The organism is Ectopseudomonas guguanensis (assembly GCF_900104265.1).
GTDB lineage: Bacteria > Pseudomonadota > Gammaproteobacteria > Pseudomonadales > Pseudomonadaceae > Aquipseudomonas > Aquipseudomonas guguanensis.
The window spans coordinates 334892-448343 of record NZ_FNJJ01000002.1 but is presented as its reverse complement, the minus strand read 5'-3'; the positions used below and the strand labels follow the sequence as shown (position 1 = coordinate 448343).

Here is a 113452-nt window from a genome sequence, read left to right as displayed (position 1 = left end):
GTCAGGGTTGCCGTCCAGGTAACGCCGCCATCGCTGGAGCTGAGTCCGCTGAGCGCGCCGTTGGCCACGCTGAAGTCTGCCGTGGTCAGCCCGGTTATCGCCTCGCTGAAGGTGATGGTGACGGTCGTGCTCTGGCCTGCCTTGAGCGCGGCGTCGGTGACCAGGATGGTGGCCGTCGGGCGCTGGGTGTCGATGGCATAGTTGACCGACTCGGTGGTGCCGCTGCCGATGTTGCCAGCCAGGTCCATGACGCCGGTGTTGTTGAGGACAATAACATTGCTGGCATCGGTAATGCTGCTGCTCGGCGTGAAGGTTGCAGTCCAGGTCAAGCCGCCATCACTGCTGCTCAGCCCGCTGAGCGTGCCGTTGGCCACGCTGAAATCGGCGAGGTCCAGGCCCAGCACGGCTTCGTTGAAGGTCACGGTTACGGTGGCGGTCTCGCCTATGCGCAGGGCCGTGTCGCTGAGGGTGATGCTGGTGGCGGCCGGGCGCACACCGTCGACCACCAGCGCCTTGTTGGCACCCAGGGAGCCCGCAGTGCCGGGGCTCGGCAGAGTGAGGATGGCATCGTTGGCCGTCGCGCCACGGATGGTCGAGCCATTGAGGCTCAGGGCTGTCGTGGACTGGTAATCCAGGTCCGTATTGATGTCTCCGGCCTGCACCACATAACTGAAGGTCAGCGTGTTGCTGCCGGAGCCGGAGACGTAGGTGGCGTTGCGGTCGATCACACCAGTCTCCAGCAGCAAAGTGGGCACGCCGCCGCTGGTATCGACCGTCACCACCTGGTTGAAGGTGGCTGTGATGGTAATGGTATCGCCGATCTTGTAACTGCCATTTGCCGTGACGGCGCTGACATCGGTTATCCGCGGGTTGAGGCTATTGACCGTGATGGAGAGCGTGTCGGTATCGCTCTGTGCGCCGCCGCTGCCGCTCGAGCCCAGATCATCGGTGGTGATCTGCAGGCTGGCCGCCCCGTTGTAACCAGCAGTAGGGCTGAAGATCAGGCCGTTCAGTGCGTTATTGATATCGCCGATGGTGCCGGTGAACGTCATGCTCGCATCAGCTGTGCCGTCCCCGCTGGTGAACGACAGGCCGGCGGTGCTGCCGAGCGTCAGGACACCGTTGCTGGCTGTCAGCGTGACCCGAACAGGACTGGAGCCTGCATCCACGTCGCTGATGCTGATCGGGTTGCCATTGCCGGTGCTGAAGACCAGGTTGGCATCCTGATCGACGTTCTGCGCGCCGGGTAGCGAGTTGACCGGCGCATCGTTTACCGCGCTCACGTTCAAGGTCAGCGTCGTGCTGTCGCTCTTCGCTCCACCGCTGCCGGTATTGCCGTTGTCGTTGATTTGGACGGTCAACACGACGTTGGCGGTGGCGTTGGCTGCCGTGGTGAATGTCACTGAGCCCATCGCGATGAAGGCGTTGATGTCGCTCAGGCTGCCGGTCAGGGTCAGGTTGCTGGCGGAGCCGCCAACCGTGACGCCGCTGGCGCTCGTCGCGCTCAGGGTGCCGCTGGGTACGAGCAGGGTGACCGTTACAGGCGAGGCACCGGCATCGACATCGGCGAAGCTGATGCCGGTGAGCGGCTGTGGCACGTCCTCGGTGACATTGATCGAGGCCGGGGCGCTGATGGTCGGCGCATCGTTCACCTCGCTCACTGTGAGCAGCACGGTCGCGCTGTCGCTCTTCGGCGCACCGCCGGACAGGCCGTTGTCGTTGATGCTGGCGGTGAGCGTGACGCTGGCCGTGTTGTCCACTGCCGTCAGGAAGCTGACATTGCCCCCGGCGATAAAGGCGTTGATGTTGCCGATCGAGCCGGAGAGCGTGAGCGTGCTGGCGCTGCCGCCGACCGTGATGCCACCACCGGAGGTGGCCGACAGCGAGCCACTGGGCACCGACAGCGTCACGGTCACGCTGCCGGCACCGGCATCGGCGTCGGAGAAGCTGATGCCGGTGATGCTGCTGGCGGTGTCTTCGATCACGCTGATGCCACCGGGCACGGTGACGATCGGGGCATCGTTGGTCTGAGTCACGGTCACTGTGCGATCGGCTGCAGTACTGCTGGCTTCGCCATCGTCGACGACGAAGCTGATGGTGCGGCTGGCAGTGACCGGGGTGTCCGAGCTGTTGCTGTAGGTGACCGAGCGCAGTGCCGCTTGCCACTGCGCGGCGCTGGCCCCTGTCGCGGAGGTGAGCGTCAGGGTGCCGGTACCACTGTTGTAGCTGCCGCTGATATCGCCCATGGTGGCCGGATTGCCGGTGAAGCCCAGCAGATCCTCGGCGCTCTGGAAGTTGCCGGTTATCTGCACGGTAGCGCCGTAGAGCAGCGGTGAATCGCTATCCACCACGGTGATGCCGGCATCGATGACCACCGGTGTCGAAACGACGTTGTCACCCTCGACGAACGCAGCGGAGCCGCCGCTGGTGGTGACGATCGGCGCGTCATTGACCGCGGTGACCGTAATGCTTGCGGTGTCGGTGGCGCTGGAGAAGGGCGAGGTTCCGCCGGTGACGCTGGCGTCGACCTTGCTGCCCTGCTGGCCGTTGGTGGCACCGGTGCGGTCCCAGGCGTGGTAGGTAATGCTGGCGGTGGTGCCGTTGACCCCGTCGGGCACGAAGCGCACACGGTCGGTGCTGCGCAGCAGTAGCGCGGCGCTGCTCGATACGCTGCCCATGTCCTGCCAGCTGGCACCGGCGTCCAGGCTGTACTGCCAGGTGCCATTGCCGGCATCGATTCCGGTGACGGCGATGCCCTTGAGCGCGCCGCTGTCGACGTCGCTGGTGTTGGCACTGGCAAAGCTCGATACCGCCTGGCCGACCCAGTTGACTTGGCTATCGGTCAGACCGTTGAGCGTCGGAGCGATGGGAGTGAGCACCGGTGCATCGTTGACGCTGCTGATGCTCAGGCTGGCCTGCGCAGCGGTGCTGGAGAAGGCCGTGCTGCCACCATTGCTGGAGGTATCGGCAGTGCTGCGTGTGCTGCCGACCGTGGCACTGCCGCTGCTCTGGTCCCAGGCGCGGAAACTGAGCGTGGCGGTGCCGCCGTTCTCGCCGTCGGGCACGAAGCGCAGCAGGGTGGTGGGGGCGAGCAGCAGTGCGGCGCCACTGCTGACGGTGCCGACGCCGTACCAGGTGCTGCCGTCGGTGCTGTATTGCCAGGTGCCGTTGCCGCTGCTGGCGGTGATGGCCAGGCCGAGGCTGGGACTGTCGGGATCGCTGGCTGACAGGCTGCTCAGCAGGTCTGCCACCGTCACCGCCGCCGAGGTGGTGTCCTCGTTGGTATCCGCCCAGGTGTAAGGACCGGCGGAGAGCGTCGGCGCATCGTTCACTGCGGTGATGGCGACCTGGGCCGTCACCGCCGTTGCACTCAGCCCACCGTTGTCGGTCACGGTGAAATTGATCTGCCGGGTACCGTCGGTGCCGCCGAAGGTGGGATCGTCGGAGGTGGAGGAGAAGGTGACCGAGCGCAACGCGGTTTGCAGCTGTGCCAGCGTACCCGGCCCCGTGAGGGTCAGCACACCGGTGTTGCTGTCATAGCTGGCGGTGAAGCTGCCTGGCGTACCGACCGCGAGTACGTCACCGGCGCGGAAATCGCTGATGGTGACGGTAGCCCCCTGGAAGGTGGTGCTGTCCGGATCGCTGATCGTGATGCCGGGGCTGAGCACTGCGGGCGAACCGCCCTCGGTGTAGGCGGTTACATCGTTGGCCGGCGCCAGCGTCGGCGCGTCGTTCTCCGCAATGACCGTTACGGTGGAAACCCGGTTGGGCGCTGCGGTGTTGTTGCTGCCGCCGCTGTCGCTGATGCTGGTGATGGTGACCACGCGGTTGTTGCTGCCCGGATTGTCACTGGAGTTGCTGTAGGTCATGCCGTCGATCAGCGTGCTCATCTGCGCATTGCTGCGCGTCATGCCGCTGAGGGTGACCGTGGCGGTGCCGGCAGCCACGCTCACGCTGTAGCTGCCCCCACCCGACAGCGTCCCGCTGGCGCCGTTGCTGAGGCCGATGCTGGTGCCATCGATGGTCAGGACTTCCGCCGCACCGTTGCTGACGTTGCTCACCGTGATGGTGGCGCCGGTGAAGCTCTGCCCGACATCGTTGGTGTCGGCCGTTACCGCGCTGAACAGGTCGACCGCACTGCCGTTCTCGGTGAAGGTCGGGTTGGTGCCAGTGGCGGCGAGGCTGGGGGCGATGCTGGGCACGGTATTGAGGACGAAACTATCGAAAACGTCGAAAAACCCACCCGCGTTCGAGGTGATGACCACCCTGTCGACGTTGTCGAAAATACCGTTGTTCAGCGTGACATTGAAGCTGCCATTGGCCTGCCCGAAGCCGGTTCCGCTGGTTTGAGTGCCGGTCGAGGCGCCGTCCCTGAAGCCCTGTACCGATGCGAAGCCACCGCCAAAGGCGTTGATATAGAAGCTGACAAAGTCAAATTCGTTGCCCGAGATGGTTTCGATCGTAATCGTTTCGACGCCGGAAAACGCCCCGGCGAACAGGCCGGGCGAGTTGGCCTGTCCGTCGTCCGTGTCCTGGAACCAATTGCTCGCGCTATAGGTGATCCTGATGTCGCCCTTGGTGTAGACGTTGGAGCCGTGATCGGCGCTTTCGACGAACCCTTCTCCGGAAAAATCGATGGTGATGTTGGCCGGAATCGAAACCAGTGCGCCGGCGTAGCCCGACCAGGCAGTAGCCAGATTCAGTGTGGAAAGCACCTCGCCGGTCTGGTATTCCAGATCCCAGTCGCCACCGCGCTGGCTGCCAGAGGTCATGTCCGTGGACGCTGCGACATCGGCCCCGGTCCAGCGCGAAAATTCGTCGACGAAGGACTGGCCTTGCTGGGTCTGTCCTACGTAGCAGCCATAGAGAAAGATGTCGCCCGCATCCGTCAGGGTTCGCCCGATGGCACCGAGCGTTGCGGCTCTTTCGGACAGCGTCGCCTGGTCCAGGGTAAGGGTCCCCAGGGTGATCTGCCCCAACGAACCATGGCTGACGATGTGGATCGCATCGATGCCCGAGCGTCCGTCCAGGTACTGGGCTATCTGCTCGAGCCCATCCCTGGCGCCATCCAGCAGAACGACTTCGGTACCCTCACCAATGCCGGCGATGAGCTGTGCGTGGTCTTGCACACTGCCATCGATGAACACGATCTCCTGGCGCTGATCGCCACTGGCGGCCGGCGCGGCGGCGAGGGTGTCGGTCTGGTTGTCGCCCGTGCTGTCCGCCTCGGGCGCTGCGTCGTGCTGCGTCGCTTCGGCGACCGTGGCGACGACCGCGCCGTCGAACATCATGCGCGGCTCCAGGGCGCGCAGCCAGTTGAGGCCTGCCGGGGCGTAGGGGGGCGATTGGGTGCTGGCTTTGCTTTTCATCGGTTACTCCCGGCGTGCCTGGTATTCGTTGGCGGCCTGCTTGGGCAGGCCGACTTTCATGGTCGAGCTCAGTCTCGGGACGGGAAAACGCCTTCGGTGGCGATCACGAAGTTGGTGCCGAGGTAGGGGTTGCGCACGCCGAAGGGCTGGCCGCCGCCTACGGGCGAGATGGTGACGCTGCCTTGCGGCGTGATGCTGGCCTGGCCCGCGAGCCCGCCCAGATGGGCTTTCGTCGCATCCGGCGCGGTGTTGCTGAACAGGCCGTTGAAGGTCACATTGCTGGGGCCGGCTTTGGCCGTCGTGGCGGATAGATAGGTGGTCTCCCCCGGGGCCGGCGGCACCATGGCGGCTGCCGTGGTAGTGGCGACATCGGCGGTGATGCTGAGGCTGCCGCTGCTGGCCTGGCCGGTGAACTGAGCTGTCGGCGCATGAATCGGCATCTGTGCCGTGGTCAGCGTGACGTTCTCGTTACCGGCGAGTTCGCCTTGCGTGATCGGATTGAGGCCCGGCCCCTGCCCCATGCCCACCGGGCTGCGGCCACGGTAGTCCGGCAGGCCGAAGGTCGTCTGGCCATTGCCGCCGTATAGCGTGCCGAGCAGTGAAAAAAGCGCGGTGTTCTGCGCGATGGACATCAGTTGGCCCTGGCACATCGCATAACCGCGCGGTGCGAAGTTGAAGCCGACCATTTTGATTTCGCCGAGGAACGGGTCCATGTTGTTGCTCCCTGCTGTAGTGGGTTTGTTGTAATGGTTCGGAACCTAGCCGCTCGCCGCCGTCCGTACGTGGAACACCGCCTGCAGCAATCGCGTGCCATCGTCGTCCGGGCCGATCGGGGTGAGCATGACCCACCAGGACGACTGCGTGGGGCTCTGCAAGGTATAACTGTACTGAGGCAGATCGATGCCCAGCGGCTGCCGGAATATGGCGTCGTAGCACTGGTAGCGCGGATTCATCGCCTTGCCGCTGCTGACCTCGACCAGCTCGACCTCGACGCCGCTGTGCCCCTCCCAGCTGAGGCGCCAGAGGTGGCCCAGGCCCTGCTGCAGTTCTTCCTGACTGGGAATCGCGCTCATGCGCTCAGCCTCCTCGCGGCGGGGCGGTGCATCTCCAGGTACACCGGATGCCGGCAGGTGATGATGAAACCGAAGCGCTCGTAAAGGCGGCGCGCGGGGTTGTCGGGTTCGACGTACAGACGAGTGGATCGACCCGCGGCGTCAGCCTCCTGCACCAGCAATGACAGCAGATGGCTGCCGATGCCCTGGCCGCGCCAGGGCGGGAGCAGGGAAAGGTCCATCAGGTTATAAGTGCTCGGGCCGCGGAACAGATAGAGGCGGCCGATGGCCTGGTCTGCCAGGAGCACCACCGAGAACTCTGCGTCCGGGTAGTGTTCCTGATAGTGGCGATGCTGGGCTTCGAACTGCTGGGTGAGAAAGGCGTCGATCGCGGATTGCTGCCAGCCGGTCCGCAGCATTTCCTCGCTACGGGTGCTTGCGTAGAGCGCGCGCAGGAAGCCGAGGTCGGCCGCCTCGGCAGGGCGAAGATGCAAGTCGGTACCACGCATTGGGGGAGCGTCCTTGTTGGCTTCCGTGCGGCGGCCGGAGCCTGACCCGTCTGTATTGTTTTGCCATTACGCGACTAACTGGTCGGAGAGTACCTGAACTGCAGGTGCACGCGCCACCGGTCGGATGGACGGTAGGCCATATCCTGGGGCTGAACGGAACTTTCCTGTTCGATTAGGTTCCCTGTCGCGCTGGCCGGCCGAGTCATCATGGCCGCCGGGCTTTGGCTGCAGTGACGCGGCTGCCGATGCGCCTGCGTCAGAAACCGCTTTCGCGCACACCGAGCGCCGCGATCCGTCGCCAGGCGGCGCCCAGCAGTGACTGGCGTTCACCGTCCAGCAGCACCACGCCGCGCAGGGGGTGATCCGGGTGGATGTCGTCATGCAGCAGCGCCAGGCGTACGCCGTATTGGGCCTGCACGGGTTCGGCGCGGCGCTGGGCGTCACGGCGCACGGCGATGGGGCCGCCGTGATCGGAGCTCAGCGCTTCCAGCTCCAGGTAGGCGACGCCGGTGGCGTCTACCTCTTCCAGGCGTACCTTCATTGCCGGGCGTGCCGGGTCATCGGCAATGAAACGTCCTTCGCTGCCCGCTGCGATTCGCCACAGGTTTTCTTCGGCCAGGTAGCCGCGCAGGCGCAGCCCCTGTTCGACGATGCGCGCCAGGGGTTCGGCAGGGTGCAGCCAGCGCTCCGCATCGAGGTCGCGTTGCAGGTCGCGCACCACGCCGGCTTGCGGCGCACGCAGCTGCAGGCGCTCACGCTGGGCGGCCAGGCCGCGGTATTCGGCGACGGCCTCGGCCAGGCGCTGTTCGAGAATGCCGGCATCGGCCGCCGTTTCGCTGCGCGCGGATTGCCGGCGCAGCTGCAGCTGGAGAATCTCGATTTCGCGGCGGACGATGGTCAGGCGCGAGTCGAGGTCCGGCGAGTCCAGCTCCAGCAGCAGGTCGCCGGCTGCCACGCTCTGGCCTTCGCGCACATGCACCGCTTTCAGGCGCGCGGCCACTGGTGCATGCAGGGTGCTGGTGCGCGACGCTTCGAGCAGGGCCGGTACCTGCACCGAGCTGCGCCAGGGCACGATCAGCACCAGCAGCAGCGCGGCAAGAGCCAGACCGGTGTGCAGCACCTTGCGTGAGTCGGCCTGTTCGCGGCGTTGCCACCACTCGCCCAGTTCACGCCAGATCGGCAGGCCGATGAACCACAGCAGCTCCACCAGCATCAGGAAGATGCCGAGCACCTTGAAGAACAGGTGATAGACCGCCAGCGCGATGCCGAGAAAGAGGATCGCGCGCCATATCCAGGAGCCGTAGCCCCAGATCAGCAGGCGCCGGGTCATGCTTGGCGACCAGGGCTCCGGCGCCGGTTCGCCGTAGCCGAACAGCGCCTCGCGCAGGCGCCAGCGGCACAGGGCGAAGGCGCGGCTCTGCAGGTTGTCGACGCCCCACAGGTCGCTGATCAGAAAGTAACCATCGAAGCGCATGAAGGGATTGAGGTTGATCGCCAGCGTGGTGATCCAGGTGGCGCTGGCCAGCATGAAGGCCGAGGTGCGCAAGGGGCCATCCGGCAGCAGCGACCAGACCAGCAGTGCCAGTACCGCCAGCAGCAGTTCGGCGAGCACGCCGCCTGCACCGATCAACAGGCGCGAACGTCGGTCATTCACGCGCCAGGCATCGCTGACATCGGTGTAGAACATCGGCAGCATCACCATGAAGGCCAGGCCCATGCTCTGCACCCTGCAGCCGGCGCGTTTGGCCATGAAGGCGTGGCCGAACTCATGGCAGAGCTTGGCGAAGGTCAGCGCGATGCCGAACGCCAGGGCGCCGCCCAGGCTGAACAGATGGGGAAAGGTGGAGAGAAAGCGCTGCCAGTCGCGCAACACCAGGAACAGGCCCAGGGCGAAGACCAGCGGCAGCCCCCAGCGCAGCAGCCAGGGGCCGTGACGTTCGAGTACGGGCCAGGCGCGATTGAGGAAGGGATCGGGTCGCCACAGCGGAATGCGGAAGAACAGGTACTGATGCAGCACCCGCTTCCACGGGCTCTGGCGCTGGTAGGCGGCCTTCATCGCATAGCTGGCGCGCTGCTTGTCGTCCAGTGCCGCGATCAGGTCGTGGCTGCCGAGAAAGCGCAGCATGTCCTCGAGTTCGGCCAGACCCAGGGGCACGCCTGGCTCGGCGTTGGCCGCGGCCAGCACGCGCTGCGGTTCGCCCAGCGTCCAGTGGCGCAGCAGGCGCACGGCGGCAGCGCCGAGCTTGAAGTAGCGGCCACGCAGCGGATCGGCCAGCGTCCATTGCGGGGCGCCGTCGAGCGCCGGTTCGGCGGGGGACAGCTGCAGGTCGGGGCGCAGGGCGGGCAGCATCACAAACCCAGGCTCTGACGTGCGGCGGCCAGCGGACGGCGCAGCAGGTAATAGGCCAGCGGCGCACGATCGCCGAACAGCTTGGCGGTGCCACGCAGGCCGATGCGCGGGGGCGCGTCGACGAAGCGTGCATCGAGGCGGTAGGCCAACTGGCCGGCCGCGGTGCTCTGGGCCTCGTAGGCGGAGCGCTCCAGCCGCGCCTCATGACGATTGAGGGGGTCGCTGTCGAGAAACAGTGCCACTTCGGCGCCAGGCTGCAGGGCGATGGCGTCGCCGACGGGCAGCTCGATGCGCAATTCGGCCTGGGTCGGATCGGCGATCTGCATCAGCCGTTCGCCGGTCTGCACCGGCTTGCCGGTCAGGCGTTCGGCATCGGCGAACACGGCGATCCCTGCACGTTCGGCGCGCACTTCGCTGCGTGCCAGCAACTGCCTGGCATAGTCGCGTTCGGCGCGTTTCTGCTCCACGCGGGCGGCTAGCAGGTCGAGGCGGGCGCTGGATTCGGCGTCGGCGAAGGCGCGCTGGCTGTTGGCCTTGAGCTCGGCCTCGGCCACGCCAAGGGTGCGCTCGGCCACGTCGGCCTGAGCCTTGAGACTGGTGGCATCGAAGCGCACCAGCAGATCGCCAGCGGCGACGTTCTGGTTGGGCTTGACCAGGAATTCGGCGATCACCCCGTCCAGCGGTGCGGCCACCACACGCCCGCCCAGAGGCACGACTTCGGCCGGTGCCAGCACCGACTGACGGACCGGAATCAGTAGCAACAGCGAGAGCGCGGCGGCCACCGCCAGCAATTTGCGTCGCGGCCAGCGCATGCGCCAGGGTTTGCGCGGTTGCAGTGCCAGCCAGGCGTGGGCGTAGGTGTCGGCCAACTGCCTGAGCAGCGCTTGCTCGGCCTCGGCGAATGGTTTGTCGCGCGCCAGCCACAGGCCGCCGAAGGTCTCGCCGCGACGGTTCTTCAATGGCAACCAGAAGGCGTGCGGGGCGGAGAGGCTGTTCATGTCCAGGCGCGTCTGTTCGTCCAGTTGCGCGAGGTCGACAGCGTGTCCCTCACCCAGCCGGCCATGCTTGAGCAGCGCCGAGGCGGCACGTTCGACGAAGGCCACGAACGGCGCGTTCGCCTCCACCACGCTGATGCCGGTCAGCGCCTGCACCTTGCCGGCGATCAGCAGGGCGGCATGGCGGAAGCCGAACAGCGCCTGGCCGTCGTTGACCATGGCATAGGCCAGTTGCTCGGTGCTGCCGGCCTTGCGCGCCTGCTGCTCCAGGCCGAGGAACAGGGCGAATACCCGTTCGGCCGTACCGGGCAGCGGGGCGTTCATTGCGTCACCTGAAACTGCGCCGTGCCACTCATGCCGGCGAGCAGGCCCTCGGCGTCCTCGGGCAGGCTGCCGATCAGCAGCAGCGTCTGGCTGCCTTCATCGATGCGCGCGCCGAGGCGCTTGATCTTGGCCTTGAGCGGCGCGCCGGTCTCGTCGGGAATGAAGTCGAAGGCCTGGCCGGGTTGCAGGCGGCCGAGCCAGGCCGAGGGCACCAGCAGGTAGATTTCCAGGGTGCCGTTGTCCACCACCTCCAGCAGCGGCGCGCCGCTGGCGACGCTCTCGTGGGGCTGGGCGCGACGCAGCACCACGCGGCCATTGAACGGTGCGGTGACGCTGCAGCGCTTGACCTGCACCTGATACACCTGGGTTTCCGCCTGCGCCTGTGCCTGGCGCGCTTCGGCCAGGGCCACCTCGAAGCGGCCGACGGAATTGAGGGCCGCCAGCTGTTTCTTGTGGTTGAGCTCCTCGCGGGTGGCGCGAGCAGCGGCCTGGGCGGCGTTGAGCTGGGCCTGGTAGGCGCTGCAGTCGAAGCGCGCGAGAACGTCGCCCTTGTTGAAGTCCTGGCCATCGCTGAATGGCATCTCGACTATGCGGCCGGGCAGCTCGCTGGACAGCACGGCCTGGTTGCGTGCGCGCAACACGCCACGCACCTGGCGTTCGCCGGACTGGCTGGCGGCCGGCGCCAGCGATTCGAGCAACGGATCGTCGGCCCGGAGCGAGGTGCTCAGTGCGGATGCGAGCAGGCCGAGGAGCAGGAAGAGGGGGGCGTTTCGCGGCATGACATCCATCCTTGCCTGAGGTCATGGCAGTCTACGGTAGAACGCAGCTACGGCAAATTGGCCGTAACGATGCATTGCTATGGTGCATGATGTCGACTCTGGTGCGTGCAAGGCCTGCTTCTGGTGCGCGGGGCGCATCGCCGACCTAGATGCTGCGTGGTCTGGGCTATGGCATAAGTCTTGCGCGGCACAGGGTATCGTCCAGGCTAGCAGGAGGCCGCCGTGTCGATTCATGTCGCGCTGCACCACGTCACCCACTACCGCTACGACCGTGCGGTCAACCTCGGGCCACAAGTCATACGTTTGCGGCCGGCGCCGCACAGTCGCACACGCATCCTCTCCTACGCCCTGAAGGTCGAGCCGGGCCAGCACTTCATCAACTGGCAGCAGGACCCGCAGGGCAACTACCTGGCGCGCCTGGTGTTTCCCGAGAAGACCCGCGAATTCAAGGTCGAGGTGGACCTGGTCGCCGAGATGGCGGTGTTCAACCCCTTCGATTTCTTCCTCGAACCCTATGCCGAGCGCATTCCCTTCGCCTACACCGAGGGCGAGCAGCGCGAGCTGGCGCCGTACCTGGTCAAGCTGCCGGCCACGCCGCTGTTCGCCGAGTACCTGGCCGGCATCGAGCGCACGCCCAGGCCCAGCGTCGATTTCCTGGTCGAGCTGAACCAGCGCCTGTCGGCCCACATCCGCTACCTGATCCGCATGGAGCCGGGCGTGCAGACGCCGGAGCAGTCGCTTGAGCTGGCCTCCGGCTCCTGCCGCGACTCGGCCTGGCTGCTGGTGCAGCTGCTGCGTCATCTGGGGTTGGCGGCGCGCTTCGTCTCCGGCTATCTGATCCAGCTCACTGCCGACGTCAAATCCCTCGATGGCCCCAGCGGTACCGACAAGGACTTCACCGACCTGCACGCCTGGTGCGAGGTGTACCTGCCCGGCGCCGGCTGGATCGGCCTCGACCCCACCAGCGGCCTGTTTGCTGGCGAAGGTCACGTTCCCCTGGCCTGCAGCCCGGAGCCGTCCTCGGCAGCGCCGATCACCGGCGCCCTGGACGAGTGCGAGGTGACGTTCGAGCACCTGATGAGCGTCGAGCGCGTGTGGGAGGCGCCGCGCGTCACCAAGCCCTACAGCGAGGCGCAGTGGCAGGCGATCCAGGCGCTGGGGCGACGCATCGACGATGACCTGCACAAGCATGACGTGCGCCTGACCATGGGCGGCGAGCCGACCTTCATCGCCCTCGACTACCCGGATGACGACGAATGGAACACCGCCGCCCTGGGGCCGAACAAGCGCCGCCTGGCCGCCGACCTGTTCCATCGCCTGCGCGAGCACTACGCCCCCAATGCGTTGGTGCATTTCGGTCAGGGCAAGTGGTACCCGGGCGAGCAGTTGCCGCGCTGGTCGCTGAACTGCTTCTGGCGCCGCGACGGCGAGCCGCTGTGGCACGACCCCAAGCTGCTGGCCGACGAAAAGCGCGGCTACGGTGCCAGCGCCGACACCGCCGCGCGTTTTCTCGCCGCGCTGGCGGCGCGTCTGGATGTGGACGCCGGCAACGTCTTCCCGGCCTATGAGGACTGGTTCTACTACCTGTGGCGCGAGCGCAAGCTGCCGGACAACGTCACCCCGGACGACCCGCGCCTGAGCGACCCGCTGGAGCGCGAGCGCCTGCGCAAGGTGTTCGACCAGGGCCTCGACGCCGTGGTTGGCCACGTGCTGCCGCTGGCGCGCCAGGTGGTGGGCGAGGGCTGGCAGAGCGGGCGCTGGTTCCTGCGCGACGAGCATTGCCGCCTGCTGCCAGGCGACTCGCCGCTGGGCTACCGTCTGCCGCTGGATTCGCTGCCCTGGGTGAGCCAGGCCGACTACCCCTACATCAATCCGCTCGATCCCAGTCAGGCGTTGCCGCCCTTGCCCAGCCCGGCGCAGATCCAGCGCCAGTTGCGCGGCGTCTGGCGCGGCGCCAGTGCCGGCCCGCAAAGCGTGCGTCCGGCCTGCGGGCAGTCGGCTGCCGGCATCGTGCGCACCGCGCTGTGCGCCGAGCCGCGCGAGGGCCGCCTCTACCTGTTCATGCCGCCGCTGGCGCATCTGGAGGACTATCTGGAGCTGGTCGCGGCCATCGAGGCGGTGGCCGCCGAGCTGAACTGCCCGGTGCTGCTGGAAGGCTACGAGCCACCACTGGACCCGCGCCTGCTGCACTTTCGCGTCACCCCCGACCCCGGCGTGATCGAGGTGAACATCCACCCGGCCGCCAGCTGGGATGAGCTGGTCGAGTGCTGCGAGTTCCTCTACGAGGCGGCGCGTCAGTCGCGCCTGTCCAGCGAGAAATTCATGATCGACGGGCGCCACACCGGCACCGGCGGCGGCAACCATTTCGTCCTCGGCGGTGCGACGCCCAGCGACTCGCCTTTCCTGCGCCGCCCCGACCTGCTGCGCAGCCTGATCAGCTACTGGCACAACCACCCGTCGCTGTCCTACCTGTTCAGCGGCCTGTTTATCGGCCCGACCTCGCAGGCGCCACGCGTGGACGAGGCGCGCAACGACGCCCTGTACGAGCTGGAAATCGCCTTCGCGCAGATGCCCGAGCCGGGCCGCGATTGCCCGCCCTGGCTGGTCGACCGCCTGCTGCGCAACCTGCTGGTGGACGTCACCGGCAACACCCACCGCGCTGAATTCTGCATCGACAAGCTGTACTCGCCGGACTCGGCCAGCGGTCGCCTCGGCCTGCTCGAGCTGCGCGCCTTCGAGATGCCGCCGCACGCGCAGATGAGCCTGGCTCAGCAACTGCTGCTGCGCGCGTTGATCGCGCGTTTCTGGCAGGAACCCTACCGCCCGGCCAGGCTGGTGCGCTGGGGTACCGAGCTGCACGATCGCTTCCTGCTGCCACATTTCGTCGAGCAGGACTTCGCCGACGTGCTGCAGGAACTGTCGGCCTTCGGCTATCCGCTGCGCGCCGAGTGGTTCGCCCCGCACCTGGAGTTTCGCTTTCCCAAGGCTGGCGACTTCGCGGTCAAGGGCATCGACCTGGAGCTGCGCCAGGCCCTGGAGCCCTGGCACGTGCTGGGCGAGGAGGGCGCCATCGGCGGTACCGTGCGCTACGTCGACTCGTCGCTGGAGCGCATGCAGGTGAAGGTGAGCGGCATGGCGCCGGATCGCTACGTGCTGACCTGCAACGGCGTGCCGGTGCCGCTGCGACCGACCGGCAAGGTCGGCGAGTTCGTCGGCGGCGTGCGCTTCCGTGCCTGGCAGCCGGCCAGTTGCCTGCAGCCGACCATCGGCGTGCACGCGCCGCTGGTGTTCGACCTCGTCGATACCTGGATGCAGCGCTCGCTGGGCGGTTGCCAGTACCATGTGGCGCATCCGGGCGGGCGCAACTACGACAGCCTGCCGGTCAACGCCTACGAGGCCGAGAGCCGGCGCCTGGCGCGTTTCTTCCGCCTGGGCCACAGTCCGGGCAAGCGCCCCGTCATGCAGCCGATAGACAATAATGAACTGCCGATGACCCTGGATCTGCGTCGCGTTTGACGTCGATTCCGTCTGTGGGAGGGGCTTTAGCCGCGAACCGTCGCCGCTGAAGCGCCTCCCACGGATGCGGCATCAACCTGCATCACGCTGCACCGCCTTGCCACTGCCGAGCCTGCCATGCACGACCTGCTAGCCGATTACCCGCCGCCCAACGGCGCCTACCACGAACTGCTCGACGCCAAGGGCAACGTGCGCCCGCATTGGCGCCGCCTGTTCGAGCAGCTGGCGCGCAGCCGCCCGGAGCACCTGGCGCAGCGCGAGGCCATGCTGGCGCGGCAGATTCAGGAAAACGGCGTCACCTACAACGTCTACGCCGATCCGGATGGCGCCGACCGCCCGTGGGAACTGGACCTGCTGCCCAACCTGATCCCGGCTGACGAGTGGCAGCAGATCGCCGCCGGCGTGGCGCAGCGCGCGACCCTGCTCAACCGCGTGCTGGCCGATCTGTATGGCCCGCAGAAGCTGATCGCCGAAGGCCTGCTGCCCACCGAACTGGTGTTCGGCCACAACAACTTCCTCTGGCCGTGCCAGGGCATGCAGGCGCCGGGCGGTACCTGGCTGCACCTGTATGCCGTGGACCTGGCCCGCGCGCCGGACGGGCGCTGGTGGGTCACCGCCGACCGTACCCAGGCGCCCTCCGGGGCCGGCTATGCGCTGGAGAACCGGCAGATCGTCTCGCGCGCCTTCCCCGAGCTGTACCGCGACCTGCGTGTGCAGTACCTGGCCAGTTTCTTCCGTACCCTGCAGGACACCCTGGCGCGCCAGGCCCCGAGCGGCGGCGAGACGCCGCTGGTGGTGCTGCTGACGCCGGGGCGCTTCAACGAAAGCTATTTCGAGCACCTGTACCTGGCGCGCCAGCTCGGCTACCCGTTGGTCGAAGGCAGCGACCTGACCGTGCGCGACGCCACCCTCTACCTCAAGACGCTGGCCGGCCTGCGCCGCGTGCACGCGGTGCTGCGCCGCCTCGACGACGACTACTGCGACCCGCTGGAGTTGCGCACCGACTCCGCCCTCGGCGTACCCGGCCTGCTCGAGGCGGTGCGCCGTGGCCGCGTGCTGGTGGCCAATGCCCTGGGCAGCGGCGTGCTGGAATCGCCCGGCCTGCCCGGTTTCCTGCCTGCCATCAGCGAGCACCTGCTGGGTGAGGAGCTGCTGCTGCCGTCCATCGCCAGTTGGTGGTGCGGCGAGCCGCCGGTGCTGGACGAGGCGCTGGACAAGCTCGACGAGCTGCTGGTGCGCCCGGCCTTTCCCTCGCAGAGCTTCGCCCCGGTGTTTGGCCGTGATCTGGACGAGGCGCAGCGCGCCAAACTGGCCGCACGCCTCAGGCAGCGCCCCTACGCCTACGTGGCGCAGGCGCGGGCCAAGCTGTCGCAGGCGCCGGTGTGGGACGGCAGCGGCCTGCAGCCACGCGCCATCGGCATGCGTGTGTTCGCCGTGGCCAGCGCCGATGGCTACCGGGTGATGCCGGGCGGCCTGACCCGCGTGGCCGGCGAGGCCGATGCCGAGGTGGTGTCGATGCAGCGCGGCGGCGCGAGCAAGGACACCTGGGTGCTCGGCACCCGGCAGAGCGCGGGCGAGCCCTGGCAGACGCAGCGCACCCTGGGCAGCGCCGATCTGGTACGCAGCGACCCCTTCCTGCCTTCGCGGGTGGTGGAGAACCTGTACTGGTTCGGTCGGTACGCCGAACGCTGCGAAGACGGTGCGCGCCTGCTGCGCATCATGCTGGCGCGCTACGTCGACGATGACGACGACCCGCAGGCGCTGCAGAGCGCCCTGGCACTGGCGCAGGAGCTGGGGCTGCTGGCCGGCGCGGATGAAGGCGAGCTGGAGGCGCGCCTGCTGCAGGCATTGCTCGGCAGCGACTGGCCGGCCAGCCTGCGCGCCAATCTGCAGCGCCTGCAATGGTCGGCCGGCAGCGTGCGCGGCAAGCTGTCCCAGGCCAACTGGCAGGCGCTGGTGGAGTTGCAGCGCGAGGCGCAACTGCTCGAAGGTCAGCCGGCGGACTTTGGTGAACTGCTGGATTTTCTCAACCGCCTGCTCATGTCGCTGGCGGCGCTGTCGGGTTTCGCCCTCGACGACATGACCCGCGACGACGGCTGGCGCTTTCTCATGCTCGGCCGTTACATCGAACGCCTGCAGTTTCTCTGCGACAGCTTCGCCGGCTTCCTGCGTAGCGGCTCGGCCACCGACCAGTCGGCGCTGGAATGGCTGCTGGAGCTGGGCAACAGCAGCATCACCTACCGCACCCGCTACCTGGCCTCGGCGCAGTTGATCCCGGTGCTGGACCTGCTGCTGCTGGACGAGCAGAACCCGCACGCGGTGATCTTCCAGATGCGCACCCTGCTGCGCTCGCTGGAAGGGCTCAACGAGCGCTTCGAGCTGCCGGCCGAGCGCTACCTGGTCTATCTGGAGCAGCAGCTCGCCGCCTTCAACCTGGCCAGCCTGGAGAACCCGCTGTTCGGCCCCGGCAGTACCCGCGCGGTGCTCGAAGGCCTGGCCGACCTGCTGGTGGCCATCAGCGAGGCCGCCGGTGCGGTTTCCGATCACCTCGGGCTGCGCTTCTTCGCCCATGTCGATGTCAGCCAGCGGACGCAATCCTCATGAGCAGCGCGCTGTATCAGGTTCTCCACGACACCCACTACCGCTACTCGGCGCCGGTTTCCCTGGCGCAGCAGCTGGCGCACCTGTGGCCGCGCGACTGCCCCTGGCAGCGTTGCCACGAGCAGGAGCTGCGCATCGACCCGCAGCCCTGCCAGCGCCGCTACGGCCTGGATGTGTTCGGCAACCCACTGACGCGCCTGGTGTTCGAGCGCCCCCACGAGCAGCTCAGCGTCAGCGCGCGCTTGCGCGTCGAGGTGCTGGCGCGCGCGCCGCTGGATCTCGATGATTCGCCGAGCTGGGAAGCGGCCTGCGCGGCGCTCAGCTACAGCGGCAAGCCGGTGGCGCCGGCGCTGCTGGAAGCGGCACGCTACCGTTTCGAGTCGCCCTACGTGCGCCTCAAGCAGGTCTTCGCCGAGTACGTCGATGACTGTTTCACGCCGGGCCGTCCCCTGCTGCAGGCCGGTCAGGCGCTGATGCAGAAGATCTTCGAGGAGTTCAGCTTCGATGCCGGCGCCACCCAGGTGGCCACACCCTTGCTGCAGGTGCTGGAGGAAAAGCGCGGCGTCTGCCAGGACTTCGCCCACCTGATGCTGGCCTGCCTGCGCTCTCGCGGCCTGGCAGCGCGCTACGTCAGCGGCTACCTGCTGACTCAGCCGCCACCTGGCCAGCCACGGCTGATTGGTGCCGACGCGTCGCATGCCTGGGTATCGCTGTACTGCCCGCGGCAGGGCTGGGTGGATTTCGACCCGACCAACAACGTACGCCCGGCGCTGGAGCACATCACCCTGGCCTGGGGCCGGGATTTCTCCGATGTGTCGCCGCTGCGCGGGGTGATCCTGGGAGGCGGCAGCCACGACCCGGAAGTGCAGGTGACGGTGCTGCCGCTGGGATAAGCGGGATGAAGGGCCTCGCCTGAGGCCCTTGGGGTGACTCAGTCGACCAGGGTCAGGCTGCCTTTCATCAGCGAGTAGTGGCCGGGGAAGGAGCAGAAGAAGCTGTAGTCCTCGCCTGCCGCCAGCTTGCTGACGTCGAAGGTCACCGAGGTGCTCTCGCCACCGCCGATCAGGTCGGTATGGGCGATCACGCGCTCGTCACCGGCCTTGAGGTAGCTGGCGTCCGGCCCGGCCGGGATGCCGTCGGTAGCGATGCCGGGCATGTCGGCGGTCTTGCTCAGCACCCAGTTGTGCCCCATGGCGGTCTTGGGCAGGCTGCCTGTGTGCTTGAGGTTGACGGTGAAGGTCTTGCAGCTTTTGCTGACGGAGATGGCTTGGGTGTTGAAGGTCATCTGGTCGGTCGACTCGACATCCACCGAGCACTCGGCAGCCAGCAACGGGGTGCTGGCCAGGCCGAGCAGAGCGATTAGAGCGGCGTTACGCAACATCTTGGAATCCTCCAGATTCTGAATTTCCGGTCAGGTCTGAAAAGGTTCGCACAGCTTTCCTGGCAGCGGGGTGCGACCGAACGCCACGCCAGGTTATCCCGACAATCTGTGGGTAACTCTGTTGATAAGCTCTGCAGCGGTGCTCCGACGCTCTATTGCGCGGGCTTTCTGGTTGGCTGGTCAGATTTTGCCCAGCGCGCCGCGGCGGAGCAGAAAAATCCTTTGTAATGAATTGATTGGCCGTCGCCAGGCGGAGCTGCCTGGCTACTCGACCCGCCTTGGCGGCTTATCCCCGAAAAGCGTGGAGCAAGCTGTGGATAAGCTTGGGGAAACCGCGTGCCGGCCGCACCTTTCGAAGCGTGCCGCCGGCTGATCAGGAAATGATCGTCTCAGCTGTTTCTGGTTGGGCGCAGCGCCTGCCATAGGCGAGTGCCGAGGCTGACCAGCGGCAGGCTGAGCATACCGGCGACCACACCCAGCAGGGCATTGAGCAGCGTCGGCACCACTGCGGAAAGTAGCTGCCCTGCATCCTGGGCTACCCACTGCGCGGCGTGATGCACGGCGGCATCGACCGGTGGCAGGCCATGGCTGAGAATGCCGCCGCCAACCATGAACATGGCCGCGGTGCCGATCACCGATAACGCCTTCATCAGCCAGGGGGCCAGGTGCAGGATGCCACGGCCGCTGGCCTGGGCGAAGGCGCTGGCGCGTTGGCTGAGGTAGAGCCCGGCGTCGTCCAGCTTGACGATGCCGGCCACCAGGCCGTAGACGCCGACGGTCATCAGCAGGGCGATACCGCTGAGCACCAGCACCTGATTGAGGAAACTGGCAGTGGCGACGGTGCCCAAGGTGATGGCGATGATCTCGGCCGACAGCACGAAGTCGGTACGCACCGCGCCGCGGATCTTGTCACGCTCGAAGGCCACCAGGTCCACCTGCGGATCGGCGATGGCCTCCAGCAGGGGCTGCTGTTCGTCGTCTTCGTGCCGATGCAGCAGCTTGTGGATCAGCTTCTCGGCCCCTTCGTAGCAAAGAAACAGACCACCGAGCATCAACAAGGGCACCACCAGCCAGGGTGCCACGGCGCTGATCAACAGTGCGGCCGGCACCAGGATCGCCTTGTTCACCAGCGAGCCCTTGGCCACGGCCCAAACCACCGGCAGTTCGCGATCCGCCTTGACCCCGGTGACCTGCTGGGCATTGAGGGCGAGATCGTCACCCAGCACGCCGGCGGTCTTGCGCGCGGCGATCTTGGTCATGGTGGCGACGTCGTCGAGTACGCTGCTGATGTCGTCGATCAGGGCGAGCAGGCTGCTTCCGGCCATGTTGCGGCTTCCGTAGGGGAGAAGCCGCAGAGCGTAGCATTGTGTTACATGTCTGCGTACCAGCTCAGACGGGCGCGCGATCCACCCATTTCGGCGCGACGCTGGGGCGCCATTCGCTCAGGGCGTCGAGCAGGTCTTGCGGGCTGTCTGCGATCTGCAGCATCTCGCGGTGCTGCGGACGCACGAAGCGCTCGGCCACCAGGTGGTCGAGAAAATCCCCCAGCTTGCTGTAGAAACCGTTCACTTCCAGCAGCCCCAGCGGTTTGGCGTGGTAGCCCAGCTGGCCCCAGGTCCACACCTCGAACAGCTCTTCCAGGGTGCCCAGGCCGCCGGGCAGGGCGATGAAGGCATCGGCCAGTTCGGCCATGCGTGCCTTGCGCGCGTGCATGCCGTCCACCACTTCCAGGCAGGTCAGGCCACGATGGCCAATCTCGGCACGCTCCAGGCTCTGCGGGATGATGCCGATCACCTCGCCGCCGGCATTCAGCGCCGCGTCGGCGACCACACCCATCAGGCCGACGGCGCCGCCGCCATAGATCAGGCGCAGGCCGCGTTGGGCCAGGTGCTGGCCAAGCGCTTCGGCAGCCTGGCGATAGACGGGACTGGCGCCGGGGCTGGCACCACAGAAGACACAGACGCTACGCAGGGACATGTACGGGCTCCTTGGCTGAATGTGCCAAGGGTAACCAGCCGCTGCGCTGCCACCAAGGGTCAGTGCCGCGTATCAATGCCGCAGGTGGCGCAGGCGTAGCTGGCGAGCAGTTGCTTGAGCAGGTCGTTGAGGTGCATGGCGCGACTTCCTGACGCGGGGACATATCATTCAGGCTAGTCCCGCTGCTGGCGCCGCGCCGTTAGATTGTTTCGATGAGGGCAATAGCCGCCACTCCATCACATCAGCTCCATCGCGCTCATCCCGGCCAGGCCCAGCAGCACCACGCCGCAGGCTGCGTAAGTCAGGCGGTGCCAGAGCAGCGAGGCGGCGCGGCGGAACCAGTCCACCAGGCCGGCGCAGATGAAGCACCAGAGCAGCGAGGACACCATGAAGCCGGCGAAGAACACCGCCAGGTGCGTCGGTGTTGGCTGGGCAACGCCGATGGCCGCCATCGCTCCGCCCATGGCGGCCCAGTAGACGATGTTCTGCGGGTTGGTCAGCGACAGCGCGGCGCCGGCGGCAAAGGCGCCACCGGCCGCGACCTGGCCGTCATCGCTGGGTTGCGGCGGACGATGGGCGTCGCGCAGCGACTGGTAGCCGAGCCAGGTCAGATACAGGGCGCTGGCCAGGGTCAGGGGATAACGGATCTGCGCGCTGTCGAGCAGCAGGGCCAGGCCGGTCAGGCCGAGGGCGGCCCAGGTGGCGTCGCCCACCAGCGAGCCGATCTGCACCAGCAAGGCCGGCTTGTAGCCGTCACGCAAGCCGCGGCGCAGGGTTTCGCTGAACACGGCACCCGGCGCGGCGTTGAACACGAAGCCCAGGAGCATGGCGGCGAGGAAGAAGCTGAACATGGAGTGTCCTTGCACGGCAGGCAGAAAAGTCAGGGGTTCTTAGCAGATGGCGTGCCAGCGGATGACAGAAAGTTTTCCACGGGCTATGTGTGTATCTCTGTGGACAATCTGGTGGCCTTTGTCTGGCGGCCTCGTTATGCGCCGTTCAGCGCAAGCTGACGAATATTTGAGCAAGGCAATTTTTCCTTTGTGCACAGGGGCCCGACAATCTCTCGGGGTGTTTTCCAGCTATCTGAGGATTGTCCACGATAGCTGTGGATAATTTTGTTGGTAAGGCCTGTAAGCATTGTCGCAGGCGTTGATTTTCGAGGTCTTCAGCACTTTGCCTGTTTTTTGATCAGCGCCTCGGAGGCATCGGGCGAGGGCGGAAACGGGGCAGGATGTCCAGCGTTTTCGCAGGGGATTCTCAGCGCAAGACAGGTTATCCCCGGATTCTGTTGGCAGTTTTGTGGATAAGCTGGTGGCAAAGCCTTGAGGCCCTTGTCGAGCTTGCTCATGAGGCAGGCGATGGGTTCATCGCCTTCATCGTGGCTCCAGCGCGCCAAGCTGCGTGGAGCGGCCGAGCAGTTGCAGGGCGCGGTCCGGATAGTCGGTGATCAGGCCGTTGGCGCCCATTTCCAGCAGCCGTCGCATGTCGGGCTGCTCGTTGATCGTCCACAGCTGCACGTGCAGGCCGCGCGCCTGGGCATTGCGCAGCAGGCGCGGGGTGGCCAGGGTCAGGCCGCTGTGTTGGGGCGGAATCTGCAGCACCGGGTAGGAGGGCGACAGCAGATCGCTCAGGCCCAGCCAGTTCAGTGCCAGCAGCAGGCGCACCGAAACCGGCCCGGCCGAGGTGGCGACTTCCGGGCAGAGTTCGCGGAAGCGTTTCAGGCTGCGTTCGTGAAAGCTGCCGACCAGCACCCGGTCGAGCTGGTCGTAGCTGGCCAGGGTTTCGCACAGCAACGCTTCCATGCCGACATCGGGGACCTTGATCTCGACCACCTTGGGTATCAGGGGAAACTGTTCCAGCACCTCGCGCAGGCTGGCGATGCGGGTGCCCTGGCCGCGATAGGGGTAGCTCTGACCGCCATCGGCCGTCCAGTGATAGCCGGCGTCGAGCGCCTGCAGTTCGGCCAGGCTGTAATGGGCCACCGGGCCTCGGCCGTTGGTGGTGCGCTCGAGGGTATCGTCATGGATGACCACCAGCTCGGCGTCCTGGCTCAAATGCAGGTCCATCTCCAGCATGTCGACGCCGAGTGCCACCGCGCGCTCGAAGGCGAACAGGGTGTTCTCCGGCCACAGCCCCTTGCCGCCGCGATGGGCGATCACCAGCGGGCGCTCGCCCAGGTCCGCCAGCACTTCGGGCACCGTGGCCGGACGGCTGGTCAACGCCAGCACCAGCAGGGCGATGGCGAGCAGCAGCAGGGGGGCGAGCAGGAAGCGGGCGAAGCGCAGCATGGGCCGGGTCTCGACAAGGGTTCGGGACTTTGTGCCCCAGCGCAGCGGCATTGGCAAGCGCCAATGCCGCGGCCGGTAGGGTGCGCTGTGTGCGCACCGCGGGCACCCACCATGGGTGACCTGTACCTCAGGAGCTATCGCGCTCAGCTGGCCAGCAGCCAGACACCGGTGGCGGCCGACGCAGCGCCGGCGATGCGTACCAGCGGTGCCGCGGCTTGCGGCAGGAAGCGCACCAGGGCGAAGCCGACGGCGTGCAGCGCGGCCGTGGCGACGACGAAGCCGATGGCGTAGCCGAAGGGGCTGGCCAGGTCCGGCAGCTCCAGGCCGTGGGCGACGCCGTGGGTCAGGGCGAATACTGCGGTCAGGGCCATGGAGACGGCCACCGGCAGGCGCGCCGCCACGGCCACCAGCAGGCCGAAGGCCAGCACCGAGCCGGCGATGCCGGTTTCCATCAGTGGGATTTCCACGCCGGCGAAACCCAGCAGGCCGCCGATCAGCATGCTGCCGACGAAGGTCAGCGGCAGCGCCCAGCGCGCTGCGCCGCTTTGCTGCGCGGCCCACAGGCCGACGGCGAACATCGCCAGCAGGTGATCGAGGCCGAACACCGGGTGGGCCAGGCCGGCCATGATCCCCGAGTCGCCATGCCCGGGATGGGCGAACGCCAGCGCCGGGGTGCAGAACAGGGCGATGGCGTAGAGGGTTTTGCGCAGATTCATGTGGATCTCCTTGAAGTGGAATCAGGCCGCCGTAAGCATGCCCTGGCGTTCGATGAAGGCGATGATCTCGTCGAGACCCTGGCCGATTTTCTGATTGCTGAAGACGAAAGGCTTGTCGCCGCGCATCTTCAGGGTGTCGCGCTCCATCACCTCGAGCGAGGCGCCGACCATCGGGGCCAGGTCGACCTTGTTGATCACCAGCAGGTCGGATTTGCAGATGCCCGGGCCGCCCTTGCGCGGCAGCTTGTCGCCGGCGGATACGTCGATCACGTAGAGGGTCAGGTCGGACAGTTCGGGGCTGAAGGTGGCCGACAGGTTGTCGCCGCCGGACTCGACGATGATTAGGTCCAGGCCCGGGAAGCGGCGGTTGAGCTGCTCCACGGCTTCCAGGTTGATCGAGGCGTCCTCGCGGATGGCGGTGTGTGGGCAGCCGCCGGTTTCCACACCGATGATGCGCTCGGGCTCCAGGGCCTCGTTGCGCACCAGGAATTGGGCGTCTTCCTGGGTGTAGATGTCGTTGGTGACCACGGCGATGTTGTAGCGCTCGCGCAGGGCGCGGCACAGGGCCAGGGTGAGGGCGGTCTTGCCGGAACCGACCGGGCCGCCGATACCGACACGCAGAGGTTGGCTGTTCATGTGCTGATGTTCCTCGTCAGGAGCGGAAGAGACGCGAGTACTGGCGCTCGTGCGCCATGCTCGCCAGGGCCAGGCCGAAGGCGGCGCTGCCCCAGTGTTCGGGGGAAAGGCTGGCGGCCTGCTGCTGGGCGGCCTCGAGCGTTGGCAGCAGGCGGCTGGTCAGGCGCTGGGCGGCCTGCTGGCCCAGCGGCAGCACCTTCATCAGTACGGCCAACTGATTTTCCAGCCAGCCCCAGAGCCAGGCGGCCAGGGCATCGTCCGGGGTGATCTGCCAGGCGCGTGCGGCCAGCGCCCAGGCCAGGGCCAGGCCCGGTTCGTGATGGCTTGCGAGCAGTTCACGCGCGGCTTCGTCCAGCTCGGGCAGGCCTTCGAGCAGTTGCCGCAGCGAGTAGCCCATCTGCCGGCTTTCCAGAGCCAGCTCGCGGGTTTCGCGGCTGGCGCGGTGCCGTTCGGCCAGTTCCTGCAGGTGCGGCCAGTTGCCCTCGTGCGCGGCGCGACAATGTGCCAGCAGCAGCGGCGCTTCGAAGCGGGCGAGGTTGAGCGTGAGCTGATCGGCCAGCCAGCGCTCGGCGGCATCGGCATCCTGGATCAGGCCGCTGTCGATGGCCCACTCCAGGCCTTGCGAGTAGCTGTAACCGCCGATGGGTAGCTGCGGGCTGGCCAGGCGCAACAGGGCCCAGGCCGGTTTCATGAGCTGACCCCGATACGCGTGGGCGACGGCGCATGGCTCACTTGCGCACACCGAACTGGTGCAGGCGCGGGCCGTAGTTGAATTCCTCGTCGCCATGATGGGAGTGATGATGACCGCCGCCATAGGCGCCCTGCTCGGGCTGGTAGGGCGCCTGGATGGCTTCGACGGTGGCGCCGAGCTGTTCGAGCATGGCCTTGAGCACGTAGTCGTCGGGCAGGCGCAGCCAGCCGTCGCCCAGTTGCAGGGCGACATGGCGGTTACCCAGGTGATAGGCGGCGCGCATCAGCTCGAAGGGGCTGGCGCAGGTGACGTGCAGCAGCGGCTCGGGTTTGGCGCGCACGCGCACGATGCGTCCGTCCTTGGCCTGCAGAAAATCACCATCAGCCAGTGCCGGTTGGCCGCGTTCGAGGAACAGGCCGACTTCCTCGCCTGCCGTGGTGAAGCAGCGCAGGCGACTTTTGCTGCGGGCTTCGAAGGTCAGTTCCAGTTCGGCGTCCGCAGCAGCCTGCGGCGCGATTCGGGTGTGGATCACCAGCATGCGTATCTATTCCGGGGCAATGTGCCCGGAAATAGTGCAAGTGGCTTGCCAAGGCCGAGAAGCGGCGCAGGACGGGGCGTTCAGGCGCTCTGTGGATAACTTGGCGAAGCGGTCAGGATTTATTTGGTGCGTTTTCGCTGCGTGCGCACGTTTGTGGTGCGCGCTATTCGGAGGGCTTGCCCAGGCCCAGCCAGTGCTTGCCGCCGATCATGATGAAGCGCAGCTGCTGGATGATCTTGGCTTCGGCGCTGAGGTGCGCCGGCAGATTCTCCGCCGGCGGGTCGATCAGTTCGGGCAGGGTGGCGAACACCGTCTTCACCACCAGATCCGACACCACGTCGAGGCCGGCATCGTCAAGCTGCGGCATGCGGTTCATCAGCTTGAGGTCGGCGGCTAGGTCGCTGGTGATGCGTTCGCGCAGGGCCGCGATGGCCTGGCGTACCGGCTGCGAACCGCCGTACTGCTCGCGGGCGAGAAACAGGAACTGGCCATGGTTGGCGGCCACTTCGGCGAGGAAAATGCGCACCGAGGCGTCGATCATGCCGCGCATCTCGAACTCGTGACGGCGCACCTGGCGGATCGCCGCGCGGAAGGTTTCGCCCACCTCCGCCACCAGCGCCAGGCCCAGCTCGTCCATGTCGGCGAAATGGCGATAGAAACCGGTGGGGACGATGCCGGCGACGCGGGTCACTTCGCGCAGGCTCAGGCTGCCAAAGCCGCGGCCGCTCTCCATCAGGGTGAGCGCGGCTTCCATCAGGGCCTGGCGGGTCTGCTGCTTCTGTTCGGCGCGTGGCGTCATGCGAGATCGGGTCGTTGAGCGATGCCGCACTCTAGCAAATGCGCGGCGCCAGCGTCGAACCATGCCGGGTGGCTTTCAGTGAACAACTGTTGACTGAAATAAGGTGGATCTGTCAGCCTTGTGCACAAGTGTTCACTGGAATCGATTTATGGCTCTGCTCTCCCTGGCGCTGGCGCGGCATGTCGCGCGCGGCCTGCAACCGCTGCGCCGGCTCTGTGCGTCCGGCTGGCTGCGTGAGGCGGACGTCGACCTGTTCCTGCGTCTGCTGCACCCGGCGCTGCGCCTCAATCGCGTGTTCGCCCGGGTCGAGGCGCGTCGTTGGGTGGCAGACGACATGCTGGCAATCGAGTTGCGCTGCAACGGCAATGCCCGAGACTGGCGAGCCGGGCAACACGTTCAGCTCTATCTGGAGCAGGACGGCGTGCGCCACGGGCGCAGTTACAGCCTGACCAGGGTGACGGACGACGGGCGCATCGAACTGGCGATCAAGCGCCAGCCGGGCGGGCGCCTGTCCAATTTGCTGCTCGATCGCCTGGCGGTTGGCGAGGTGATCGAGCTGGGCCAGGCCTTCGGCGATTTCGCCTGGCCGCAGGAGCAGGGCGCCGTGCTGTTGCTGGCAGCCGGCAGCGGCATCACACCGCTGCTCGGCCTGCTGCGCGAAGCCCTGGCGCGTGGCTTCGCTGCGCCGGTGACGCTGCTGCATCAGGTGCGGCGCCAGGGGCAGCAGGCCTTTGCCGAGGAGTTGCAGGCGTTGGCGGCGCGTCATGCCAACTTGCAGGTGCGCTGGGCCTTCAGCGGTGAGACGGGTGGCCGCCTGACGGCCGCACAGCTGGCAGCGCTGCCGGGCGAGCACCTGTTGCTATGCGGCCCGCGTGGTTTCGTCGAGCAGGCGTGCGGCTGGTGGCGCGACGCCGGACGTGGGGGCAGCCTGCAGGCGGAAAGCTTCAGCCCGTTGCCGGTGCTGGCCGAGGCCGATACCGACGAGGTTCGTCTGCGCTTTGCGCGCAGCGGCCAGCAGGTCTCGGGCAACGGCAATGCCAGCCTGCTGGAGCAGGCCGAGGCCAGCGGGCTGCGCCCGGCCCATGGCTGTCGCCAGGGCATCTGCACCAGCTGCACCTGCCTGCTGCTGGCCGGCACGGTGCGCGATCTGCGCAGCGGCGAGCTGTTCGCCGAACCCAATCAACCCATTCGCTTGTGCGTCAGCGCCCCACATGGGGATGTGGAGATCGACCTGTGACGACCCGCCTTGACCGTGAACTGAGCCCCGCCGAACTCGAAGCCTTCGGCCAGGAACTGGATGCCCTGCGCCAGCGCACCCTGGCCGATCTGGGCGAGGCCGATGCGCGCTACATTCGCCGTGTACGCGCGGCCGTGCGCGGGTGCTGCTGGACGGGGCGCGCGCTGCTGATGCTCGGCTGGTTCCCGCCGACCTGGCTGCTCGGCACCCTGCTGCTGGGCCTGGGCAAGATCCTGGAAAACATGGAGCTGGGCCACAACGTGATGCACGGCCAGTACGACTGGATGAACGACCCGGAATTCGCCGGTCGCCAGTACGAGTGGGACATCGTCGGGCCGGCCGATTTCTGGCGGCACACCCACAACCATGTGCACCATACGTACACCAACGTGCTGGGCATGGACGATGACGTCGGCTACGGCGTGGTGCGCCTGTTCCCCGAGCAGCGCTGGAAGCCGTTCTATCGCTGGCAGCCGCTGTGGGTGACGATCCAGGCGCTGCTGTTCCAGTACGCCGTGGCCATTCAGCACCTGCGCCTGGACAAGCTGGTCAAGGGGCGTATCAGCAAGGAGGAAGTGAAGCCGCTGGCACGTCGGTTCGGCGCCAAGCTGGCGCGGCAATGGGTCAAGGACTATCTGGCGTTTCCGCTGCTGGCGCTGCTGCTCGGCGCCAATGCACTGGCCGTACTGACCGGCAACCTGGTGGCCAATCTGCTGCGCAATCTGTGGACCTTTCTGGTGATCTTCTGCGGTCATTTCACCGAGAAGGCTACGGTATTTGCACCCGAAATACTGGAGGGGGAGACCCGTGGGCACTGGTACCTGCGTCAGCTGCGCGGTTCCAGCAACCTGTCCGGTGGGCCGCTGCTGCATATCCTCACCGGCAACCTCAGCCATCAGATCGAGCATCACCTGTTCCCCGATCTACCGGCGCGGCGCTATGCCGAGCTGGCGCGCGAGGTGCGCCTGATCGCCCGGCGCTATGGCCAGCATTACAACTGCGGCACCTTGTGGGGGCAGTTCGCGACCGTGCTGCGGCGCATCTGGATCTACCGCTTGCCCGCGACAGGAACGGCGTGACTGGCGTGAAAGGCATAAAAAAAGCCCGGCATGCGCCGGGCTTTGGGGGTGACGCCAAGGCTCAGGCAGTGTGGCCACGCTGCTTGATCAGGCGATCGGAACCGCCCTCGGCCAGCTGAACACGTTGGGCACCCGGAGTACGGCTCATAGCCGCCTTCTACCAGCTGGATGCGCTGGGCGCCCGGGGTACGGTCGGAGCCGTCTTCGGCCAGTTGCAGGCGTTGCGCGCTGGGGGTGCGGTCATAACCGCCCTCGGCCAGCTGAACGCGTTGGGCACCCGGAGTACGGTCATAGCCGCCTTCTACCAGCTGGATGCGCTGGGCACCCGGGGTACGGTCGGAGCCGTCTTCGGCCAGTTGAATGCGTTGCACGCCCGAGGTGCGCTCCGAGCCGTTCTCGGCCAGCGGTGCGACGGGTTGCTGTTGTACCTGGCTGTCCTTGGCTTCGCCCACCAGAGGGAAGGGCGCGCTGCTCGGAGCAGCGAATACGCCAGTGGTCATCAGGCTCAGAGTCAGGGCGGCGAGGGTCAGTTGAGTTTTCATGTCGATGTCTCCGTAGGGAGTAACAAGTGGCTTCGGAGACAATTCTTGAAGACCTGAGCGCAGATAAGAACTTGACTGTCCTGATAGTGAACATCGATTCCCTCAATACTTGATCGAAGCGCTCTATCTCGGTGCTTCCGGCTGGGCGTCAAGCCCTGCGGCGAATGTGTCGCGAGGCATCGCGCGGCCCGTCCGGCACGCGTATGCTTGGCGACCCTCGCGGGTCGAACGCGATCCGCCCTCTTCAGCAGTACCCCGGAGGCAGCTTCAGCCATGCTCGCGGCACAGGCCATCTTGCCGATCTTCGCCCTGATCGTTCTCGGCTACCTGCTGGGCTGGCGCCAGTGGCTCACCAGCGAGTCTGCGGCCGGTCTGGCCAACATCACCTTCAAGCTGTTCATGCCCACGCTGCTGTTCGCCGGCATCGCCAAGGCGTCACTGGCCGAAGGCCTGTCGCCGATGCTGCTGCTGGCCTATTACCTGCCGGTGCTGCTGGTGTTCGCCGCGGTCAATGCGCTGGCGCACTGGCGCCGCGGTACGGCGACGCCGCTGGGCCTGGTGGCGGCCTTCTCCAACAACGTGCTGGTGGGCATCCCGCTGATCGCCAGCCTGATGGGCAATGACGGCCTGCTCTACGTCTTCGCCATCCTGGTGTTCCACAGCCTGACGCTGTTTTCCCTGCACAGCTTCTACGCCGCCTTCGGCAGCCAGGAGCGCGTCGACGGCCGCGCGCTGCTGAAGAACCTGGCCAACCCGATGATCATCGGCCTGGGCCTCGGCGCATTGCTCAACCTGTCCGGGCTGGTCGTGCCGGAAAGCTTGTGGCGGGCGGTGACCTGGCTCGGCCAGGCGGCCTTGCCCTGCGCGCTGATCGTGCTCGGCGCCAGCCTGTCGCGTTACCGCCTGCGCCCGACCGGCGAGGCCTGGGGCGTGGCCTTGGCCAAGCTGCTGCTGTTCCCGGCGCTGGTCTGGTGGCTCAGCGGCCAGCTGCCCGGCCTCAACGATACGGCGCGCAGCGTGCTGGTGCTGCTCGCGGCCTGTCCCAGCGGGGTCAACGTGATGGCCTTTGCCCGTACGGCCGAAGACAGCCGCAGCGTCAGCGCGGCGATATCCCTGTCCACGCTGCTGGCGGCGGTTTCCCTGCCGGCGTGGATGCTGCTGGTCGGGTTCTGAGCGCTGCGCCAGGCGATTCCCTCTTCCGGGCGATAGGCGTGCCCGTGGCGTCTGGCTAGCATCGCGCTTTCCGCTCCGCTCAGGACTGCATCGATGAAACGACTCGCCCACGTGCTGCTCGGCCTGTTGCTGGTGTTCGGGTTGACCCTTACCGGCTTCGTCGCCCTCAACTGGGCGCCGGATCGTCCTTTGGATGAGCTCAAGGCGCGCTGGGCGCCGCCGCCTTCGCAGTTCGTCGATATTGCCGGCCTGTCGGTGCACCTGCGGGATCAGGGCTGGCGCGATGACCCCGAGCCGCTCCTGCTGCTTCATGGCACTTCGGCCAGCCTGCATACCTGGGAAGGTTGGGTGGCGGAGCTGGCCAAGCAGCGTCGCGTGATCAGCCTGGATCTGCCCGGCTTCGGCCTCACCGGGCCGTTTGCCGATGGCGATTACCGCGTCGAGCGCTACACGGACTTTCTCCTCGCCTTGCTCGAGCACCTGCAGGTGGAGCGCGTGGTGCTGGTCGGCAACAGCTTCGGTGGCCAGTTGGCCTGGCGCTTTGCCCTGGCCCATCCCGAGCGCAGCGCGCGGCTGGTGCTGGTGGATGCGGCCGGCTATCCGCGCAACGCCGAATCGGTGCCGATCGGCTTTCGCCTGGCCGGCATCCCAGCTCTGGCGCCGGTGATGAGCCGTGTGTTGCCGCGCGCGATGATCGAGTCGAGCCTGCGCAACGTTTATGGCGATCCGGACAAAGTCGATGACGAACTGGTCGAGCGCTACTACCAGCTGACGCTGCGCGAGGGCAACCGCCAGGCGCTGCGTCAGCGCTTCGTTCAGGCGCCCAGCGGCGAGCTGCACCAGCGAATCGGCGAGCTGCGATTGCCGACGCTGATCATCTGGGGCGGGCGTGATCGTCTGATTCCGCCGGACAACGCCGAACGCTTCGCCGCCGACATCGCCGGCAGCCAGCTGGTGCTGTTCGATGACCTCGGTCACGTGCCGCAGGAAGAGGATCCGCAGCGCAGCGTCGCTGCGCTCAACCACTTTCTCGCCCGCTAGTCTGTGCGCCGCTGCAGCGCGCCGCCAGGACGCGACGTCTAGTTGGTTTTGGCGAATCTTCGTCTAGGCTGACGAGATAACGAACAAAAAGGCAGGCAACTGCATGCGCAGCAGCATTCGAGCTTTTGTCCGGGGCGTGGATGCGTTCAACCGGCGGGTTGGGCGTTTTGCTATGTACCTGATCTTCGCCATGCTGGCGGTGCTGCTGTACTCCTCGATCAGTAAGACCTTCTTCACCCCGTCGATCTGGACCCTGGAAAGCGCCCAGTTCCTCATGGTCGCCTACTTCCTGCTCGGCGGCGCCTACTCGATGCAGCTCGACGCCCATGTGCGCATGGACCTGGCCTACGGCCGCTGGTCGCCGCGCACGCGCGCCGTGGTCGACGCCATTACGGTGCTGATGCTGATCTTCTACCTGGTGATGCTGCTGATCGGCGGCATCTCCTCCACCGAATACGCCATCGAATACAAGGAGACCAGCTACTCGGCCTGGTCGCCCTACATGGCGCCGATCAAGATCGTCATGTGCTTCGGCATCGCCCTGATGCTGCTGCAGGCCATCGCCACCTTCTTCAAGGATGTCTACGCCGCCCGCGGGGAGACGCTGTGATGAGCTACGAGCTGATCGCGCTGTTGATGTTCTCCTCGATGATGTTACTGCTGCTCACCGGCAAGCGCGTATTCGGTGCCATCGGCTTCGTCGCCGCAGCGGCAGCGCTGCTGCTGTGGGGCGACGGCGGCTCGGAGATGGCCTTCAGCGCGGCGATGAAACTGATGAAGTGGTACCCGCTGCTGACCCTGCCGATGTTCGTGTTCATGGGCTACATGCTCTCCGAGTCGGGCATCGCCGAAGACCTCTACCGCATGTTCCACGTGTGGATGGGCCCGCTGCCGGGCGGCCTGGCCATCGGCACCATCTTCCTGATGGTGGCGATCTCGGCGATGAACGGCCTGAGCGTGGCCGGCATGGCCATCGGCGCCAGCATCGCCTTGCCCGAGCTGCTCAGGCGTGGCTACGACAAGATCATGATCACCGGGGTGATCCAGGCCGGCAGCTCGCTGGGGATTCTGATTCCGCCCAGCGTGGTGCTGGTGCTCTACGGCATGATCGCGCGCCAGCCGGTGGGCCAGTTGTGGCTGGCCGGTGCCATCCCCGGACTGATGATGGCCGGCATGTTCATGCTTTACATCGCCATTCGCTGCCGCCTGCAGCCACAGCTCGGCCCGGCCCTGGCGCAGGCCGAACGCGCGCAGATCAGCAGGCAGGAGAAGCTGCGCCTGCTCAGCGCCGGGCTGGTGCCGGTGTTCATCTTCCTGTCGATGACCGGCCTGTTCCTGTTGGGCTACACCAGCCTGGTGGAAAGCTCGGCGGTGGGGGCCTGCGCAGCCACCCTGGCGGCGCTGTTCAAGGGCCGGCTGAGCGGCAAGGTGATGGAAGAGACGCTGCGCAAGACGCTGGCCATCAGCTGCATGTTCATGTGGATCATCCTCGCCGCGCTGTGCTTCGGCGCGGTGTTCGACGGCCTCGGCGCGGTCAGGGCCATCGAGAACTTCTTCGTCGACAGCCTGCACCTGGGGCCCTGGCAGATCCTCATCCTGATGCAGATCTCCTTCATCGTGATGGGCATGTTCCTCGACGACACCGCCATGCTGGTGATCGTCGCGCCGCTCTATATTCCGCTGGTCGGTGCCCTGGGCTTCGACCTGATCTGGTACGGCGTGCTCTACACCATCACCTGCCAGATCGCCTACATGACCCCGCCGTTCGGCTACAACCTGTTTCTCATGCGCGCCATGGCCCCGCCCGAAGTGACCCTGCGTGACATCTATGTGTCGGTCATCCCCTTCGTCATCATCATGGTCCTGGCGCTGACCCTGGTCATGGTCTTCCCGCAGCTGGCGCTGTGGTTGCCGCAACTGCACTACGGCGGCTGATCGAGGAAATCGGCGCGCCCTGCGCGCCAGCAGTCGAGCCGGCGCCCGCCGGTCACTGGCAAGGCCGCTGCGGCTGACGCGGCGGCAATGAGCGGTTGTATTGCATCTGCATCGACACTATTGGAGAGACCAGCATGAGTACGAGACGCGATTTCCTGAAAACCGCCGCGGTCGGCACCGCCGCCCTCGGCTCGGCGCACATCTATGCCGCCGAACCGAAGAAGATCACCTGGCGCCTGCAGACCTACGCTGGCGCGGCGCTGGCCGAACACGTGATCAAGCCGTCCATCGATGCCTTCAACAAGGCGGCCAACGGCCAGATGGAGATCCAGCTGTATTTCGCCGACCAGCTGGTGCCCACTGGCGAGCTGTTCCGCGCCATGCAGCGCGGCACCATCGACGCGGTGCAGAGCGACGACGACTCCATCGCCGCGCCGGTGGACGTCTCGGTGTTCGGCGGCTACTTCCCCTTCGCCACCCGCTACAGCCTCGACGTGCCGGTGCTGTTCGAGCAGTACGGCCTCAACGAGATCTGGGCCGAGGCCTACGGCGAGGTCAAGGGCGTGACCTGGCTCGGCGCCGGCGCCTGGGACCCTTGCCACTTCGCCACGGTGCAGCCGATCACCAAACTGGCTGACCTCAAGGGCAAGCGCATCTTTACCTTCCCTACTGCCGGCAAGTTCCTCGCCCGCTTCGGCGTGATTCCGGTGACCCTGCCCTGGGAAGACGTCGAGGTGGCGGTGCAGACCGGCGAGCTGGACGGCATCGCCTGGTCCGGCATCACCGAGGACTACACCGTCGGCTGGGCCAACGTCACCAAGTACTTCCTCACCAACAACATCTCCGGCGCCTGGATCGGCTCCTACTTCGCCAACTCGGACAAGTGGGCCGAGGTGCCCGAACACCTCAAGACCCTGTTCAAGCTGTGCATGGACAGCTCCAACTACTACCGCCAGCACTGGTACTGGGGCGGCGAGGCGCAGCTGCGCGTGGAAGGCGGCAAGCTTGAGCTGACCTCCATCCCGGCCGAGGAATGGGCCACGGTGGAAGCCGAGGCGCTGAAGTTCTGGGACGAGATCGCCAAGACCAGCCCGCGCTGCGCCAAGGTGGTGGACATCTTCAAGAAGTACAACGCGCTGATGGCCAAGGCGGGGGCACCTTATCGCGGTTGAGGCCGGTGGTTGTCAGATGAGGCCAAACGCCCGTGCCGAAAGGTACGGGCGTGGTTTCGGGGCATATGGAGGAGGACGAAAAGCCCATTTTTACAACGGCGGCTTGGCTTCCTGGTCGGTGTGCAGAAGGGCGAACCGGTGGCGAATGCCAGTCAGATAAGTCTCAGGGGGCTGCCGCGTAGGGTGCGCCGTGCGCACCGAAACGCCGCTGCCTCCACCACAGATATGTGCACCTAGGCGGCCCCGCGACACTTTACGAAACCGATCCGTGCCAGACGCCCTGCCTTATCGGATTGGCATTAGGCCGACAGCAACGTCTCCTTTCAAGGACATGCCATAGCTGTAAGCGAGGCGCTTCTCTTCGCAGTAAAGGCGCACGCTGTGGACAAACGTACTGAATTCCGGACCGAGAATATGTAGGGGCACTCGATTAGCTCCATCAGAAGGAGCATGGGATACTGCCGGGCCTCACCCTATGTTCAAGAACACAAACTAAGGACTCTGCATGTCCTGGCCTTCCGGGCAACGTGACAAGACTCGCTGTCAGATATCGGAAAGCGCGGCGGGGTGGTGTTGGCGCGGCAGTCGATGACCCGGCGTTCTCGGAAGAAATACCGCGGCCTGTCGAGCGGACTGTCATGAACTGCTGGCCTCTAAGTGAACTTCGAGAACCTGCCTTCTCACCTGCTCGAATACAGTGGCGGCAATCAATGAATCGCAAGCGAGCTCAATGGGGTACGGTTGTTTTATCGATGATCCTGATGCTGACGGGACTGCACCTGAACGCAGAGGATCGCGCCATGCCCGCGAAATTCATGATGTATTACGGCCCTTCGGACAACGAAGACATGTTCGATGCCACGCGCTGGTTCGCCAGTGGCCAGTACCGGTCGAGACCGGGTTTCGAGGATTATCCGGTCAGCATGTTGCGTGCTCGACCGGTCCCCTTCACGCGGAATCAGATCGCTGATTTCCCCATCGTTGCCGCGATGGCGCTGCAGGAACATTATCCGGAGGCCGATCATCTCAAGCTGCTGGACTCCGAGCCGGACCTCAGCGCGCGCGTGCGTTATGCCTACAGCGCTTTTGCCGAACCGGATCTGCCGGTGGATTACTATTACCTCTACATAGAGCTGGATGGCACTCGCTACGTCGTTACCTTCGACCGCGATGGCCAGACGGGCGCGTTGCGCAAGAAGACTTACCGTGCCAGGGCCATCATCGGTGAGTACGCTTCGCAGGCCGAACATCGCAAGGTCTTCGAGGAGATCGAAGCGCAGGAGCGCCGCGAGGGACGGCGTGGCTGAGCGGGGCCATCGCCCGTGCAGCCGCGGGAGGCTTCTCGGCGACGATTTTCACCAGGGAGCCATTGGCTAGAAAGGATGCATGCCATCAAGCGTTTCGTAGTGCTGGGCCTAATCCTGGTAGCGTTGCTGCTGGGCTACACCAAGGTGATGGCGCGTATCGGCTCGGGGATTGCGCCTGATCTCGAGCAGCCGGATCGGCAGGCCGACCTGATTACCGTCGACAAGCGGCAGCGGCGCATGGTGCTCTGGCGCCAGGGCGAGTCGCTGGCCGAGTACCGTATTTCGCTCGGCGGCGCCGGTGATGAGGGGCACAAGCAGCGGGAGGGCGACCAGCGCACACCGGAGGGGCGTTACCTGATCGACTGGCGCAACCCCAAGTCGATGGCCCATCTCAGTCTGCATATTTCCTATCCCAACGAGCAGGACGAGGCCCGTGCCCGCGCCGCCGGCTATGCCCCCGGTGGCAATATCATGATTCACGGCCTGGCCAATGGCTGGGGCTGGCTCGGACCGCTGCATCATCTGTGGGACTGGACCGACGGTTGCATCGCCGTGCGCGACGACGAGATGCGCCAGATCTGGGCGCTGGTGCCCAATGGCACGCCTATCGAAATCCGCCGCTAGAGCGCGGGCTGCGGTGCGACGATCTTCAGTGACGTAGATCGGAGCCGTACAGAGGTCAGCCTTCCTATACACCGCTGGCAGCCCAAGAGTGGTGCGCGCGGCGCACCCTACGAACCGCAGCCTGGCGCCGCGCATGCAGATTTTCCCGCCTCGACCCTGCCATCCCGGCAATCCTGTACCACACTCAATGGGCCTGAAACGGACGCTGTCATAGGCGTCGTGCTGTGCCCATGCGTCGTCGGCCCTGCCTGGCCGGTCATGAATGCCCAGCCGTACGCTCGACCCGCCCGCCATAACAACAAGACGCAGGGGTTAGCATGTTCAAACCACGGGATGTAAAGACCCTGGGCGATGCCCGGCGCATCGTCGAGGAGCGTGGCCTGAGCCACGTCAAGGTCGGTCTGTTCGACAACGATGGGGTGATGCGCGGCAAGTACATGAGCCGCAGCAAGTTCTTCTCCGCCCTGGAGCACGGCTTCGCCTTCTGCGACGTGGTGCTCGGCTGGGACGTCAAGGACCAGCTCTACGACAACGCCCAGTACACCGGCTGGCACAGCGGCTACCCTGATGCGCCGGTGCGCATCCTGCCGCACACCTGCCGCGAGATTCCCTTCGAAAACGGCATGCTCCTGTTTCTCGCCGAGTTCGATCAGCAGGCCGAGGCGGTGTGCCCGCGCGGCACCCTGCGCCGGGTGATCGAGCGCTGCCAGGCCATGGGCTTCGAGCCCTATGCGGCGCTGGAGTACGAGTTCTTCATGTTCGACGAAACGCCGGAGTCGGCGCGGGCCAAGGGCTTTCGCGATCTCAAGCCGTTCACCCCGGACTGGTTCGGCTACTCGATGATCCGCAACTCGGTGCACGCCGAGCTCTATCACCAGATCCTCGAGATGGGCGAGGCGATGGATTTTCCCATCGAGGGCCTGCACACCGAAACCGGCCCCGGTGTGCTGGAGGCGGCCATCGCCTATGACCGCGCCGAGGCGGCGGCGGACAAGGGCGCGCTGTTCAAGACCTTCATGAAGGTACTGGCCCAGCGCAACGGCCTGATGGCCACCTTCATGGCCAAGTGGTCGGGCAAGTATCCGGGGCAGAGCGGGCATATCCACGTGTCGCTGCGTGACCGTGCGAGCGACAAGTCGGCCTTCTTTGATCCCGATCAGGCGCACAACATGAGCAAGCTGCAGCGGCATTTTCTCGCCGGCCAGCAGCGCCTGATGCCGGAATTCCTGTGCATGGTGGCGCCGACGCTGAACAGCTACCGGCGTCTGATTCCCGGCTTCTGGGCACCCACCGACGCCACCTGGGGGGTGGAGAACCGCACCGCGGCGCTGCGGGTAATCCCCGGCAGCGACAAGTCGCAGCGCCAGGAGTACCGCCTCGGCGCCGCCGACGGCAATCCCTTTCTGGCCTTGTCGGTGGCCATCGGCTCGGGGCTGTACGGAATCATGCAGCAGTGGGAGCCGACCGCGCCGGTCAGCGGCAACGCCTATGCGGTCAAGCACCCCGAGGAGCTGGCGCTGCCGCGCACGCTGTGGGATGCGGCGCAGCGCCTGAAGGGCTCGCAGGCGGCGCGCGAGCTGTTCGGCGACGCTTTCGTCGAGCACTTCGCCGCCAGCCGCGAATGGGAAGAGCGCGAGTACCGCCGCCATGTCAGCGACTGGGAGCTGGATCGCTACTTCGAAATCATCTGAGCGCTCCCCTCTCCCGCTTGCGGGGCGACGGCGGGATGAGCGAAGCATCGCTTCGCCCGCCGAAGCGCCCTGAGCTCTGCGAAGGGCAGGGGCGCGGAGCGGGGGCTGGGGGAGAGGGTGGCTGTTTTCTCCCCTCTCCCCAACCCTCTCCCCGGAGGGGCGAGGGGGCCGAGCGCGGTACGCGATCCACCACGTGGGCCGCGATTCCTTTTACGGAGCACCTAATGAGCAAACTGCAATGCATTTCCCCCATCGACGGTTCGGTCTACGTCGAACGTCACCTGGCCTCCAACCCCGAGATCCTGGCCGCGCTGGCCCGGGCCGAGCTGGCGCAGCAGACCTGGAAACGCACACCGCTGCGTGAGCGCATCGCCATCGGCCGGCGCGCCATCGACGCCTTCGCCGCACGCGAGAGCCAACTGGCCGAGGAACTGTGCTGGATGATGGGCCGGCCGATCCGCTACGCCGCCGGCGAGATCCGCGGCTTCGTCGAGCGCGCCACGCATATGGCCGATATCGCCGAGGGTTCGCTGGCCGATATCCGCCTGCCGGACAAGCCCGGCTTCACCCGTTTCATCCGCCGCGAGCCGTTGGGCGTGGCACTGGTCATCGCGCCCTGGAACTACCCCTACCTGACCGCGGTGAATGCGGTGATGCCGGCACTGCTGGCAGGCAACGCGGTATTGCTCAAGCACTCGGCGCAGACTCCGTTGTGCGCCGAGCGCATGGTCGAGGCCTTTGCCGAGGCCGGCCTGCCCGAAGGCGTGTTCCAGTACCTGCACCTGAGCCACGGCGAGACCGAAGCGCTGATTCGTGCGCCGACCATCAACCACGTCGCCTTCACCGGTTCGGTGCCGGGCGGGGCCATGGTCGAGCGGGCGGCGGCGGGGCGCTTCATCAGCGTCGGCCTGGAGCTGGGCGGCAAGGATCCGGCCTATGTGCGCGCCGACGCCGATCTGCAGCACGCGGTGGAAACCGCCATCGACGGCGCCTTCTTCAACTCCGGCCAATCGTGCTGCGGCATCGAGCGCATCTACGTGCACGAGTCGCTGTTCGATGCCTTCGTCGAGCAGGCGGTGGCGCTGGTGCGCCAGTACAAACTGGGGCGTTCGGACGACCCGCAGACTACCCTGGGCCCCTTGGTGCGGGCCGACGCCGCCGATTTCGTCCGCGCGCAGATCGCCGAGGCGGTCGAGCAGGGCGCCAGGGCGCATATCGACCCGGCCGAGTTTCCCCTGGATGCGCCGGGTACGCCCTATCTGGCGCCGCAGGTGCTGACCAACGTCAGCCATGAAATGCGCGTGATGACCGAGGAATCCTTCGGCCCGGTGGTGGGTATCCAGAAGGTCGCCAGCGACGAGGAGGCGCTGGCGCTGATGAACGACAGTGAGTTCGGCCTGACCGCGGCGATCTTCAGCCGCGACGTCGATGCCGCCATGGCCCTGGCTGATCGGGTGGAGGCCGGCACGGTGTTTCTCAACCGTTGCGACTACCTCGACCCCGGGCTGGCCTGGACCGGGGTGAAGCACTCCGGACGTGGCTGCACCCTCTCAAGGGTCGGCTACGAGCAGCTGACCCGGCCGAAATCCTTCCACTTCAAGACTCAGCTGTGAGGCGCGCAATGGACCTGAATCAGTACCGCATGAACTGGAATTACCCGACCTCGATGCGCGTCGGCGTCGGCCGCATCGCCGAGCTGGCCGAGGCCTGCCGTCAGCTCGGCATGCGCGCGCCGCTGCTGTGTACCGACCCCGGCCTGGCCGCACTGCCGATGATCGACGCGGCGCTGCGCCAGTGCCGCGATGCAGGCTTGAACGCAGGGCTGTTCTCGGCGATCAAGGGCAACCCCACCGGCGCCAACGTGATGGACGGTGTGGCCGCGTTCAAGGCCGGCGGGCATGACGGGGTGATCGCCTTCGGCGGCGGCTCGGCGCTGGATGCCGGCAAGGCCATCGCCCTGATGGTCGGCCAGGACCGGCCGCTGTGGGATTTCGAGGACGTCGGCGACAACGCCAGCCGGGTCAATGTCGCCGGCATGGCGCCGGTGGTGGCGGTGCCGACCACAGCCGGCACCGGCTCGGAAGTCGGTCGCGCCTCGGTGATCACCGACGACGCGGCGCATATCAAGCGCATCATCTTCCACGCGCGGATGCTGCCGGCGCTGGTGATTCTCGACCCGGAGCTGACGGTCGGCCTGCCGGCGAAGATCACCGCCGCCACCGGCATGGACGCGCTGTCTCACAGCCTCGAGGCCTTCTGCTCGCCGCTGTTCCATCCCATGGCCGAGGGCATCGCCCTGGAAGGCATGCGCCTGGTGCAGCAATACCTGCCGCGTGCGGTCAGTCAGGGCACCGACGTCGAGGCGCGGCTGCAGATGCTGGTGGCCTCGAGCATGGGCGCCACCGCCTTCCAGCGTGGCCTCGGTGCCATGCACGCGCTGGCCCATCCGCTGGGGGCGCTGTACGACGCCCATCACGGCCTGCTCAATGCAGTACTGATGCCGTACGTGCTGGTGGCCAACCGCGGTGCCATCGAGCCGCAGATGGAGAAGATGGCGCGCTACCTGGCGCTGTCGGGCAGCGGCTTCGAGGCGGTGCTGGACTGGGTGCTGGCGCTGCGCAGCGAGGTGGGCATTGCCCACAGCCTGGGCGAGATCGGCATCGACGATGCGCGCATCGAGCAGGTCGGGCGCATGGCCGAGGTTGACCCTTCGGCCGGCACCAACCCCATCGCCTTCAGCGCCGCGCAGTACAGCGCCTTGTTCGAGAAAGCGCTGCGGGGGACCTTGTAGCCCGGATGCAATCCGGGGGGCGGTTGGCCTGCCTTGCCCCGGATTTCATCCGGGCTACGGGCGCGACTGCTAGTTACTGCTCGGCGGCGTCCAGTTGATCCTGCAGACGCTGCTGGGCCTGCTGGTTGACCTGCTCGATCTGCTGCTTGAGCTGTTCCATCTGCTGCTGTTTCTGCGAAGCATCCTGTGCCTGCAAGGTGGCGGTGGTGGCGGTCTCTGCGCCGCCACAGGCGGCGAGTAGCAGCGGGCTGAGCAACAGGGCGAGGCGAATCGGGCGCATGGTGACTCCAGGGAACGAGAGTGTTGCGGGATAGGGGGTCAGCCCCCTCTCCCATTTATGGGAGAGGGTTGGGGAGAGGGCAAGCCTCGACCTATTCTTCCGCCTGCTCCGCCTGCAAGGCTTCCAGCGCCGGCGCGGCATAGATGCCCACTTCCACCGCCAGCTCCATCACCCGCGGCAGGTCGCTGGCGTACACCAGTACCGCCTGCAGCTCGTCGTCCAGCGGTTCGCTGAAGTCCACCAGCACATAGCCGCCGGTTTCCGGCGACAGCGCCGAGAGCTGCACCTGAATACGGTTGAGCGCCTTGAGCGGCTCGGTCTTGGCCAGTTGCTTGGGCTTGAGCACGAATTGCACCTGCGGGCCGAAGGATTCGGTGATGCGCTGGAACAGCTCTTCATAGCTGTCGGCCTGGAACAGCACGGTATCCGGCAGGCTGCCGACCACTACCCATTCGCCCAGCGGGATGGGGAATTCGTCGTCGTAGTTGACGTCCGGATTGGTGGCGAGGAAGGCAGCCGGGTCGGCATAGGCCTGCGCGGCCTCGTCGGCAATACGCGCGATCTCGTCCTCGACCAGGCAGCCGGAGCTTATCTTGGCGATCAGTTCTTCCAGCTGGGCTTTCATCGGGGCATTCCTGTTCGAGGGCGAAGGCGCGCAGGATAAGGCAAAGCGCGCCGCGCTAGAAGTAAGCCAGGAGGCGGCCGAGGCTCATCACCAGCAGCCACAACAGCAGCGACAGCGCCGCCTGCAGCCGACCTAACAGCGGCGCGTACGTATCCCAGTCGCTTAACCTGGCACTCCACAGACGACGAAACAGCAGCGCATTGGCGACGCCCAGAATGATCAGCAGCAGCTTGAGCTGCAGCAGACGGTCGACTGCCAGCGGCCCGGCGTCGGCGGCGAACAGACAGATGCCGCTGCCCAGCAGGAGCAACAGGCCGACCAGCGCCAGCGGCGTCAGCGTGCGCGACACGGCGGGCAGTGAGAACGCGCGGCCGGCGCCGAGCAGGCGTGCGTCGAGCAGCAGCATGGGCCCAAGCAGCAGCACCAGGCCAAGCAGGTGCAGCAGGTTGAACGCCGGGTAGAGCAGCGCCGAGCCGCGCATCTGCTCGCCCAGGGCCGTGGCTTCGAGCCAGGTGGCCCAGGCGATCAGGCTGTCCATCTAGCGCAGTTCAATGGTGCGACCATCGACGATGATGCGTTCGGCGCGGATCTCCGCGGTGCCGTCCTTGCGCGGGTAGCCGACTATGGTCACGGTCTTGCCCGCGGTAAGGTCGGCTTCGGGCAGGCCGCGCGCCTGCAGGCGGCTGATCGGCGCGAGGATCACCTGCCAGGTACGCCCGTCGTGCTCGATGCTCACATCGGCGTGGGGGTTGCGATAGTTGACGCTCTGCAGCGGCACTTCCAGGGTCAGGGTCTGTTCGGCGTCGTAGGAACTCCAGCCGTGATGAGCCTGGGCGAGGGCGGCGGTGAGCAGCAGGCCAAGCGTGGCGGTGAGCAGCAGCAGTTTCTTCAGCATCAGTTTCACCCGGTGGGCTGGTTGAACACCGGGTAAACCTAGCCGCTCTGGCTGGCGCTGCGAGGCCTGGGCAGCATTTGGAAACAGAATGGCGCGCCACTGCCTCAGCCGTAGCGCTTCTTCGCCTCGATGGCCAGGCCGCTGCCGATGCTGCCGAAGGTGTTGCCTTCCACGCTGCGCGCATTGGGCAGCATCGCCGCCACGCTCTGGCGCAGCGCCGGCACGCCGCTGGAACCGCCGGTGAAGAACAGCGTGTCGACCTGCTCGGCAGTGATGCCGGCATCGGCCAGCAACTGCGTGAGGCTGGTGCGAATGCGCTCGAGCAGCGGCTCGATGGCGTTCTCGAACAGCGGCCGGGTCAGCTCGGCGACCAGGCCCGGCTCGACGCGCGATAGGTCGATGGGGCGTGCATCCTGCTCGCTGAGGGCGATCTTGCTCTCTTCCACCTGCATCGCCAGCCAGTGCCCGGCGCGCTGTTCGATCAGGCCGAAGAGGCGGTCGATGCCGGTGGCGTCGACGATGTCGTAGCGCATGTTCTGCAGGGCCAGCTGGGTCTTCTGCGCGTACAGCGCGTTGATGGTGTGCCAGGTGGCCAGGTTGAGGTGGTAGCTGGTGGGCATGAAGGCGTCGCTCTTCATCCGGCTGCCGTAGCCGAACAGCGGCATCACCCCGGCCAGCGACAGCTGCTTGTCGAAGTCGGTGCCGCCGATATGCACGCCGCCAGTGGCGAGGATGTCGTCCTGACGCTCGGCCAGGTGGTGGCGTTCAGGGGCCAGACGCACCAGGGAGAAGTCCGAGGTGCCGCCGCCGATATCGACGATCAGCACCAGCTCCTCGCGCGCCAGGCTCGACTCGTAGTCGAAGGCCGCGGCGATGGGTTCGTACTGGAACGACACCTCCTTGAAGCCGAGCTTGTGCGCCACGGCCACCAGGGTGTTCTGCGCCTCCTGGTCGGCGACCGGGTCGTCATCGACGAAGAACACCGGGCGACCCAGCACCACTTCCTCGAAGGCGCGTTCGGCCTGGGCTTCGGCACGTTTTTTCAGCTCGCCGATAAAGAAGCCGAGCAGGTCCTTGAACGGCAGGGCACTGCCCAGCACCGTGGTTTCGCTTTTCAGCAGCTTGGAGCCCAGCAGGCTTTTCAGCGAGCGCATCAGGCGCCCTTCGTAGCCCTCCAGGTACTCGTGCAGGGCCAGGCGGCCATAGACCGGGCGGCGTTCCTCGGTGTTGAAGAAGATCACCGAGGGCAGGGTGATCTTGCCGTCTTCCAGGGGCAGCAGGCTGTCCTGGCCGGGGCGCAGCCAGCCGACGGTGGAGTTGGAGGTACCGAAGTCGATGCCGCAGGCGCGGGCGGGAGTGGAGAAGGACATGGAAACGCAGGGCCGCAAAAAATTGAAGGGAGAAATTTCTGACGTCGCGCAGCGACGGCCCGACGGGTGGCCGCCAGGGATGGCAGGCCGCAAAAAATGGCCGCGCATTCTATGTCAGTGGCGCGGCGACGGCGAGCCGTTAGGACGGCAGGTTGCCGCCCTGCTGCTTTTCCTTCCACTGGCTCCACTCGAAGCCCAGCACCACCAGCAGCGACAGGGCGAAGGGCAGCAGCAGGTAGAACACGCGGAACACGATCAGCGCGGCCAGCACGTCGGCGGCGGGAATTTCCGGCATGGCTGCGAGGAAGGTCACCTCCAGCACCCCCAGGCCGCCCGGCGCATGGGACAGCAGGGCCAGCGAGAAGGACGCGAGGAACACGCCGAGCACCACCAGGTAACCGGGGTGATTGTCGGCCGGCAGGGCGAAATAGATGATCGCCGCGGCGCACAGCAATTCCAGCGGGCCGGCCAGCAACTGGCGGCTGACGATGGGCAGGCGCGGATATTCGACGTGCAGCTTGCCCAGCGTCCAGGGTTCGAACTGGCGCCAGGAGCCCAGCACGTAGAGGCCGACCAGGCTCAGCAGCACGCTGCCGATGACCACCGATACCAGTGGCGTGATATTGGCTACCCGGTGGATCAGGTCGGGCTGGGCAATCAGCACGCAGCCGCTGGCCAGCAGGGTGCCGAGGGCGAAGGTGAAGGAGCAGAAGACGATGAGGATGCCGATTTCCTGTGGCGTCAGGCCCTTGCTGCGATAGGCGCGATAGCGCACCACCGCGCCGGAGAACACCGAGGCGCCGATGTTGTGGGCCAGGGCGTAGGTGGTGAAGGAGCACAGGGTGATGAAGCGCCAGGGAATCTTCTTGCCGAGGTGGGCGACGGCGATGCGGTCGTACCAGGCCAGTGCCCAGTAGGCACCGAGGGTGGCGGCGGCGGCGAGCAGCCAGTTCATGAGCGAGATCGCCTCGAGGCTGCCCTTGATCTGGTCGAGGGAGATATTACGCAGCTCGCGATAGAGCAGGAAGCCGGAGAGCACCACGGCACTGAGCCCGATCAGCGTCCAGATCAGGTCGCTGCGCTTCAGTTTGGGTTTGGCTTCTAGGACAGACACCGCAATTCCTCGCTCACCAGGCCCCGGGGTAGTGGGGCCGCATGCCTCTGACGAGGCGGCTGTTCACCGGCTTGCCGGGCGTTCGCAACGGCCGTTGACGGATCGTGCCCGCGCGGCGCGCTGCGCAGTATCAGGGAGGCGCCGTCAGTACTCAACTGGCAGGCATGCAGGCGCCCCTCAGTATTTGTGTCAGCGATCATTCCGATACGTTCATATCCAGGCCAGGGTCAGCGCTGCCAGCACCGCGTAGCGGCCGGCCTTGGCCAGGGTGACGATGGTGAGGAATATCCACAGACGTTCGCGCATCACCCCGGCGACCAGCGTCAATGGGTCGCCGATCACCGGCATCCAGCTGAGCAGCAATGACCAGCGCCCGTAACGGGCATACCAGGCCTGCGCCTCCTGCAGCCGAGCCGGGCTGACGGGAAACCAGCGGCGTTCACGATAATGCTCGATCGAGCGCCCCAGCAGCCAGTTGACCCATGAGCCCAGCACGTTGCCCAGGGTGGCCGTCAGCAGCAGTGCCCAGAGTGGATGCTGGCCGGCCAGCAGCAGGGCGACCAGCACGGCCTCGGACTGCAGCGGCAGCAGCGTCGCCGCGCCGAAGGCGGAGAGAAACAGGGCCGGGTAGGCGGAAAGACCGAGCATATACAGCGCTGCCGACCCGGAGGTCGGCGCGACTCAGGGCTGCGATTCCTGGCCGCTGTTGGCCATGATCTCTTCCAGGCTCAGCCCGGTCAGGCCATGAATGGTCTTCCACAGGTAGTAGAAGATGGCCATCAGCATGATCATCGAGGGGATGGCGATCATCGGGTAGCTGAGCAGAGTCATGCGTCCCAGCTCGTCGTTGAACGCCTCGGTGCCGGCCGGGCTGACCACGATCCACTTGGCCAGCACGTAGTTCATGAACGAGGAGAAGAAGAAGGTGCCGCTGAGCCAGTAGGTGGCGCGCATCAGCCGCGTTTCGAAATGCTCGACGTGGCCGCCCTGTTCCAGGCGCTCGTGGATCTTGTCGACGTTGAGCACCGTCTTGTTGAACAGCAGGGTGCGGATCAGCGGGTAGCGGGTACGGGTGGAAACCAGCACGGCGATGCCGATCAGCCCGGGAATGGCGGCTTCCTTCACGGCCAGCCACTGGTTGTCCAGATGCAGCAGGCCGATGCCGCCGGTCAGCGCCACGCTGATCAGGCCGAGCAGGGCGATGAAGTTGAATTTGCGGTACTTGATCAGCTCGAACGCGCCCCAGCCCAGCGGGAAGGCCAGGGCCAGCAACAGCGCGCCATCGGCGCCGAGGCGATGCTCACCACTGAGCTTCATCAGAATGAACGAGGGAATCAGGATGCTGATGGCCAGATCGATCAGTGGGCGGGGCTTGTGCGTTGGGGTGCGGCTGTCAGTGGTGGCGGTCATGGATTAGCTGGAGTCTGCGTAGGAGGCCCGATGATCGCCTGCCCGGCGCGCCAGAGCTAGCCCGACTGTCGGTTTTGAATGTGAAAAAGTATGAGTCGACAGCTGGCCGACAGGCGTCGCAGCATGCCACTGCGCTGCTAAAGTGATGGCAAGGCCCGGGAGTCGAGCATGCCAAGACATATCCCCTTTATCTGCCTGCTGCTGCTTGCCTGGGGCCTGTCGGCGACACCCTCCTGGGCACGTGACTGCATCGGCCTGGTGCCGGCTGGCACCTCGGCCTACTGGAGCGAACTGGAGGCCGGCGCCAGGCGCAGCGCAGACGACCTGCAACTGGAACTCTATACCCGCGGCCCGACCCAGGAGGGCAGCGTCGAGGCGCAGCTGCAACTGATCGAGCGCGTGCTCGACCATGGCTGCAAGGCACTGATCATCGCGCCGGCCGGAGACGCCATCGACTCGCGTGTCGCGGCCCTGCGCGCCGAAGGCATTCCCACCGTCTACGTCGACCGCAGCGTGCCCGGCGATGGCGCCTATGCGCTGGTGGCGACCGACAACTTTCTCGCCGGTCAGCTGGCCGGTCAGCAACTGGCCGAGCGTGTCGGGCGAGGGGGGCGAGTCGGCTTGTTGCGTCTGCGCCCGGGCCTGCAGTCAACCGAGGAGCGCGAGCGTGGCTTTTTGCTGGCGGCGCGCATGGCCGGGTTGCAGGTGGCGTTCGACACCTACCTGGGCGACGACCGCCAGCGCATCGTTCAAGCCCTGAGCGAGCAGCTGCCCAGCCTCGACGGCCTGTTCAGCCCCAATGGCAGCAGCAGTCGTGCAACCCTGGCGGCCCTGCGCCAGCTGGGCAAGGCCGGGCAGGTGGACTTCGTCGGTTTCGACAGTGGTGAACTCTTGCTCGACGCCCTGCGTGAGGGGCAGATTCAGGCTTTGCTGCAGCAGCAGCCGCAGGCCATGGGAGACCATGCGGTGCGTCTGGTGCACCGCGCGCTGAGCGGTGAGCGAGCCATCTCGCGCCTGCAACTGCTGCTCGAGCCACGCGTACTGACCGCCAGCGAGTTGGCCGAGACGACCGCGCCGCTGCAGCCTTGGTGATCGACTGTGCGGGCGTTTATGATCCTGCGCCTGGCCGCCCTGAATTCGCTGTTGGGCGCGCCCCTGACGGTATTGGCCAATGAACCTGAAGTACCCGGTCGTAGTCCTGCTGCTGCTTTGCAGTCTCGCCGCTCATTTGTCGGCGGCCGAGTTGCGCCTGTACACCGAGGACTATCGCCCCTTCAGCTATCTGCAGGACGGCAAGCCGAGCGGCATGGCGGTCGCCGTGGTCGAGGAGCTGATCCGTCGCACCGACGACACGGCGCGCATCGAACTGGTGCCCTGGACGCGCGGCTATCACCAGGTTCGCCACCAGGCCGATACCGCGCTGTTCTCCACCGTTCGCACGGCGCAGCGCGAGGCCGATTTTCAGTGGGTCGGGCCGATCGCGCGAGGCTATACGCGTTTCTATACGCACAAGGATGCCGGCTTGCGCGTCACCAGTCTCGACGACGTGCGCCAACTCGGCACCCTCGCCGTGCCCAAGCAGTGGTACAGCTACGAAGTGCTGCGCGAGCAGAATCTGGAAAACCTCTATGGCGTGCCGACACCGCAGGACATGCTGCGCATGTTTCGCCTCGGCCGGGTCAGGTTGCTGCTGGCCAACACCCTGACCCTCGACGGCATGCTCGCCGAGCAGGGCATGCATGCCGGGCAGCTGCAGGAGCAGTTCGACCTGATGCCCAACGACTCCTACATCGCCTTCTCCCGGCAGACCGATGTCGCACGCGTCGCCCGTTGGCAGGATGCGTTGCAGGACATGCGTCGGGACGGCAGCCTGGAACGCATCTACCGGCACTGGTTTCCCGACGCGGACGCGCGCACGCTGGCCGACCTGCTGCGCGTCGAATGAGCCTGCTGCGTCAGGTTGCAGCGCTTGCTAGGCTGCAGGCGGGAGGAGCGCAATGATGGGCAAGCGCCTGTATCGATGGCTGGGTGTGCTGCTGGTGGCGCTGTGCGCGACGGCCGATGCGCAGTTGCGTCTGCTCACCGAGGATGCGCCGCCGATGAGCTTCATGCGCGAAGGTGAACCCAGTGGTTTCTCCATCGAGGTGGTCAGGGCCTTGCTGGCGCGCACGGGCGACCGTGGCCAGATCGAGCTGATGCCCTGGACGCGTGCTTTCCACCTCGCCCAGCAGGATGCCGATACGGGGCTGTTTTCCACCGTGCGCACGCCCGAGCGTGAGGAGAAATTCCAATGGGTCGGGCCCATTGTGGTCGGCACCACCAGCTTCTACTCGCTGAAATCCCGCCACCTGAGCATCGACACGCTGCAGCAGGCCGCGGACAGCGGGCCGCTGGCCCTGCCCAAGCAGTGGTATACCTTCGAGACCCTGGGGGCCAAGGGTTTCACCAATCTCTACGGCGTGCCCAGTTCGAAGCACATGATGACCATGCTCAAGCATGGCCGGGTCAAGCTGATCGCCACAGAGGACCTGACCCTGGCCGGCGAACTGGCTTCCGTCGATCTCAAGCCGCAGGACGTCACCGCGCATGTGCCGTTCATGCGCTCGGCCTATTACATCGCCTTCTCCCCGCAGACCTCGGTGGTACGTGTGGCGCGTTGGCAACAGGCGTTGCGACAGATGCACGAGGACGGCAGCCTCGAGGCCATCCTCAGGCGCTGGCTGCCGCATGCCCCCATGCCGCCCATCGAACCGTAGCGGCTCGCCCGGCTACTGGTTAACCTGAGCGCTGGAGTCCACCGAGCCCGATCATGCCGCGTGCCCATCTCGCTCTCGACCTGCGCAGCCGCGCCAGCCTGTTCGCCCATCTGGCGGCGATGGAACGGGCGGGCGTGCCCATCGATCGTGCGCTGGCCGGTCTGAGTCTCGGTGCGCGCCATGAGGCCGCTGTGAAGCGCCTGCGGCAGATGGTGGGCAACGGACGCGACCTGGCGAGTTCCGGCCAGTTGAGTGGCGTGTTCACGCCACTGGAAAGCGCCCTGGTGCGCGCCGCACAGGAGGCCGGCGAGCTGGCGCAGATCCACCAGCGGCTGGCGCAGCGCTACGAGGCGCAGGCGCGCCAGGCCGCCGAGCTTGTCTCACGCCTGTTGTTGCCTGCCGGCGTGCTGTTGCTGGCGCTGGCGGTCAAACCCCTGCCCGCGCTGGTGGCGGGAAACCTGAGCGGCACAGGTTACCTGGCAGCCGTGCTGCTGCCGGTGTTCTGGCTCTGTGCCCTGCTGTTCGGCGCACGCGCGCTGTGGCGCCATTGGCAGCAGCGACGAACCGATCAGCCCGGCCCCCTCGATGATCTGCTGCTGGCGCTGCCGCTGGTTGGCAGCCTGCAGCGTCGTGCTGACATGCGTGATTTCTGCGACAGCCTCGGGTTGCTGCTGGAGGCCGGCATGCCGGTGCTCGATGCCCTGCCGCGCGCCTGTGGCGCGATGCGCAACGTGCGGCTGCGGCGGGAATTCGCCACCCTGGCACCGCGGGTCGCCGCCGGGCAATCACTGGTGCGTGCCTTCGACGGGCTGAGATTTCCCGGCAAGGCCATGCTTATCGGTGTGCTCAATACCGGCGAGGCGACCGGCCGCCCTGGCGAGGCACTGCTGCATTTCGCCCACCTGCAGGCGCAGCAGCTGGCGGCGAGCCAGCAGATGCTGGCCAGTTGGGGGCCGCGTCTGTTCTATCTGGCTGTCGCCGGCTGGATGGCATACGGCCTGCTGAGCGGCGGCGGTTTCTTCCCGGCGCTGCCCGCGGAGCTGGCTGGCCGATAAATTGCTGGGCATATGCCAGGGCGAGTCGTCTGAAAGCTGGCAGCAAGTGCCTTGCGCTAGCATTCGTCGCGTCTACGCCATCATTAAAAAGAGAAAAAAGCGATTCAACCGACTTTGGAATACGCCCCATGCCCATCCTGCAACGTGCATCCCACCATGAGCTGCGTAGCGCCTTCAGAGCGCTGCTGGCTTCCGAGCGCTGCTACCACACCGCCTCGGTCTTCGACCCCATGTCCGCCCGCATCGCCGCCGATCTCGACTTCGAGGTCGGCATTCTCGGTGGCTCCGTCGCCTCCCTGCAGGTGCTCGGCGCGCCGGACTTCGCCCTGATCACCCTCAGCGAATTCGTCGAGCAGGCGGCGCGCATCGGCCGCGTCGCCCGCCTGCCGGTGATCGCCGATGCCGACCACGGTTACGGCAATGCGCTCAACGTGATGCGCACCGTGGTCGAGCTGGAACGCGCCGGCGTCGCCGCGCTGACCATCGAGGACACCCTGCTGCCGGCCCAGTTCGGTCGCAAGTCCACCGACCTGATCTCCATCGAGGAGGGCGTCGGCAAGATCCTCGCCGCGCTGGAAGCGCGCGTCGACCCCGAACTCTCGATCATCGCCCGGACCCATGCCGGGGTGCTGGAGGTGGACGAAGTGATCCGCCGCACCCGCGCCTACGAGGCGGCCGGGGCCGACGGCATCTGCCTGGTCGGGGTCAGGGACTTCGCCCACCTGGAGCAGATCGCCGCAGGCCTCAAGGTGCCGCTGATGCTGGTCACCTACGGCAACCCCGAGCTGCGCGACAACCAGCGCCTGGCACGCCTGGGCGTGCGCATCGTGGTCAACGGCCATGCCGCCTACTTCGCCGCGATCAAGGCCACCTACGACTGCCTGCGCGAGCAACGCGGCGCCCAGCCGTGCGACCTCAACGCCACCGAGCTGACCCACAAGTACACCATGCCCGAGGATTACATTCTCTGGGCCAAGGAGTTCATGGAAGTCCGCGAGTAACGACGGGCAGCACTTGCACTTCGCATGCCCCGGGCGCATATCTGTTCGGTAGGGACGAGGAGGTGCAGCATGGCAAGTGGTTGGGCGAACGACGACGCGGTACAGGAGCAGATCGACAGCAGCATCGAGGACGCCATCGCGCGTGCCCGCAGCCAGCTGCCGAAAGGCGAGAGCCTGCGGCACTGCGAGGAATGCGACGCCGTCATTCCCGAAGCCCGTCGTCAGGCGATTCCCGGCGTGCGCCTGTGCGTCAATTGCCAGGCCGAGCACGACCGCGAGAACGCCGCTTTCAGTGGCTACAACCGCCGGGGCAGCAAGGACAGTCAGCTGCGCTAGTCTTTCTGGCGGACCTTACCCGTAGGGCGGGTGAAACCCGCCACAGCCAACTTCGCAACAAGGACGTTGCCATGTCTGACTACCGCCGCGCCGCCGTTCCCGGCGGCACCTATTTCTTCACGCTGGTCAGCGAACGGCGCCAGCCGATCCTCACAGAACCCGATATCCGCCTGGCTCTGCGCGAAGCCATCGAAACGGTTCGTCTTACCCAGCCCTTCGTCATCGACGCCTGGGTATTGCTGCCCGATCATCTGCATGCCATCTGGCGCCTACCACCCGATGATGCGGACTTTTCCAAGCGCTGGCGGTTGATCAAGCGGCATGTCACGCATACGTGTGGCAGCCGCTATAACCGCTCGGATTTGTTGAGCCACCGACGTCAGACGAAGGGCCAGGGCACGCTCTGGCAGCAGCGCTTCTGGGAGCATCTGATCCGTGACGAGCGCGACTATGCGCGGCACTTCGATTACCTGCACGGCAATCCGCTCAAGCACGGCCTGGTGACGCGTGTGCAGGATTGGCCTTGGTCGTCGTTTCACCGTTGGGTGAAGCAGGGTATCTACCCTGTCGATTGGGGCGGGGATGCGAGCCTTGATGAGCTGGGTGTCGGGGAGTGAAGCGGTGAATGAGTTGGCGGGTGAAACCCGCCAGGGATGTCAAAACAAACCAGGCGGTTTGCGCAGGCGTGGTAATCGCCTACCGTAGGGCGGGTGAAACCCGCCAGGGATGTCAGAACAGGAAATACCGCTGCGCCATCGGCAGCACCTCGGCCGGCTCGCACCAGAGCAACTGGCCGTCGGCCCTGACCTGATAGTTCTGCGCATCGACCTCGATGTTCGGCAGGTAGCCGTTATGGATCAGGTCGGTCTTCTGCACTTCGCGGCAGCCTTTGACCACACCGATCTTCTTCTTCAGACCCAGCTGCTCGGGCACGCCGGCGTCGAATGCCGCCTGACTGATAAAGGTGATGCTTGTGGCATGGCGGCTGCCGGCAAAGCTTGCGAACATCGGCCGGTAATGCACCGGCTGCGGTGTCGGGATCGAGGCGTTGGCATCGCCCATCAGGCTGGCGGCAATCGCCCCGCCCTTGAGGATCAGCGTCGGCTTCACGCCGAAGAAGGCCGGGCGCCAGAGCACCAGGTCAGCCCATTTACCCACTTCCACCGAGCCCACTTCATGGCTGATGCCGTGGGTGATGGCCGGGTTGATGGTGTATTTGGCGATATAGCGCTTGGCGCGGAAGTTGTCGTTGCCGGGGGCGTCCTCGGGCAGGGCGCCGCGCTGTTTCTTCATCTTGTCGGCGGTCTGCCAGGTACGGGTGATCACCTCGCCGACACGGCCCATGGCCTGGCTGTCGGAGCTGATCATGGAAAAGGCGCCGAGGTCGTGGAGGATATCCTCTGCCGCAATGGTTTCCCGGCGGATACGGCTCTCGGCGAAGGCCACGTCCTCGGCGATGCTCGGGTCGAGGTGGTGGCAGACCATGAGCATGTCCAGGTGCTCGTCGATGGTGTTGCGGGTGAAGGGCCGGGTCGGGTTGGTGGAGCTGGGCAGCACATTGGGGAAGCCGCAGGCCTTGATGATGTCCGGCGCATGACCGCCGCCGGCACCCTCGGTGTGGTAGGTGTGGATGGTGCGGCCCTTGAACGCGCCGAGGGTGGTCTCGACGAAGCCGGACTCGTTGAGGGTGTCGGTATGGATCGCCACCTGCACGTCGTATTGGTCGGCCACGCTCAGGCAGTTGTCGATGGCCGCCGGGGTGGTGCCCCAGTCCTCGTGCAGCTTCAAACCGATGGCGCCGGCCTTGACCTGTTCGATCAGGGGCTCGGGCAGCGAGGCGTTGCCCTTGCCGGTAAAACCCAGGTTCATCGGGAAGGCGTCGGCGGCCTGCAGCATGCGCGCCATGTGCCAGGGTCCGGAGGTGCAGGTGGTGGCGTTGGTACCGGTGGCAGGTCCGGTGCCGCCACCGATCATGGTGGTCACCCCGCTCATCAGTGCTTCTTCGATCTGTTGCGGGCAGATGAAGTGGATATGGGTGTCGATGCCGCCGGCGGTGAGGATCATGCCCTCGCCGGCGATCACCTCGGTGCCGGCACCGATGGCGATGGTCACGTCGGGCTGTATATCAGGATTGCCGGCCTTGCCGATGGCTTTGATGCGCCCGTCCTTGAGGCCGACGTCGGCCTTGACGATGCCCCAGTGGTCGATGATCAGCGCATTGGTGATCAGGGTGTCGACTACATCTTTGGCGCACAGCTGGCCCTGGCCCATGCCGTCGCGGATCACCTTGCCGCCGCCGAATTTCACTTCTTCGCCGTAGGTGGTGAAGTCCTTCTCGACTTCGATCCACAGGTCGGTATCGGCCAGGCGCACCTTGTCGCCGACGGTGGGGCCGAACATGTCGGCATAGGCTTGTCTGCTGATCTTCATTGGCTCGTCCCGTAGGGTGCGCCGTGCGCACCGTTGCTATCTGTGTCGTTGCTGGTGCGCGCGGCGCACCCTACGAAAATTGGTGTCTCAAAGATCGCCCATCACCCGGCCGGCGAAGCCGAACACGCGGCGCGCGCCAGCCAGATCGACCAGTTCCACCTCGCGGCTCTGTCCCGGCTCGAAGCGCACCGCAGTGCCGGCGGGAATGTTCAGGCGCATACCTCGCGTGGATGCTCGATCGAAGATCAGCGCATCGTTGGTCTCGAAGAAGTGGTAGTGCGAGCCGACCTGGATCGGCCGGTCGCCGCTGTTGGCCACGGAAAGGGTCAGGGTGCGGCGACCGGCATTGAGCTCGATCTCGCCATCGGCAATCTGGTATTCGCCGGGAATCATGGGTTGCTCACTCCAGAATCAATTGCATAAAGGTCAAGTCCAGCCAGCGGCCGAACTTGCGACCGACCTGGGGCATCTGCCCGGTGGTGACGAAACCAAGGCGCTGGTGCAGGCGAATCGAGGCGGCATTTTCCGACTCGATGGCGGCGACCATGACGTGCAGGTTGGCGGCGCGAGCGCGCTCGATCAGCGCCTGCATCAGCGCCGGGCCGAGCCCTTGGCCGCGCTGGTCGGCGCGCACGTAGACCGAGTGCTCGACGGTATGGCGAAAGCCCTCGATGCTGCGCCAGGTGCCGTAGCTGGCGTAGCCGACTACCTCGCCGGCGGCGTCATGCGCGACCAGCACGGGAAAGCCCGCCGCCGTGCGTTCGGCCAGCCAGGCGCGGCGGTTGGCCAGGTCCACCAGGGTCTCGTTCCAGATCGCCGTGGTGTGCTGCACCGCGTCGTTGTAGATGGCCAGGATGCCGGGCAGATCGGCTTCGCCGGCGTTCACTATCGAATAGCTCATGAATCACGCAATCGGCTGGTGGACGGTCACCAGCTTGGTGCCGTCGGGGAAGGTGGCTTCGATCTGGATCTCCGGGATCATCTCCGGCACGCCCTCCATCACCTGCTCGCGACTCAGCAGGGTGGTGCCGAAGTGCATCAACTCGGCGACGGTCTGGCCGTCGCGCGCGCCTTCGAGCAGGGCGGCGGAGATATAGGCCATGGCTTCCGGGTAGTTGAGCTTGACTCCTCGGGCCAGACGGCGCTCGGCCACCAGGCCGGCGGTGAAGATCAGCAGCTTGTCTTTCTCGCGTGGACTCAGATCCATCGTTCGCTCCAGTTCATGGGGTGGCTGCCGGCAGCCTCCGCCTCAGGTATTCCAGATTCGGGGTGGCACCGCTTCACGCCCCAGCAGCGCCGGGCGTAGCAGGCGCCAGAGTTCGATCAGCCAGGCACGGGCCTTGAGTGCTTCGCTGGCCAGGCAGCGGGCGACCAGCAGGCCTGCGAGCTGGCTGAGGTCGCCACGTACGCCTTCGATCTTCAGTTCGCGGCAGCGCTCGAGTAAATCACTATCCACCTCGCCACTGACCAGCAGGGTGGCGAATACCGGCTGGCCGTTCAGGCCGATGGGTGAGTCGAGCAGTCCGTCGCCGCCGCTCACGCGCTGGCGCTCGTGCCACAACAACCTGCCGTCACGGCGAACATCCAGCGCGGCCTGAAAGTGGCCGCTGGCAAAGCGCTCGTCGGCGGCGGGGCGGCCGAGGGCAACGATGTCCCAGTACAGCAGGCGAGCGTCGCCGTGCAGCTCGATCTGCGTACGCAGTTCGGCCTGGGCGCCGGCATAGACGATGGTTTCCTGCGGCAGCCATTCCAGCGTGGCGCCGGCCTCGACGCGCAGGCGCAGATCCTGGCGGGCGACGCCGGCGGCGCGGTACCACTTGGCTGCGCCGGGGCTGGTGAGCTGCACCCAGGTGCGTTCGCCGGCATGGGCAGAGATGTCCAGGCGGTCGCCACCGGCGATGCCGCCGGGCGGGTGGACGATGATGTGCTGGCACACCTCCGGCCCCTCGGCGTAGAGGTGTTTCTGCACCCTGAGAGGGCCGAGGTGACGCCTGCGCACCGGTGTGGTGCGTTCACCGTGGCGCGCGTAGGCCAGCTCCAGCTCGGCGGGCCAGCTGGGCGTGAACAGGGCGGCAGGCAGATTCATGGCAGGGCAGGTTCCACACAATAGTTGACCGAGTGGGCAAGCAAGAGGCGTGCCTCGAACCAATTCGGTGCGTGTGACGCGGTATGCGGCCACACGCCCACGTAGGGTGTCGCGGGGCCGCCCAGGCCGTGCGCACCAGGGCTCGGGACCATGCACCGCTCCAGCGAGGCGTCGCGGCTAAAGCCCCTCCCACAAGGCGGATCAGCGGCGAGACATTCGCGGTAACCGTCCGCCGTGCGAACCCCGCCTGCGAGCGGCAGGAGGATTTCTATGCCTTGAGAGGGCCGCGGTGCGCATGGCGCACCCTACTAGATGGCCACCAGCCCGCGTACGCCCTCGGCTTCCATGTTCTCACCACGGCCCTGCTGGACGATCTCGCCGCGGCTCATCACCAGGTACTGGTCGGCCAGTTCGGCGGCGAAGTCGTAGAACTGCTCCACCAGCAGGATGGCCATGTCGCCACGGGCGGCGAGCTTCTTGATCACCGCGCCGATCTCCTTGATCACCGAGGGCTGGATGCCTTCTGTGGGTTCGTCGAGGATCAACAGGCGCGGCTGGCTGGCCAGCGCGCGGCCGATGGCCAACTGTTGCTGCTGGCCGCCGGACAGGTCGCCGCCACGGCGATGCTTCATTTCGCGCAACACCGGGAAGAGTTCGTAGATGAACGCCGGCACTTCCTTGGCCTGGCTGCCGGGAAAGCGTGACAGGCCCATCAGCAGGTTCTCTTCCACCGTCAGGCGGCCGAAGATCTCGCGGCCCTGGGGCACGTAGGCGATGCCGGCGTGTACGCGTTGGTGCGGCTTGTAGGCGGTGATGGCCTTGCCTTCCCATTGCACATGGCCGTCCTTGGCCGGGATCAGGCCCATCAGGCACTTAAGCAGGGTGGTCTTGCCCACGCCGTTGCGGCCGAGCAGGCAGGTGACCTCGCCGACCTTCACGTCGAACGACAGGCCACGAAGGATGTGGCTGCCGCCGTAATACTGGTGGAGTTGTTGGACTTGCAGCATATCGATGTCCTTAAGCATGCGGTGCGCGCGGCGCACCCTACGGGATGAAGCGCACCGCGCCGGGTAGGGTGCGCCGTGCGCACCGACTGTCAGCGACCCAGATAAACCTCGATCACCCGCTCGTCGTTCTGTACCTGTTCCAGCGAGCCTTCGGCCAGCACGCTGCCCTGGTGCAGCACGGTGACGTGGTCGGCGATGGAGCCGACGAAGCCCATGTCGTGCTCGACCACCATCAGCGAGTGCTTGCGTGCCAGGGACTTGAACAGCTCGGCGGTAAACTCGGTTTCGGCGTCGGTCATGCCCGCCACCGGCTCGTCGAGCAGCAGCAGGTGCGGCTCCTGCACCAGCAGCATGCCGATTTCGAGGAACTGCTTCTGGCCGTGGGAGAGCAGGCCGGCCGGGCGATGGCGCGAGGCTTCCAGGCGGATGGTGCTCAGCACTTCCTCGATGCGATCCTTCTGCTCGCCGCTGAGCCTGGCGCGCAGGCTGGCCCACACCGACTTGTTGGTCTTCTGCGCCAGCTCCAGGTTCTCGAACACCGTCAGAGCCTCGAACACCGTGGGTTTCTGGAACTTGCGGCCGATGCCGGCCTGGGCGATCTGCACCTCACTCATGGCGGTCAGGTCGTACTGCTCGCCGAAGTAGGCCACGCCGTTGTCGGGGCGGGTCTTGCCGGTGATCACGTCCATCATGGTGGTCTTGCCGGCACCGTTGGGGCCGATGATGCAGCGCAGCTCGCCGACGCCGATGTACAGGGTCAGGTTGGTCAGCGCGCGGAAACCGTCGAAGCTGACGTTGATGTCTTCCAGAGTGAGGATGGTGCCGTGGCGGACGTTGACGCCCTTGCTGACGTTCTTGCCGGTATCCAGCGCCAGGCCGGTGGGGTCGAAGGCGGCTTCTAGCATGGTCTCAGGCAGGGGAGTGGCTCTCATTGATCCTTCTCCTTCTTCAGCAGGCCGATCACTCCCTTGGGTAGAAAGAGGGTGACGACGATAAACAGCGCGCCCAAGGCGAACAGCCAGTACTCGGGGAAGGCCACGGTGAACCAGCTCTTCATGCCGTTGACGATACCGGCGCCGAGCAGCGGGCCGATCAGCGTGCCGCGACCGCCCAAGGCGACCCACACGGCGGCTTCGATGGACTGGGTCGGCGCCATCTCGCTGGGGTTGATGATGCCCACCTGGGGCACGTACAGCGCGCCGGCCAGGCCGCACAGCACCGCGGAGAGCACCCAGATGAACAGCTTGTAGCCGCGCGGATCGTAGCCGCAGAACATCAGGCGGTTCTCGGCGTCACGCAGGGCGGTCAGTACCCGGCCGAACTTGCTGCGCGCCAGGCGAAAGCCCAGGTACAGGCTGCCTACCAGCAGCACCACGGTGGCGAAGAACAGCGCGGCGCGGGTGGCCTGCGCGGTGATGTCGAAGCCGAGGATGCGGGTGAAGCCGGTAAAGCCGTTGTTGCCGCCGAAGCCGGTTTCGTTGCGGAAGAACAGCAGCATGCCGGCGAAGGTCAGCGCCTGGGTCATGATCGAGAAGTACACGCCCTTGATCCGCGAGCGGAAGGCGAAGAAACCGAACACCAGGGCCAGCAGGCCGGGCGCCAGCACCACCAGGCACAGCGCCCAGAGGAAGCTGGAGGTGCCGTACCAGTACCAGGGCAGCTCGCTCCAGGCCAGGAAGCTCATAAAGGCCGGCAGCCCGTCGCCCGCCGACTGGCGCATCAGGTACATGCCCATGGCGTAACCGCCAAGGGCGAAGAACAGGCCGTGGCCCAGCGACAGCATGCCGGCGTAGCCCCAGACCAGGTCCAGCGCCAGGGCGACGATGGCGTAGCAGAGGATCTTGCCCACCAGCGTCAGGGCGTAGGCCGAGACGTGCAGGGCATGGTCGGACGGCAGCAGGTGCAGCAGCGGCATGGCGAGCAGCACGGCCAGCGCCAGCAGGCCGATGGCCAGCGAAACCTGCGGGCCAAGCTTGGCGCTGGCGCGGGCCAGCAGCGTTTGATTGAGTGCATTCATCAGTCGATCACTCGTCCTTCAAGTCCGTAGGGCGGGTGCAACCCGCCGCTGCAGTGATGGTTCGGTCTGTCTGGCGGGTTTCACCCGCCCTACGCGCGATGGCGCAATAAGGGTCACTGGTCATCAGTCGATCACCCTTCCTTTCAGTGCGAACAGACCCTGCGGGCGTTTCTGGATAAACAGAATGATCAGCGCGAGGATGAGAATCTTGCCCAGTACCGCGCCGATCTGCGGTTCGAGAAACTTGTTCACCACGCCCAGACCGAAGGCCGCCAGCACGCTACCGGCCAGCTGGCCGACGCCGCCCAGCACCACCACCAGGAAGGAGTCGATGATGTAGCTCTGACCCAGGTCCGGGCCGACGTTGCCGATCTGGCTGAGGGCCACGCCGCCAAGGCCGGCGATGCCCGAACCGAGGCCGAAGGCGAGCATGTCCACGCGTCCGGTGGGTACGCCACAGCAGGCGGCCATGTTGCGGTTCTGCGTCACCGCGCGCACGTTCAGGCCGAGGCGCGTCTTGTTCAGCAACAGCCAGGTCAGGGCTACGACGAACAGGGCGAAGCCGATGATGACGATGCGGTTATAGGGCAGCACCAGGTTGGGCAGCACCTGCACGCCGCCAGACAGCCAGGCCGGGTTGGCCACTTCGACGTTCTGCGCGCCGAAGGTGACGCGCACCAGTTGAATGAGGATCAGGCTGATGCCCCAGGTGGCCAGCAGGGTTTCCAGCGGGCGGCCGTAGAGATGACGGATCACCGTGCGCTCCAGCGCCATGCCGATGCAGGCAGTGACCAGAAAGGCGATCGGCAACGCGGCCAGCGGGTAGAGCGTGAGGTATTCGGGGGCCAGGCGCTGGAAGCTCAGCTGCACCACGTAGGTGGTGTAGGCGCCTAGCATCAGCATCTCGCCGTGGGCCATGTTGATCACCCCGAGCAGGCCGAAGGTGATGGCCAGACCCAGGGCGGCGAGCAGCAGGATCGAACCCAGCGACAGGCCACTGAAGGCCTGGCCGAGCAGTTCGCCGATCAGCAGTTTGTTCTTCACCTGGGCCAGGCTTTTCTCGGCGGCGGCGCGCACGGCGGCATCGCTTTCCTCGCCATCGAGCAGGCTTTGCAGGCGCGTGCGCGCCAGCGGGTCGCCGGTCTTGCCCAGGCGCTCCACGGCGGCCAGGCGCACGCTCGGGTCGCTGGCCTCCAGCTGCAGGTTGGCCAGGGCCAGGGTAATGGCGTCCCGCACGGTTTCATCGGCCTCGATGCTCAGCCGGCTTTCCAGCAGCGGCAGCAGTGCCGGCGGCGTATTGCGTTGCAACTGCTTGGCGGCGGCCAGGCGCGCGGCGGCATCGTCAGCGAGCAACTGATGGCTGGCCATGGCCACGCCCAGCAGGCCGCGCAGGCGGTTGTTCAGGCGCAGTTTGCGCGGCGTGCCGTTGGCTTCGGCTGCGCCATCGGCGGCCTGCCAGGTGCCGCTCTGTTCGATGAAGGCGCGCTTGTCGGCATCGCTGCCGACGCGGCCCTGCTGCAGGGCCTGCAGCAGTGGCAGGCGTTCGGCATTGGGCGCGGCGGCCCAGTCCTGCAGCAGCTTGGCCTGCTTGCCGGCGTTGGAAGCGACGAAATCGTCGGCCTCGCCAGCCTGCGCCGCCAGGGGCAGCCACAGCAGCAGGCTCAGGAGAATTCGGGTAAGGGCAGTGGGCATAAGGGTGTCCTTGGCGTAGCCCGGATGAAGTCCGGGGCGAGCTTCCCGGATTGCATCCGGGCTACGGCGACCCTCTCCCCCGCCCCTCTCCCGCAAGCGGGAGAGGGGAGACAAGCGGCACTGCGGTTGCCGCTTGCGGGAGAGGGCTTTTGCCTTAGTTCGACTTCACCGGGGTATCGGCTTTCTTGTCGTTGCCTTCGATGAAGGGGCTCCACGGCTGGGCGCGGATGGGGCCTTCGGTTTCCCAGACCACGGAGAACTGACCGTCTTCCTGGATTTCGCCGATCATCACCGGCTTGTGCAGGTGGTGGTTCTTCTCGTCCATCTTCAGGGTGAAGCCACTCGGCGCGGCGAACTCCTGGCCGGCCATGGCTTCACGCACCTTGTCGACGTCGGTGGTGCCAGCCTTCTCGACGGCCTGCGCCCACATGTGGATGCCCACGTAGGTGGCTTCCATCGGGTCGTTGGTCACCACGGTGTCGGCGTTCGGCAGCTTCTTGGCCTTGGCGTAGGCCTTCCAGTCAGCGACGAACTTCTCGTTGACCGGGTTCTCCACGGACTGGAAGTAGTTCCAGGCCGCCAGGTGACCGACCAGCGGCTTGGTGTCGATGCCGCGCAGTTCTTCTTCACCCACGGAGAAGGCCACCACCGGCACTTCGGTGGCTTCCAGGCCCTGGTTGGCCAGTTCCTTGTAGAACGGCACGTTGGAGTCGCCGTTGACGGTGGAAACCACGGCAGTCTTGCCGCCAGCGGAGAACTTCTTGATGTTGGCCACGATGGTCTGATAGTCGCTGTGGCCGAAGGGGGTGTAGACCTCTTCGATGTCCTTGTCGGCGATGCCCTTGCTGTGCAGGAAGGCGCGCAGGATCTTGTTGGTGGTGCGCGGGTAGACGTAGTCGGTGCCGAGCAGGAAGAAGCGCTTGGCGCCGCCGCCGTCTTCGCTGAGCAGGTATTCCACCGCCGGAATGGCCTGCTGGTTCGGCGCTGCGCCGGTGTAGAACACGTTCGGCGACATCTCTTCGCCTTCGTACTGCACCGGGTAGAACAGCAGGCCGTTGAGTTCCTCGTAGACCGGCAGCACGGATTTGCGCGATACCGAGGTCCAGCAGCCGAAGGTCACCGCGACCTTGTCCTGGGTCAGCAGCTGGCGGCCTTTTTCTGCGAACAGCGGCCAGTTGGAGGCCGGGTCGACAACCACTGGCTCCAGCTGCTTGCCGAGCACGCCGCCCTTGGCGTTGATCTCCTCGATGGTCATCAACGCCATGTCTTTGAGCGAGGTTTCGGAAATGGCCATGGTGCCGGACAGCGAGTGCAGGATGCCGACCTTGATGGTCTCGGCGGCCTGGATGGACCAGCTCAGGCCCATGGCGGCGATGGAAGCGGAAAGGGTAAAGGCCTTGATCAGGCTGCGACGTTGCATGGTGCGATCTCCATTCTCATCTTGAGTAAGTGGACAGCTCTTTATTGTTTGGCAGTGATTCAAAGGTCATACCGTCACCCTTGCGCCGGCAGCGCCCGCTGGCGGGCGCTGTGCAGCATGTGCAGGGTGATCTTGCGCACTTCCGCCTTGCTGACCTCTATGTGGGTCTTGAGCAATAGCTGTGCCTCTTCGCAGCGACGCGACAGGATCGCGCCGAGGATGCGGGCGTGTTCCTCGTAGGTGAGTTCCACGCGCGGCCCCTGGGTGAAGTCCAGGCGCCTGATAATTCGGATCTTTTCGCTGACTTCGGCGTGCAGGCGGGCCATCTCGCGGTTGCCGGCGGCTTCCACCAGCTGGCAGTGAAAACGTTCGTCCAGACGCGAGACTTCGCGGCCGTCCTGCAGGCGCTCCTCGGGTTGCACCATCCAGGTGCGACGCAGCTGTTCCAGGGCCTCCGGCAGCTCGCCAGCGGGGCGCTCACACAGTCGCTTGACCGCCTCCAGTTCGAGGACGATGCGCACCTCGTAGAGCTCCTCGAAGTGGGCGAAATCGAACGGCTTGACCTGCCAGCCGCTGCGGAAATACACCTCCAGATAACCCTCGCGCTCCAGGCGATACAGCGCCTGGCGCACCGGCGTGCGGCTGGCGGCCATGCGCTCGGCGATCTCGCCCTCGGAAAAACGGTCGCCCGGCAGCAGGCGGAACTCGAAGATGTCGTCCTTGAGCTGGGCATAGATGCGCTCGGCGAGATTCTCCGGGCGCTCCTTGCCACGCCTGGCGGGGCTGACCAGTTGCATCTCAGGCCGCCTCGCTCGGGGTCAGCAGGAGCAGAGCATCGCCCGGCGTCACCGCCTTGCCGGGGGCGCAGCGCAGCGACTTGACCGTGCCGGCCACCGGCGCGGTCACCGCCAGCTCCATCTTCATCGCCTCCACCACCAGCAGCGGCGTGCCGGCTTCCACGTGCTGGCCGGGCTCGACCAGCACCTTCCACACGCTGCCGCTCATCTCGGCAGCAACCAGATGGCCATCCAGATCGGCGTCGTCATGGCTTGTACTGGACAGCGCTTGTGCGGCGCTCGGATCGTCGTCCTTCCACAGTTCGACTTCGGCATCGAAGGCGGCTTTCTGCTGGCGCTGGAAGGCTGCGATATCGGCCGCGTTGTCGGCGATGAAGCGGTTGTAGGCGGCGAAGTCGAATTCGGTTTGCTCGATGCGGATCTGCGCGCGACCCTCGCGGAAGGCTTCGCGGAACTCATCCAGCTCGGCCTCGCTGACCGGGTAGAAGCGCACCTGATCGAAGAAGCGCAACAGCCAGGGCTGACCGTTCTCGAACTGGGCGTTCTTCACGTACTTGTTCCAGATCGGCAGGGTGCGGCCCACCAGCTGGTAGCCGCCGGGCGAGTCCATGCCGTAGATGCACATGTACATGCCGCCGATGCCCACGGTGCCTTCGGCGGTAAAGGTGCGCGCCGGGTTGTACTTGGAGCTGAGCAGGCGATGGCGCGGGTCCAGCGGTACGGCGCAGGGGGCGTCGAGGTAGACATCGCCGAGGCCGAGGATCAGGTAGCTGGCGTCGAACAGGATGTTGCGCACTTGTTCGCGGCTGGCCAGGCCGTTGGCGCGCTGGATGAAGTCGACGTTGTTCGGCAGCCAGGGCGCCTCGCTGCGCACGGTTTCGCGGTAGCGCTCGACGGCGGCCAGGGTGGCGCTGTCCTCGAAGGCCATGGGCAGGTGGACGATACGGGTCGGCACCTTGAGCTCGGCCACATCGCCCAGGTTCTCCTCCAGACGCAGCAGGTGTTCGAGCAGGGTGCGCTGGTGCAGCACGCGGCTGTCGTAGCGCAGCTGCAGCGAGCGTACGCCGGGGGCGAGTTCTTCCAGGCCACGCAGCGGCTCGGCCTTGAGCGCTTCCATCAGCAGGTGCACGCGCAGGCGCAGGGCCAGATCCAGCACGTTGTCGCCGTATTCCAGCAGGATGTAGGCATCGCCCGCCTGGCGATACACCGCACGCGGGCGGCTGCCCTCGGCAGGCAGCTCGGCCAGCACCGTGGCGGAAACCGTGGCGTCCGGTTGCAGCGACGGCGCCGGCAGGGTCACCGCGCTGATCGCGGCCAGGGCTTCGATGCTGCCCAGTTGCGCCTGCTCCAGGCTCTGCGCCTGCTGGAAACCGATGGGGTGAAAGCGCAGCTTGTCGCCGGGCTTGACCTGGCCGACCTTCCACAGCTCGGCCTTGGCGATGGTCACCGGGCAGACGAAACCGCCGAGGCTGGGGCCGTCCTTGGTCAGGATCACCGGGAAGTCGCCGGTAAAGTTGATCGAGCCGATGGCGTATTCGCAGTCGTGCACATTGGACGGGTGCAGGCCGGCCTCGCCGCCGTCGGCCCGCGCCCAGCTCGGTTTCGGGCCGCTCAGGCGCACGCCGAGGCGGTTGGAGTTGTAGTGCACCTCCCATTCGGCGGCGAAGAATTCCTCGATGGCTTCAGCGGTGAAGAAGTCCGGCGCGCCATGCGGGCCATAGAGCACGCCGATATTCCAGGTGCTGCCGTAGCTGGGGATCAGGCTCGGATGCGCCGCCTGTGGCGGGGCGATTGGCGCCGGGGTGGTGCAGGCCGCCAGCTCGGGCTGGGAGATGGCCAGCATATCGGCGGTGCGCAGGGTGCGCCCGGCATGGCCGCCGAACTGGCCGAGGGCGAAGGTGGAGCGGCTGCCCAGGTACAGCGGCACGTCCAGGCCATTGCGCACGGCCAGATAGGTGCGGCAGCCGCTGACCGCGCGGCCCAGCTTGAGCAGCTGACCGGCCTTGACCGCCACCGGCTGCCAGTAGGCCACCGGCGCATCGTCCAGGGTGGCCGGGCAGTCGGCGCCGGTCAGGGCGATCAGCGCATCGCTGTGAAAACGCAGGGTCGGGCCTTGCAGGGTGAATTCCAGGCCCGCGGCCTCGGCATGGTTGCCGACGATGCGGTTGGCCAGGCGGAAGGCGAAATCGTCCATCGGTCCGGACGGCGGCACGCCGATATCCCAGTAGCCGAGACGGCCCGGATAGTCCTGCACGCTGGAGTAGGTGCCGGGCTCCAGCACTTCGATGACGCAGGCCTTGAAGGCGAAGCTGTCGAGCAGACGCGTCCACACTTCGCCTTGGGCGAAGCGCTCGTCGGCCACCACCTGGCGCAGGTAATCGAGGTTGCTGGCGATGCCGTGCAGGCGGGTTTCGCCCAGGGCTTTCTGCAGCTGGGCGATGGCCTCAGCGCGAGTGTCGGCATGCACGATCAGCTTGGCGATCATCGGGTCATAGAAGGCCGAGACCTCGCTGCCGGTGCTGACCCAGCCGTCGACGCGCACGTCGGCGGGGAAGTGCACGTCGGTGAGCACGCCCGGGCTGGGCTGGAAGTTCTTCAGCGGGTCTTCGGCGTAGATCCGCACTTCGATGGCGGCGCCTTGCGGGGCGCGGTTCAGCGCGGCCCAGTCCAGCGCATCGCCCGCCGCCACGCGCAGCATGCACTCGATCAGATCCAGGCCGGTGACCATTTCGGTGACCGGGTGCTCGACCTGCAGGCGGGTGTTCACTTCGAGGAAGTAGAAGTCGTCGCGGGCGGCGTCGTAGATGAATTCCACGGTCCCGGCGCTGCGATATTTCACCGATTCGCCCAGCTGCACGGCAGCGGCGTGCAAACGCTCGCGGGTGGCCTGCGGCAGGTTCGGCGCCGGGGTTTCCTCGACCACCTTCTGGTTGCGCCGCTGCAGCGAGCAGTCACGCTCGCCGAGGGCGGCGACGCGGCCCTGGCCGTCGCCGAAAATCTGTACCTCGACGTGGCGCGCCTGATCGACGAAACGCTCTAGGAACACCCCGGCATCACTGAAGAACTGCTCGCCCATGCGCTTGACGCTTTCATAGGCGCTGGCCAGCGCCACGGCGTCGCTGCAGCGGGTCAGGCCGATGCCGCCACCGCCGGCGGTGGTCTTGAGCATTACCGGGTAGCCGATGCTGTCGGCGGCGCTCAGTGCTTCTTCCAGGCTCTGCAGCAGGCCGGTGCCCGGCGCCATCGGCACCTGGGCCTGGGCAGCCAGTTCGCGTGCTCTGTGTTTGAGGCCGAACTCTCGAATCTGCTCGCCGGTCGGGCCGACGAAGGCGATGCCGGCTGCTTCGCAGGCATCGGCGAACTCGGCGCTTTCCGAGAGAAAACCGTAACCGGGGTAGATCGCCTGGGCACCGGTTTCCTGCGCGGCGGCGAGAATCTTGTCGATACGCAGGTAGCTGTCGGCCGGCTTGTCGCCGCCCAGGGCGATGGCGATATCGGCGTCGCGTACATGCTGGGCATTGCGGTCGGCGTCGGAGTAGACGGCCACGCTTTTCACGCCCAGGCGCTTGAGCGTACGGATGGCGCGGACGGCGATCTCGCCACGGTTGGCGATCAGGACTGTTTCAAACATGGCGGTTCTCCGTGGCGAGATCGCCGTGACGGGCTACGCCCGTCCGGCACTTTGACTTCGTCGCTGCGCCGCTGCGCGGCTGGTCGCCACGGTTGGCGATCAGGACGGTATGAAACATCTGTTGCGGCCTCCTGGCTTGCTGCGCGCATGTGCGGGCAGGCGCTGATCTGTTCCCTCTCCCCTCGGGGAGAGGGCTAGGGAGAGGGGGGTATGCACGCCACCCTCTCCCCCAACCCCTCTCCCGCAAGCGGGAGAGGGGAGTAGTCACTTCCTGGTTTCGGCGATAAAGGCACGCCAGCCACCGAAGCTGGTGATGTCACGCGCGCCATCCAGCGCGTAGGGCTCGCAGATAAAGCCCTTGACCCAACGGCCATCGGCCAGCTCGAGGTTGCCGATGCCCAGCGGTGGCGGGATCTCGGCGACGAACTCGCCGAAGCGCGCCTGCGGCACGTCCCACAGCTCGACGATGATCTCGGCGCCGTTCTCGGCGACCCGCGCCAGGCCCGGTTTGGGCGGCACCGTGCCGGGCAGTGCGAAGAGGCGGTAATGCGCGGCGCTGGTGGTCTGCTCCACCAGCACGGCATCACGCGTGGTGAGCTGGAAGTTCAGCGGCATGCCGGTCAGGTGCGCGCCGACCACCGCGACGCGGATGCAGCCCGGCGCCGGTTTGTCGCTGGCGGTTTGCGCTGGCAGCGGCTTGCCGGTAGCGCCCAGCGGCAGATTGAGCGCCTGCTGCCAGCGCTGGCCGAAGGCGGCCAATGCCTGGTCATGCCAGGCCGGGGCGATCAGGGTGATGCCGGCCGGCAGACCGTCGGCGCGCAGGCCGGCCGGTACGGCCAGGGCGCACAGGTCGGCAAGGTTGGTGAAGTTGGTGTAGGTGCCGAACTGGCTGTTGAACAGCACGGGTTCTGCCTGCATCTCGGCCAGGGTGCGGATGGTCGGCGAGGTCGGCACCACCAGGGCGTCGAAGCCGGCCAGGGCGTCGTTGATGCGACGGCTCAGCTCGGCGCGGATGTACTCGGCCTTGTAGGCATCGCAGGCGCTGTACTGGTGGCCGTTTTCGACGATGCCGCGCACCACCGGATTGATATGCGCCGGGTCGACCCCTTCCACCGCGACGGTGCGTTCGGCGACCCAGGGGCCGTAGTAAAGCTGCTCGGCCAGTTGCCGGAAGGGGGCGAAATCGATCTCCACCAGCTCGGCGCCCAGTTCACGCAGTTTGCCCAGGGCGGCCTCATAGACGGTCTTGTTCTGGCTGTCGCCGAAGAACTCGGGGTTGGCCGGCACTGCCAGACGCGGCTTGGTCGGCATGCCGACCTTGGCGCTGTTCGGGTTCTTGCGGCTGTAAGCGTCGGCGGCGTCGTAGCCACCGGCGATATTGGCCACGGTCAGCGCATCGGCCACGGTCAGGGCGAACACCGAGATGCAGTCGATGCTGCGGCAGGCCGGCACCAGGCCGGTGTTGGGCAGCCAACCCTTGGTCGGCTTGAGCCCGACGATATTGTTGAAGCCTGCCGGCACCCGGCCGGAGCCGGCGGTGTCGGTGCCCAGCGAGAAGGGCACCAGGCCGCGCGCGACCACGCTGGCCGAGCCGGAGCTGGAACCGCCGCTGACGTAATCCGGGTTGAAGCTGTTAGGCACTGCACCGTAGGGCGAGCGGGTGCCGACCAGGCCGGTGGCGAACTGGTCGAGGTTGGTCTTGCCGATCAGGATGGCGCCGGCGGCGCGCAGGCGGGCGACCACGCTGGCGTCGGTTTCGGCGCCGTAGGCGAACTCCGGGCAGGCCGCGGTGGTGGGCCAGCCGGCGGCGTCGATATTGTCCTTGATGGCGAAGGGCACGCCGTACAGCGGCAGCTTGCTTAGCTCGCCATTAGCGGCGCCGAGTAGTGCTGACAAAGCATCGAGTTGGGCGTCGAGCTGGGCTTCGCTGGCCAGGGCGATCCAGGCGCTGTCATCAGTGCGCAACTGCAGGCGCAGGGCGTGCAGCAGTTCGGCTGGCGATTGACCGTCGCGGTAGGCTTGCTGCCACCCGGCGAGGGTGAGGGCGGTCGGTGCGTTGGACATGCTTCGAGATTCCATCTTGTATCCAAGTTGGGATCGCTAGAGCAATGACGGTGCCAGTTCTGCTAAGGCCTTTGTTTTCAGCGGGTTAGGTGATTTTCAGCACGATGGGCAAGGGCGCTGGCAGGGTGGGCTGCACCGCGGTGGGGCCGCCCTGCAAGCGGATGGTGCAGAGTTTCAGGGGCTGCCGGTGCGCTCGGCGCAACGGGCATGTAGGGTGCGCCGTGCGCACCGCCGGGTTCCGTGATGATCGCTGGTGCGCATGGCGCGCCCACATTTACGGCGCCAGGTAGTTCTTCACGCCGGTAAAGATGATCTGCGCGGCCAGGGCGCAGACGAACAGGCCCATCAGACGGCTGACGATCTGCAGCCCCTGGTCGCCGAGCAGGCGCTCGAACTGGTTGGACAGGTACAGCACCACGCCGACGGTGAGGCTGGCGAGGAAGATCGCCGCCACGGCCACCAGCTTGTCGTCCCAGTGCGGCTGGCTGGCGCCCATCAGCAGCAGGGCACCGATGGTACCGGGGCCGACGGTGATGGGAATGGTCAACGGCACTATGGTCACGTCCTGCTGCACGTTGTCGCTCTGCACCGCCGGCTTGCCCTGGGCCATGCCGAGGGCGGAGATGAACAGCACGCTGCCCGCGCCGATGCGGAAGGCGTCGATGGTGATGCCGAACAGAGTGAAGATGTGCTTGCCGAACAGGTACAGCAGCACACTGGCGATCAGCGTGGCCAGCGCCACCTTCCAGGCCAGGCGCTTGCGTTCCTTGAGGGTGTAGCCGCGGCTCAGGCCGATAAAGCAGGAAAGGACGAAGAAGGGGCTGTAGAGCACCAGCATCTTCAGGTACAGGCTGAACAACTCGGACATGTGAGACTCGTTTGCTGGGGCGAGAGTAGGGCGGGTGCAACCCGCCATCGATAGCCAGGCGGGTTTCGCCCACCTTATGACCTTACGACACCTCGCGCTGGCGACGCAGTTCGCGTTCGGCGATCCAGTGCTCGATCAGCTCGCGCAGTTGCGACAGCTCCACCGGCTTGGACATGTGCCCGTCCATGCCCACGGCGCGCGCGCGTTCCTTGTGTTCGCTGAGGATATGCGCGGTCAGCGCCACCACCGGCGTGCGCGGACGCTTCTCGCTCTTTTCCCAGGCGCGCAGCTGTTCGGTGGCGGAGAAACCATCGAGCACCGGCATTTCGCAGTCCATCAGCACCAGGTCGTAGGGCTGCGCCTTGATCGCGCTCAAGGCTTCCTCGCCGTTGCTGGCAGTGTCCGGCTTGAGGTTGAGCTTGCCGAGCATGCCGCGGATGACCTTGGTGGAGATGCTGTTGTCCTCGGCCACCAGGATGCGGAAGTCAGCCGGCACGTTCAGCGGCGTGCTCACCGGCGTCGGTGCGGCCTGCGCGGGGGTGTCGTTGGGGCGCTGGGCCAGTTCGTCGGCCAGGGTGGTCTTGAGCGTGTAGCCGGCCACCGGCTTGGCCAGGATGCGTTTGATCCCGGCATTGCGTGCGATCACCTTGCTCGGCGCGTTGCTGATGCCGGTGAGCATGATGATCAGGATGTCGTGGTTGAGGCTGGGGTCTTCCTTGATCTTGGCCGCCAGTTGCATGCCCGTCATGCCGGGCATGTCCTGGTCCAGCAGTACCGCGTCGAAGTATTCGCGCATGTGCGCCTTGGTGCGCAGCAGCGCCAGGGCCTCCTTGCCGGAGGGCACCGCACTGACCTGCATGCCCCAGGCATTGCACTGCTGCATCAGCACCTTGCGGCAGGTGTCGTTGTCATCCACCACCAGCAGGCGTGCGCCCTGCAGCGGGCTGTCCAGGTCGGTTTCCGGCTGCTCCAGGCGGGCGGCGTCCAGCGGCAGCGTCAGCCACAGGGTGGTGCCCTGGTTGCCGCTGCCCTGGATGCCGAACTCGCCGCCCATCAGGCGCACCAGCTGGCGCGCGATGATCAGACCGAGGCGCCCGCCCAGGCGGGTGGCGGAGAGGAAGTCGCGGCTCTGCAACTCGGCGTTGAGCAGGGCGTCGCGTTCTTCGGCCAGCAGCGGCCGGCCGCTGTCCTGCACAGCGACGCGCAGGCGTTGCTGGCCGTCGCTGCTGTCGAGTGCGGCCACCAGCAGGATTTCGCCCTCGTCAGTCTGCTTGAAGGCGTTGTCCAGCAGGCTCAGCAGGGCCTGGCGCAGGCGCGTGGGGTCGCCGCTGATCACCCGCGGCACCTGCGGCTGGATGAAGCTGATCAGCTCCACCTTCTGCTGCTCGGCCTTGGCGCGGAAGATGTCGAGGCAGTCCTCGATCAGCGCGCCGAGGTCGAACTGCACGTCGTCCAGCTCGATCTGCCCGGATTCCAGCTTGGAAATGTCGAGAATTTCGTTGATCAGTGTAAGCAGCTCGTTGCCCGAACTGTGGATGGTCTGCACGTAGTCGCGCTGCTTGGCCGACAGCGGCGTGCCCAGCAGCAGCTCGGTCATGCCCAGCACGCCGTTCATGGGGGTACGGATCTCGTGGCTGATCTTGGCTAGGAACTCGGCCTTGGCGCGCAACTCGGCGCTGCTGGCGGCCAGCGCAGTGCTTTCGTGCAGGGTGTCGCGCTGGATCTGTCGCTGGCGCTCGGTCAGCGACACGCTGAGGATCAGCCCGGCCAGGGTGGCGACGCTGAACACGCCGAGCACCAGCCAGCCCGGGTTGAGCTGATCGAAGCCGAGCAGCACCGGCACGAAGAAGCCGAAGCCAAGGTTGAACACCACCATGCCCACGGCGATCAGGCGCGCCGGCTGATAGCCCGAGCGCCAGTGCAGGCTGCTTACCAGCAGCAGGTTGATCGCGCTCAGGGCCACCAGCAGGTAGACCAGCGAGCTGTACCAGAACAGACCGGTGAGCGTGATGCACAGGGCGTAGGCCAGAATCAGCAGGGCATTACCCTGCAGCAGGCGGTTGAGCGGGCTTTGCTGCACCGGCGTGCCGTGCATGAAGCCGAGGCCGAAGGCCAGGGCGCTGAACGCAGCGAACAGGGCGGAGAGGTCGGCGATCAGTGATTGGTTGTAGCCCAGGCTGGGCAACCACTGGGCGAAGATGCCGAGGTTGGCCGACGAGCACACCGCCAGGCCGATATTCACGCCGGCCAGCCACAAGCCACTGGCGCTGCGGCTGTAGAAGAAGCGGATGAGGTTGTACAGGGTCAGCAGCAGCAGGGCGCCAAAGAGCATGCCGTAGAGGTAGGCGGGCTTTTCCAGGCTGACCAGCTCGGCCTGATCCATGACCTTGAACCAGGTCATCAGCGGGTGGTTGGAAGTCAGGCGAACGTAGGCGACGCGGGCCTGGCCGTCGTTGGGCAGGGGCATCAGGTAGAAGCGTGATGGCAGCGGCCGTGAAGCCAGCGGCATGGCCTCGCCGGTGTGCAGGTTCTGCTCCAGCTGGCCGTCTCTGAGCAGGTAGTAGTCGAGGTACTGCACCCGTGGCGAGAAGATCCACAGCCAGGCCGGCTGCTGCTGCGGCGCGAGCTCGACGCGCAGCCAGACGGCGTGATCACTGGGCGGGAAGGTGAAGGACTGTTTGCCGAGCGGTTTGAACTGCTGGCGCTGGGCGCGTACCTCTTCCAGCCCCAGGCGGGCGCTGGCGTCGACCAGATAGGACCAGCTCTGGGTGCCCGTCGAAGCGGAGGTGGCGCTGGCTGTCAGGGCAAGGCCGAGCAACAGCAGGCTGGCGAGTAGTCCGATGGCAATCCTGAGCCGGCGCACGGGCAAGTCCTTCTAAATGAGTGGCCGGATTATAGCCAAGCATTTGCTCGGGGGAATATGGCGCAATGAGCCATTTTTAGACTGCCTTCCCTGGCAGTCACCCGGCTGGCTTGCGCCATCTCCCGGCAATGGCCGTCAGCCTTCGCCACGCTCGCGGGCAATGGCGCGATAGCCGATGTCGTTGCGGTGGAACATGCCGTTCCAGCGAATCTTCTCGGCCAGGCGGTAGGCCTGCTGCTGGGCTTCGGCCACCGTGCGACCGATGGCGGTGGCGCACAGCACGCGGCCGCCAGCGGTGACGATCTGGCCGTCCGAAAGCTTGGTACCGGCGTGGAATACCTTGCCGTCGAGTTGGGCGGCCTCATCCAGACCTTCGATCACGTCACCCTTGGCGTAGTCGCCCGGGTAGCCGCCGGCGGCCAGTACCACGCCCACGGTGGGACGCGGGTCCCAGGTGGCTTCGACCTTGTCCAGCGCCTTGGCCAGCGCGGCCTCGACCAGCAGCACCAGGGAGCTTTCCAGGCGGCACATGATCGGCTGGGTTTCCGGGTCGCCGAAGCGGCAGTTGAACTCGATGACCTTGGGCTTGCCTGCCTTGTCGATCATCAGGCCGGCATAGAGGAAGCCGGTGTAGACGTTGCCTTCGCTGGCCATGCCGCGCACGGTGGGGTAGATCACCTCGTCCATCACCCGCTGGTGCACCTCAGGCGTCACCACCGGTGCCGGCGAGTAGGCGCCCATGCCGCCGGTGTTGGGGCCGGTATCGGCGTCGCCGACGCGCTTGTGGTCCTGGCTGGTGGCCATCGGCAGCACGTTCTGGCCGTCGACCATGACGATGAAGCTGGCTTCCTCGCCGTCGAGGAACTCCTCGATCACCACACGCGAACCGGCCTCACCGAAGGCGTTGCCGGCGAGCATATCGCGCACGGCGTCCTCGGCTTCGGCCAGGGTCATGGCGACGATCACGCCCTTGCCTGCAGCCAGGCCGTCGGCCTTGATCACGATGGGGGCGCCTTTCTCTCGCAGGTAGGCCAGCGCCGGCTCGATCTCGGTGAAGTTCTGGTAGTCGGCGGTGGGGATCTTGTGCCGGGCCAGGAAATCCTTGGTGAAGGCCTTGGAGCCTTCCAGCTGAGCGGCGGCGGCGGTGGGGCCGAAGATGTCCAGGCCACGCGAACGGAACAGGTCGACCACGCCCTTCACCAGCGGCGCTTCCGGGCCGACGATGGTCAGTTGCACGTTCTTCTCGGCGAAGTCGGCGAGCTGCTCGATGGCCAGCACGTCGATGGCGACGTTCTCGCACTTGGCTTCCACCGCGGTGCCGGCGTTGCCCGGGGCGACGAAGACCTTCTCGACGCGCGGATCCTGCGCCACTTTCCAGGCCAGGGCGTGTTCACGGCCGCCGCTGCCGATGATCAGTACATTCATTGCGTTCTCCTCGAGGAGGTGGGCCAGGGGCCCCGATGGTGGATGAGAAAAGCGTCATCCACCCTACAAAAGCTTATTCCTGCAGACCTTCGGGGGCGCGATGGAGCGGGTAGATGCAAGGCGTCCGGGCCCTCCCCAAGCGGAGTTGCCTTCTGGCAATGAGCATTGGGGAGGGGCCGGACAACGCAGCAGATGCCTGCTTCAGTGCGTCCCTGTCACTCAGTGCCGGAAATGGCGCATGCCGGTGAATACCATGGCAATGCCGGCCTCGTCGGCGGCCGCGATCACCTCGTTGTCGCGCATCGAACCACCCGGCTGGATCACCGCGGTGATGCCGGCCTTGGCGGCGTTGTCGATGCCGTCGCGGAACGGGAAGAAGGCGTCGGAGGCCATTACCGCGCCCTGCACCTGCAGGCCGGCGTGCTCGGCCTTGATCGCGGCGATGCGTGCAGAGTTGACGCGCGACATCTGGCCGGCGCCGACACCGACGGTCTGGCGGTTCTTGGCGTAGACGATGGCGTTGGATTTGACGAACTTGGCCACTTTCCAGGCGAAGATCAGGTCATGGATTTCCTGCTCGCTCGGCGCGCGCTGGGTGACGATCTTCAGGTCGGAGGCAGCGATCATGCCGATGTCGCGGCTCTGTACCAGCAAACCACCATTGACGCGCTTGAAGTCCCAGCCCGCAGCGCGCTCGGCCGACCATTCGCCGCATTCGAGCAGGCGCACGTTGGCCTTGGCCGCCACCACTTCACGGGCGGCGGCGGAGATTTTCGGGGCGATGATCACTTCGACGAACTGACGCTCGACGATGGCCTTGGCAGTTTCGCCATCCAGCTCGCGGTTGAAGGCGATGATGCCGCCGAACGCCGACTCGGTATCGGTGGCGTAGGCCAGGTCGTAGGCCTTGCGGATGCCGCCTTCGTCTTCCGGTACCACGGCCACGCCGCACGGGTTGGCGTGCTTGACGATGACGCAGGCCGGCTTGACGAAGCTCTTCACGCATTCCAGCGCGGCGTCGGTGTCGGCCACGTTGTTGAACGACAGTTCCTTGCCCTGCAGCTGCACGGCGGTGGAAACGCTGGCTTCGCCCTTCTTCGCCTCGACGTAGAAGGCTGCGCTCTGGTGCGGGTTCTCGCCGTAGCGCATTTCCTGCGCCTTGACGAACTGGCTGTTGAAGGTGCGCGGGAAGGCACCGCGGCCTTCGGTGGACAGGGTGTCCGCCGCCTGGTCGATGGTGCCCAGGTAGTTGGCGATCATGCCGTCGTAGGCGGCGGTGTGCTCGAAGGCCTTCAGCGCCAGGTCGAAACGCTGGGCGTAGGTCAGGCCGCCTGCCTTGAGGGACTCGACGATGCCGGCGTAGTCGCCGGTGTTGACCACGATGGCCACATCTTTGTGGTTCTTCGCCGCCGAGCGGACCATGGTCGGGCCGCCGATGTCGATGTTCTCGATGGCATCGGGCAGGGAGCAATCAGGCTTGGCCACGGTGGCTTCGAAGGGGTAGAGGTTGACCGCGACCAGATCGATCGGCTTGATGCCGTGCTCGTCCATCACCGTGCCGTCCAGCGCACGGCGACCGAGGATGCCGCCATGGATCTTCGGGTGCAGGGTCTTGACGCGGCCGTCCATCATTTCCGGGAAACCGGTGTAGTCGGCGACTTCCACTGCGCTCACGCCGTTGTCCTTGAGCAGCTTGTAGGTGCCGCCGGTGGAGAGGATTTCCACGCCGAGGGCGGCCAGCTCGCGAGCGAAATCGAGGATGCCGGTCTTGTCGGAAACGCTGATCAGCGCGCGGCGAACGGGGAGGCGGGTGGTCTGGTCGGTCATAGTGATTCCAGTAAAGGCTTCAGGCTTCTGGCCACAGGCTGCAGGCCGTGGCGGTCTGCCTGCCGCCTGCAGCCTGAGGCCTGTCGCCGCTTTTAGAGAAGGTCGTACTGCTTGAGTTTCTTGCGCAGCGTGCCGCGGTTCAGGCCGAGCAGCTCGGAGGCCTTGGTCTGGTTACCCTTCACGTGATTCATGACGGTTTCCAGCAACGGCGCTTCGACTTCGGTGAGCACCAGGTTGTACACGTCGGTGACGTCCGCGCCCTCGAGATGGGCGAAGTAGTTGTGCAGCGCCTTCTCCACGGCGCCGCGCAGGGTCTGGCCCTCTTCGCTCGGCGTGTTCAGGTGCTGTTTAAGGCTGGTGTTGTCACTCACGGGTGCAATTCCACTCACTAGGGTCTCTGTCATCAACGTCATGCGGCCACCTCGTTTCCATCGTTGTGCCGTTCGCGAAAGAACGCGCGAACGTGGGCGCACTGTGCGTCCGTACTGTCCAGACGGTTGAACTGGGCGCGAAACACCCTGGCGCCCGGCAGGGTTGCCAGATACCAGCCGACATGCTTGCGGGCGATGCGTACGCCCATCAATTCGCCATAGAAGGCGTGCAGTGCGGCCAGGTGTTCCAGCAGGATGCGTTCCACTTCGAGCAGGCTCGGTGCCGGCAGGGTTTCGCCGGTACGCAGGTAGTGCTCGATTTCACGGAAGATCCACGGCCGGCCCTGCGCGGCGCGACCGATCAGCAAGGCGTCGGCGCCGGTGGCGTCGAGCACGGCCTTGGCTTTTTGTGGGGAGTCGATGTCGCCATTGGCGAACACCGGAATCGATATCGCCTGCTTGATGGCGGCGATGGTCTCGTATTCGGCTTCGCCGGTGTACAGGTCGGCGCGGGTGCGGCCGTGTACGGAAAGAGCGGAAATGCCGGCATCTTGGGCGATCTTCGCCACGGTGATGCCGTTCTTGTTCTGCCGGTCCCAGCCGGTGCGGATCTTCAGGGTCACCGGTACGTCCACCGCGCCGACCACCGCCTCGAGGATCTCGCGCACCAGCGGCTCGTCGCGCATCAGCGCCGAACCAGCGGCCTTGTTGCAGACCTTCTTGGCCGGGCAGCCCATGTTGATGTCGATGATCTGCGCGCCCAGTTCGACGTTCTTGCGCGCCGCCTCGGCCATCATCTGCGGGTCGCCGCCGGCGATCTGCACCGAGCGCGGCTCCGGATCACCGGCATGCAGCAGGCGCAGGCTGGATTTACGGCTGTTCCACAGGCGCACATCGCTGGTGACCATCTCCGACACCACCAGGCCGGCGCCAAGACGGCGACACAGCTGGCGGAACGGGCGATCGGTGACGCCGGCCATGGGGGCCAGGATCAACCGATTGGGCAATGTGTAGGGGCCAATACGTGGGGCCGACATGGGGCGTCCCTGCTTGTTGGTTCGCATTTGAGACAAAGGGCGATCAACACCTGGCCTCCACCGTGTCCTCTGGGGGAACGGTGACGGACCTGTGCTCGCGAAAGGGTGGGCATGATACCCGCTCTGGATGGCCGGATAAAGGCTGTTTTGAACAAATTCTGAACAGCGATGGCCTTATCGCCGGGAGTTAGATGGAAGGCCTGCGGCCAGGTGTCGCGCGGGCTGCAGGCTATTCCGGGGAATGGAAGCTGAGGCTGTAGTTCACCGCCCGGGTGCCCGGGTCGAGGATGTCCAGGGAGATGTGGATGGGCGTCTGCGGCGGCATTTCGCTCTGTCCGGCCAGCTCGCCGGCGAGGTACTCGCTGGGCTTGAAGCGGCGACTGGCGACCAGTTGTCCGCCCAGGTCGGCGAAGCGCATTTCCAGCAACGGGAAGGGCTGGGCGAAGGGGGCACGGTTGTAGAGAATGGCGTCGACGATCAGGGCGCCGGAGAACTCCGGGTGGCTGCGCACTACCAGGTTGCTGCTGCGAATCTGGCCGATGTCGACCTTCGACGGCAGGCTGCAGCCTATGCTCGGGCACAGCTGTTCGAACCAGGGACGATAACGGTCCTGGCGCGCCAGTTCGTCGAAGTTGTAGATCGTATATTGGGCCAGCAGGCCGCCGGCGGCCAGCAGGTTGAGCAGGCTCCAGCCGAACAGGCGCCCCCAGGAGGTGCCCTGAGGCTGGCGCCATTCGAGCTGCAGGGGTTCGTCGTCCAGTTCGAACAGGCGCTCGTCACGCAGGCCCGGCTCGCTGCGCGCCACCTTGGGCTCTTCACGTGCGCTGCGAGGGTCCTCTTCCTGCTGCTGCGGTTCGTCCGGTTCGTCATCGAGATCGCCCAGGCGCGGCTCGGCGACTTCGTCGAGCTCGTCGGCGATGGGCTGCTGCCTGCGCGGTGTGGGGGCGACCCGTTCGACTGCTTTGGGCTCGGGGGTGGTGGCGGGCGCCGGTTGCTCTTCGTTCGGCTGCAGTTCGAAGTCGGTGCGCTCGCGTTTAACCGGTTCGTCGCGCAGCAGGGCTTCGGCCCAGGCCTCGTCGTGCGGCTCTTGCCGGTCATCGAGGGCACTGCTGGCAAAGGTCTCGGTATGGCGCGGTGCCCGCTCCAGTGCGAGGAACTGTTGCGACAGCTGTTGTTCCTGTTCTTCCAGCCTGGCCAGTTCCTCGTCCAGGTCGAGGCTGTCCAGGTCGAGGTCGTCATGGATCCACAGCGTGTCGTCAATGGGCTTCTTGGCGGGTGGCTTGGCGGTGCTGTCCGGCTGAACCTGGCTGGCTGGCGCACTGGCCGGCTTGACCGGCGCCGGTGTTGCCGTGCGGCGGCCGAACAGCTGCTCGGCGGCGTTGAACACGTGCAGGCAGGCACCGCAGCGCACGGCGCCATGGGCAGCAGCCAGCTGCGCCTGGCTGACGCGGAAGCTGGTACGGCAATGGGGGCACTGGGTGACGTGGCTTTCGCTCATGCGCGGGTCCGGGAGTTCGAGGCAGCTAGTCTAAAGGAGCAGCTTCAGGCTGCAAGCTAAAGGCTGCAGGCAAATGCAAAGGCGGCCGGACGCCATTCTGCTTTGCCTGCCGCCTGCTTCAGCGCTTGACGCCGCTGATCCGCACCCAGCCGTCCTTTTCCGCCGTGGGGTCGAGGTCGAAGGCGCCTGCATAGGCAGTGCGTACTTCTTCGGCCTGCTCGGCGAGGATGCCCGACAGCGCCAGGCGTCCACCGGCTTTGACCAGCGCGGTGATCTGAGGTGCCAGGGAAACCAGCGGGCCGGCGAGGATGTTGGCGACGACCACGTCCGCCGGCTGCTGCGGCAGATCGGCCGGCAGGTAGACCGGGAAGCGTGCCGGGTCGATGCCGTTGCGCGAGGCGTTGTCGCGCGAGGCTTCCAGCGCCTGCGGGTCGATATCGGTGCCCACCGCCTGCGGTGCGCCGAGCAGCAGGGAGGCGATCGCCAGGATGCCCGAGCCGCAGCCAAAATCGAGCACGCTGCAGTTATCGAGCTTCTGGCCGTCGAGCCATTCCAGACACAGCGCGGTGGTCGGGTGGGTGCCAGTGCCGAAGGCCAGGCCCGGATCGAGCAGCAGGTTGACCGCATCCGGCTCCGGCGCGGCGTGCCAGCTCGGCACGATCCACAGGCGCTGGCCGAAACGCATCGGCTGGAAGCCATCCATCCAGCTGCGCTCCCAGTCCTGATCCTCGATGCGCTCGACATGATGCTCCGGCAGATCGCCGCCACACAGCAGCTGCAGATGGGCGAGCAGTGCGGTCTCGTCGGTGTCGGCTTCGAACAGGGCCAGCAAATGGGTGTGCGACCACAGCGGGGTAGTGCCCAGGTCCGGCTCGAAGATCGGCTGATCCTCGGCATCCATGAAGGTCACCGATACGGCGCCTACTTCCAGCAGGGCATCCTCGTAGGTTTCCGCCTGTTCGGGAGTGATGGCGAGACGGACTTGTAACCAGGGCATGGGGGGCTCCCTTCGGGAGCGGCTGCAGGCGTCAGGCTGCAGGCCGCAGGAAAAAGAAAGGAGCGGCCGAGGCCGCTCCGAGGTGGTACATCATAATCTGGCAAGCCTGAAGCCTGAAGCCTGAAGCCTGAAGCCTGAAGCCTGAAGCTTAGTGCTTGTCCATACCCAGTTTCTTTTCCAGGTAGTGGATGTTCACGCCGCCTTTGACGAAACCCTTGTCGCGGGTCAGGTCGCGGTGCAGCGGCACGTTGGTCTTGATGCCGTCGACGACGATCTCGTCCAGGGCATTGCGCATGCGCGCCATGGCTTCGTCGCGGTCCTTGCCGAAGGTGATCAGCTTGCCGATCAGCGAGTCGTAGTGCGGGGGGACGCTGTAGCCGCTGTACAGGTGCGAGTCGACGCGAACGCCATTGCCGCCCGGAGCATGGAAGTGCTTGACCTTGCCGGGGCTGGGCATGAAGTTGTCCGGGTCTTCGGCGTTGATCCGGCACTCGATGGAGTGGCCGAGGATCTTCACGTCTTCCTGCTTGATCGACAGCTTGTTGCCGGCGGCGATGCTGAGCATCTCCTTGACGATGTCGATGCCGGTGACCATCTCGGTGACCGGGTGCTCCACCTGCACACGGGTGTTCATCTCGATGAAGTAGAAACGGCCGTCTTCGTAGAGGAACTCGAAGGTGCCGGCGCCACGGTAGCCGATCTCGACGCAGGCATCGACGCAGCGCTTGAGCACTTCGGCGCGGGCCTTCTCGTCGATCAGCGGGGCCGGAGCTTCTTCGATCACCTTCTGGTGGCGACGCTGCAGCGAGCAGTCGCGGTCGTACAGGTGGATGGCGTTGCCCTGGCCATCGGACAGCACCTGGACTTCCACGTGGCGCGGATTGCCGAGGAACTTTTCCAGGTAGACCATCGGGTTGCCGAACGCGGCACCGGCTTCGGTGCGGGTCAGCTTGGCCGACTTGATCAGGTCTTCTTCCTTGTGCACCACGCGCATGCCGCGACCACCACCGCCACCGGCGGCCTTGATGATCACCGGGTAGCCCACTTCACGGGCGATGCGCAGGGCCTCTTCCTCGTCTTCCGGCAACGGGCCGTCGGAGCCCGGTACCACCGGCACGCCGGACTTGATCATGGCGTCCTTGGCCGACACCTTGTCACCCATCAGGCGGATCACGTCGGCTTTCGGGCCGATGAAGGCGAAGCCGGAGTTCTCCACCTGTTCGGCGAAGTCGGCGTTCTCGGCGAGGAAGCCGTAACCCGGGTGGATGGCGGTGGCGCCGGTCACTTCAGCGGCGCTGATGATGGCCGGGATGTTCAGGTAGGACTGCGAACCAGGCGCCGGACCAATGCAGACGGACTCGTCGGCCAGGCCCAGGTGCATCAGCTCACGGTCGGCGGTGGAGTGCACGGCCACCGTCTTGATGCCCAGTTCCTTGCAGGCGCGCAGGATGCGCAGGGCGATTTCGCCACGGTTGGCGATAAGAACTTTTTCCAGCTTCTGCATTGCAGGCTCCCCGCGCATCAAACGATGGTGAACAGGGGTTGGTCGTACTCAACCGGCTGGCCGTTTTCCACCAGGATGGACTCGATCACGCCGCTGGCTTCGGCTTCGATGTGGTTCATCATCTTCATCGCTTCGACGATGCACAGGATGTCGCCTTTCTTCACGGTCTGACCGACTTCGACGAAGTTGGCCGAGGTCGGCGAGGCGGCGCGGTAGAAGGTGCCGACCATCGGCGAGCGAGCCACGGTGCCGTTCAGCTTCGGCGCGGCGGCCGGAGCGGCCTCGGCGCTCGGGGCGGCCGCGGCTGCAGGAGCGGCTACCGGAGCCGGTGCCGGGGCATAGACAGGCTGCGCGGCATAGGTCGGCTGCTTGCTGTGACGGCTGATGCGAACGGACTCTTCGCCCTCTTTGATCTCCAGCTCGTCGATACCGGATTCTTCCAGCAGCTCGATCAGTTTCTTGACTTTACGGATATCCATGAATGGTCAACTCCCAGAGGTGAGGTAGGACTTGTCTGCCAGGCTGCGCGTCAGGCGCGCCCGGCCAGTTGTTCGAGTGCCGCTTCCAGGGCCAGCCGATAACCGCTGGCGCCAAGGCCGCAAATCACCCCTACGGCAACGTCGGAAAAGTAGGAGTGATGGCGGAAAGGTTCACGCTTGTGCACGTTGGACAGGTGCACTTCGATGAATGGGATGCTCACCGCCAGCAACGCGTCACGTAATGCGACGCTTGTATGGGTAAAAGCGGCGGGATTGATCAGGATAAAGTCGACACCTTCACCCTTTGCGGCGTGAATGCGGTCGATCAGCTCGTACTCGGCGTTGCTCTGCAGGTACAGCAGATGGTGGCCTGCTTCGCAGGCGCGCTGCTCCAGATCCTGGTTGATCTGGGCGAGGGTGGTGGCGCCATATTTGTCGGGCTCGCGGGTGCCCAGCAGGTTCAGGTTGGGGCCGTGCAGCACCAGTAGGGTGGCCATGGTCGCGTTCCTTGTTGTTCAGGCTGCGCCGGACTATGCCGTAGCTGGTCCGATGTCGGCAATAGTCGACACGATGCCCGGCGTTTGCGGCAGAAATATGACTATAGCGGCAGATCTGGTCGGCGCCAGGTTGGGGCGGAGCGATTAGCGCGTGCTGGCCTGATCCAGGCGCGCGGCGAAGGTGGCGGCATCGACCTCACCTACGACACGCAGATCGAGCAATTCGTCACCATTGGCGGCGAACAGCTGAATGGCGGGTGGGCCGAACAGCTTGTAGCGATCCAGCAGGGCACGCTGGGCAGCGTTGCTGTCGGTGATGTCGAAGCGGATCAGGCGCCAGCCGCCCAGCCTGCTGCCGACCTCGGCATTGCCGAACACCTCGCGCTCGATCACCTTGCAGCTGATGCACCAGTCGGCGTACCAGTCCAGCAGCAGCGGCTGGCCCGCGTTCTTCGCCTCTGCCAGGGCTGCGTCCAGCTCGGCCGGGCTGCTCAGGGTCTGCCAGGCGCCGCTCTTGGCGCTCGCTGCGGCGCTGCCGGCCTGCAACTGGCCAAGCGGCCGCAGCGGATCGCTGGCGCCCTGCAGCGCGCCGACCCAGGCGGCCAGGGCATAGACCAGCAGTGCCAATCCGGCGATCTGGCCGAGCTTCTGCCGGTGCGTCCTGGGGCCGAACTCCAGGGCGCCGAGGAACACCGCCACACCACCGGCCAGCAGGCCCCACAGCGCCAGGCTGAGGCTGCCCGGCAGCACGCGTTCGAGCAGCCAGACCGAAACGGCCAGCAGCAGCACGCCGAAGGCGTTGCGCACGGTGACCATCCAGGGGCCGGCTTTTGGCAGCAGCGCGCCGCCACCCGCTCCAAACACGATCAAGGGGGTGCCCATGCCAAGGCCCAGAGCGAATAGCTGCAGACCACCGCCGAGCGCGTCGCCGGTTGTACTGATATACAACAGCAGTCCGGTCAGAGGCGCGGTAATGCAAGGTGACACGATTAGGCTGGAAAGCACGCCTAGCGATGCTGCTCCGGCTATTGTCCCTCCTCTCATCTGGCTTGCCTGGTGATCAAGACGATCTTGGATGAATGTCGGTAGACGTAATTCAAATACACCGAACATTGCCAAGGCGAAGATCGCAAAGAATGTGGCGAAGGGTACTAAGATCCAAGGCGATTGCAGCATCGCTTGAAGATTAAGGCTGGCACCAAAAAGTCCCATCAAGGCGCCAAGAATGGCGTAGCAGGCAGCCATTGGAAGCACGTAAGCGAGCGATAAGACAAAACCCCGCGTATTGCTCGGCCGGCCGCGTAGCACCACGCCCGACAGGATAGGGAGCATGGGTAGCACGCAAGGCGTGAATGTCAGGCCGAGACCTGCCAGAAAGGCGAGTGCCAGATCCATCCATGTCCATGTGCTGGTCGGCATATCACCGATCTCGATGAACTCGGTTTCCGGCGGATAGCACAGGCCCTTGTCGGCGCAACCCTGGTAGCCGACCTGCAGCCGCAGCGGGCGCTCGTTCGGATTGTCCAGTGGCAGGCGGATGTCCAGCACGCCGTAGTACACCTCGACATCGCCGAAGAATTCGTCGTGCTTGGCCTGGCCGGCGGGCAGCTCGGCCTCGCCGAGGACCAGATCGGCCGGCTCGACGCTGAAATTGAAGCGGTGGCGATAGAGGTAGTAACCCTCGGCGGCGACGAAGCGCAGGGTCACCGCCTGGGCATCGCTGCTGACCAGGCTCAGCTTGAAGGCTTCGCGTACGGGCAGGAAATCGCTGCTGTTGTTCAGCGGTGCACCAATCGGCGACGCGGCCGGGCGCTGGTCGAACAGATTGGCGCTGGCGGGCAGGCTCAGGCAGAGCAGAAGCAGGGGAAGCAACAGTCGACGCAGTGACATCGGGCGAATATCTCGGCGAAAGGTGGCGGCATGATACCGGAAAGCGCCCCGGCGCATCGTCACCGCCGCGCCGAAGCGGCGGATGCGGAGGATGGGCGCAGCCTTGGAGCGGGCCGCTGCCGTCGAGTTCCGGCCTGCGCTGCCTTGTCGCAGGGTGCTTTGTGCCGAGCCTAGACGCGAAACGCCTGCACGGCGCTGTGCAGCTGGCCGCCAAGCTGCAGCAGGCGCTCGCTTTCGTTGCGTCCGTTGGCGATCAGGCCAAGGTTTTCGTCGCCCAGCTGATGGATGCGTTCGCCGTGCTCGCGAATCTCGCCGACCGCGCCGCTCTGCTGCGCGGTGGCCTCGGCGATGCGCTCGGCCATGCTGGCGATGGTGCGGATGGCACTGACCATCTGATCCAGCGCGCCATCGGCGGCCTCGGCCTTGCCTGCGGTGGCCTCGGCATGCTCGACCTGGGCGCGCATCGCCTGCACGGACTGGTGGGCGGCCTGTTGCAGGCGGCCGATGACATCCTGGATTTCCGCGGTGGCGCTGCCGGTGCGTTGCGACAGCGAGCGCACCTCGTCGGCGACCACGGCGAAACCGCGGCCGGCCTCACCGGCCCGCGCTGCCTCGATGGCGGCGTTGAGGGCAAGCAGGTTGGTCTGTTCGGCGATGCCGCGAATCACCGTCAGCACGCCACCGATGGTGGCGGTCTCGTCGGCCAGGCGCTCGATGGCCTGGGCATTGCCCTGCACTTCGCTGACCAGCGCATGCAGGCCTTCCAGGCTCTGGCCGATGACCTGCTGGCCATGAACCAGGGCGCGGTCGGCGTCGCGGCTGGCATCGGCGGTCTGGCTGGCGTCCTGGGCGACCTGGCCGATGGTCGCCTCCAGCTCGCCGAGTGCGTCGCGGATCAGCGCGGTATCGCCGGCCTGGCGTTCGGCGCCGCGGTGCAGGCCGCCGCTGAGGTCGGCCAGGGTACGGCTGGAGCCGGCGACCTGTTCGGCATGGCCGCGGATGCTGGCCACCAGGTCCACCAGATAGCGGCGCAGGTGATTGAGCGAGTCCTCGATATCGCGCAGCTCGCGGGTGCGCGAATCGATGCTGATCGCCGTGCCGAAGTCGCCCCCGGCCCACTGCGAGAGTGCCGGCACCAGGCGCCCGAGCACCTGCGACAGGCGCCGCTGGATGCGGTCGATGACCAGGGCGATGAGCAGGATCAGGCCGATCATCAGGCCCTGGATCAGGCGCACCTCACCCTGGATGCGTGCGTATTCGCCCTTCACCAGCGGCTCCAGCGCCGCCAGCGCCTGTTGCACCTGGCTCACGCGCTCGCCGGTGGTCACGGCCAGTTGCTGGCGCTGCTCGACCAGCTCACGGGTGCGCTGCAGTTCGCCGGGGTAGCGGCGCACCAAGGTGCTCAGCTCGCGTTTCAGGTCGATGCCGCGGTCCTGCGCCTGTTGCTCCTGCTCGGCGTCATCCAGGCCGAGCAGGGCGGCGAAGCCGATGCTGGCGGAACTGTCGGCCTGCTGCACGCCGAGCAGCGGCAGGCTGTCGAGCGTTTCTACCTGCTGGCTCAGGGCCTTGAGTTCGCGCTCGACGTCGCCGAGCAGTTCGCTACGGCCCTGGCTGATGAAGCGCTCGCGGGCATGGGCCAGCTTGAGCAGGCGCGAGCCCGCCTCCTGCAGCGGCTTGCGGTAGTTGGCGGCGTTCGGGCTGCCGGCGCTCTCGACGTACTGGCTCAGCTGTTCCAGCGTGGCGAGCATCTCGCGCTCGGCCTGCAGCAGCAGCCCCTGCGGGTCGCCGGCCAGCTTGCCGGCCGCGAGCAACTGGTTGGCGCTGAACTCGCGCAGCTGTTCCAGGCTGGGGCGCAGCTCGGCAGTCAGCTGGGGCGGCAGTTGCTCAAGGGACTCGTCGAAAAGGTCGATGGCCTGGGTCGCGGCGCTGTGCTGCACGGCGTTGCCACTGGCCAGGTAGGCCTGAATATTGTCGGCCACCTCATGCTGGAACTGCTGGGACAGCGTCAGGTAGCGCTCCATCAACTGCACCGGCTGCTGCAATGCGCGCTGCGACCACCAGAGCGTCGCGCCCAGGGCGACGCAGACGGTGACCAGCAGCAGGGTATTGAGATTGGTGAGCAGCTTGAGGCGCATGGCGGGCTCGATCGACGACTGAACGATGCGCGCGAGCTTATTGCGGTTTGGTTACAGCCTGATGACGCTGTGCGCCAGGTCACGTTTCTGCGGCGATCCGCGGCGAATCAGGCGTCACCGTAAAGCTCCACTCGATTGCGGCCGCCATGCTTGGCCTTGTACAGCGCTTCGTCGGCACGTTTGGACAGCGCGTTGCCATCGAGCCCCGGTTGCAGCATGGCGATACCGCAACTGAAGGTGCAGGACAGGTCCTGCGGCTGGGCCGGGTAGTGGATTTCGGCGAATCGCTGGCGAATTTCCTCCAGCACCTTGAGCGCCGACTGCTCGTCGGTATCGGGCAGTACCACGGCGAATTCTTCGCCACCGTAACGGCCGATATGGTCGGTCTTGCGCAGGCGCTGCTTGAGAAACAGCGCCAGGCTCTTGATCACCCTGTCGCCCATGGGGTGACCATAGGTGTCGTTGACCTTCTTGAAGTGGTCGATGTCGAGCATGGCGAAGGCCAGCGGATGCTCTTCGCGGCGCGCGCGGAAGCAGGCGTCCTCGAGCAGCTGCAGGGTGTGGGTGTGGTTGTACAGGCCGGTGAGGCTGTCACGCACCATGCGCGCCTTGAGGTTGCGTGCGCGGGCGGCGCGGTTGCGCACGGTAGCGATCAGGTGGCGCGGCTTGATCGGTTTGGTGAGGAAGTCGTCGCCGCCCTCGCTCATGGCGTCGAGCTGCTTGTCCAGGTCGTCCTCGGCCGACAGGTAGATGATCGGCACGCTGACGTAGCGGTCGTTGTGGCGGATCACCTTGGCCAGCTCGGTGCCGTTGCACTCGGGCATGTACATGTCGAGGATGATCAGGTCGGGCTGGAACTCGGCCAGCGCGTCCATCGCCTGGATCGGCTCGGTCAGGGTATGGGTGAGAATGCCGGCGCTGTTGAGCACGCGCTCGGTGTGGGTCGCCTGGGCCTTGGAGTCGTCGACGATCAGCACCTTGTAGGGGTCGTACTGCGAGACGTGGGTCAGCACCTCGATGCGTTCGAGCAGGCTCGAGGCATCCAGCGAACCGGTGAAGAACTCCTGGCCGCCGGCGCGTACCGCGGCCAGGCGGGTCGGGGTGTCGGTATCGCAGTGGCTGAAGAACAGCAGCGGGATCTTCTGCTCCAGTCCGTCCTGCACCGAGGCTGCCAGCTCCAGCCCGGCGCCGGCGAAGTCGACGTCCATGACGATGGCGGCAGGGTGGCGTTCGGTGATGGCGGCGCGGAAGGCGTGCTCATCGCTCAGGGCTTGCGCGGCGAGGCCGAAGAAGTCCAGTTGCTGGGCCAGGCGCTCGGCACGCCGGGCGTCCTGCAGGGCGATGTACACCGGCTTGCGCAGCGGCGGCAGAAAGGTCTGTTCGAAGGCGTCACCATGACGCAGACCGGTACGTGAGAGGCGCTGCATGGCCTGATTGAGGCGGGCGATCAGGCTACTGTTGAGTCGGCCACGGTTTTCCACCACCTCGTCCAGGCTGGCGCCGATGCTTTGTGCCAGTTGTGCGTGCTCGAGCTGCTCGAAGCGCTCGGCATAGCGCAGCAGGCGCAGGTTGGCCTCGGTCAGCTCGAGCATGCCGGCATCGTTCCATTCGCTGCGCTGCAGGCGTTGCCAGACTTCCAGCACCTGGCGTGCCTGGTGAATCACGCGTTGGGCGAAGTGATGCTTGAGGCGATCACGACTGGGATCCGCTTGCTCGGTCATGGGCCGACTTCTGTAGGTGGTTAAGTCAGTGGTGGCTTGATGCTATCACTTGATGGCCGGGCTGGCATTGCCGTCGATCAATTGACGTTGGTTTTTCTGTCGAATAAGCGACAGAAATATCGTTTTCCCGTACCAGCGGTAAGTTTGCCGCCGCTCCCTGCGTTTTGCTCCGGGCTTGCCTTATAGTGCGTAGCAGATCGCAACCCGTTAGGCCGGTTGTGGTCGAACACACGAATTCGCTTGAAAAGGACACTGCCATGCTGGACTGGAAGAATCGCGCGACGAACTCGCTCGGCGGCGCCGACAAGGCCTCGGAGGGCGACCGCAGCGGCGGCAGCCTGATCGCCCGAGCCCTGGGCGGACTGCTCGGTGTCTATCTGCTGATCGCCCTGGTGGTCGGCTGGTACTGGAGCCAGGAGCCGTCTGCCTTCCAGGTGCAGCAACATGCACAGAACGCGGCGCAGCAGGCGCAGCGGCAGATGGTCACCGGCTACACCACGGTGGAGACCCTCAAGCAGGTCGCCACCACGCTGCTCGACAAGCCGGGCGGCTACCTGTCCAACGACCTCGCCCCGCCCGGCCTGTGGCTGGACAACATGCCGAGCTGGGAATACGGCGTGCTGGTGCAGGTACGCGACTTCTCCCGCGCGCTGCGCAAGGATTTCGCCCGTTCGCAGTCGCAGTCCACGGAAAACCCGGACCTGGCCAAGGCCGAGCCGCGCTTTCACTTCGACAACAAGAGCTGGGCGCTGCCGGCCTCCGAGTCCGAGTATCGCGAAGGCATCAAGTCGCTGGATCGATACCTGGCCAACCTGAGCGAGAAGAACGCGCAGTTCTATGCCCGTGCCGACAACCTCAACAACTGGCTGGGCGATGCCGGCACCCGCCTTGGCTCGCTGTCCCAACGCCTGTCCGCCAGCGTCGGTCAGGTGCGTCTGAACGAGAACCTGCAGATTGGCAACGACGCCGAAGAGTCCGGCCTGGTCGGGCGAGATGGCGTGTACGAGACGCCCTGGCTGCAGATCGACAACGTGTTCTACGAGGCCCGTGGTCAGGCCTGGGCGCTGGCTCACCTGCTGCGCGCCATCGAGGTCGACTTCGCCGACGTGCTGGCGAAGAAGAATGCCACGGTCAGCGTGCGCCAGATCATCCGCGAGCTGGAGGCGGCGCAGGCCACCCTGTGGAGCCCGATGATCCTCAATGGCAGCGGCTACGGCATCCTCGCCAACCATTCGCTGGTGATGGCCAACTACATTTCCCGCGCCAACGCCGGCCTGATCGACCTGCGTCAGCTGCTGAGCCAGGGCTGATGGACGCGATCTCGGCGACCGAGGCGGCGCACCGCGCCGCTTCGGATCTGGAGCGCGTCGCCTGGGTCGACGAGCAGGACCGGCCGCTCGGCGGCGTGACCCGCGCCGAACTGCGCGAGCGGCGGCTGATCGGTCGCGGCACCTATATCCTGTTGTTCAACTCGGCCGGGCTGCTCTGCGTGCATCGGCGCACCCTGAGCAAGGCGCTGTATCCCGGTTACTGGGACGTGGCGGCCGGCGGCATGGTGCTCGAGGGCGAGGACTACCGGCTTTCCGCCGAGCGCGAGCTGGCCGAGGAACTGGGCATCGTCGATGTTGCGCTGGTCGAGCATGCGCACTTTCTCTACGACGCCCCGGAAAGCCGCCTGTGGTGCATGGCCTATTCGGCGGTGTCCGATGCGCCGCTGGTATTGCAGCCGGAAGAGGTGTTGGAGGCACGCTTCATCAGCATCGAGCAGGCGCTGGAGGAAACCCGCCACCTGCCGTATTGCCCGGATTCGCTGGCAGCGCTGGAGCGCTATATAAAAAGGCCATAAACAGGTCGCTTGCGGCCGGCTGATGACCCTCTCCCGCTTGCGGGAGAGGGTGGTTGTGTTAGCTCCTGCGCGTAGGGTGCGCCGTGCGCACCGCCTTCAACCTCGAATAGGGCCCTGGTGCGCACGGTGCACCCTACGTTTCACGGAATTCGGAAGCTCCGGCACCACGCCGAATGTGGCGATGGACGCTGGCAAGGTGCACACAGCGCACCCTACCGCGTCGCGGATTCCGAGCGCCGCGTGCATGATGGCGAACGGCGTCGCCAAAGTGCCGCACAATGACGCAAATTCATACTTAGCAAGCGCCGCCTTTGCCGTTACACTGCGCGACCTTTTCGGCGGACGCCTGTCCGCCTGCGCTGCCCCTGCCTGAGTGGGGCTTCGCGGTCGACGCCCGTCGGCCAGTCGCTATCCTGACCCCTACGAGGACAAGCCGGTGGTCAAGAAAGCTTCGTCATTTTCCGCCCTGAGCGGTCTCGTCTATTCCACCGATGGCGGTCGCCATTGCCCGGACTGCAACCAGCCGGTGGATGCCTGCATCTGCAAACAGACACGCATCCCCGAGGGTGATGGCATTGCCCGTGTGCGCCGTGAAACCAAGGGCCGTGGCGGCAAGACCGTCACCACGGTAAGCGGTGTACCGCTGGCCGAGGAACCGCTCAAGGAACTGGCCAGCGCGCTGAAGAAACGCTGCGGTACCGGCGGTGCGCTGAAGGACGGGGTGATCGAGATTCAGGGCGATCATGTCGATCTGTTGCTCGCCGAGTTGAGCAAGCGCGGTTTTACCGCGAAGAAGTCCGGCGGCTGACCAGTCCTTTTCTAAACTTCGATGACGCTCATGCGGTCAACCGCCGAGCAAACGTCATCTTGCACCCTTAATTTCCAGGCTGGCCATCCAGAAGGCCAGACTCATCCTCATGGGAGAACCCGATGTCCGCACGACGCACCCGCAAAGACGACGGCAGCCAATGGACCGTAGCCGATAGCCGCAGTGTCTATGGCATTCGCCATTGGGGCGCCGGCTATTTTTCGATCAACGATGCCGGGCGTGTCGAAGTACGCCCCAACGGCCCGGACAGCGCGCCCATCGATCTCTACGATCAGGTCGACGAGCTGCGTCAGAGCGGCCTGTCGCTGCCCTTGCTGGTGCGCTTCCCGGACATCCTGCAGGATCGCGTGCGCCGCCTGACCGGCGCCTTCGACGCCAGCATCGCGCGCCTGGAATACCAGAGCCGCTACACCGCGTTGTATCCGATCAAGGTCAACCAGCAGGAAGCGGTGATCGAGAACATCATCGCCACGCAGAATGTCTCCATCGGCCTGGAAGCCGGCTCCAAGCCCGAGCTGCTGGCCGTGCTGGCGCTGGCACCGAAGGGCGGCACCATAGTTTGCAACGGCTACAAGGACCGCGAGTTCATCCGCCTGGCGCTGATGGGGCAGAAGCTCGGTCACAACGTATTCATCGTCATCGAGAAGGAGTCGGAAGTCGCCCTGGTGATCGAGGAGGCCGCCGAACTCAAGGTCGCCCCGCAGATCGGCCTGCGTGTGCGCCTGTCCTCGCTGGCATCAAGCAAGTGGGCCGACACCGGTGGCGAGAAGTCCAAGTTCGGCCTGTCCGCCGCGCAGATCCTCTCGGTGGTCGAGCGCTTCCGCGCGGCCGGGCTGGACCAGGGCATTCGTCTGCTGCACTTTCACATGGGGTCGCAGATCGCCAACATCGCCGACTACCGCAAGGGTTTCCGCGAGGCCATCCGCTATTACGGCGAGCTGCGCGCCATGGGCCTGCCGGTCGATCACATCGACGTCGGTGGCGGCCTGGGCGTGGACTACGACGGCACCCACTCGCGCAACGCCAGCTCGATCAACTACGACATGCAGGACTACGCCGATGCCGTGGTCGACATGCTCAAGGAATTCTGCGACCGCCAGGAAATCCCCCATCCGCACATCTTCTCCGAGAGCGGCCGGGCGATGACCGCGCACCATGCGGTGCTGCTGGTGCAGGTCACCGATGTCGAGCGGCATAACGACAGGGTGCCGGAGATCGACCCGAGCGCCGAGCAGCCGGAAGTGCTGCAGGTGCTGATCGAGCTGCTCGAAGACAGCGACCCGGAGATGGTCGCCGAAACCTACTGGCGCGCCACCCACTACATCGAGGAAGTCGCCGCGCAGTATTCGGCCGGCAAGCTCAGCCTGGCGCAGAAAGCCCTGGCCGAACAGTGCTACTTCGCCATCTGCCGTCGCCTGCACAACCAGCTCAAGGCCCGTCAGCGTTCGCACCGCGCGGTGCTCGACGAACTCAACGACAAGCTCGCCGACAAGTACATCTGCAACTTCTCGGTGTTCCAGAGCCTGCCGGACACCTGGGCCATCGGCCAGATCCTGCCGATCCTGCCGCTGTCGCGCCTGGACGAGGAGCCGCTGCGCCGCGCCGTATTGCAGGACCTGACCTGTGACTCCGACGGCAAGATCCGCCAGTACGTCGACGAGCAGTCCATCGAGACCAGCCTGCCGGTGCACGAGTTGCGTGAAGGCGAGGATTACGTGCTGGGCATCTTCCTGGTCGGCGCCTATCAGGAAATTCTCGGCGACATGCACAACCTGTTCGGCGATACCGACTCGGTGAACATCTACCAGGGCGCCGATGGCAGCGTGGTGCATGCAGGCATCGAGACCCACGACACCATCGAGGACATGCTGCGCTACGTGCACCTGTCGCCCGAGGAGCTGATGACCCACTACCGCGACAAGGTGGCCAGCGCGCGCATCAGCGCCCGTGAGCGCACCCAGTTCCTCGATGCCTTGCGCCTGGGCCTGACCCGTTCGTCCTACCTGGCTTCATAGGCGGCCTCCGGTAGCGCGGATGCAATTCGGGGCGGTGCAATGTCGGGCATCGTTCCCGGATTGCATCCGGGCTACGGTGTTGCCCTGTGGGAGGCGCTTTAGCGGCGCCTCCCACGGTTCAGCCAATGACGCCATGGCCGCGCGCCATCAGCGCCGCCAGCAGCGGGATGGCCAGCAACAGCAGCAGCTCGATACGGATGCTCCAGGTGACCAGGCGAACCTGCCGGGCGCTCGGCTCTGGCACCTGGCCGGCCTTCACCGCGCCACGCCATTTGATGAACACCAGGGTAGGCAGGATCGACAGCAAGCCGACCAGCACGAACAGGCCGAGCTTGGCGTGGAACAGGCCGTTGCCCATGTAGTACGCCGCGCCCTTGCCGAACCACAGCACGCGGGCGATACCGGTGATCAGCACCAGGCCGGCGCAGATGCCATAGGCCAGGTCGGTGAGCATCAGGCTGCGCGCCCGTGACAGGTCCAGCGGCGCCTTGAACAGCACGTGCTCGATGCTGAGCAGGGCGAACAGGGCGAAAATCGACAGGTAGTGCAGGTAAGCGACGAACGCAGCAGCCATATGGGTTTCCTTGTCTGAGGGTCAGGGCGCCAGCTCGGTACGGTTGCGACCGCCACGCTTGGCCCGGTACAGCGCCTGGTCGGCACGCTTGAGCCCCTCCACGGGGCTCTCGTCGGGGGCGAGCAGTGCGCAGCCGAGGCTGGCTGTCTGCGGCACCTCGCCATTCTCCAGTGTCATCGGCTGGCTGGCGATGGCCAGACGGATTCGCTCGGCGACCTGCAGCAGCTCGCGGCCATCGTGCACCTGGGTGATGATGACGAACTCCTCGCCGCCGTTGCGCGTGACCACATCCTGCGGGCGCACGGCGCCGCTCATGCGCCGCGCGCTTTCCCACAGCACGTGGTCGCCGCCATCGTGGCCATGTTGGTCGTTGACCTGCTTGAAGTGGTCCAGGTCGCAGTAGATCAGGCCCACGCGCAGCTGGTTGCGCTCGGCCGCGGCCCGTTCCAGCGGCAGGAAGTGCAGCAGCCCGGCGCGGTTCCACACCTGCGTCAGTGCATCGAGCATGCCCTTGCGCTGCTCGCGACTGAGCGCATCGCGCAGGGCATCGGCCTGTTGCGAACAGTGCTGCAGGTGCAGGTAGTTTTCGGTGAGGTAAGCCAGGTCGCGCAGCTTGAATTGGTCCTGGGGGCCGAACTGGCGCGGCTTCGGGTCCGCCAGGCACAGGGTGCCCAGCGGCAGGCCGGTGGCGTCGTGCAGCGGCCAGCCGGCATAGAAGCGCACGTCAGGTGTGCCGCGTGCCAGCTCGCTGCCGGCGAAGCGTTCGTCCACCTGGCTGTCCTCGACTATTAGTGGCTCGTCGCGTAGCACCGCGTGGGAGCAGTACGACAGGCTGCGTGGCGTCTCGGCCACGTCCAGGCCCTGGCGGCTCTTGAACCACTGGCGATCACGGTCGACCAGCGTGACCAGCGCCATTTTCACCTGGAACAGGTCGTGGGCCAGGCGGGTCAGGGTATCGAGGTAGGGGTCGGCCGGCGTGTCGAGCAGCTCCAGGCGATCGAGGGCCTGCTGGCGTTCGGCTTCATTGGCGGGCAGCGGGACGTTGAGCATGAGCGATCTCTCCTAATGCCGGGGAAGGGAACCACTGGTCGCGACGGCTCAATTTCCAAGCATAGCCAGCCAATACCAGGCTGCGCAGCCCCATGAAACTCAGAAATGCCAACCACAGCCCGTGATTGCCCAGGCCTTGCAGCCACCAGCCCAGCGGCAGCGTCAACGCCAGGGCGATGAGCATGGCATCGCGCATTTCCCGGGCGCGGGTGGCGCCGATGAACAGGCCATCGAGCAGGTAGCTCCACACTGCCAGCAGGGGCAGCAGCGCCAGGTAGGGCAGGAAGTTCAGGGCCAGTTCGCGGACCTCGGCGATGTTGGTCAGCATGCCGACGAACCAGTGCCCGCCGAGCAGGAAGAACAGTGCGAAGCCGGCACTGGCCAGCAGCGACCAGGCACCGGCCACCAGCAGCGAGCGGCGCAGTGCGTCGCGATCGCGCGCGCCCAGGGCATGACCGCACAGGGCTTCGACGGCGTGCGCCAGGCCGTCCAGGGCATAGGCGGTGAGGGTCAGGCCGTTGAGCAGCAGGGCATTGGCCGCCACCGTGGCGTCACCCAGGCGCGTGCCCTGCACGGTGATCAGGAAGAACACCAGCTGCAGCGCCAGGGTGCGGATGAAGATGTCGCGGTTGACCGCCAGCAGCGGGCGCCAGCTGCTCCAGCGTTTCAGGGCGCTGCGCTCGAGGCTTCCGGGGTAGCGGCGCAATGCGCCACGGGCCAGCCACAGGCCGAGCAGGGCGCCGCTCCATTCGGCAATCACCGAGGCCCAGGCGGCGCCGGCCACGCCCCATTCGAGGCCGAGCACGAACAGCAGATCCAGCGCGACGTTGATCAGGTTGGCGGTGAGCAGAATGGCCAGCGGGCCACGGGCGCTCTGCGTGCCCAGCAGCCAGCCAATCAGCGCATAGGTCGCCAGGCTGGCGGGCAGGCCGAGTAGTCGAATCTGGAAATACTGGCGCGCCAGCTGGTCCAGTTCGGCCGATGGTTGCATCAGGCTCAGCGCGGCGCCGCTCAGCGGCAACGCCAGCAGACTCAGGAGCAGGGCCAGCAGCACGCCCAGGCCGAGCCCCTGCACCAGTACCTGGCGCAGCGCCCCGCCATCCTCGCGCCCCGCGGCCTGGGCGGCAAAACCGGTGCTGCCCATGCGCAGAAAACCCATGGCCCAGGTCAGCAGGGTGTAGAGGCTGCCACCGACCGCCACTGCGGCCAACTGATGGGCGTGCGGCAGATGGCCGACCACGGCGGTATCGACCAGCGCCACCATGGGCACCGAGAGGTTGGACAGGATCATCGGCGCCGCCAGTGCCCAGACCTTGCGCTGGGTCGGGGCGTGGCGCCAGGCGTCGAGCAGGGCGGACATGGGCGGCTCCGGGAAAACGCCGATTATAGGCACAGCGCTGGCGGGCTCGCACAGTACCGCAGGAGTGTGAGTGGCTTGGCGAATTCATCGGGATGACTCGTCGCTGTGAGGGCGCCTCGGCTATAGTTGTCGGCCTCTGCGCCCCCTCATTCCGGAGCCCGCAATGCCGAACAAAGGACTGCTTCTGGCCTTGGTGCTGAGCCTGCTCAGCGCCTGTGATTCCTCTGCCCCCCCTGCCACGGTGACCCCCGCTGCCCCTGCTGCGCAACAGCCGCAGGTGCCCGCGCCAGCGGTCGACCGCGAGGCGCTGGCCAAGCGCTATGCCGGGCGCGAACTGGAGGTGGTCGATGTTTCCGAGGTGCAGCTCGATGGCGCCAGCGCGCTGTCGGTGACCTTCTCCATCCCGCTGGACCCCGACCAGCCCTTCGCCGAGCGCCTGCATCTGGTCGACAGCACCGCCGGCAAGGTCGATGGCGCCTGGGAGCTGACCGACAACCTCAGTGAGCTGCGCCTGCGCCATCTGGAGCCGCAGCGCAAGCTGGTGCTGACCATCGATGCCGGGTTGAAGTCGATCAACGGCGGCAAGCTGGCCGGCGAGCATGTCAGCCGTCTGCAAACCCGTGACCTGCAGGCCAGCGTCGGTTTCGCCAGCCGTGGTTCGCTGCTGCCGACGCGCCTGGCCGAAGGTCTGCCGGTGATCGCGCTGAACGTCCACAAGGTCAATGTCGAGTTCTTCCGCATCAAGCCCGAGTCGCTGCCGCGATTCCTCTCGCGCTGGGGCCGCGCCAGTAACCTGGATACCTGGGAAGCGCGCGAGCTGCTGCCGATGGCCGATCTGGTCTACGGCGGCCGCTTCGACCTCAATCCGGCGCGCAATACCCGCGAAACCCTGCTGCTGCCCATCGCCGGCCTGGAGCCGTTCAAGCAGCCTGGCGTTTACCTGGCGGTGATGCGCGAGGCCGGCAGCTACAGCTATTCGCAACCGGCCACGCTGTTTTCCCTGAGCGACATCGGCCTCTCCGCGCATCGCTATCGTGACCGTCTCGACGTATTCACCCAGGCGCTGGAAGGCGGCAAGGCGCAGTCCGGCGTGCAGCTGGAACTGCTCGATGGCGAAGGTGCTCTGCTCGCCGAGGGCAAGACCGACTCGGCTGGTCATGCGCAGTTGCCGCTGCCGGCCAAGGCCCAGGTGCTGCTGGCCAAGCAGGACGAGCAGACCAGCGTGCTGCGCCTGAACTCGCCGGCGCTGGACCTGGCCGAGTTCGACATTGCCGGCCCCAAGGCGCATGCCCTGCAGTTCTTCGTGTTCGGCCCGCGTGATCTGTATCGCCCCGGCGAGACCGTGCTGCTCAACGGCCTGCTGCGCGATGCCGACGGCAGTCCGGTCAAGGCCCAGCCGGTCAGCGTCGAGGTGCGCCGTCCGGACGAGCAGATCAGCCGCAAGTTCGTCTGGAATGCTGGCGATAACGGCCTCTATCAATATCAGTTGCCGCTGGCCGAAGAGGCGCCAACCGGACGCTGGCAGTTGGTGCTCGATCTGGGCGACGGCAACCCGCAGCTCTATGAATTCCTCGTCGAGGACTTCCTGCCCGAGCGCATGGCCCTGGAGCTCAAGGGCCAGGAACAGCCCTACGCGCCGGGTGACAGCGCCGAGTTCGCGGTGATTGGACGTTACCTCTACGGTGCGCCGGCCGCCGGTAATCGCCTGACCGGGCAACTCTACGTGCGCCCGCTGCGTGAGGCGGTGGCGAGCTTGCCGGGCTATCAGTTCGGCGATATCACCGAGGCCGATCTGAGCCAGGATCAGGAGCTCGACGAGGTCAATCTCGACGACCAGGGCCGCGCCGTGCTGCGCCCGGAAAACCGCTGGGGCGAGGCCAAGTCGCCGCTGCGTCTGATCCTCCAGGCCAGCCTGCAGGAGTCCGGCGGCCGCCCGATCACCCGCCGCATCGTCCAGCCGGTCTGGCCAGCCGAGCGCCTGCCGGGCCTGCGTGGCCTGTTCGAGGGCGAGGAAGTCGACGCCGACAGCCTGGCCGAATTCGAAATCCTGGTGGCCGACGCCGCCGGCAACAAGCTGGCCGCCGACAACCTCAACGTGCGCCTGGTGCGCGAACGCCGCGACTATTTCTGGAGCTTCTCCGACGGTGAAGGCTGGCGTCACAACTACAACGAGAAATTCCTGACTCTCAGCGACGAGCCGCTGAAGGTCGCCGCGGGCGGCACCGCCAAGGTCAGCTTCCCGGTGGAGTGGGGCCCGTATCGGGTCGAGGTAGTGGACAACCAGACCGGCCTGGTCAGCAGCCTGCGCTTCTGGGCCGGCTACCGCTGGCAGGACAACGCCGATGGCGGCGCGGTGCGCCCGGACCAGGTCAAGCTGGCGCTGGATAAACCCGCCTATTCCGCGGGAGACGTGGCCAGGATCACCGTCACCCCGCCCGCTGCCGGCAACGGCTACCTGCTGGTCGAGTCCAGCGAGGGGCCGCTGTGGTGGGAGGAAATCAGCGTGCCGGCTGAAGGCAAGACCTTCGAACTGCCCATCGACAAGAAATGGGCGCGCCACGACCTCTACCTCAGCGCCCTGGTGATTCGCCCGGGCGAGCGCAAGGCGCAGGTCACCCCGAAACGTGCGGTCGGCCTGCTGCATCTGCCGCTGGAACGTGCTCCGCGCAAGCTGGCGGTGAGCCTGGAGGCGCCAGAGAAGATGCGGCCCAAACAGCCACTTAAGGTAAAGGTCAGTGCACGTAATGCCGACGGCAGCATTCCTGACAAGGTGCATGTGCTGGTCGCCGCGGTGGACGTGGGCATCCTCAACATCACCAGTTACGCCACGCCCGATCCATTCGCCACCTTCTTCGGGCGCAAGGCCTATGGCGCCGACCAGCTGGATATCTACGGCCAACTGATCGAGGCCCAGGGGCGCGTCGCCAGCCTGGCCTTTGGTGGTGACGCCGGCCTTGCCGCCGGTGGCAAGCGCCCGGATACCAGTGTGCTGATTGTCGCCCTGCAGAGCGATGCACTGAAGTTGAACGACAAGGGCGAAGGCGAAGTCAGCCTGGATATCCCCGATTTCAACGGTGAACTGCGCCTGATGGCCCAGGCATGGACCGACGAGCGCTTCGGCATGGCCGAGGCCAAGACGGTGGTCGCGGCGCCGCTGATCGCCGAGCTGTCGATGCCGCGCTTCCTCGCCGGCGGCGACGAAACCACCCTGGCGCTGGACCTGACCAACCTGTCCGGCGCCGAGCAGCAGCTCGACGTGCAGGTCGGTGTGGAGGGTCAGCTGCGTCTGCTCAACCAGGGCGAAGCGCCGATCCGCCTGAACGATGGTCAGCGCACTACCTTGCGCATTCCGGTGCGCGCCGAAGGCGGCCTGGGCCAGGGGCGTATCCACGTCGAGGTGCAGGGGCTGGTGCTGCCGAACGAGACGCTGGGTGATTTCAGCCGCGAGTGGACGCTGGGTATCCGTCCGGCCTACCCGGCGCAGCTGCAACACTTCCGTGCGGTACTGGGGGAGGGCGAGCCCTGGAGCCTTCCGGCCGGTACCCTCGACCAGTTCGAGCCTGCCGGGCTGGAAGCGGTGCTGGCGCTGTCGAGCCGGCCGCCGCTGAACCTCGGCGAGCAGATCCGTGCACTCAAGGCCTATCCGTACGGCTGTCTGGAGCAGACCACCAGTGGCCTGTACCCGTCGCTGTACGCCGACGCTGCGAGCCTCAAGCGCCTGGGGCTGGAAGGCGAGCCGGACGAGCAGCGACGCAGGAGCATCGAACTGGGTATCGAGCGTCTGCTCGGCATGCAGCGGCATAACGGTGGCTTCGGCCTGTGGAGCGCCGAGAGCGAAGAGGAATACTGGCTCACCGCCTATGTCACCGACTTCCTCCTGCGGGCCCGCGAGCAGGGCTTCGGCGTACCGGCCGAGGCGCTGAAGAAGGCCAATGATCGCCTGCTGCGCTATTTGCAGCAGAGCAGCCTGATCGAGGCCAGCTACAGCCAGGACTTCGCCCATACCCGCTTCGCCGTGCAGGCCTACGCCGGCTACGTTCTGGCGCGCAGCCAGCAGGCACCGCTGGGCGCGCTGCGTAGCCTGTTCGACCGGCGCAGCGAGGCGCGCTCCGGCCTGCCGCTGGTGCAACTGGCCGCGGCGCTGAAGCTGATGGGCGATGCGCCGCGCGCCGAGCAGGCGCTGAACCAGGGGCTGATCCAGCAGCGCGACGGCGAACGCTGGATGGCCGACTACGGCAGCCCGCTACGCGACCAGGCGCTGATTCTCGCCTTGCTTGAGGAGCACGACCTGGCGGCCGGCCAGCGCGAGCAGCGTCTGTTCAATCTGGCCGATGAGCTGGCCGGTCAGCGCTGGCTGTCGACCCAGGAACGCAACGCGCTGTTCCTCGCCGGGCGCGGCATTCTCGGCAAGCCGGAGCAGACCTGGAGCGCCAGGCTTGCCAGCGGCGCCTTCCAGTTCGAGCTGAGCGACCAGCAGCCCGGTATCAAGCTGGAGCGTGGCGAGCTGGCCGAACCGCTGAGCGTGAGCAACGCCGGCAGCGCCAAGCTGTATCAGCAACTGACCCTGTCCGGTTATCCGAGCCAGGCGCCGCGCGCCGGTGGCGAGAACCTCAGCATCGAGCGCGAGTATCTGGGCATGGATGGCCGTCCGCTCGACCTGCAGCGTCTGGACAGCGGTGAGCTGGTGCTGGTGCACCTGGCCGTGCGGGCCAGGGAGCGCGTGCCGGATGCACTGGTGGTGGACCTGCTGCCGGCCGGCCTGGAGCTGGAAAACCAGAACCTGGCACAGAGCGCGGCGAGCCTTGATGACGCTGGCAGCAACGTCAAGGAATGGCGCCAGTCGATGCAGAACGCGCGGATCAAGCACCAGGAATATCGCGGCGACCGCTACGTGGCGGCGGTGGATGTGGAGGGCTACGGCACTACCCATCTGCTCTACCTGGCCCGTGCGGTGACGCCGGGCAGCTACCGTGTACCGCCACCGCAGGTCGAATCCATGTACCGCCCGAGCTGGCAGGCACTGGGGAATGCGCCGGATAGTCTGGTGGTGAGGGGGCGCTAAAAGCGGCCCCGGATTGCATCCGGCTACAGATCGCGTAGCCCGGATGCAATCCGGGGATTTTCGAGCACAAGGAGGTGCCGAATGGTGAAATACCGAAGAGCCAAGGTAGCCGGCGGCTGTTATTTCTTGACGCTGGCTCTGCAAGACAGACGTAGTGATCTGCTGTTCAAAAACGCGGCGCTATTACGTCGATGTTTGCAGGATACGCAGGCTCGACTGCCTTTTCGTGTGCCCGCGTTGGTGGTGCTGCCAGAGCACCTGCACATGCTGATGGTGCTACCACCTGATGACGCCGATTCCTCTGCGCGAATCCGTATGCTCAAGGCCTCGTTCATGGGAGCACTACGCCAGCAGGTTGGCAGCGAAGTACAAACCAACGCCAAAGGCGAGGCCAATATCTGGCAGCGACGATTCTGGGAGCATCTGATTCGTGACGAGCAGGATTACCGCCATCATGTGGATTACATCCATATCAACCCGCTCAAGCATGGTCTGGTCACTCGCGTACGGGATTGGCCGTTTTCCAGCTTTCATCATTATGTGCGTCAAGGCTTGCTACCCATCGACTGGGCCGGCGAAGCAGGTGTCGAGATCGAAGATGCTGGTGAATGAGGTATTCCCCGGATTTCATCCGGGCTACGCGGGATCTGTAGCCCGGATGCAATCCGGGAGCTTGTGCTGACCATGCGACTCAACCGCCTAGGTCGCTGGCTTATCGTCGCTTGCGTACCCTTAGCCCTGCTCTGGCTAGCCGACCGCCTGTTCCCGCTGCCCCTGCCCGAAGACGACCTGGCGCGCGTGGTGCTGGCCGAAGACGGTACGCCGCTGTGGCGCTTTGCTGATCGCGACGGTGTATGGCGCTACCCGGTGACGCCGGACGAGGTCTCGCCCTATTACCTGGAAGCCCTGCTGACCTACGAGGATCGCTGGTTTCGGCAGCACCCCGGCATCAACCCGCTGGCGCTCGGGCGTGCCGCCTGGCAGAACCTGACCGGCGGGCGCGTGGTGTCCGGCGGCAGCACGCTGTCGATGCAGGTGGCGCGGCTGCTCGATCCGCATGGCCGTGACCTGCCCGGCAAGCTCAAGCAGCTGTGGCGCACCGCGCAGCTGGAGTGGCACCTCTCCAAGGACGAGATCCTCACCCTGTATCTCAATCGTGCGCCTTTCGGCGGCACCCTGGAGGGCGTCGCGGCGGCGAGCTGGAGCTACCTGGGCAAGCCACCAAGCCAGCTCACACGCGCCGATGCCGCGCTGCTCGCCGTGCTGCCGCAGGCGCCGAGCCGCTTGCGCCCGGATCGCCATCCCGAGCGTGCCCAGGCGGCGCGCGACAAGGTGCTGCGGCGCCTGGGCGAATTTCAGGTGTGGCCGCAGGCGCAGGTGGACGAAGCGCTGGAAGAGCCGGTGTTTCTCGCGCCGCGCCGCGAGCCGAGCCTGGCGCCTTTGCTGGCGCGGCGGCTGAACCGCGCCGGCAGCCCGCCGCTGATTCGCACCACCCTCGATGCCGGCTTGCAACTACGCCTGGAAGACCTGCTGCTGGGCTGGCGCGCGCGCCTGCCGGAGCGCACCTCGGCGGCTATCCTGGTGGTGGAGCACCCGAGCATGGCGGTGCGCGCCTACCTGGGCTCGGTGGACATCGCTGACACCTCGCGCTTCGGCCACGTCGATATGGTCCGCGCCCTGCGTTCGCCCGGCTCGACGCTCAAGCCCTTTCTCTACGGCATGGCGCTGGATGCCGGGCTGATCCATTCCGAGTCGCTGCTGCAGGACGTGCCGCGGCATTACGGCGACTACCGCCCCGGCAACTTCGCCGCCGGTTTCATCGGCCCGGTGTCGGCCAGCGAGGCGCTGGCTACCTCGCTCAACCTGCCCGCCGTGCAACTGCTGGAAGCCTACGGGCCGAAGCGTTTTGCCGGCGAGCTGCGCAGCGCGGGGCTGCCGATCCGTCTGCCGGCGTTGGCCGAGCCCAACCTGGCGCTGATCCTTGGTGGCGGCGGCGCGCGGCTGGAGTCGCTGGTGGCCGGTTACAGTGCCTTCGCCCGCGGTGGCATGGCGGCCCGCCCACGCCTGCAGCCGGACGATGAATTGCGCGAGCGCCGTCTGCTGTCGCCCGGTTCGGCCTGGATAATCCGCCGCATCCTCAGCGGCCAGGCGCGGCCGGATCGCGATCCGCGCGCGCAGCTGGCGCAGCGCCCGACCCTGGCCTGGAAGACCGGCACCAGCTATGGCTTTCGCGATGCCTGGGCCATCGGTGTCGGGCCGCGCCATCTGATCGGCATCTGGATCGGTCGACCGGACGGCACCCCGGTGCCCGGCCAGTTCGGCCTGGCCTCGGCTGCGCCGCTGTTGCTGCAGGTGCATGATCTGCTGGTAGGGCGCGACAGCCAGCGCGGCATCGCCGCACCGGCCGATCCGCAGCCGGCCGAGGTCGGCGTGGCCGCCATCTGCTGGCCGCTGGGCCAGCCCATGAGCAAGGAAGATCCCAACTGCCGGCGCCTGCGCTTCGCCTGGACGCTGCAAGGCACCACGCCACCCACCCTGCAGGCCGCCGATCAGCCGCTGGGTAGCGGCCTGCGCGAGCGTTACTGGGTCAATGCAGCGGGGCGGCGCGTCGGGCCTGCCTGTGCCGGCGCCGAGACGCGCGAGCTGGTGCTGTGGCCGGCGCCGCTGGAGCCCTGGTTGCCGCGCCGGGAACGGCGTACCGCGCGCTTGCCGGGCATCGATTCGAGCTGTCCACCGCCAGGCGGCAGCCAGGTAGCGCCGCTGTCCATCGTCGGCGTACGCGATGGTGACCGCCTGCGCCGGCCGCAGGGCAGTCATGAACCGCTGCGCCTCAGCCTGTCTGCCCTGGGCGGCAATGGGCGGCGCTGGTGGTTTGTCGATGGCCGGCCGTTGGGTGACAGCGCCCAGGATGCGTCCTTCAGTCAACCCTTCGACAGTGGCAGGCATCAGCTCAGCGTGCTCGACGAAGTGGGGCAGACCGCCCAGGTGCAGTTCGAGATTGCCGACTGAGCGGTCCCCAGGGTGGCATTTCGCTGGCTAAACTCAAGGAATCGGGCCGGACGAGCGAGACGCGATGACCAGGTTGCTGCATCTGCTGCTGTTGTCGCTGTTCTGCGTCGATCTTCCGGCGACGGAGCTGGTGCTCTATACGGAAGAAAACCCGCCCATCAATTTCAGCCAGGCCGGCGAGCTGGACGGGATGGCCGTCGAGGTGGTGAGGGAGTTGCTGCAGCGTACCGACAGCCGCGCGCAGATGCTCAGCGTGCCCTGGGCACGCGGTTACCGGATGGCGACCACCCAGCCCGATGTCGGCCTGTTCGTGACGGTGCGTACCCCGGAGCGCGAGACGTTGTTCCGCTGGGTCGGGCCGATCATCAGTACCAGCACTACCCTGTACGCACGCAGCGGCGAGGCGCTGCCGGTCACCACCCTGGAGGAGGCCCGGCAGCTGGGGCGAATCGCCGTGCCGCGTGACTGGTATTCGCATCAGGTACTGGTGCGGCTGGGCTTCAGCAACCTGGAGCTGGTACCCAAGCCTCACGAAATGGTGCGCATGACCCTGCTGGGGCGGGTGCCCCTGATGGTCTACGAGGACCAGCTGCTGCCCGGCCTGCTGCAGGAAGTGGGGGCGCCGCCGGACGCGTTGCAGCCCGTGCATACCTTCATGCGCACCAGCAGCTACATTGCCTTCTCCCTCGGCACCGACCCTATAAGGGTGCAGCGCTGGCAGGCTGCACTCGACGCGATGAAGCGCGACGGCAGCTTCGCGCGCATCCATCAGCGCTGGTTTCCCGATGAGCCGCCCGCCGGATTGCAGGCCGATCAGGATTTGCTGCCGTGAAGGGGCGCAGCCTTCCGTACGTCTGAAAACGACAGGAAAGGCTCATTTCTTCGTCCGCAGCGCCGATAGGGTTTTCGTATGAGTCCGCCTGTAATATTGTGGACATGATTGTATCCAATCAATCCTGCACTTCTCCGGAGAGCCCTATGCGTCTATGGCAGCGCAGTATCCAATGGCAGTTGATACTCAGCATGGGCGCCGCCCTGCTGGCCAGCATTCTGATCGTCGTGGGCATCTACTCGGCGGTGGTCGACCGTCTGACCGAGCGCTACCTGATCGAAGAGGCGCTGCCGGCTAGGGTGCTGGCGATACGCAACGATCTGGAGCGCGTGCTGACCGCGCCGATCACGGCCAACGCTTCGATTGCCGAGAACAGCCTGGTGCAGGACTGGCTGGCTGCCGGTGAGGATGCCGCGCGGCGCGACGAGTTCGCCCGCTATCTCGAAGGCGTGCGCGCCCAGCAGAACGCCATGACCACTTCCATCGTCGCCCTGGCCAGTGGCAACTACACCACCGGCGAAGGACTGATGCGCACCCTCGACCGCAGCCAGGCAGAGAACCAGTGGTTCTATCGCCTGGTCGACAGCGACCGTGACCGCGTGCTGGAGATCGATATCGACAAGACCACGCGTCTGCCCACGCTGTTCATCAACCAGCGCATCAAGCGTGGCGGCAAGACCCTCGGCGTTTCCGGGCTGGGCTACGACCTGGCGGGCATGTCGAGGATGATCAGCGAGTTCCGCTTCGGCGAGCGTGGTCAAGTGTTCCTGATCGACGGCCAGGGCAACGTCAAGGTGCATCCACGCTCGGAATTGAGTGGCAACGGCAAGCTCGACGAGCTGTTCGGCGCCGATGCCGGCCGTCTGGCGCTGGCCGGCGATGGCCGCGCGGTGCGCTTCGAGCGCGGCGGCGAGACCTTTCTCGCCGTGGCGCAGAAGTTCGCCAGCATCGACTGGCTGCTGGTCAGCGAGGTGCCGGAGGCGGAAATCTATGCCGAGGCGCGTCAGGCGTTGCTGCTGACCAGCCTGATCGGCATCGCCGTGGCGCTGTTGTTCCTCGGCCTGGTGGTGTGGCTGGCGCGCGGGCTGGTGCGGCCGATCCGCCAGGTCACCCAGGCGCTGGTGGAAATCGGTGGCGGTGGCGGCGACCTGACGCGGCGCCTCGACGAGTCACGGGCCGACGAGCTGGGCGACCTGGCCCGCGGCTTCAACCGCTTCCTGGCCAGCCAGCGCGAGCTGATCGGCGACGTGCTGGCCACCAGCGAGCGCCTGCGTACCGCGGTCGGCCAGGTGGCGCGGGTGGTGGAGAATACCGCCGGGCGCGCCGGGCAGCAGCAGGAGATGACCGACATGGTGGCCACCGCTGTACACGAGATGGGCCTGACCGTGCAGGAAATCGCGCGCAACGCCAGCAATGCCGCGCAGTCCTCGCACACGGCGCGCGAGGAGGCGAAGACCGCGCGCCAGGTGGTGGGACAATCCATTGCCCATATCGAGCGGATGTCCGCCGATATCGGCAGCGCCGCCGAGGCGGTGGGCGAACTGGCCGAGCAGGTCGCCTCCATCGACCAGGTGCTGGCGGTGATCCGCGGCATCTCCGAGCAGACCAATCTGCTGGCGCTCAACGCTGCCATCGAGGCGGCGCGGGCCGGCGAGATGGGCCGCGGTTTCGCCGTGGTCGCCGATGAGGTGCGCACCCTGGCCAGCCGCACCCAGGCCTCCACCGACGAAATCCAGCAGATGATCCAGCGCCTCAAGCAGGGTGCGGAAACCGCCGTCAGTTCGATGCACGCCGGCCAGTCGGCCACTCACACCGGCGTCGAGTCCAGCCAGCGTACGGGGCAGTCGCTCGGGGCGATCACCGAGCAGGTCGAGCGCATCAGCGACATGAACACCCAGGTGGCGGCAGCGACCGAGGAACAGAGTTCGGTGACCGAGGAGATCAACCGCAACGTGCAGGGCATCGCCGACCTGGCGCATGCCACGGCGGGTGAAGTGCGCGCCTGCCGCGAGGATTGCCAGACGCTGAGCCGCCTGGCCGATGACCTGGCGGGGCAGATGGGCAAGTTCAGGCTGTAATTCCTGAGGCCCGTTCTCAGTGATCGGCCGCGACCAGGCGGTTGCGGCCCTCGCGCTTGGCCCGGTACAGGGCGCTGTCGACGCGGCGGAAGAAGGCGTCGGCATCACTGTCCTGGCGTTTGTCGAAACAGCCGACGCCCAGGCTGGTAGTCAGGGCCAGGCGCTGACCGGCCAGCAGCAGGCCTTCGGTTTCCAGCTCCTGACGAAAGTGCTCGGCCAGGTCCCAGGCCTGGGCCAGGGTGGTGCCCGGCAGCAGCACGCCGAACTCCTCGCCGCCGAGGCGCAGCAGGGCGTCTGCGTCACGGCGAAACACCCTGCGCATGCGCTCGGCAAAGGCACTGAGGCAGGCATCGCCACCGGCATGGCCGTGTTCGTCGTTCACTTTCTTGAAGAAGTCGATGTCCATCAGCACCAGCGACAGCGGCTCGCCCCGACGCACGGCATTGGCCACCAGGCTGGGGAACAGGTTGTTGAACTGATAGCGGTTGCCCAGCTGGGTCAGGCTGTCGGTGCGGCTGAGCAGGTCGAGCTGGCTCTGCTGTTCCAGCAGTTTCAGTTCCAGGTCGAGCGTGGCGCGGTATTCCCGGTGGTTGCGGCCGAGCACCAGTACCAGGTAGCCGAGGTAGCAGGCCAGGGTGATCAGCGTCGTATGCTGTTGCTGCCAGTTCAGCGCCATCACCGCCAGGCCCGGCAGGTAGAGCAGGGCCAATGCCAGCAGGGCGCGACCACGACGCATGGCGAAATTGAAGGTCATCGCCGTGCTGAAGGCTACCGTGGCCAGGGTGGCGATGATTTCCGAGTCGTTGTAGGCGTCGCTGTAGATCGCCAGCGCGTGGGCCTGGCCCCAGCACAGCGCGGTCAGCAGGATCAGCCCCCAGTGGCGATCGAGCCAGCGCTGCAGTTGCACGGGATCGTCCACCTCATCGGGGCGGTGCAGCAGGCGCGCCGCCAGCAGCGCGCCGAACAGTGCGCAACCCAGCACGCCGCTGATGATCAGCTCGCCCGGTGCGGCGCTGAACACCCAGGTCAGCAGCCAGGCGAGCAGATAGAAGACGCCCCCCAGGCGGGTGCGGATGCGGGTGTCATCCACTTCCCGCCACAGGGCGAAGGTGTTGAGCTGGCGCGGTACTTCGGCGTCGGTCATGTTGTCTGGCCCGCTATCACTGGCGGCCACCGTTGGGCCGTCGCAGAGGACATCGGAACCTTCTCCAGGGGCTTTTTGTGATCACAGAAACTGCCTGTCTGAGCATAGCGCCTTTTTGTGACGGTAAGGATGTCCATTTGCCAGTATTGGCCGCCGCTCGTCAGCCGCGGCGAATCATCCAGATGCCGGCAACGATCAGCAGCAGCCCGGCGACCTTGCCGAAGGTGATGGGCGATTCGCGAAAACCGGCCCAGCCGAAATGGTCGAGGGTGATGGCCATGGCCAACTGGCCGGCGATCACCAGCACCATGAACAGCAGCGCACCGACCCGCGGCCCGGCGAAAGCGGCGGTGGCGATGAAGAAGGCGCCGAGCAGACCGCCGCTCCAGTGCCACCAGGTCAGCGCTCTGAGCGCGCCGAGGCCGGGCATTTCGCGCTGGCCGAGGGTCATCAGCAGCAGCGCCAGGCCGCCCACGCTGAAGGAGATCAACGCCGCGGCCAGCACGCTGGAGAGATGGCGGGCAAGCTGGCCGTTGATGCCGGCCTGCAGCGGCAGCACGGCGCCGGCGATGAACGGCAGGGCGAGCAGCCAGCCGCTGACATGATTCATGGGCAACTCCAGAAGGGACAAGTGAGATGAAGGGCGTTACGGCAGAGGCTTTTCCAGTTGCACCAGGGCGACGCGGCTGCCATCGGGCGCGCGGCGCTCGACGATGCCGATGGCGTTGTAGCCCAGGCGGCTGTAGAGCAGCAGGCCGCCGGCATTGGCGTTGAAGCAGGAAACCTTCATCAGCGGCGCCTTGTAACGCTGCCGTGCGAGGGTTTCCATCACCTCGACCAGGTACTGGGCCACGCCCCGGCTGCGCGCCCAGGGCGCCACCATCAGGTTGCCCAGGGCGCAGAACTCGCCGTGCTGCCACTGGTAGAAATTGGCGAAGCCGGCGATCCTGCCGTCGAGTTCGGCGACCGTGCTTTCGCGGCGTTCGGCGATGGCCGCGGCGAGCTGGCCGACGTTCAGCGGCCAGACGGCCTTGGGGTAGCAGAAGAACAATTCATCGACGTTCTGCGGGAAGCCGACCACCTCGTCGAGATCGGCGGCGGTGGCCGGGCGATAGTGCAGCTCAGCATTCAAAACGAAAGGTCCTTGTTCAGCGCGGCGGATACTGCGAGAGCACCTGGGTGACGGTTTCGCGGATAGCCTGTTCGCGTTCTGCCGGTGTCGGCGGCTGGCTGCGCATTACCTGTTCGCCACTGCCACGCCAGACCAGCTTGCCGTCGCGGGCATCGTACAGGTCGATCTGCAGGGTGGCGACCTTGTAGTCCACGCGGCGCGTTTCGGTGAAGGCCGGGCCGCCCCAGTAACCGCCCCAATAGCCCCCCCAGCCACCGCCGTACTGGGTGGTGATCTGGTCCTGACGCTCGTCGACGATCAGCACGCTCTGCACCTTGAGGTCGCCCTTGCCATCGGCTGCCTGGCGCAGGCCGCGCTGGTCGAGCTGTTCGGCCACGGCCTGGCTGATGCGGGCCTCGGTGATGTCGCTTTTCAGGCGGGCGTCATCGGGCTGATAGGCGAGCTTGTCGTCCATCCAGCTCCAGGTACGGTAGGCGGCGAAGTCACGGCTGGGGTCGAAGTCGCGCTCCAGGCTGACGCTGGCGCAGCCGCTCAGCAGCAAGGCGAGGAGCAGGTAGGGCAGGGTACGCATGATGCTCTCCAGAGGCAGTCGATCAATAGGGTGGGTAGCCGTCCAGCGCGGCGCGGATGGCCACGCGCATGGCATCGGCCTGGGCCGCCTGGTCCTTGCCGGCCAGGGCTTCGCCGCTGCCCGACCAGACCACCTGATGGTCGCGTGGGTCGATCAGTTCGATACGCACAACGGCCACTCTCTGTTCGTAGGTACGCACGATGGGTACGCCGCCGTAAGCACCGTAGTGGCGATCCCAGTGGCTGCCGGTGCCATAGTAGCCGCCGACGTTGTCCTGGTACTGGCGCAGACGGGTTTCCTGGCTGATGTAGGCGCGCACCAGCAGGTCGCCTGGGCCGTTGAGCGCCGGGCGCAAGCCGTACTGATCGAGGCCGGCGCTGACGCTGTCGGCCAGTTGCTCGCCGCTGGGCGCTCGGCCGTCCAGCCAGCTCCAGCTGCGGTAGCGGCCGTAATCGCGCGGCGCTGCCGGGTAGGCGCTGCGGTCGAATGTGCTGGCCGCCTCGGGTGGTGCCGGGGGCATTGGCAGCGATTCGGCCTGGTAGGGGTTGTGGCTCTGGCAGGCAGCCAGCAGCGGCAGGATGAGTATGGCTATGGCGGTGCGCATGGTCGTCTCCGTGGTCGTGCGCGACATCCCCGATGGCTTCAGGCTACGCCGGGCTACCGGCTTCGTCCAATGCGCTCAGGTCGGTCGACAGATCCAGTGCAGGTAGCGGCCCAGGCCGGTGAAAGTCGGGTGGCGCCGATGGGCCAGCTCCATTTCCAGCAGGTCGATCAGCTCGGCCTTGGTCTGGAATTCCTGCGGCATGTAGTCGTGGAACACGCGCACGCCGCTACGGCTTTCGACCTGCCAGTGTTCGCCGAGTTGCGCGTCCAGCTCCCTTGGGTCGAGCGGGCGTTGCGGGGTCAGGCTCTGGCCTTCGCCAGCGAAGCGTTCCTTGCGCAGCTTGCGAAAATGCCCCTTGAGCAGGTTGCGGTAGATCAGCGCGTCCTTGTTGTAGAAGGCCAGCGACAGCCAGCCGTCCTTGGCCGTCAGCTGGTGCAGCACCGGCAGGATGGCCGCCGGCTCGGCCAGCCATTCCAGTACGGCATGGCACAGCACCAGATCGAAGGGCTGCTGCAGCTGGCCGAGCAGTTCCTGCCAGGGCGCCTGGATGAAGGTGGCGTGCTGTCCAGCCTCGGTGAAGCGCTGGCGAGCCCCTTCGAGCATGGGTTCGGCGGGTTCGGCCAGGGTGACGTCATGACCACGCTGGGCCAGCCACAGGCTCATGTGGCCGAGGCCGGCACCGACATCCAGCACACGCAGCGGCCGGTCCGGCAGTGCTTCGGCCAGGTCGGCCTGCAGCACGGCGAGGCGGATGGCACCCTTGGCGCCGCCGTAGATCTTCTCGGCGAAGCGGGTGGCGAGTTCGTCGAAGTGGCGGTCGCTCATTTGAGGAAGCGCCGTTCGTTGTCGGCGAGCTTGTCGAGCACCACCTGGTTCATGTCCAGGCCCAGCTCGCTGCACAGTTGCAGGAGGTAGAGCACCACGTCGGCCACTTCCTGCCCGGCGTGGGCGAGCTGTTCGGGGGACAGCTGGCGGGACTGCTCCTCGCTCAGCCACTGGAAGATTTCCACCAGCTCGGCCATTTCCACGCTGGCGGCCATGGCCAGGTTCTTCGGGCTCTGGTAACGGCGCCAATCGTTGTGATCGCGAATGGCGTGCATGCGCGCGGTGAGTGCAGCGATGTTCATGGTGCGGCTCCTTTCGAGCCGCATAGCTTCGGTCCGAAAGGAGCGTGCTGCAAGTTGTTGGCGGGCAAACAGCGGAAGAGTTTGGGCTTTTGTAGGAGCGAGCTCTGCTCGCGAAGCGCTTGCGCTGGCCAGATTCGCGAGCAGAGCTCGCTCCTACACCAAATGCTCACTCCGTAGCCCGGATGCGATCCGGGGGCGCGCATCGAGACTATCCACCCCGGATTGCATCCGGGCTACGTCAGGCAGGTAGCGGCTGCCAGCTCCCGGTCATATGCGGCGTATCGTTTTCGCCGATCAGGCGGAACTGGCCGCTTGCAGCCGGCTCGCTGGCCTGCAGGGCAAGGTGGGTGGGCAGCAGCACCGGTTTCTGGAAGCGCACCTGCACCTCGTAGCCGGCCAGTGGCAGGTGAGCCTGCAGCGCGCCCAGGCTGCGCGCCTTGTTCCACAGACCATGGGCGATGGCGCGGGGGAAACCGAACAGCTTTGCCGTCACGGCATGCAGGTGGATCGGGTTGTAGTCGCCCGCCACGCGGGCGTAACGCCGGCCGGTATCGGCAGGTGCGGCCCAGTCGGCCAGGGGCGCCAGCGGCAGGGGCTCCTGTTCGGCTCGGGGTTGCGGCTGTCCCTCGAGGCGCAGGGCGCGACAGAGGATGCGGCTATCGCCCTCCCACAGCAGGCCGAGCTGGTCCTCCAGGCGGGTGATCAGGCTGAAGGTGGCGCCCTTGTCGTGCGGTTGCAGATCGCGCACCTGCACGCTGAACTGGAACGGCCCCAGCCCACCCAGCGGGCGTAGCACGCGGATGCGGTTCTCTAGGTGCACCAGGCCCAGCAGCGGGAAGGGGAAGCGGCGGTCGGTGAGCAGCTGCATTTGCAACGGGAAAGCGAGGATATGCGGGTACACAGGCGGCAGGTAGGCGTTCTCGGCCAGGCCGCAGACCTGGCGATAGCGCGCCAGGTGCTGCGGGTTAACGTCCACGCGGCAGCGCAGGCCCAGGTCGGGCAACTGGCGGCCGGTGACCTTGCGCCGCAGCGCGGCGCGCAGGAACAGGCCGGGCAGGGCTGGTGGGGTATCGAGATCGAGCCAGTCGATGGCCATTGGCGAACTCCTTGACGAAGGGATGGCAGCAGCTTAACCCTCAGACCCGTGCTGGCATTGGCTGTTCTGCCTGGTGTCTGCGCGGGTCAGTCAATCGCTCCGATGCGCCGTTTGCGCGGCGTGGCTCGCCGGCCCTAAGATGGCGCCGCTCACGAATAAAAAGAACAGCGGGAATCATGCGTGATCTGACCGACGATGTGGCGCTGATGCGCCCGGTAATCGATGCCCTGCGTGCCAGCGGAACCGATCCTGACCGCGTGCTGGTACGCGTTGGCCTGCCGCCCGGCGGGCTGCCGGCCGGCCGTTTCCCCCACGCCGCGCAGGCGGCGTTCTGGAAGGCCGCCAGCGAAGAGTGCGGCGAGGAGCATGTCGGCCTTTACCTGGCCCAGCACCTGCCGGCCTTCCACGGCCTGCTGCTGGAATACCTGTTTCTCTCCAGCGAAACCTTCGGCGCCGGCCTGCGCCATGCCCTGCGCTACGTGCGCCTGCTCTCCGACACCCTCAATGCACGTCTGGACGTGGATGGTGAAACGGCCGTGCTGACCCTGGGCGTGGAGGCCGATACGCCGCGACATTTCCCGGAGATGCTGGCCGGCGCGGTGATCCGGCTGTTCGCTGCCCTGACCGAAAACGATTTTCGCCCGCGCGAGGTGCGCTTCATCCACGCCGAAGGCGCGCCGGCCGAGCGCTACCAGGCCACCTATGGCTGTCCGGCCCGCCTGGGCGCCGAGGACTGCGCCCTGGTCTTCGATGCCGCGGTGCTGAACAAGGCCTCGCGCCACGCCGCCCCGGAGCTGTTGCGCATGCATGAGTCGCTGGCGCGGCGGCAACTGGCAGAAGTGGAAAGACTGGATCTGGTGCGTCAGGTACGCGAGCTGATCGCCGAGTTGCTGGTCGACGGCGGCGCGACGC

General features: G+C 66.2%; 96 protein-coding genes (1 of these 96 only partly in view). 32 read left to right on the top strand and 64 right to left on the bottom strand.

What is annotated here, in order from left to right; all coding sequences use genetic code 11:
* The 7 genes from BLS61_RS04490 to BLS61_RS04460 form a co-directional block, all read right to left on the bottom strand.
* On the bottom strand, positions 1 to 5369 hold a 5369-nt coding region (locus BLS61_RS04490), incomplete at its 3' end, for an Ig-like domain-containing protein (protein WP_139205535.1).
* 68 nt (positions 5370 to 5437) lie between these two features.
* Complete coding sequence (locus tag BLS61_RS04485) at positions 5438 to 6082, bottom strand: phage tail protein (protein WP_090427915.1); 645 nt, start codon at positions 6080 to 6082, stop codon at positions 5438 to 5440.
* A gap of 45 nt (positions 6083 to 6127) precedes the next feature.
* The gene (locus BLS61_RS04480; protein WP_090427909.1) at positions 6128 to 6442 is read right to left on the bottom strand and encodes a DUF6916 family protein; all 315 of its coding nucleotides are present in this window, start codon (positions 6440 to 6442) and stop codon (positions 6128 to 6130) included.
* On the bottom strand, positions 6439 to 6930 hold the full coding sequence (locus BLS61_RS04475) for a GNAT family N-acetyltransferase (protein WP_090427907.1): 492 nt from the start codon (positions 6928 to 6930) through the stop codon (positions 6439 to 6441). Before BLS61_RS04475 ends, BLS61_RS04480 begins: the two co-directional genes overlap by 4 nt.
* A gap of 256 nt (positions 6931 to 7186) precedes the next feature.
* Entirely contained in the window at positions 7187 to 9280 is a 2094-nt protein-coding gene (locus BLS61_RS04470; protein ID WP_090427904.1) for an efflux RND transporter periplasmic adaptor subunit, read from the bottom strand.
* A complete protein-coding gene (locus BLS61_RS04465; RefSeq protein ID WP_090427901.1) occupies positions 9280 to 10599 on the bottom strand; it encodes an efflux RND transporter periplasmic adaptor subunit in 1320 nt (439 codons plus the stop codon). Before BLS61_RS04465 ends, BLS61_RS04470 begins: the two co-directional genes overlap by 1 nt.
* A complete protein-coding gene (locus tag BLS61_RS04460; RefSeq protein WP_090427898.1) occupies positions 10596 to 11378 on the bottom strand; it encodes an efflux RND transporter periplasmic adaptor subunit in 783 nt (260 codons plus the stop codon). The genes BLS61_RS04465 and BLS61_RS04460 overlap by 4 nt, the downstream gene beginning before the upstream one ends.
* A 222-nt stretch (positions 11379 to 11600) precedes the next feature.
* Here BLS61_RS04460 and BLS61_RS04455 point away from each other — a divergent pair, with 222 nt between their 5' ends.
* From BLS61_RS04455 to BLS61_RS04445, 3 genes are all read left to right on the top strand, one after another.
* Entirely contained in the window at positions 11601 to 14894 is a 3294-nt protein-coding gene (locus BLS61_RS04455) for a transglutaminase family protein (protein WP_090427895.1), read from the top strand.
* Positions 14895 to 15011: 117 nt separating this feature from the next.
* A complete protein-coding gene (locus BLS61_RS04450) occupies positions 15012 to 17498 on the top strand; it encodes a circularly permuted type 2 ATP-grasp protein (protein WP_090427892.1) in 2487 nt (828 codons plus the stop codon).
* On the top strand, positions 17495 to 18388 hold the full coding sequence (locus BLS61_RS04445; protein WP_090427890.1) for a transglutaminase family protein: 894 nt from the start codon (positions 17495 to 17497) through the stop codon (positions 18386 to 18388). The genes BLS61_RS04450 and BLS61_RS04445 overlap by 4 nt, the downstream gene beginning before the upstream one ends.
* A gap of 38 nt (positions 18389 to 18426) precedes the next feature.
* Here BLS61_RS04445 and azu read toward each other — a convergent pair whose 3' ends face one another.
* The 10 genes from azu to BLS61_RS04395 all read right to left on the bottom strand — a co-directional run bounded on the left by azu (position 18427) and on the right by BLS61_RS04395 (position 26521).
* The gene (azu, locus tag BLS61_RS04440; RefSeq protein WP_090427885.1) at positions 18427 to 18876 is read right to left on the bottom strand and encodes an azurin; all 450 of its coding nucleotides are present in this window, start codon (positions 18874 to 18876) and stop codon (positions 18427 to 18429) included.
* Between the two features lie 389 nt (positions 18877 to 19265).
* On the bottom strand, positions 19266 to 20201 hold the full coding sequence (locus BLS61_RS04435; RefSeq protein WP_090427882.1) for a DUF808 domain-containing protein: 936 nt from the start codon (positions 20199 to 20201) through the stop codon (positions 19266 to 19268).
* A gap of 64 nt (positions 20202 to 20265) precedes the next feature.
* Positions 20266 to 20853, bottom strand: a complete 588-nt coding sequence (locus BLS61_RS04430; RefSeq protein WP_090427879.1) for a cytokinin riboside 5'-monophosphate phosphoribohydrolase — start codon at positions 20851 to 20853, stop codon at positions 20266 to 20268.
* A 236-nt stretch (positions 20854 to 21089) separates the two neighbouring features.
* Positions 21090 to 21704 carry a LysE family transporter gene (locus BLS61_RS04425; protein WP_090427876.1) on the bottom strand — a complete coding sequence of 205 codons (615 nt, stop codon included), beginning with the start codon at positions 21702 to 21704 and terminating at the stop codon, positions 21090 to 21092.
* A 522-nt stretch (positions 21705 to 22226) separates the two neighbouring features.
* Entirely contained in the window at positions 22227 to 23141 is a 915-nt protein-coding gene (locus tag BLS61_RS04420) for a glycerophosphodiester phosphodiesterase family protein (RefSeq protein WP_090427872.1), read from the bottom strand.
* 143 nt (positions 23142 to 23284) lie between these two features.
* On the bottom strand, positions 23285 to 23857 hold the full coding sequence (locus BLS61_RS04415) for a HupE/UreJ family protein (RefSeq protein WP_090427869.1): 573 nt from the start codon (positions 23855 to 23857) through the stop codon (positions 23285 to 23287).
* Between the two features lie 21 nt (positions 23858 to 23878).
* Positions 23879 to 24493 (bottom strand): urease accessory protein UreG, encoded by a 615-nt coding sequence (ureG, locus tag BLS61_RS04410; protein ID WP_003246865.1) that lies wholly within the window; start codon positions 24491 to 24493, stop codon positions 23879 to 23881.
* 16 nt (positions 24494 to 24509) lie between these two features.
* A complete protein-coding gene (locus tag BLS61_RS04405) occupies positions 24510 to 25184 on the bottom strand; it encodes an urease accessory protein UreF (protein WP_011920859.1) in 675 nt (224 codons plus the stop codon).
* 37 nt (positions 25185 to 25221) lie between these two features.
* Complete coding sequence (ureE, locus tag BLS61_RS04400; RefSeq protein WP_090427866.1) at positions 25222 to 25722, bottom strand: urease accessory protein UreE; 501 nt, start codon at positions 25720 to 25722, stop codon at positions 25222 to 25224.
* A gap of 163 nt (positions 25723 to 25885) precedes the next feature.
* Entirely contained in the window at positions 25886 to 26521 is a 636-nt protein-coding gene (locus BLS61_RS04395) for a TetR family transcriptional regulator (protein WP_003246868.1), read from the bottom strand.
* 148 nt (positions 26522 to 26669) lie between these two features.
* Here BLS61_RS04395 and BLS61_RS04390 point away from each other — a divergent pair, with 148 nt between their 5' ends.
* Positions 26670 to 27758, top strand: coding sequence for a ferredoxin reductase (locus tag BLS61_RS04390; RefSeq protein ID WP_090427863.1), 1089 nt, complete (start codon positions 26670 to 26672; stop codon positions 27756 to 27758).
* Positions 27755 to 28837, top strand: coding sequence for a fatty acid desaturase family protein (locus BLS61_RS04385; protein ID WP_090427860.1), 1083 nt, complete (start codon positions 27755 to 27757; stop codon positions 28835 to 28837). Before BLS61_RS04390 ends, BLS61_RS04385 begins: the two co-directional genes overlap by 4 nt.
* Here the strand turns inward: BLS61_RS04385 and BLS61_RS04380 are convergent.
* Positions 28807 to 29379, bottom strand: a complete 573-nt coding sequence (locus BLS61_RS04380; RefSeq protein ID WP_394328132.1) for a hypothetical protein — start codon at positions 29377 to 29379, stop codon at positions 28807 to 28809. The two genes, BLS61_RS04385 and BLS61_RS04380, sit on opposite strands and share 31 nt — an antisense overlap.
* A gap of 273 nt (positions 29380 to 29652) precedes the next feature.
* Here BLS61_RS04380 and BLS61_RS04375 point away from each other — a divergent pair, with 273 nt between their 5' ends.
* The 10 genes from BLS61_RS04375 to BLS61_RS04330 all read left to right on the top strand — a co-directional run bounded on the left by BLS61_RS04375 (position 29653) and on the right by BLS61_RS04330 (position 41113).
* On the top strand, positions 29653 to 30552 hold the full coding sequence (locus BLS61_RS04375) for an AEC family transporter (RefSeq protein WP_090427858.1): 900 nt from the start codon (positions 29653 to 29655) through the stop codon (positions 30550 to 30552).
* Positions 30553 to 30645: 93 nt separating this feature from the next.
* Positions 30646 to 31593 carry an alpha/beta fold hydrolase gene (locus tag BLS61_RS04370; protein ID WP_090427855.1) on the top strand — a complete coding sequence of 316 codons (948 nt, stop codon included), beginning with the start codon at positions 30646 to 30648 and terminating at the stop codon, positions 31591 to 31593.
* A gap of 103 nt (positions 31594 to 31696) precedes the next feature.
* A complete protein-coding gene (locus BLS61_RS04365) occupies positions 31697 to 32203 on the top strand; it encodes a TRAP transporter small permease subunit (RefSeq protein WP_090427852.1) in 507 nt (168 codons plus the stop codon).
* A complete protein-coding gene (locus BLS61_RS04360; protein WP_090427849.1) occupies positions 32203 to 33528 on the top strand; it encodes a TRAP transporter large permease in 1326 nt (441 codons plus the stop codon). Before BLS61_RS04365 ends, BLS61_RS04360 begins: the two co-directional genes overlap by 1 nt.
* A 134-nt stretch (positions 33529 to 33662) precedes the next feature.
* Positions 33663 to 34700 (top strand): TRAP transporter substrate-binding protein, encoded by a 1038-nt coding sequence (locus BLS61_RS04355; RefSeq protein ID WP_090427844.1) that lies wholly within the window; start codon positions 33663 to 33665, stop codon positions 34698 to 34700.
* 752 nt (positions 34701 to 35452) lie between these two features.
* Positions 35453 to 36007, top strand: a complete 555-nt coding sequence (locus tag BLS61_RS04350) for a hypothetical protein (RefSeq protein WP_090427841.1) — start codon at positions 35453 to 35455, stop codon at positions 36005 to 36007.
* Positions 36008 to 36082: 75 nt separating this feature from the next.
* Positions 36083 to 36631: a L,D-transpeptidase family protein gene (locus BLS61_RS04345; RefSeq protein WP_090427838.1), complete on the top strand. Its 549-nt coding sequence runs from the start codon at positions 36083 to 36085 to the stop codon at positions 36629 to 36631.
* 317 nt (positions 36632 to 36948) lie between these two features.
* A complete protein-coding gene (locus BLS61_RS04340) occupies positions 36949 to 38322 on the top strand; it encodes a glutamine synthetase family protein (protein ID WP_011920867.1) in 1374 nt (457 codons plus the stop codon).
* Positions 38323 to 38546: 224 nt separating this feature from the next.
* Positions 38547 to 39935, top strand: coding sequence for an aldehyde dehydrogenase family protein (locus BLS61_RS04335; RefSeq protein WP_090427835.1), 1389 nt, complete (start codon positions 38547 to 38549; stop codon positions 39933 to 39935).
* A gap of 8 nt (positions 39936 to 39943) precedes the next feature.
* Complete coding sequence (locus BLS61_RS04330) at positions 39944 to 41113, top strand: iron-containing alcohol dehydrogenase (RefSeq protein ID WP_090427832.1); 1170 nt, start codon at positions 39944 to 39946, stop codon at positions 41111 to 41113.
* Between the two features lie 73 nt (positions 41114 to 41186).
* On the opposite strand, the gene BLS61_RS04325 is transcribed toward BLS61_RS04330, so the two are convergent.
* From BLS61_RS04325 to BLS61_RS04290, 8 genes are all read right to left on the bottom strand, one after another.
* The gene (locus tag BLS61_RS04325; protein ID WP_090427829.1) at positions 41187 to 41393 is read right to left on the bottom strand and encodes a hypothetical protein; all 207 of its coding nucleotides are present in this window, start codon (positions 41391 to 41393) and stop codon (positions 41187 to 41189) included.
* Between the two features lie 91 nt (positions 41394 to 41484).
* A complete protein-coding gene (locus BLS61_RS04320; protein ID WP_090427825.1) occupies positions 41485 to 42018 on the bottom strand; it encodes a hypothetical protein in 534 nt (177 codons plus the stop codon).
* A gap of 55 nt (positions 42019 to 42073) precedes the next feature.
* Positions 42074 to 42556 (bottom strand): hypothetical protein, encoded by a 483-nt coding sequence (locus tag BLS61_RS04315; RefSeq protein WP_090427822.1) that lies wholly within the window; start codon positions 42554 to 42556, stop codon positions 42074 to 42076.
* Entirely contained in the window at positions 42557 to 42913 is a 357-nt protein-coding gene (locus tag BLS61_RS04310) for a DUF6152 family protein (RefSeq protein ID WP_090428076.1), read from the bottom strand.
* A gap of 104 nt (positions 42914 to 43017) precedes the next feature.
* Positions 43018 to 44283, bottom strand: a complete 1266-nt coding sequence (locus BLS61_RS04305) for an Hsp70 family protein (protein WP_090427819.1) — start codon at positions 44281 to 44283, stop codon at positions 43018 to 43020.
* Between the two features lie 139 nt (positions 44284 to 44422).
* Positions 44423 to 45397, bottom strand: a complete 975-nt coding sequence (locus BLS61_RS04300; RefSeq protein ID WP_090427816.1) for a lysylphosphatidylglycerol synthase transmembrane domain-containing protein — start codon at positions 45395 to 45397, stop codon at positions 44423 to 44425.
* A gap of 210 nt (positions 45398 to 45607) precedes the next feature.
* Positions 45608 to 46045 (bottom strand): YqaA family protein, encoded by a 438-nt coding sequence (locus BLS61_RS04295; protein ID WP_090427812.1) that lies wholly within the window; start codon positions 46043 to 46045, stop codon positions 45608 to 45610.
* Positions 46046 to 46078: 33 nt separating this feature from the next.
* Positions 46079 to 46807 (bottom strand): VC0807 family protein, encoded by a 729-nt coding sequence (locus BLS61_RS04290; protein ID WP_090427810.1) that lies wholly within the window; start codon positions 46805 to 46807, stop codon positions 46079 to 46081.
* Positions 46808 to 46975: 168 nt separating this feature from the next.
* Between BLS61_RS04290 and BLS61_RS04285 the strand changes: the two genes are divergently transcribed.
* The 7 genes from BLS61_RS04285 (at position 46976) to BLS61_RS04255 (ending at position 52572) form a co-directional block, all read left to right on the top strand.
* Positions 46976 to 47899 (top strand): substrate-binding domain-containing protein, encoded by a 924-nt coding sequence (locus BLS61_RS04285; RefSeq protein WP_090427807.1) that lies wholly within the window; start codon positions 46976 to 46978, stop codon positions 47897 to 47899.
* 79 nt (positions 47900 to 47978) lie between these two features.
* Positions 47979 to 48752, top strand: coding sequence for a substrate-binding periplasmic protein (locus BLS61_RS04280; RefSeq protein ID WP_090427804.1), 774 nt, complete (start codon positions 47979 to 47981; stop codon positions 48750 to 48752).
* A gap of 52 nt (positions 48753 to 48804) precedes the next feature.
* The gene (locus BLS61_RS04275; RefSeq protein ID WP_090427801.1) at positions 48805 to 49563 is read left to right on the top strand and encodes a substrate-binding periplasmic protein; all 759 of its coding nucleotides are present in this window, start codon (positions 48805 to 48807) and stop codon (positions 49561 to 49563) included.
* Positions 49564 to 49616: 53 nt separating this feature from the next.
* Positions 49617 to 50618: a type II secretion system F family protein gene (locus tag BLS61_RS04270; RefSeq protein ID WP_090427799.1), complete on the top strand. Its 1002-nt coding sequence runs from the start codon at positions 49617 to 49619 to the stop codon at positions 50616 to 50618.
* Between the two features lie 137 nt (positions 50619 to 50755).
* Positions 50756 to 51619 carry an isocitrate lyase/PEP mutase family protein gene (locus tag BLS61_RS04265; protein ID WP_090428073.1) on the top strand — a complete coding sequence of 288 codons (864 nt, stop codon included), beginning with the start codon at positions 50756 to 50758 and terminating at the stop codon, positions 51617 to 51619.
* Between the two features lie 69 nt (positions 51620 to 51688).
* The gene (locus BLS61_RS04260) at positions 51689 to 51955 is read left to right on the top strand and encodes a DksA/TraR family C4-type zinc finger protein (RefSeq protein WP_090427797.1); all 267 of its coding nucleotides are present in this window, start codon (positions 51689 to 51691) and stop codon (positions 51953 to 51955) included.
* 71 nt (positions 51956 to 52026) lie between these two features.
* Positions 52027 to 52572: an REP-associated tyrosine transposase gene (locus BLS61_RS04255; protein ID WP_090427794.1), complete on the top strand. Its 546-nt coding sequence runs from the start codon at positions 52027 to 52029 to the stop codon at positions 52570 to 52572.
* Positions 52573 to 52684: 112 nt separating this feature from the next.
* Here the strand turns inward: BLS61_RS04255 and ureC are convergent, their stop codons facing one another.
* The 27 genes from ureC to BLS61_RS04120 all read right to left on the bottom strand — a co-directional run bounded on the left by ureC (position 52685) and on the right by BLS61_RS04120 (position 88211).
* On the bottom strand, positions 52685 to 54385 hold the full coding sequence (gene ureC, locus BLS61_RS04250; RefSeq protein ID WP_090427791.1) for an urease subunit alpha: 1701 nt from the start codon (positions 54383 to 54385) through the stop codon (positions 52685 to 52687).
* 87 nt (positions 54386 to 54472) lie between these two features.
* Positions 54473 to 54778: an urease subunit beta gene (locus tag BLS61_RS04245; protein ID WP_090427788.1), complete on the bottom strand. Its 306-nt coding sequence runs from the start codon at positions 54776 to 54778 to the stop codon at positions 54473 to 54475.
* 7 nt (positions 54779 to 54785) lie between these two features.
* Positions 54786 to 55286: a GNAT family N-acetyltransferase gene (locus BLS61_RS04240; protein ID WP_090427780.1), complete on the bottom strand. Its 501-nt coding sequence runs from the start codon at positions 55284 to 55286 to the stop codon at positions 54786 to 54788.
* Positions 55287 to 55289: 3 nt separating this feature from the next.
* The gene (ureA, locus tag BLS61_RS04235) at positions 55290 to 55592 is read right to left on the bottom strand and encodes an urease subunit gamma (protein ID WP_003246897.1); all 303 of its coding nucleotides are present in this window, start codon (positions 55590 to 55592) and stop codon (positions 55290 to 55292) included.
* Positions 55593 to 55634: 42 nt separating this feature from the next.
* Positions 55635 to 56471: an urease accessory protein UreD gene (locus BLS61_RS04230; RefSeq protein WP_090427777.1), complete on the bottom strand. Its 837-nt coding sequence runs from the start codon at positions 56469 to 56471 to the stop codon at positions 55635 to 55637.
* A 308-nt stretch (positions 56472 to 56779) separates the two neighbouring features.
* Positions 56780 to 57478 (bottom strand): urea ABC transporter ATP-binding subunit UrtE, encoded by a 699-nt coding sequence (gene urtE / locus BLS61_RS04225; RefSeq protein ID WP_003246899.1) that lies wholly within the window; start codon positions 57476 to 57478, stop codon positions 56780 to 56782.
* A gap of 89 nt (positions 57479 to 57567) precedes the next feature.
* Entirely contained in the window at positions 57568 to 58410 is an 843-nt protein-coding gene (gene urtD, locus BLS61_RS04220; RefSeq protein ID WP_090427774.1) for an urea ABC transporter ATP-binding protein UrtD, read from the bottom strand.
* On the bottom strand, positions 58407 to 59495 hold the full coding sequence (gene urtC / locus BLS61_RS04215; protein WP_090427770.1) for an urea ABC transporter permease subunit UrtC: 1089 nt from the start codon (positions 59493 to 59495) through the stop codon (positions 58407 to 58409). The genes urtD and urtC overlap by 4 nt, the downstream gene beginning before the upstream one ends.
* 123 nt (positions 59496 to 59618) lie before the next feature.
* Complete coding sequence (gene urtB, locus BLS61_RS04210; RefSeq protein ID WP_090427768.1) at positions 59619 to 61187, bottom strand: urea ABC transporter permease subunit UrtB; 1569 nt, start codon at positions 61185 to 61187, stop codon at positions 59619 to 59621.
* A gap of 154 nt (positions 61188 to 61341) precedes the next feature.
* Positions 61342 to 62607, bottom strand: a complete 1266-nt coding sequence (gene urtA, locus BLS61_RS04205; protein ID WP_090427765.1) for an urea ABC transporter substrate-binding protein — start codon at positions 62605 to 62607, stop codon at positions 61342 to 61344.
* A gap of 74 nt (positions 62608 to 62681) precedes the next feature.
* Positions 62682 to 63404 (bottom strand): GntR family transcriptional regulator, encoded by a 723-nt coding sequence (locus BLS61_RS04200; RefSeq protein ID WP_090427762.1) that lies wholly within the window; start codon positions 63402 to 63404, stop codon positions 62682 to 62684.
* Between the two features lies 1 nt (position 63405).
* Positions 63406 to 67035, bottom strand: a complete 3630-nt coding sequence (uca, locus tag BLS61_RS04195) for an urea carboxylase (protein WP_090427759.1) — start codon at positions 67033 to 67035, stop codon at positions 63406 to 63408.
* A gap of 264 nt (positions 67036 to 67299) precedes the next feature.
* A complete protein-coding gene (gene atzF, locus BLS61_RS04190) occupies positions 67300 to 69099 on the bottom strand; it encodes an allophanate hydrolase (RefSeq protein WP_244157904.1) in 1800 nt (599 codons plus the stop codon).
* A gap of 274 nt (positions 69100 to 69373) precedes the next feature.
* On the bottom strand, positions 69374 to 69967 hold the full coding sequence (locus BLS61_RS04185; protein WP_090427753.1) for a MarC family protein: 594 nt from the start codon (positions 69965 to 69967) through the stop codon (positions 69374 to 69376).
* 82 nt (positions 69968 to 70049) lie between these two features.
* Positions 70050 to 72830, bottom strand: coding sequence for a hybrid sensor histidine kinase/response regulator (locus tag BLS61_RS04180; protein WP_090427750.1), 2781 nt, complete (start codon positions 72828 to 72830; stop codon positions 70050 to 70052).
* A 135-nt stretch (positions 72831 to 72965) separates the two neighbouring features.
* Positions 72966 to 74255, bottom strand: coding sequence for a phosphoribosylamine--glycine ligase (purD, locus tag BLS61_RS04175; protein ID WP_090427747.1), 1290 nt, complete (start codon positions 74253 to 74255; stop codon positions 72966 to 72968).
* A gap of 219 nt (positions 74256 to 74474) precedes the next feature.
* Positions 74475 to 76082, bottom strand: coding sequence for a bifunctional phosphoribosylaminoimidazolecarboxamide formyltransferase/IMP cyclohydrolase (gene purH, locus BLS61_RS04170; protein ID WP_090427744.1), 1608 nt, complete (start codon positions 76080 to 76082; stop codon positions 74475 to 74477).
* A 92-nt stretch (positions 76083 to 76174) separates the two neighbouring features.
* The gene (gene fis, locus BLS61_RS04165) at positions 76175 to 76495 is read right to left on the bottom strand and encodes a DNA-binding transcriptional regulator Fis (protein ID WP_003242613.1); all 321 of its coding nucleotides are present in this window, start codon (positions 76493 to 76495) and stop codon (positions 76175 to 76177) included.
* On the bottom strand, positions 76492 to 77490 hold the full coding sequence (gene dusB / locus BLS61_RS04160; protein WP_090427741.1) for a tRNA dihydrouridine synthase DusB: 999 nt from the start codon (positions 77488 to 77490) through the stop codon (positions 76492 to 76494). The genes fis and dusB overlap by 4 nt, the downstream gene beginning before the upstream one ends.
* Positions 77491 to 77719: 229 nt before the next feature.
* A complete protein-coding gene (locus tag BLS61_RS04155; protein ID WP_090427738.1) occupies positions 77720 to 78988 on the bottom strand; it encodes a DUF3426 domain-containing protein in 1269 nt (422 codons plus the stop codon).
* Between the two features lie 118 nt (positions 78989 to 79106).
* Positions 79107 to 79985 carry a 50S ribosomal protein L11 methyltransferase gene (gene prmA / locus BLS61_RS04150; RefSeq protein ID WP_090427735.1) on the bottom strand — a complete coding sequence of 293 codons (879 nt, stop codon included), beginning with the start codon at positions 79983 to 79985 and terminating at the stop codon, positions 79107 to 79109.
* Between the two features lie 148 nt (positions 79986 to 80133).
* Entirely contained in the window at positions 80134 to 81489 is a 1356-nt protein-coding gene (gene accC, locus BLS61_RS04145; protein WP_090427732.1) for an acetyl-CoA carboxylase biotin carboxylase subunit, read from the bottom strand.
* 17 nt (positions 81490 to 81506) lie between these two features.
* On the bottom strand, positions 81507 to 81968 hold the full coding sequence (gene accB, locus BLS61_RS04140; protein ID WP_090427730.1) for an acetyl-CoA carboxylase biotin carboxyl carrier protein: 462 nt from the start codon (positions 81966 to 81968) through the stop codon (positions 81507 to 81509).
* Positions 81969 to 82018: 50 nt separating this feature from the next.
* Positions 82019 to 82465, bottom strand: a complete 447-nt coding sequence (gene aroQ / locus BLS61_RS04135) for a type II 3-dehydroquinate dehydratase (protein WP_090427727.1) — start codon at positions 82463 to 82465, stop codon at positions 82019 to 82021.
* 144 nt (positions 82466 to 82609) lie between these two features.
* Positions 82610 to 84355, bottom strand: coding sequence for a protein-disulfide reductase DsbD (locus BLS61_RS04130; RefSeq protein WP_090427725.1), 1746 nt, complete (start codon positions 84353 to 84355; stop codon positions 82610 to 82612).
* A gap of 170 nt (positions 84356 to 84525) precedes the next feature.
* Positions 84526 to 86490, bottom strand: a complete 1965-nt coding sequence (locus tag BLS61_RS04125) for a methyl-accepting chemotaxis protein (protein ID WP_090427722.1) — start codon at positions 86488 to 86490, stop codon at positions 84526 to 84528.
* A 107-nt stretch (positions 86491 to 86597) separates the two neighbouring features.
* A complete protein-coding gene (locus tag BLS61_RS04120; RefSeq protein ID WP_090427720.1) occupies positions 86598 to 88211 on the bottom strand; it encodes a diguanylate cyclase in 1614 nt (537 codons plus the stop codon).
* A 257-nt stretch (positions 88212 to 88468) separates the two neighbouring features.
* On the opposite strand from BLS61_RS04120, the gene BLS61_RS04115 reads away from it, so the two are divergent.
* The 4 genes from BLS61_RS04115 (at position 88469) to speA (ending at position 92901) form a co-directional block, all read left to right on the top strand.
* Positions 88469 to 89521, top strand: a complete 1053-nt coding sequence (locus tag BLS61_RS04115) for a DUF2333 family protein (RefSeq protein ID WP_090427715.1) — start codon at positions 88469 to 88471, stop codon at positions 89519 to 89521.
* A complete protein-coding gene (locus tag BLS61_RS04110) occupies positions 89521 to 90057 on the top strand; it encodes an NUDIX hydrolase (RefSeq protein WP_090427712.1) in 537 nt (178 codons plus the stop codon). Before BLS61_RS04115 ends, BLS61_RS04110 begins: the two co-directional genes overlap by 1 nt.
* Before the next feature lie 436 nt (positions 90058 to 90493).
* The gene (locus BLS61_RS04105) at positions 90494 to 90865 is read left to right on the top strand and encodes a translation initiation factor Sui1 (RefSeq protein ID WP_024306846.1); all 372 of its coding nucleotides are present in this window, start codon (positions 90494 to 90496) and stop codon (positions 90863 to 90865) included.
* Positions 90866 to 90987: 122 nt separating this feature from the next.
* Positions 90988 to 92901: an arginine decarboxylase gene (speA, locus tag BLS61_RS04100; protein WP_090427709.1), complete on the top strand. Its 1914-nt coding sequence runs from the start codon at positions 90988 to 90990 to the stop codon at positions 92899 to 92901.
* Positions 92902 to 93019: 118 nt separating this feature from the next.
* Here the strand turns inward: speA and BLS61_RS04095 are convergent, their stop codons facing one another.
* Genes BLS61_RS04095 through BLS61_RS04085 form a run of 3 tightly spaced genes read right to left on the bottom strand, consistent with a single transcriptional unit; the run spans position 93020 to position 95885 of the window.
* Positions 93020 to 93475, bottom strand: a complete 456-nt coding sequence (locus tag BLS61_RS04095) for a DUF2214 family protein (RefSeq protein WP_090427706.1) — start codon at positions 93473 to 93475, stop codon at positions 93020 to 93022.
* A 21-nt stretch (positions 93476 to 93496) separates the two neighbouring features.
* On the bottom strand, positions 93497 to 94525 hold the full coding sequence (locus BLS61_RS04090) for a sensor domain-containing diguanylate cyclase (protein ID WP_090427703.1): 1029 nt from the start codon (positions 94523 to 94525) through the stop codon (positions 93497 to 93499).
* Entirely contained in the window at positions 94497 to 95885 is a 1389-nt protein-coding gene (locus BLS61_RS04085; RefSeq protein WP_090427700.1) for an MATE family efflux transporter, read from the bottom strand. The genes BLS61_RS04090 and BLS61_RS04085 overlap by 29 nt, the downstream gene beginning before the upstream one ends.
* Before the next feature lie 163 nt (positions 95886 to 96048).
* Here BLS61_RS04085 and BLS61_RS04080 point away from each other — a divergent pair, with 163 nt between their 5' ends.
* The 5 genes from BLS61_RS04080 (at position 96049) to BLS61_RS04060 (ending at position 106866) form a co-directional block, all read left to right on the top strand.
* On the top strand, positions 96049 to 100947 hold the full coding sequence (locus BLS61_RS04080) for an alpha-2-macroglobulin family protein (protein ID WP_090427697.1): 4899 nt from the start codon (positions 96049 to 96051) through the stop codon (positions 100945 to 100947).
* Positions 100948 to 101028: 81 nt separating this feature from the next.
* On the top strand, positions 101029 to 101559 hold the full coding sequence (locus tag BLS61_RS04075) for an REP-associated tyrosine transposase (RefSeq protein WP_090427694.1): 531 nt from the start codon (positions 101029 to 101031) through the stop codon (positions 101557 to 101559).
* Between the two features lie 72 nt (positions 101560 to 101631).
* Entirely contained in the window at positions 101632 to 103956 is a 2325-nt protein-coding gene (gene pbpC / locus BLS61_RS04070; protein ID WP_090427691.1) for a peptidoglycan glycosyltransferase PbpC, read from the top strand.
* A gap of 64 nt (positions 103957 to 104020) precedes the next feature.
* Entirely contained in the window at positions 104021 to 104788 is a 768-nt protein-coding gene (locus BLS61_RS04065) for a substrate-binding periplasmic protein (RefSeq protein WP_090427687.1), read from the top strand.
* Between the two features lie 146 nt (positions 104789 to 104934).
* Positions 104935 to 106866, top strand: a complete 1932-nt coding sequence (locus BLS61_RS04060; protein ID WP_090427684.1) for a methyl-accepting chemotaxis protein — start codon at positions 104935 to 104937, stop codon at positions 106864 to 106866.
* A 16-nt stretch (positions 106867 to 106882) separates the two neighbouring features.
* Here BLS61_RS04060 and BLS61_RS04055 read toward each other — a convergent pair whose 3' ends face one another.
* From BLS61_RS04055 to BLS61_RS04020, 8 genes are all read right to left on the bottom strand, one after another.
* Positions 106883 to 108010, bottom strand: a complete 1128-nt coding sequence (locus tag BLS61_RS04055; protein WP_090427681.1) for a GGDEF domain-containing protein — start codon at positions 108008 to 108010, stop codon at positions 106883 to 106885.
* Between the two features lie 160 nt (positions 108011 to 108170).
* Positions 108171 to 108620 (bottom strand): DMT family transporter, encoded by a 450-nt coding sequence (locus tag BLS61_RS04050; RefSeq protein WP_090427677.1) that lies wholly within the window; start codon positions 108618 to 108620, stop codon positions 108171 to 108173.
* Positions 108621 to 108656: 36 nt separating this feature from the next.
* Positions 108657 to 109142 (bottom strand): GNAT family N-acetyltransferase, encoded by a 486-nt coding sequence (locus BLS61_RS04045; RefSeq protein WP_090427674.1) that lies wholly within the window; start codon positions 109140 to 109142, stop codon positions 108657 to 108659.
* A 16-nt stretch (positions 109143 to 109158) separates the two neighbouring features.
* A complete protein-coding gene (locus BLS61_RS04040; RefSeq protein ID WP_244157909.1) occupies positions 109159 to 109716 on the bottom strand; it encodes a DUF4136 domain-containing protein in 558 nt (185 codons plus the stop codon).
* A 19-nt stretch (positions 109717 to 109735) separates the two neighbouring features.
* The gene (locus BLS61_RS04035) at positions 109736 to 110317 is read right to left on the bottom strand and encodes a DUF4136 domain-containing protein (protein ID WP_090427668.1); all 582 of its coding nucleotides are present in this window, start codon (positions 110315 to 110317) and stop codon (positions 109736 to 109738) included.
* A 75-nt stretch (positions 110318 to 110392) separates the two neighbouring features.
* Positions 110393 to 111142, bottom strand: a complete 750-nt coding sequence (locus BLS61_RS04030) for a methyltransferase domain-containing protein (RefSeq protein ID WP_090427664.1) — start codon at positions 111140 to 111142, stop codon at positions 110393 to 110395.
* Entirely contained in the window at positions 111139 to 111444 is a 306-nt protein-coding gene (locus BLS61_RS04025; RefSeq protein ID WP_090427661.1) for a nucleotide pyrophosphohydrolase, read from the bottom strand. Before BLS61_RS04025 ends, BLS61_RS04030 begins: the two co-directional genes overlap by 4 nt.
* 238 nt (positions 111445 to 111682) lie before the next feature.
* A complete protein-coding gene (locus BLS61_RS04020; RefSeq protein ID WP_090427658.1) occupies positions 111683 to 112540 on the bottom strand; it encodes a MaoC family dehydratase in 858 nt (285 codons plus the stop codon).
* Between the two features lie 176 nt (positions 112541 to 112716).
* Here BLS61_RS04020 and BLS61_RS04015 point away from each other — a divergent pair, with 176 nt between their 5' ends.
* Positions 112717 to 113452, top strand: the 5' portion of a protein-coding gene (locus tag BLS61_RS04015) for an AraC family transcriptional regulator (RefSeq protein ID WP_090427655.1). Its footprint extends 257 nt past the window's final position; 736 of the gene's 993 nt are visible here — the first part of the coding sequence; it begins with the start codon at positions 112717 to 112719; its stop codon lies beyond the right edge, outside the window.

Excerpts from the sequence above, each read along its gene's own strand:
- BLS61_RS04485 (WP_090427915.1), bottom strand. The coding sequence starts at position 6,082 with ATGGACCCGTTCCTCGGCGAAATCAAAATGGTCGGCTTCAACTTCGCA.
- BLS61_RS04480 (WP_090427909.1), bottom strand. The coding sequence starts at position 6,442 with ATGAGCGCGATTCCCAGTCAGGAAGAACTGCAGCAGGGCCTGGGCCAC.
- BLS61_RS04475 (WP_090427907.1), bottom strand. The coding sequence starts at position 6,930 with ATGCGTGGTACCGACTTGCATCTTCGCCCTGCCGAGGCGGCCGACCTC.
- BLS61_RS04470 (WP_090427904.1), bottom strand. The coding sequence starts at position 9,280 with ATGCTGCCCGCCCTGCGCCCCGACCTGCAGCTGTCCCCCGCCGAACCG.
- BLS61_RS04465 (WP_090427901.1), bottom strand. The coding sequence starts at position 10,599 with ATGAACGCCCCGCTGCCCGGTACGGCCGAACGGGTATTCGCCCTGTTC.
- BLS61_RS04460 (WP_090427898.1), bottom strand. The coding sequence starts at position 11,378 with ATGCCGCGAAACGCCCCCCTCTTCCTGCTCCTCGGCCTGCTCGCATCC.
- BLS61_RS04450 (WP_090427892.1), top strand. The coding sequence starts at position 15,012 with ATGCACGACCTGCTAGCCGATTACCCGCCGCCCAACGGCGCCTACCAC.
- BLS61_RS04445 (WP_090427890.1), top strand. The coding sequence starts at position 17,495 with ATGAGCAGCGCGCTGTATCAGGTTCTCCACGACACCCACTACCGCTAC.
- azu (WP_090427885.1), bottom strand. The coding sequence starts at position 18,876 with ATGTTGCGTAACGCCGCTCTAATCGCTCTGCTCGGCCTGGCCAGCACC.
- BLS61_RS04435 (WP_090427882.1), bottom strand. The coding sequence starts at position 20,201 with ATGGCCGGAAGCAGCCTGCTCGCCCTGATCGACGACATCAGCAGCGTA.
- BLS61_RS04430 (WP_090427879.1), bottom strand. The coding sequence starts at position 20,853 with ATGTCCCTGCGTAGCGTCTGTGTCTTCTGTGGTGCCAGCCCCGGCGCC.
- BLS61_RS04425 (WP_090427876.1), bottom strand. The coding sequence starts at position 21,704 with ATGTTCAGCTTCTTCCTCGCCGCCATGCTCCTGGGCTTCGTGTTCAAC.
- BLS61_RS04420 (WP_090427872.1), bottom strand. The coding sequence starts at position 23,141 with ATGCTGCGCTTCGCCCGCTTCCTGCTCGCCCCCCTGCTGCTGCTCGCC.
- BLS61_RS04415 (WP_090427869.1), bottom strand. The coding sequence starts at position 23,857 with ATGAATCTGCGCAAAACCCTCTACGCCATCGCCCTGTTCTGCACCCCG.
- ureG (WP_003246865.1), bottom strand. The coding sequence starts at position 24,493 with ATGAACAGCCAACCTCTGCGTGTCGGTATCGGCGGCCCGGTCGGTTCC.
- BLS61_RS04405 (WP_011920859.1), bottom strand. The coding sequence starts at position 25,184 with ATGAAACCGGCCTGGGCCCTGTTGCGCCTGGCCAGCCCGCAGCTACCC.
- ureE (WP_090427866.1), bottom strand. The coding sequence starts at position 25,722 with ATGCTGGTGATCCACACCCGAATCGCGCCGCAGGCTGCTGCGGACGCC.
- BLS61_RS04395 (WP_003246868.1), bottom strand. The coding sequence starts at position 26,521 with ATGACGCCACGCGCCGAACAGAAGCAGCAGACCCGCCAGGCCCTGATG.
- BLS61_RS04390 (WP_090427863.1), top strand. The coding sequence starts at position 26,670 with ATGGCTCTGCTCTCCCTGGCGCTGGCGCGGCATGTCGCGCGCGGCCTG.
- BLS61_RS04380 (WP_394328132.1), bottom strand. The coding sequence starts at position 29,379 with ATGAAAACTCAACTGACCCTCGCCGCCCTGACTCTGAGCCTGATGACC.
- BLS61_RS04375 (WP_090427858.1), top strand. The coding sequence starts at position 29,653 with ATGCTCGCGGCACAGGCCATCTTGCCGATCTTCGCCCTGATCGTTCTC.
- BLS61_RS04370 (WP_090427855.1), top strand. The coding sequence starts at position 30,646 with ATGAAACGACTCGCCCACGTGCTGCTCGGCCTGTTGCTGGTGTTCGGG.
- BLS61_RS04365 (WP_090427852.1), top strand. The coding sequence starts at position 31,697 with ATGCGCAGCAGCATTCGAGCTTTTGTCCGGGGCGTGGATGCGTTCAAC.
- BLS61_RS04360 (WP_090427849.1), top strand. The coding sequence starts at position 32,203 with ATGAGCTACGAGCTGATCGCGCTGTTGATGTTCTCCTCGATGATGTTA.
- BLS61_RS04355 (WP_090427844.1), top strand. The coding sequence starts at position 33,663 with ATGAGTACGAGACGCGATTTCCTGAAAACCGCCGCGGTCGGCACCGCC.
- BLS61_RS04350 (WP_090427841.1), top strand. The coding sequence starts at position 35,453 with ATGATCCTGATGCTGACGGGACTGCACCTGAACGCAGAGGATCGCGCC.
- BLS61_RS04345 (WP_090427838.1), top strand. The coding sequence starts at position 36,083 with ATGCATGCCATCAAGCGTTTCGTAGTGCTGGGCCTAATCCTGGTAGCG.
- BLS61_RS04340 (WP_011920867.1), top strand. The coding sequence starts at position 36,949 with ATGTTCAAACCACGGGATGTAAAGACCCTGGGCGATGCCCGGCGCATC.
- BLS61_RS04335 (WP_090427835.1), top strand. The coding sequence starts at position 38,547 with ATGAGCAAACTGCAATGCATTTCCCCCATCGACGGTTCGGTCTACGTC.
- BLS61_RS04330 (WP_090427832.1), top strand. The coding sequence starts at position 39,944 with ATGGACCTGAATCAGTACCGCATGAACTGGAATTACCCGACCTCGATG.
- BLS61_RS04325 (WP_090427829.1), bottom strand. The coding sequence starts at position 41,393 with ATGCGCCCGATTCGCCTCGCCCTGTTGCTCAGCCCGCTGCTACTCGCC.
- BLS61_RS04320 (WP_090427825.1), bottom strand. The coding sequence starts at position 42,018 with ATGAAAGCCCAGCTGGAAGAACTGATCGCCAAGATAAGCTCCGGCTGC.
- BLS61_RS04315 (WP_090427822.1), bottom strand. The coding sequence starts at position 42,556 with ATGGACAGCCTGATCGCCTGGGCCACCTGGCTCGAAGCCACGGCCCTG.
- BLS61_RS04310 (WP_090428076.1), bottom strand. The coding sequence starts at position 42,913 with ATGCTGAAGAAACTGCTGCTGCTCACCGCCACGCTTGGCCTGCTGCTC.
- BLS61_RS04305 (WP_090427819.1), bottom strand. The coding sequence starts at position 44,283 with ATGTCCTTCTCCACTCCCGCCCGCGCCTGCGGCATCGACTTCGGTACC.
- BLS61_RS04295 (WP_090427812.1), bottom strand. The coding sequence starts at position 46,045 with ATGCTCGGTCTTTCCGCCTACCCGGCCCTGTTTCTCTCCGCCTTCGGC.
- BLS61_RS04290 (WP_090427810.1), bottom strand. The coding sequence starts at position 46,807 with ATGACCGCCACCACTGACAGCCGCACCCCAACGCACAAGCCCCGCCCA.
- BLS61_RS04285 (WP_090427807.1), top strand. The coding sequence starts at position 46,976 with ATGCCAAGACATATCCCCTTTATCTGCCTGCTGCTGCTTGCCTGGGGC.
- BLS61_RS04280 (WP_090427804.1), top strand. The coding sequence starts at position 47,979 with ATGAACCTGAAGTACCCGGTCGTAGTCCTGCTGCTGCTTTGCAGTCTC.
- BLS61_RS04275 (WP_090427801.1), top strand. The coding sequence starts at position 48,805 with ATGATGGGCAAGCGCCTGTATCGATGGCTGGGTGTGCTGCTGGTGGCG.
- BLS61_RS04270 (WP_090427799.1), top strand. The coding sequence starts at position 49,617 with ATGCCGCGTGCCCATCTCGCTCTCGACCTGCGCAGCCGCGCCAGCCTG.
- BLS61_RS04260 (WP_090427797.1), top strand. The coding sequence starts at position 51,689 with ATGGCAAGTGGTTGGGCGAACGACGACGCGGTACAGGAGCAGATCGAC.
- BLS61_RS04255 (WP_090427794.1), top strand. The coding sequence starts at position 52,027 with ATGTCTGACTACCGCCGCGCCGCCGTTCCCGGCGGCACCTATTTCTTC.
- ureC (WP_090427791.1), bottom strand. The coding sequence starts at position 54,385 with ATGAAGATCAGCAGACAAGCCTATGCCGACATGTTCGGCCCCACCGTC.
- BLS61_RS04245 (WP_090427788.1), bottom strand. The coding sequence starts at position 54,778 with ATGATTCCCGGCGAATACCAGATTGCCGATGGCGAGATCGAGCTCAAT.
- BLS61_RS04240 (WP_090427780.1), bottom strand. The coding sequence starts at position 55,286 with ATGAGCTATTCGATAGTGAACGCCGGCGAAGCCGATCTGCCCGGCATC.
- ureA (WP_003246897.1), bottom strand. The coding sequence starts at position 55,592 with ATGGATCTGAGTCCACGCGAGAAAGACAAGCTGCTGATCTTCACCGCC.
- BLS61_RS04230 (WP_090427777.1), bottom strand. The coding sequence starts at position 56,471 with ATGAATCTGCCTGCCGCCCTGTTCACGCCCAGCTGGCCCGCCGAGCTG.
- urtE (WP_003246899.1), bottom strand. The coding sequence starts at position 57,478 with ATGCTGCAAGTCCAACAACTCCACCAGTATTACGGCGGCAGCCACATC.
- urtD (WP_090427774.1), bottom strand. The coding sequence starts at position 58,410 with ATGAGAGCCACTCCCCTGCCTGAGACCATGCTAGAAGCCGCCTTCGAC.
- urtC (WP_090427770.1), bottom strand. The coding sequence starts at position 59,495 with ATGAATGCACTCAATCAAACGCTGCTGGCCCGCGCCAGCGCCAAGCTT.
- urtB (WP_090427768.1), bottom strand. The coding sequence starts at position 61,187 with ATGCCCACTGCCCTTACCCGAATTCTCCTGAGCCTGCTGCTGTGGCTG.
- urtA (WP_090427765.1), bottom strand. The coding sequence starts at position 62,607 with ATGCAACGTCGCAGCCTGATCAAGGCCTTTACCCTTTCCGCTTCCATC.
- BLS61_RS04200 (WP_090427762.1), bottom strand. The coding sequence starts at position 63,404 with ATGCAACTGGTCAGCCCCGCCAGGCGTGGCAAGGAGCGCCCGGAGAAT.
- uca (WP_090427759.1), bottom strand. The coding sequence starts at position 67,035 with ATGTTTGAAACAGTCCTGATCGCCAACCGTGGCGAGATCGCCGTCCGC.
- atzF (WP_244157904.1), bottom strand. The coding sequence starts at position 69,099 with ATGTCCAACGCACCGACCGCCCTCACCCTCGCCGGGTGGCAGCAAGCC.
- BLS61_RS04185 (WP_090427753.1), bottom strand. The coding sequence starts at position 69,967 with ATGTCCGAGTTGTTCAGCCTGTACCTGAAGATGCTGGTGCTCTACAGC.
- purD (WP_090427747.1), bottom strand. The coding sequence starts at position 74,255 with ATGAATGTACTGATCATCGGCAGCGGCGGCCGTGAACACGCCCTGGCC.
- purH (WP_090427744.1), bottom strand. The coding sequence starts at position 76,082 with ATGACCGACCAGACCACCCGCCTCCCCGTTCGCCGCGCGCTGATCAGC.
- fis (WP_003242613.1), bottom strand. The coding sequence starts at position 76,495 with ATGACGTTGATGACAGAGACCCTAGTGAGTGGAATTGCACCCGTGAGT.
- dusB (WP_090427741.1), bottom strand. The coding sequence starts at position 77,490 with ATGTCGGCCCCACGTATTGGCCCCTACACATTGCCCAATCGGTTGATC.
- BLS61_RS04155 (WP_090427738.1), bottom strand. The coding sequence starts at position 78,988 with ATGAGCGAAAGCCACGTCACCCAGTGCCCCCATTGCCGTACCAGCTTC.
- prmA (WP_090427735.1), bottom strand. The coding sequence starts at position 79,985 with ATGCCCTGGTTACAAGTCCGTCTCGCCATCACTCCCGAACAGGCGGAA.
- accC (WP_090427732.1), bottom strand. The coding sequence starts at position 81,489 with ATGCAGAAGCTGGAAAAAGTTCTTATCGCCAACCGTGGCGAAATCGCC.
- accB (WP_090427730.1), bottom strand. The coding sequence starts at position 81,968 with ATGGATATCCGTAAAGTCAAGAAACTGATCGAGCTGCTGGAAGAATCC.
- aroQ (WP_090427727.1), bottom strand. The coding sequence starts at position 82,465 with ATGGCCACCCTACTGGTGCTGCACGGCCCCAACCTGAACCTGCTGGGC.
- BLS61_RS04130 (WP_090427725.1), bottom strand. The coding sequence starts at position 84,355 with ATGTCACTGCGTCGACTGTTGCTTCCCCTGCTTCTGCTCTGCCTGAGC.
- BLS61_RS04125 (WP_090427722.1), bottom strand. The coding sequence starts at position 86,490 with ATGCGCCTCAAGCTGCTCACCAATCTCAATACCCTGCTGCTGGTCACC.
- BLS61_RS04120 (WP_090427720.1), bottom strand. The coding sequence starts at position 88,211 with ATGACCGAGCAAGCGGATCCCAGTCGTGATCGCCTCAAGCATCACTTC.
- BLS61_RS04115 (WP_090427715.1), top strand. The coding sequence starts at position 88,469 with ATGCTGGACTGGAAGAATCGCGCGACGAACTCGCTCGGCGGCGCCGAC.
- BLS61_RS04110 (WP_090427712.1), top strand. The coding sequence starts at position 89,521 with ATGGACGCGATCTCGGCGACCGAGGCGGCGCACCGCGCCGCTTCGGAT.
- speA (WP_090427709.1), top strand. The coding sequence starts at position 90,988 with ATGTCCGCACGACGCACCCGCAAAGACGACGGCAGCCAATGGACCGTA.
- BLS61_RS04095 (WP_090427706.1), bottom strand. The coding sequence starts at position 93,475 with ATGGCTGCTGCGTTCGTCGCTTACCTGCACTACCTGTCGATTTTCGCC.
- BLS61_RS04090 (WP_090427703.1), bottom strand. The coding sequence starts at position 94,525 with ATGCTCAACGTCCCGCTGCCCGCCAATGAAGCCGAACGCCAGCAGGCC.
- BLS61_RS04085 (WP_090427700.1), bottom strand. The coding sequence starts at position 95,885 with ATGTCCGCCCTGCTCGACGCCTGGCGCCACGCCCCGACCCAGCGCAAG.
- BLS61_RS04080 (WP_090427697.1), top strand. The coding sequence starts at position 96,049 with ATGCCGAACAAAGGACTGCTTCTGGCCTTGGTGCTGAGCCTGCTCAGC.
- BLS61_RS04075 (WP_090427694.1), top strand. The coding sequence starts at position 101,029 with ATGGTGAAATACCGAAGAGCCAAGGTAGCCGGCGGCTGTTATTTCTTG.
- pbpC (WP_090427691.1), top strand. The coding sequence starts at position 101,632 with ATGCGACTCAACCGCCTAGGTCGCTGGCTTATCGTCGCTTGCGTACCC.
- BLS61_RS04065 (WP_090427687.1), top strand. The coding sequence starts at position 104,021 with ATGACCAGGTTGCTGCATCTGCTGCTGTTGTCGCTGTTCTGCGTCGAT.
- BLS61_RS04060 (WP_090427684.1), top strand. The coding sequence starts at position 104,935 with ATGCGTCTATGGCAGCGCAGTATCCAATGGCAGTTGATACTCAGCATG.
- BLS61_RS04055 (WP_090427681.1), bottom strand. The coding sequence starts at position 108,010 with ATGACCGACGCCGAAGTACCGCGCCAGCTCAACACCTTCGCCCTGTGG.
- BLS61_RS04050 (WP_090427677.1), bottom strand. The coding sequence starts at position 108,620 with ATGAATCATGTCAGCGGCTGGCTGCTCGCCCTGCCGTTCATCGCCGGC.
- BLS61_RS04035 (WP_090427668.1), bottom strand. The coding sequence starts at position 110,317 with ATGCGCACCGCCATAGCCATACTCATCCTGCCGCTGCTGGCTGCCTGC.
- BLS61_RS04030 (WP_090427664.1), bottom strand. The coding sequence starts at position 111,142 with ATGAGCGACCGCCACTTCGACGAACTCGCCACCCGCTTCGCCGAGAAG.
- BLS61_RS04025 (WP_090427661.1), bottom strand. The coding sequence starts at position 111,444 with ATGAACATCGCTGCACTCACCGCGCGCATGCACGCCATTCGCGATCAC.
- BLS61_RS04020 (WP_090427658.1), bottom strand. The coding sequence starts at position 112,540 with ATGGCCATCGACTGGCTCGATCTCGATACCCCACCAGCCCTGCCCGGC.